The sequence below is a fragment of the Delftia sp. NA_296.1 genome (genome assembly GCF_052692095.1).
In genome coordinates, this window is the sequence record NZ_JBQZGF010000012.1 from 107793 (window position 1) to 215202 (window position 107410).

Annotated in this window: 94 protein-coding genes (1 of these 94 running past the window's edge); 53 read left to right on the top strand and 41 right to left on the bottom strand. The window is 68.0% G+C overall.

All coding sequences use genetic code 11. The features are described from left to right. The 6 genes from ACUTR7_RS25430 to ACUTR7_RS25455 form a co-directional block, all read left to right on the top strand. Positions 1–839, top strand: the 3' portion of a protein-coding gene (locus ACUTR7_RS25430; protein WP_445610154.1) for a sugar ABC transporter ATP-binding protein. The gene continues 658 nt to the left of window position 1, outside the view; only the last 839 of its 1497 coding nucleotides appear in the window; its start codon lies beyond the left edge, outside the window; its stop codon occupies positions 837–839. 63 nt (positions 840–902) lie between these two features. Next, positions 903–1958, top strand: coding sequence for a substrate-binding domain-containing protein (locus ACUTR7_RS25435; protein ID WP_445610105.1), 1056 nt, complete (start codon positions 903–905; stop codon positions 1956–1958). Next, entirely contained in the window at positions 1955–2719 is a 765-nt protein-coding gene (locus ACUTR7_RS25440) for a GolD/DthD family dehydrogenase (protein ID WP_445610106.1), read from the top strand. Before ACUTR7_RS25435 ends, ACUTR7_RS25440 begins: the two co-directional genes overlap by 4 nt. A 48-nt stretch (positions 2720–2767) precedes the next feature. Beyond that, entirely contained in the window at positions 2768–3748 is a 981-nt protein-coding gene (locus tag ACUTR7_RS25445; RefSeq protein WP_016448253.1) for an ABC transporter permease, read from the top strand. 48 nt (positions 3749–3796) lie between these two features. Continuing rightward, complete coding sequence (locus ACUTR7_RS25450) at positions 3797–4918, top strand: alcohol dehydrogenase catalytic domain-containing protein (protein WP_445610107.1); 1122 nt, start codon at positions 3797–3799, stop codon at positions 4916–4918. Positions 4919–4963: 45 nt separating this feature from the next. Continuing rightward, positions 4964–5920, top strand: coding sequence for a sugar-binding transcriptional regulator (locus ACUTR7_RS25455; RefSeq protein WP_012206377.1), 957 nt, complete (start codon positions 4964–4966; stop codon positions 5918–5920). Positions 5921–5955: 35 nt separating this feature from the next. On the opposite strand, the gene ACUTR7_RS25460 is transcribed toward ACUTR7_RS25455, so the two are convergent. The 3 genes from ACUTR7_RS25460 to ACUTR7_RS25470 all read right to left on the bottom strand — a co-directional run bounded on the left by ACUTR7_RS25460 (position 5956) and on the right by ACUTR7_RS25470 (position 8332). Continuing rightward, positions 5956–6603 (bottom strand): LysE family translocator, encoded by a 648-nt coding sequence (locus ACUTR7_RS25460; protein WP_445610108.1) that lies wholly within the window; start codon positions 6601–6603, stop codon positions 5956–5958. Between the two features lie 106 nt (positions 6604–6709). After that, a complete protein-coding gene (locus ACUTR7_RS25465) occupies positions 6710–7381 on the bottom strand; it encodes a glutathione S-transferase (RefSeq protein ID WP_013801706.1) in 672 nt (223 codons plus the stop codon). A gap of 93 nt (positions 7382–7474) precedes the next feature. Continuing rightward, on the bottom strand, positions 7475–8332 hold the full coding sequence (locus ACUTR7_RS25470) for a LysR family transcriptional regulator (RefSeq protein WP_012206374.1): 858 nt from the start codon (positions 8330–8332) through the stop codon (positions 7475–7477). A 109-nt stretch (positions 8333–8441) separates the two neighbouring features. On the opposite strand from ACUTR7_RS25470, the gene bla reads away from it, so the two are divergent. Beyond that, on the top strand, positions 8442–9353 hold the full coding sequence (gene bla / locus ACUTR7_RS25475; protein WP_445610109.1) for a class A beta-lactamase: 912 nt from the start codon (positions 8442–8444) through the stop codon (positions 9351–9353). Positions 9354–9524: 171 nt separating this feature from the next. Here the strand turns inward: bla and argA are convergent, their stop codons facing one another. Further along, positions 9525–10871 carry an amino-acid N-acetyltransferase gene (gene argA, locus ACUTR7_RS25480; protein ID WP_012206372.1) on the bottom strand — a complete coding sequence of 449 codons (1347 nt, stop codon included), beginning with the start codon at positions 10869–10871 and terminating at the stop codon, positions 9525–9527. Positions 10872–11136: 265 nt separating this feature from the next. Here argA and ACUTR7_RS25485 point away from each other — a divergent pair, with 265 nt between their 5' ends. From ACUTR7_RS25485 to ACUTR7_RS25500, 4 genes are read left to right on the top strand one after another with little or no spacing between them, the layout of a single operon-like run. Beyond that, a complete protein-coding gene (locus tag ACUTR7_RS25485) occupies positions 11137–12606 on the top strand; it encodes a TolC family protein (RefSeq protein ID WP_445610110.1) in 1470 nt (489 codons plus the stop codon). Continuing rightward, on the top strand, positions 12603–13652 hold the full coding sequence (locus ACUTR7_RS25490) for an HlyD family secretion protein (RefSeq protein WP_239971824.1): 1050 nt from the start codon (positions 12603–12605) through the stop codon (positions 13650–13652). The genes ACUTR7_RS25485 and ACUTR7_RS25490 overlap by 4 nt, the downstream gene beginning before the upstream one ends. Positions 13653–13665: 13 nt before the next feature. Beyond that, positions 13666–14880, top strand: coding sequence for an ABC transporter permease (locus ACUTR7_RS25495; RefSeq protein ID WP_373789638.1), 1215 nt, complete (start codon positions 13666–13668; stop codon positions 14878–14880). Between the two features lies 1 nt (position 14881). Then, positions 14882–16015 carry an ABC transporter permease gene (locus tag ACUTR7_RS25500; RefSeq protein WP_445610111.1) on the top strand — a complete coding sequence of 378 codons (1134 nt, stop codon included), beginning with the start codon at positions 14882–14884 and terminating at the stop codon, positions 16013–16015. A gap of 12 nt (positions 16016–16027) precedes the next feature. On the opposite strand, the gene ACUTR7_RS25505 is transcribed toward ACUTR7_RS25500, so the two are convergent. Further along, positions 16028–17233 (bottom strand): MFS transporter, encoded by a 1206-nt coding sequence (locus ACUTR7_RS25505; RefSeq protein WP_012206367.1) that lies wholly within the window; start codon positions 17231–17233, stop codon positions 16028–16030. Between the two features lie 51 nt (positions 17234–17284). After that, complete coding sequence (locus tag ACUTR7_RS25510; protein WP_071956329.1) at positions 17285–18283, bottom strand: LysR family transcriptional regulator; 999 nt, start codon at positions 18281–18283, stop codon at positions 17285–17287. A 76-nt stretch (positions 18284–18359) separates the two neighbouring features. On the opposite strand from ACUTR7_RS25510, the gene ACUTR7_RS25515 reads away from it, so the two are divergent. Both ACUTR7_RS25515 and ACUTR7_RS25520 read left to right on the top strand, forming a co-directional pair. Continuing rightward, on the top strand, positions 18360–19244 hold the full coding sequence (locus ACUTR7_RS25515; RefSeq protein ID WP_445610155.1) for an amidohydrolase family protein: 885 nt from the start codon (positions 18360–18362) through the stop codon (positions 19242–19244). Between the two features lie 26 nt (positions 19245–19270). Continuing rightward, the gene (locus ACUTR7_RS25520) at positions 19271–20266 is read left to right on the top strand and encodes a tripartite tricarboxylate transporter substrate binding protein (RefSeq protein WP_013801717.1); all 996 of its coding nucleotides are present in this window, start codon (positions 19271–19273) and stop codon (positions 20264–20266) included. A gap of 25 nt (positions 20267–20291) precedes the next feature. Here the strand turns inward: ACUTR7_RS25520 and ACUTR7_RS25525 are convergent, their stop codons facing one another. Both ACUTR7_RS25525 and ACUTR7_RS25530 read right to left on the bottom strand, forming a co-directional pair. After that, positions 20292–21923 (bottom strand): gamma-glutamyltransferase family protein, encoded by a 1632-nt coding sequence (locus ACUTR7_RS25525; RefSeq protein ID WP_445610112.1) that lies wholly within the window; start codon positions 21921–21923, stop codon positions 20292–20294. Between the two features lie 13 nt (positions 21924–21936). Further along, positions 21937–22926 carry a Bug family tripartite tricarboxylate transporter substrate binding protein gene (locus ACUTR7_RS25530; protein WP_013801719.1) on the bottom strand — a complete coding sequence of 330 codons (990 nt, stop codon included), beginning with the start codon at positions 22924–22926 and terminating at the stop codon, positions 21937–21939. 132 nt (positions 22927–23058) lie between these two features. Here ACUTR7_RS25530 and ACUTR7_RS25535 point away from each other — a divergent pair, with 132 nt between their 5' ends. Then, positions 23059–23943, top strand: coding sequence for a LysR family transcriptional regulator (locus tag ACUTR7_RS25535; RefSeq protein ID WP_141831261.1), 885 nt, complete (start codon positions 23059–23061; stop codon positions 23941–23943). Between the two features lie 37 nt (positions 23944–23980). On the opposite strand, the gene ACUTR7_RS25540 is transcribed toward ACUTR7_RS25535, so the two are convergent. After that, positions 23981–24364, bottom strand: coding sequence for a tautomerase family protein (locus ACUTR7_RS25540; protein ID WP_013801721.1), 384 nt, complete (start codon positions 24362–24364; stop codon positions 23981–23983). A 120-nt stretch (positions 24365–24484) separates the two neighbouring features. Here ACUTR7_RS25540 and ACUTR7_RS25545 point away from each other — a divergent pair, with 120 nt between their 5' ends. From ACUTR7_RS25545 to ACUTR7_RS25555, 3 genes are all read left to right on the top strand, one after another. Continuing rightward, a complete protein-coding gene (locus ACUTR7_RS25545) occupies positions 24485–25342 on the top strand; it encodes a LysR family transcriptional regulator (RefSeq protein WP_012206359.1) in 858 nt (285 codons plus the stop codon). Between the two features lie 411 nt (positions 25343–25753). Next, positions 25754–26608 carry an RNA ligase family protein gene (locus ACUTR7_RS25550; RefSeq protein WP_445610113.1) on the top strand — a complete coding sequence of 285 codons (855 nt, stop codon included), beginning with the start codon at positions 25754–25756 and terminating at the stop codon, positions 26606–26608. Between the two features lie 35 nt (positions 26609–26643). Next, entirely contained in the window at positions 26644–27789 is a 1146-nt protein-coding gene (locus ACUTR7_RS25555) for an AAA family ATPase (protein ID WP_445610114.1), read from the top strand. Between the two features lie 31 nt (positions 27790–27820). Here the strand turns inward: ACUTR7_RS25555 and ACUTR7_RS25560 are convergent, their stop codons facing one another. Continuing rightward, positions 27821–28804: a Bug family tripartite tricarboxylate transporter substrate binding protein gene (locus tag ACUTR7_RS25560; RefSeq protein WP_445610115.1), complete on the bottom strand. Its 984-nt coding sequence runs from the start codon at positions 28802–28804 to the stop codon at positions 27821–27823. 57 nt (positions 28805–28861) lie between these two features. Next, entirely contained in the window at positions 28862–29875 is a 1014-nt protein-coding gene (locus ACUTR7_RS25565; protein ID WP_445610116.1) for a Bug family tripartite tricarboxylate transporter substrate binding protein, read from the bottom strand. Positions 29876–29972: 97 nt separating this feature from the next. On the opposite strand from ACUTR7_RS25565, the gene ACUTR7_RS25570 reads away from it, so the two are divergent. The 4 genes from ACUTR7_RS25570 to ACUTR7_RS25585 are packed head-to-tail and all read left to right on the top strand — an operon-like array spanning position 29973 to position 35448. Then, positions 29973–32588 (top strand): aconitate hydratase AcnA, encoded by a 2616-nt coding sequence (locus tag ACUTR7_RS25570; protein ID WP_445610117.1) that lies wholly within the window; start codon positions 29973–29975, stop codon positions 32586–32588. A gap of 25 nt (positions 32589–32613) precedes the next feature. Next, the gene (locus tag ACUTR7_RS25575; protein WP_099733252.1) at positions 32614–33579 is read left to right on the top strand and encodes a GntR family transcriptional regulator; all 966 of its coding nucleotides are present in this window, start codon (positions 32614–32616) and stop codon (positions 33577–33579) included. A 19-nt stretch (positions 33580–33598) separates the two neighbouring features. Then, a complete protein-coding gene (locus ACUTR7_RS25580) occupies positions 33599–34342 on the top strand; it encodes an ABC transporter substrate-binding protein (protein ID WP_012206352.1) in 744 nt (247 codons plus the stop codon). Next, the gene (locus tag ACUTR7_RS25585; protein WP_445610118.1) at positions 34339–35448 is read left to right on the top strand and encodes a lactonase family protein; all 1110 of its coding nucleotides are present in this window, start codon (positions 34339–34341) and stop codon (positions 35446–35448) included. Before ACUTR7_RS25580 ends, ACUTR7_RS25585 begins: the two co-directional genes overlap by 4 nt. A 27-nt stretch (positions 35449–35475) precedes the next feature. Here the strand turns inward: ACUTR7_RS25585 and ACUTR7_RS25590 are convergent, their stop codons facing one another. Further along, positions 35476–36642: a metallophosphoesterase gene (locus tag ACUTR7_RS25590; protein WP_063325958.1), complete on the bottom strand. Its 1167-nt coding sequence runs from the start codon at positions 36640–36642 to the stop codon at positions 35476–35478. 214 nt (positions 36643–36856) lie between these two features. Here ACUTR7_RS25590 and hrpA point away from each other — a divergent pair, with 214 nt between their 5' ends. From hrpA to ACUTR7_RS25610, 4 genes are all read left to right on the top strand, one after another. After that, the gene (gene hrpA, locus ACUTR7_RS25595; protein ID WP_445610119.1) at positions 36857–40936 is read left to right on the top strand and encodes an ATP-dependent RNA helicase HrpA; all 4080 of its coding nucleotides are present in this window, start codon (positions 36857–36859) and stop codon (positions 40934–40936) included. A gap of 266 nt (positions 40937–41202) precedes the next feature. Continuing rightward, positions 41203–41859 (top strand): cysteine hydrolase family protein, encoded by a 657-nt coding sequence (locus ACUTR7_RS25600; protein WP_445610120.1) that lies wholly within the window; start codon positions 41203–41205, stop codon positions 41857–41859. Positions 41860–41920: 61 nt separating this feature from the next. After that, positions 41921–42823, top strand: a complete 903-nt coding sequence (locus ACUTR7_RS25605) for a LysR family transcriptional regulator (RefSeq protein WP_445610121.1) — start codon at positions 41921–41923, stop codon at positions 42821–42823. 2 nt (positions 42824–42825) lie between these two features. Continuing rightward, complete coding sequence (locus ACUTR7_RS25610) at positions 42826–43329, top strand: hypothetical protein (RefSeq protein ID WP_065345108.1); 504 nt, start codon at positions 42826–42828, stop codon at positions 43327–43329. Position 43330: 1 nt separating this feature from the next. Here ACUTR7_RS25610 and ACUTR7_RS25615 read toward each other — a convergent pair whose 3' ends face one another. Beyond that, positions 43331–43870: a pyridoxamine 5'-phosphate oxidase family protein gene (locus tag ACUTR7_RS25615; protein WP_197943777.1), complete on the bottom strand. Its 540-nt coding sequence runs from the start codon at positions 43868–43870 to the stop codon at positions 43331–43333. A 238-nt stretch (positions 43871–44108) separates the two neighbouring features. On the opposite strand from ACUTR7_RS25615, the gene ACUTR7_RS25620 reads away from it, so the two are divergent. From ACUTR7_RS25620 to ACUTR7_RS25630, 3 genes are all read left to right on the top strand, one after another. After that, positions 44109–45803, top strand: a complete 1695-nt coding sequence (locus tag ACUTR7_RS25620) for a long-chain fatty acid--CoA ligase (protein WP_063325719.1) — start codon at positions 44109–44111, stop codon at positions 45801–45803. Positions 45804–45975: 172 nt separating this feature from the next. Continuing rightward, entirely contained in the window at positions 45976–46776 is an 801-nt protein-coding gene (blaOXA, locus tag ACUTR7_RS25625; RefSeq protein WP_445610122.1) for a class D beta-lactamase, read from the top strand. Positions 46777–46870: 94 nt separating this feature from the next. Next, positions 46871–47089 carry a hypothetical protein gene (locus ACUTR7_RS25630; protein WP_013801743.1) on the top strand — a complete coding sequence of 73 codons (219 nt, stop codon included), beginning with the start codon at positions 46871–46873 and terminating at the stop codon, positions 47087–47089. 73 nt (positions 47090–47162) lie between these two features. On the opposite strand, the gene ACUTR7_RS25635 is transcribed toward ACUTR7_RS25630, so the two are convergent. The 9 genes from ACUTR7_RS25635 to ACUTR7_RS25675 form a co-directional block, all read right to left on the bottom strand. Further along, the gene (locus tag ACUTR7_RS25635; RefSeq protein WP_445610123.1) at positions 47163–48812 is read right to left on the bottom strand and encodes a PepSY-associated TM helix domain-containing protein; all 1650 of its coding nucleotides are present in this window, start codon (positions 48810–48812) and stop codon (positions 47163–47165) included. Then, on the bottom strand, positions 48809–49147 hold the full coding sequence (locus tag ACUTR7_RS25640) for a hypothetical protein (RefSeq protein ID WP_192366521.1): 339 nt from the start codon (positions 49145–49147) through the stop codon (positions 48809–48811). The genes ACUTR7_RS25635 and ACUTR7_RS25640 overlap by 4 nt, the downstream gene beginning before the upstream one ends. Beyond that, complete coding sequence (locus tag ACUTR7_RS25645; protein WP_013801746.1) at positions 49128–49400, bottom strand: hypothetical protein; 273 nt, start codon at positions 49398–49400, stop codon at positions 49128–49130. Before ACUTR7_RS25645 ends, ACUTR7_RS25640 begins: the two co-directional genes overlap by 20 nt. Positions 49401–49479: 79 nt before the next feature. Next, on the bottom strand, positions 49480–51633 hold the full coding sequence (locus tag ACUTR7_RS25650; protein WP_013801747.1) for a TonB-dependent receptor: 2154 nt from the start codon (positions 51631–51633) through the stop codon (positions 49480–49482). 180 nt (positions 51634–51813) lie between these two features. Beyond that, a complete protein-coding gene (locus ACUTR7_RS25655; RefSeq protein WP_445610124.1) occupies positions 51814–52713 on the bottom strand; it encodes an NAD(P)/FAD-dependent oxidoreductase in 900 nt (299 codons plus the stop codon). After that, positions 52700–53185, bottom strand: a complete 486-nt coding sequence (locus tag ACUTR7_RS25660) for an Rrf2 family transcriptional regulator (protein WP_043822835.1) — start codon at positions 53183–53185, stop codon at positions 52700–52702. The genes ACUTR7_RS25655 and ACUTR7_RS25660 overlap by 14 nt, the downstream gene beginning before the upstream one ends. Positions 53186–53251: 66 nt before the next feature. Beyond that, complete coding sequence (locus ACUTR7_RS25665) at positions 53252–54244, bottom strand: tripartite tricarboxylate transporter substrate-binding protein (protein ID WP_445610125.1); 993 nt, start codon at positions 54242–54244, stop codon at positions 53252–53254. Between the two features lie 50 nt (positions 54245–54294). Then, positions 54295–55443 (bottom strand): porin, encoded by a 1149-nt coding sequence (locus ACUTR7_RS25670; protein WP_013801751.1) that lies wholly within the window; start codon positions 55441–55443, stop codon positions 54295–54297. Positions 55444–55627: 184 nt separating this feature from the next. After that, positions 55628–57337: a tannase/feruloyl esterase family alpha/beta hydrolase gene (locus ACUTR7_RS25675; RefSeq protein WP_445610126.1), complete on the bottom strand. Its 1710-nt coding sequence runs from the start codon at positions 57335–57337 to the stop codon at positions 55628–55630. A gap of 195 nt (positions 57338–57532) precedes the next feature. Between ACUTR7_RS25675 and ACUTR7_RS25680 the strand changes: the two genes are divergently transcribed. After that, the gene (locus ACUTR7_RS25680; protein ID WP_013801753.1) at positions 57533–58420 is read left to right on the top strand and encodes a 4-hydroxyphenyl-beta-ketoacyl-CoA hydrolase; all 888 of its coding nucleotides are present in this window, start codon (positions 57533–57535) and stop codon (positions 58418–58420) included. A 6-nt stretch (positions 58421–58426) separates the two neighbouring features. Here the strand turns inward: ACUTR7_RS25680 and ACUTR7_RS25685 are convergent, their stop codons facing one another. Together ACUTR7_RS25685 and ACUTR7_RS25690 are read right to left on the bottom strand one after the other, a co-directional pair. Further along, positions 58427–58927, bottom strand: coding sequence for a MarR family winged helix-turn-helix transcriptional regulator (locus ACUTR7_RS25685; RefSeq protein ID WP_096916742.1), 501 nt, complete (start codon positions 58925–58927; stop codon positions 58427–58429). Positions 58928–59008: 81 nt separating this feature from the next. Next, positions 59009–59296, bottom strand: coding sequence for a TFIIB-type zinc ribbon-containing protein (locus ACUTR7_RS25690; protein ID WP_099733268.1), 288 nt, complete (start codon positions 59294–59296; stop codon positions 59009–59011). Positions 59297–59650: 354 nt separating this feature from the next. Between ACUTR7_RS25690 and ACUTR7_RS25695 the strand changes: the two genes are divergently transcribed. The 10 genes from ACUTR7_RS25695 to ACUTR7_RS25740 all read left to right on the top strand — a co-directional run bounded on the left by ACUTR7_RS25695 (position 59651) and on the right by ACUTR7_RS25740 (position 71232). Then, positions 59651–61480 (top strand): CocE/NonD family hydrolase, encoded by a 1830-nt coding sequence (locus ACUTR7_RS25695; RefSeq protein WP_445610127.1) that lies wholly within the window; start codon positions 59651–59653, stop codon positions 61478–61480. Positions 61481–61531: 51 nt separating this feature from the next. Continuing rightward, the gene (locus ACUTR7_RS25700; RefSeq protein ID WP_445610128.1) at positions 61532–62143 is read left to right on the top strand and encodes a TetR/AcrR family transcriptional regulator; all 612 of its coding nucleotides are present in this window, start codon (positions 61532–61534) and stop codon (positions 62141–62143) included. After that, a complete protein-coding gene (locus ACUTR7_RS25705; protein WP_445610129.1) occupies positions 62140–63189 on the top strand; it encodes a DUF418 domain-containing protein in 1050 nt (349 codons plus the stop codon). The genes ACUTR7_RS25700 and ACUTR7_RS25705 overlap by 4 nt, the downstream gene beginning before the upstream one ends. Before the next feature lie 100 nt (positions 63190–63289). Beyond that, entirely contained in the window at positions 63290–65038 is a 1749-nt protein-coding gene (locus ACUTR7_RS25710; protein WP_445610130.1) for a YncE family protein, read from the top strand. Positions 65039–65225: 187 nt separating this feature from the next. After that, complete coding sequence (locus tag ACUTR7_RS25715; protein ID WP_445610131.1) at positions 65226–66344, top strand: LuxE/PaaK family acyltransferase; 1119 nt, start codon at positions 65226–65228, stop codon at positions 66342–66344. After that, entirely contained in the window at positions 66341–67828 is a 1488-nt protein-coding gene (locus ACUTR7_RS25720) for an acyl-CoA reductase (RefSeq protein WP_445610132.1), read from the top strand. Before ACUTR7_RS25715 ends, ACUTR7_RS25720 begins: the two co-directional genes overlap by 4 nt. A gap of 40 nt (positions 67829–67868) precedes the next feature. Further along, on the top strand, positions 67869–68615 hold the full coding sequence (locus ACUTR7_RS25725; RefSeq protein ID WP_445610133.1) for an ABC transporter ATP-binding protein: 747 nt from the start codon (positions 67869–67871) through the stop codon (positions 68613–68615). Continuing rightward, positions 68612–69373, top strand: coding sequence for an ABC transporter permease (locus ACUTR7_RS25730; RefSeq protein WP_016450562.1), 762 nt, complete (start codon positions 68612–68614; stop codon positions 69371–69373). Before ACUTR7_RS25725 ends, ACUTR7_RS25730 begins: the two co-directional genes overlap by 4 nt. A gap of 37 nt (positions 69374–69410) precedes the next feature. After that, a complete protein-coding gene (locus tag ACUTR7_RS25735; RefSeq protein ID WP_445610134.1) occupies positions 69411–70433 on the top strand; it encodes an ABC transporter substrate-binding protein in 1023 nt (340 codons plus the stop codon). Between the two features lies 1 nt (position 70434). Continuing rightward, positions 70435–71232, top strand: a complete 798-nt coding sequence (locus ACUTR7_RS25740; protein WP_445610135.1) for an SDR family oxidoreductase — start codon at positions 70435–70437, stop codon at positions 71230–71232. A 7-nt stretch (positions 71233–71239) separates the two neighbouring features. On the opposite strand, the gene ACUTR7_RS25745 is transcribed toward ACUTR7_RS25740, so the two are convergent. From ACUTR7_RS25745 to ACUTR7_RS25755, 3 genes are all read right to left on the bottom strand, one after another. Further along, positions 71240–73054 carry a methyl-accepting chemotaxis protein gene (locus ACUTR7_RS25745; protein ID WP_445610136.1) on the bottom strand — a complete coding sequence of 605 codons (1815 nt, stop codon included), beginning with the start codon at positions 73052–73054 and terminating at the stop codon, positions 71240–71242. A 69-nt stretch (positions 73055–73123) separates the two neighbouring features. Then, positions 73124–74608 carry a helix-turn-helix domain-containing protein gene (locus ACUTR7_RS25750; protein ID WP_224986248.1) on the bottom strand — a complete coding sequence of 495 codons (1485 nt, stop codon included), beginning with the start codon at positions 74606–74608 and terminating at the stop codon, positions 73124–73126. 309 nt (positions 74609–74917) lie between these two features. Beyond that, complete coding sequence (locus ACUTR7_RS25755; protein ID WP_445610137.1) at positions 74918–75466, bottom strand: porin; 549 nt, start codon at positions 75464–75466, stop codon at positions 74918–74920. A 17-nt stretch (positions 75467–75483) separates the two neighbouring features. Here ACUTR7_RS25755 and ACUTR7_RS25760 point away from each other — a divergent pair, with 17 nt between their 5' ends. Beyond that, a complete protein-coding gene (locus ACUTR7_RS25760; protein ID WP_445610138.1) occupies positions 75484–76131 on the top strand; it encodes a LysR family substrate-binding domain-containing protein in 648 nt (215 codons plus the stop codon). A gap of 32 nt (positions 76132–76163) precedes the next feature. Here the strand turns inward: ACUTR7_RS25760 and ACUTR7_RS25765 are convergent, their stop codons facing one another. After that, positions 76164–76631: a hypothetical protein gene (locus ACUTR7_RS25765; protein ID WP_097201963.1), complete on the bottom strand. Its 468-nt coding sequence runs from the start codon at positions 76629–76631 to the stop codon at positions 76164–76166. Positions 76632–77040: 409 nt separating this feature from the next. Here ACUTR7_RS25765 and ACUTR7_RS25770 point away from each other — a divergent pair, with 409 nt between their 5' ends. Continuing rightward, on the top strand, positions 77041–79899 hold the full coding sequence (locus ACUTR7_RS25770) for a midcut-by-XrtH protein (RefSeq protein ID WP_445610139.1): 2859 nt from the start codon (positions 77041–77043) through the stop codon (positions 79897–79899). A 237-nt stretch (positions 79900–80136) separates the two neighbouring features. Here the strand turns inward: ACUTR7_RS25770 and ACUTR7_RS25775 are convergent, their stop codons facing one another. The 5 genes from ACUTR7_RS25775 to ACUTR7_RS25795 all read right to left on the bottom strand — a co-directional run bounded on the left by ACUTR7_RS25775 (position 80137) and on the right by ACUTR7_RS25795 (position 86180). Next, positions 80137–81405 (bottom strand): ferritin-like domain-containing protein, encoded by a 1269-nt coding sequence (locus tag ACUTR7_RS25775; RefSeq protein WP_445610140.1) that lies wholly within the window; start codon positions 81403–81405, stop codon positions 80137–80139. A gap of 8 nt (positions 81406–81413) precedes the next feature. Next, complete coding sequence (locus ACUTR7_RS25780; protein WP_096916728.1) at positions 81414–82280, bottom strand: phosphate/phosphite/phosphonate ABC transporter substrate-binding protein; 867 nt, start codon at positions 82278–82280, stop codon at positions 81414–81416. A gap of 63 nt (positions 82281–82343) precedes the next feature. Beyond that, positions 82344–83453, bottom strand: a complete 1110-nt coding sequence (locus tag ACUTR7_RS25785) for an acyl-CoA dehydrogenase family protein (RefSeq protein ID WP_180319206.1) — start codon at positions 83451–83453, stop codon at positions 82344–82346. Positions 83454–83750: 297 nt separating this feature from the next. Continuing rightward, the gene (locus ACUTR7_RS25790; protein WP_088165441.1) at positions 83751–84980 is read right to left on the bottom strand and encodes a sensor domain-containing phosphodiesterase; all 1230 of its coding nucleotides are present in this window, start codon (positions 84978–84980) and stop codon (positions 83751–83753) included. Between the two features lie 405 nt (positions 84981–85385). Then, positions 85386–86180, bottom strand: a complete 795-nt coding sequence (locus tag ACUTR7_RS25795; RefSeq protein WP_445610141.1) for a helix-turn-helix domain-containing protein — start codon at positions 86178–86180, stop codon at positions 85386–85388. 95 nt (positions 86181–86275) lie between these two features. Here ACUTR7_RS25795 and ACUTR7_RS25800 point away from each other — a divergent pair, with 95 nt between their 5' ends. Beyond that, on the top strand, positions 86276–86992 hold the full coding sequence (locus ACUTR7_RS25800; RefSeq protein ID WP_012206302.1) for an aspartate/glutamate racemase family protein: 717 nt from the start codon (positions 86276–86278) through the stop codon (positions 86990–86992). 124 nt (positions 86993–87116) lie between these two features. Here ACUTR7_RS25800 and ACUTR7_RS25805 read toward each other — a convergent pair whose 3' ends face one another. Then, positions 87117–88499 carry an aminotransferase-like domain-containing protein gene (locus ACUTR7_RS25805; protein ID WP_445610142.1) on the bottom strand — a complete coding sequence of 461 codons (1383 nt, stop codon included), beginning with the start codon at positions 88497–88499 and terminating at the stop codon, positions 87117–87119. 175 nt (positions 88500–88674) lie between these two features. Here ACUTR7_RS25805 and ACUTR7_RS25810 point away from each other — a divergent pair, with 175 nt between their 5' ends. Further along, a complete protein-coding gene (locus tag ACUTR7_RS25810) occupies positions 88675–88908 on the top strand; it encodes a hypothetical protein (protein WP_012206300.1) in 234 nt (77 codons plus the stop codon). Between the two features lie 73 nt (positions 88909–88981). Here ACUTR7_RS25810 and ACUTR7_RS25815 read toward each other — a convergent pair whose 3' ends face one another. The 3 genes from ACUTR7_RS25815 to ACUTR7_RS25825 all read right to left on the bottom strand — a co-directional run bounded on the left by ACUTR7_RS25815 (position 88982) and on the right by ACUTR7_RS25825 (position 91235). Continuing rightward, positions 88982–90208, bottom strand: coding sequence for a PQQ-dependent sugar dehydrogenase (locus ACUTR7_RS25815; protein ID WP_445610143.1), 1227 nt, complete (start codon positions 90206–90208; stop codon positions 88982–88984). A 126-nt stretch (positions 90209–90334) separates the two neighbouring features. Further along, entirely contained in the window at positions 90335–90748 is a 414-nt protein-coding gene (locus ACUTR7_RS25820; protein ID WP_353176156.1) for a VOC family protein, read from the bottom strand. 97 nt (positions 90749–90845) lie between these two features. After that, entirely contained in the window at positions 90846–91235 is a 390-nt protein-coding gene (locus tag ACUTR7_RS25825; RefSeq protein ID WP_199959622.1) for a MerR family transcriptional regulator, read from the bottom strand. Positions 91236–91310: 75 nt separating this feature from the next. On the opposite strand from ACUTR7_RS25825, the gene ACUTR7_RS25830 reads away from it, so the two are divergent. Beyond that, the gene (locus tag ACUTR7_RS25830) at positions 91311–92420 is read left to right on the top strand and encodes an SDR family oxidoreductase (protein ID WP_445610144.1); all 1110 of its coding nucleotides are present in this window, start codon (positions 91311–91313) and stop codon (positions 92418–92420) included. Positions 92421–92432: 12 nt separating this feature from the next. Further along, positions 92433–93377, top strand: coding sequence for an oxidoreductase (locus tag ACUTR7_RS25835; protein ID WP_445610145.1), 945 nt, complete (start codon positions 92433–92435; stop codon positions 93375–93377). Positions 93378–93423: 46 nt separating this feature from the next. Here the strand turns inward: ACUTR7_RS25835 and ACUTR7_RS25840 are convergent, their stop codons facing one another. After that, on the bottom strand, positions 93424–94872 hold the full coding sequence (locus ACUTR7_RS25840) for a DUF1501 domain-containing protein (protein ID WP_445610146.1): 1449 nt from the start codon (positions 94870–94872) through the stop codon (positions 93424–93426). A 31-nt stretch (positions 94873–94903) separates the two neighbouring features. After that, positions 94904–96808: a DUF1800 domain-containing protein gene (locus ACUTR7_RS25845; protein ID WP_445610147.1), complete on the bottom strand. Its 1905-nt coding sequence runs from the start codon at positions 96806–96808 to the stop codon at positions 94904–94906. A gap of 353 nt (positions 96809–97161) precedes the next feature. On the opposite strand from ACUTR7_RS25845, the gene dbpA reads away from it, so the two are divergent. Both dbpA and ACUTR7_RS25855 read left to right on the top strand, forming a co-directional pair. After that, positions 97162–98562: an ATP-dependent RNA helicase DbpA gene (gene dbpA, locus ACUTR7_RS25850; RefSeq protein ID WP_445610156.1), complete on the top strand. Its 1401-nt coding sequence runs from the start codon at positions 97162–97164 to the stop codon at positions 98560–98562. A gap of 405 nt (positions 98563–98967) precedes the next feature. Beyond that, complete coding sequence (locus tag ACUTR7_RS25855; RefSeq protein WP_445610148.1) at positions 98968–100569, top strand: diguanylate cyclase; 1602 nt, start codon at positions 98968–98970, stop codon at positions 100567–100569. A gap of 22 nt (positions 100570–100591) precedes the next feature. On the opposite strand, the gene ACUTR7_RS25860 is transcribed toward ACUTR7_RS25855, so the two are convergent. Both ACUTR7_RS25860 and ACUTR7_RS25865 read right to left on the bottom strand, forming a co-directional pair. Then, positions 100592–101080 carry a MarR family winged helix-turn-helix transcriptional regulator gene (locus tag ACUTR7_RS25860; protein ID WP_063325691.1) on the bottom strand — a complete coding sequence of 163 codons (489 nt, stop codon included), beginning with the start codon at positions 101078–101080 and terminating at the stop codon, positions 100592–100594. Next, positions 101077–101982 (bottom strand): alpha/beta hydrolase, encoded by a 906-nt coding sequence (locus ACUTR7_RS25865; protein WP_445610149.1) that lies wholly within the window; start codon positions 101980–101982, stop codon positions 101077–101079. Before ACUTR7_RS25865 ends, ACUTR7_RS25860 begins: the two co-directional genes overlap by 4 nt. Before the next feature lie 197 nt (positions 101983–102179). Here ACUTR7_RS25865 and ACUTR7_RS25870 point away from each other — a divergent pair, with 197 nt between their 5' ends. From ACUTR7_RS25870 to ACUTR7_RS25895, 6 genes are all read left to right on the top strand, one after another. Further along, positions 102180–103355: an ABC transporter substrate-binding protein gene (locus ACUTR7_RS25870; protein WP_065347534.1), complete on the top strand. Its 1176-nt coding sequence runs from the start codon at positions 102180–102182 to the stop codon at positions 103353–103355. Between the two features lie 110 nt (positions 103356–103465). Continuing rightward, the gene (locus ACUTR7_RS25875) at positions 103466–104386 is read left to right on the top strand and encodes a branched-chain amino acid ABC transporter permease (RefSeq protein ID WP_445610150.1); all 921 of its coding nucleotides are present in this window, start codon (positions 103466–103468) and stop codon (positions 104384–104386) included. 2 nt (positions 104387–104388) lie between these two features. Then, on the top strand, positions 104389–105351 hold the full coding sequence (locus tag ACUTR7_RS25880; RefSeq protein WP_012206285.1) for a branched-chain amino acid ABC transporter permease: 963 nt from the start codon (positions 104389–104391) through the stop codon (positions 105349–105351). Further along, positions 105348–106142, top strand: a complete 795-nt coding sequence (locus tag ACUTR7_RS25885; protein WP_269198707.1) for an ABC transporter ATP-binding protein — start codon at positions 105348–105350, stop codon at positions 106140–106142. Before ACUTR7_RS25880 ends, ACUTR7_RS25885 begins: the two co-directional genes overlap by 4 nt. Then, positions 106142–106855 (top strand): ABC transporter ATP-binding protein, encoded by a 714-nt coding sequence (locus ACUTR7_RS25890; RefSeq protein WP_445610151.1) that lies wholly within the window; start codon positions 106142–106144, stop codon positions 106853–106855. The genes ACUTR7_RS25885 and ACUTR7_RS25890 overlap by 1 nt, the downstream gene beginning before the upstream one ends. A 235-nt stretch (positions 106856–107090) precedes the next feature. After that, positions 107091–107410: contractile injection system protein, VgrG/Pvc8 family (locus tag ACUTR7_RS25895; protein WP_445610152.1), on the top strand; the 320-nt coding region annotated here is incomplete at its 3' end.

Below are 107410 nucleotides of genomic sequence, written 5' to 3' on the forward strand. Positions count from 1 at the left end.
GCGATGGCGGCTTCGTGCAGACCGGCGCGCTGGCCGATATCGACCGGCGGCAGCTGGTGAAGCTCATCGTGGGCCGGGAGGTCCGCGCTGCCGCCAGCGAGCGCAGGGCTGCGGCGCCGGGCGAGCCGCTGCTGTCGGTGCAGGGGCTCACGCGCCGGGGCGAGTTCGAGGACATCAGCCTGGACGTCGCCCCCGGCGAGGTGCTGGGCATCTACGGACTGATGGGATCGGGCCGCAGCGAATTCCTCAACTGCCTGTACGGCCTCACGCGCGCCGACCAGGGGCAGGCGAGCCTGGGCGGACGGCCCCTGCCGCGCGGCAATCCGACGGCGTCGATCAAGGCGGGCCTGGCCCTGGTGACCGAGGACCGCAAGGCCACGGGGCTGGTGATGAGCTCCTCGGTGCGCTTCAACACCAGCTTGCCCGCACTGCCGGGCCTGCAGCGCGCCGGGGTGGTGGATGGCGCGGCAGAGCGCGTGCTGGTGGGCGGCCTGCTGCAGCGCCTGCGCGTGAAGCTGGCCAGCCCGGCCATGCCAGTGTCGGGCCTGAGCGGCGGCAACCAGCAGAAGGTGGTGCTGGCCCGTTGCATGGCCACCAATCCCGTCTGCCTGCTGTGCGACGAGCCCACGCGCGGCATCGACGAAGGCGCCAAGCGCGAGGTGTACGCCTTCCTGGCCTCGCTGGCCGCGCAGGGCCATGCCGTGGTGGTGGTGTCCTCCGAGGCGCCGGAGCTGCTGGAGCTGAGCGACCGCATTGCCATCTTCCGCAAAGGCCGGCTTGACCGCGTGGTGGCCGGCCACGGCATCACGCAGGAGGCGCTGATGCACCTCGCTTCCTGAGCCCGGGCGCTGCCCGTGCTGCGTTTTTCCCCTTGCCTTTCACAACACACAGGAGACATGACCATGCCGTTTTTTCGCTTCACCACCGTGCTTGCCGCCGCGCTTGCCGGTGGGCTGTTCCTGGCCGCAGCGCAGGTCCGGGCCCAGGCTCCGGCCCCGCTGTCGGCACCAGCACCAGTGCCATCGCCGGCCAAGCCCTACCGCATAGGCGCGGCCGTCTATGGGCTCAAGGGCGAGTTCATGCAGATGTGGACCAAGGAGCTGAAGGCGCATCCGGCCGTGAAGGACGGCACGGTGCAGATCACCGTGTTCGACGGCAACTACGACGCGCTGACGCAGAGCAACCAGTTCGACACCATGATCACGCAGAAGTACGACGGCATCCTCTTCGTGCCCATCGACCTGAAGGCGGGCGCGGCGCCCGTGCAGAAGGCGGTGAAGGCCGGCATTCCCGTGGTGGGCTCCAACACGCGCGTGCAGGGCGATGTGCTGACCTCCTACGTGGGCAATGACGATGTGGTGGCCGGCCGCATGCAGGCCGAGGCATTGATGAAGGCCATCGGCGGCAAGGGCAGTATCGTCGTCATCGAGGGGCCCATAGGCCAGTCGGCACAGATCGAGCGGGCGCGCGGCAATGACGAGGTGCTGGCCCGCCACAAGGACGTGAAGGTGCTGGCGCGCAAGACCGCCAACTGGTCGCGCGCCGAGTCCATGGGACTGATGGAGAACTGGCTGACCGCATTCCCGGGCCAGATACAGGGCGTGATCGCCCAGAACGACGACGAGGCCCTGGGCGCGGTGCAGGCCATCAAGACCAAGGGCATCGACATCAAGACCATCCCGGTGGTGGGCGTGGACGGCGTGGCCGCCGCCATCACGGCCGTCAAGCGCGGGGAGATGACCACCAATTTCCAGGATGCCCAGGCCCAGGCGCAGGGCGCGCTGGATGTGCTGCTGCGCCAGCTAGTCGGCCCGTCCTACCGGCCGCGCTCGGTGGTATGGAGCGAGTATGCCCAGGCCATGCCCTGGGGCGATGGCACGGCCAAATCCTACGAGGTGCCCTGGACCGCCATCGTGCCCGCCAATGCCGACGCCTTCTTGCAGAAGGTGCGCAAATGAGCGCCGCCGGCCTGGAGCGGGACTTCGACGGCCGCACGGCCCTGGTCACCGGCGGCGCGGGCGGCATCGGCCTGGCGATTGCCCGGCAACTCGCGGCGAGCGGGGCGCGCGTCGCCTTGCTGGACCTGGAGCGGCAGGCACTGGACGTGGCCGCTGCCAGCCTGGCGGAGCCCCGGCACCACCTGGCGCTGGCGGTGGATGTGACCAGGCCTGCGGGCGTGGAGCAGGCGGTGGCCACGGTGCTGGAGGCCACGGGCCGCATCGACATCCTGGTCAACAGCGCCGGCGTGGCGCTGCTGGAGCCGGCCGGCGAAATCAGCGAGGCGGCCTGGGAGCGCACGCTGGCCGTCAACCTCACGGCGCCGCTGCTGCTGGCCCAGGCGGTGGCCCCGGCCATGCGCCGCCAGCGCCACGGACGCATCATCAACCTGGCCTCGCAGGCCAGCGTGGTCGCGCTCAGGCGCCATGCCGCCTATTGCGCGAGCAAGGCGGGCCTGGTGGGGCTGACGCGCGTGCTGGCGCTGGAATGGGCATCGGACGGCATCACCGTCAACGCCATCTCGCCGACGGTGGTGGACACGCCGCTGGGCCGCAAGGCCTGGGCCGGGCAGGTGGGGGAGGCCATGCGAGCACTCATCCCCACGGGCCGCTTTGCGCAGCCCGAGGAGGTGGCGCGGCTGGCCGTGTTCCTGGCCGGTACGTACGCCGGCATGCTGACGGGCGAGAACATCGTCATCGACGGGGGCTACTCCATCCAGTGAGCGGCCAGCCGGCACCACGCCTTTCTTCCATCAACGCGGGAGTCCTCCATGACGAATCTTCAAGCCGCATCTTCGCCGCCGCTCTTGGGGCGGCGCGCGCTGGACCTGCGCAGCCTGCGCGAGCGCTACGGCGTGGTCATCGCGCTGGTTGCACTGTGCGCGGCGCTGGCGCTGGCCAACCCCCATTTCATGACCTGGGGCAACTGGGCCGACATCCTGCGCCAGACCTCCATCAACGGCATCCTGGCCATCGGCATGACGTGCGTGGTGCTGACGGCGGGCATCGACCTGTCGGTGGGCGCCATCCTGGCGCTGGCCGGCATGGTCGGCGCCTGGCTGGCGGCCGATGGCCAGGGGCTGGCGGTGAGCGTGGGCGCCGGGCTGGGCGTGGGCATGCTGCTGGGCGGCGTCAACGGCCTGCTGGTGGCCTGGTTCGCGGTGCCGCCCTTCGTGGCCACGCTGGGCATGCTCAGTGCGGCGCGCGGCCTGACCTACATCTACAACGACGGCATGCCGGTGTCCGAGCTGCCCGACGGCTTTCTTGCCATCGGTGCTGGCCAGCTGGGCCCCGTGCCCATGCCCATCGTGATCTTTGCCGTTGCCGTCGCGGTGTTCGCCTTCGTGCTGCGCTACACCGTGTATGGCCGCTACATCTACGCCGTGGGCGGCAATCTGCGCAGCGCCAAGACCAGCGGCATCAACACCCGCGCCATCGTGCTGCTGGTCTATGTGGTCAGCGGCCTGCTCGCGGGGCTGGCCGGCATTTTGCTGGCGTCGCGCACCACGGCGGCGCTGCCGCAGGCCGGCGTGTCCTACGAGCTGGACGCCATTGCGGCCGTGGTGATCGGCGGCACCAGCCTGTCGGGCGGCACGGGCAGCCTGGGCGGCACGGTCGTCGGCGCCCTGCTCATCGGCGTGATCAACAACGGGCTGAACCTGCTGGGCGTGTCCTCGTACTACCAGCAACTGATCAAGGGCGTGATCATCGTCGGCGCCGTGCTGCTCGACAGTTCGCGCCGCAGGGCATGAAGCGCTGCGCCCACGTCCTGTCCACCATCTGCAATCCGGGAGAGTTCCATGCAAAACACCCTGCCTGACGCCGCCGATACGAACATGCTGGCCGTGGTCTGCCACGGCCCCAGGGATTACCGGCTCGAACGCGTCGCGCGTCCGCAGGCCGGGCCGCGCGAGCTGGTCATCCGCGTGGCTTCCTGCGGCATTTGCGCGGGCGACTGCAAATGCTGGGCTGGCGCGCCGCGCTTCTGGGGAGATCCGGAAAAAGGCCGCCCCGCCTATGTGCGCCCGCCGGTGATCGCGGGCCACGAGTTCTGGGGCCATGTGGTGGAGGTGGGCGAGGGCGCCCAGGAGCACCACGGCGTGCAGCTGGGTGACCGGGTGATCGCCGAGCAGATCGTGCCCTGCCACGCCTGCCGCTATTGCAAGACCGGCTTTCGCTGGATGTGCGAGGTGCACGATGTCTACGGCTTCCAGGGCCAGGTGGCCGATGGCGGCATGGCCGAGTACATGCGCCTGTCCGCCCGCGCCGTGGTGCACCGGATTCCCGAGAGCGTGGCCTTCGAGGATGCGGCCATCACCGAGCCGCTGTCCTGCGCCATCCATGCCGTCAACCGCGGCGACATCCAGCTCGACGATGTGGTGGTCATCGCCGGCGCGGGCACGCTGGGCCTGCTCATGGCCCAGGTGGCGCGCCTGAAGACGCCGCGCCGGCTGGTGGTCATGGACCTGTCGGACCAGCGCCTGGCGCTGGCACGCCGCTGCGGCGCCGACGTGACCATCAACCCCGCGCGCGAGGATGCCCGCGCCATCGTGCACGCACTGACCGACGGCTATGGCTGCGATGTGTACATAGAGACCACGGGCGCGCCCTCGGGCGTGACGCAGGGGCTGGACCTGGTGCGCAAGCTCGGCCGCTTCGTGGAGTTCAGCGTCTTCGGGCGCGAGACCACGGTGGACTGGTCCATCATCGGCGAGGAAAAGGAACTGGACCTGCGCGGCGCCCACCTGAGCGCCCATTGCTACCCCATCGCCATCGACCTGCTGGCGCGCGGCCTGGTCACGTCCGAGGGCATCGTCACCCACCGCTATGCGCTGTCGGAGTGGGAGAGCGCCATCCGGGTGGCCGATTCCATGGACTCGGTCAAGGTCCTGCTGCTGCCCCACGCTGGCGAGGCCCGGTGAGCGGCGCTACACTGCGCGCCTTTCCCGGCACCCTTGGAGGCACCCTTGACTGAAAGCGACCTGACGCGACTGGCGACCCTGTACTACGTCGATGGATGCACGCAGGACCAACTGTCCAAGGAGTTCGGCATCTCGCGCGCCACCGTCGGGCGGCTGCTGCGCCGGGCGCAGGAAGAGGGCATTGTCGAGATCCGCGTGCGGCCGCATTCGCTGGTGTCCGCCGACCTGGAGCGGCAGCTGACCGAGCGCTTTCACATCAAGCGCGCGCTGATCGCGGTGGACCACAAGGATGCCGACCGGCAGCGCGAACTGCTGGCAGGGCTGGTGGCCAGCGAGCTGGAGCGCATCCTGGTCGATGGCTCCATCGTGGCCGTGGGCATGGGGCGCAACGTGTCCTCGGTCTCCGAGCACGCCCTGTCCGCCACACGGCGGGAATGCCATTTCGTCAGCGCCATCGGCGGCTCCTACCGTGGCGGGGAGGCGATGAACGCCGACCACATCGCGCGCCGACTGGCCGCGCGCTTTGGCGGCAAGTCCGAATCGCTCTATGCGCCGGCCCTGGTGGGCGATCCGCAACTGCGCAAGGCGCTGCTGGACAACGACACCGTCAGGCACACCCTGGACAAGGCGCGCCGCGCCGACATCGCCCTCATCGGCGTGGGCGATGTCAGCGTGGACAGCAACATGGCCCGCATGGGCTGGTTTTCCGCGCAGGAGATCTCGGACGCCCGCCGCGCGGGCACGGTGGGCGACATGATGGGCTACGACTTCATCGACATCCACGGCCAGCCGGCCGCCACCCCCATGCAGGACCGCGTCATCGGCCTGAGCCGCGAGGACCTGCTGCGCATACCCAACGTCATCGCGGTGGCGGCCGAATCCAGCAAGGTCACGGCCATCCTGGGAGCCCTGCGCACCGGCGCCATCGACACCCTGGCCACCACCACCGCCAACGCGGCGGCCGTGCTGCAGCTGGACGATGTCATGGGGACGACGCGCTGACGCAGTGGGGGAGGCGCGGCTCTTGGGCGGCGCGCCTAGTTCGACGCGCGGCGGTAGAAGGCCAGCGAGCCTGCCAGCGCCAGCAGCATGCCGCCGCACAGGCGGTCCAGCCACATCACGGCCCGCCCGCGCAGCAGCCGCGCGGCGCGTGATCCGGCGAAGGCATAGGCCAGCATCACCAGGAAATCGATGAGCGCGAACACCAGCGCAATGGCGATGTACTGCGGCGCCTGGGCGGCCGCCGGGTCGATGAACTGGGGCAGCAGGGCCGAGCAGAACAGGTAGCCCTTGGGATTGGTCACGGCGACCAGGAACGACTTGAACAGCACGGTGCGGGCGCTGTAGCCGTCGGCGCCGGCCTCTGCCTTGCCGTCGCCCTGGGGTGCCGACAGCGATCCGCCCTGGCTGCGCAGCATGCGCAGGCCCAGCCAGGCCAGGTAGGCCGCTCCCGCCCACTTGACCACCGAGAACCAGAACTCCGAGGCCGCCAGCAGCGCGCCCAGGCCCAGCGCGACAGCGCCGACCAGCACGAAGTCCGACAGCACGGCGCCCAGCATGCCCGGCAGGGCGCGGCGCACGCCGTGGCGCGAGCCATTGGCCAGGGCCAGCAGCACGGTGGGGCCGGGGGTGATGATCGCGATCAGCGCGACCAGGGAGAAGACGAGCAGGGTGGCGAGGTTCATGTCGGCGAAGGCTCATGCGGTTGGCAACAGCCTGCCACTGTGCCAGTTTTGCCTGCCTTGCGCAGCTCCTGCCGACCTGGGGCAGGGCAAACGGGGCGGGCAGGCGTCAGTCGCTGCCCACGCCGCCGGCGGCAAAGACCGGGCCGCGCGTGCCGGGTACCCAGCCCGGGTAGGTTTCCATCACTTCTGCGAACAGGGCCGAGTCGATCCAGCGCTGCAGCCAGGCCTGCAGGTGCGGCCAGGGCTGCTCGTTCCATTGCGACTCGTCGATGCGCGCGTACTGGCGCACGAAGGGGCGCAGGGCCATGTCGGCCAGGCTGGGGTTCTGGCCGAACAGGTAGCCGGTGGCCTCCAGCTGGTCGTCCAGCTCGGCCAGCCAGGTCAGGGCATCGGCCTGGGCGTGGTTGACCTCTTCGGCCGTGTAGCGCTCGGGGTACTTGCAGCGGTCCAGGGCGTGCTTGAAAAAGCCGTCGTTGCGCTCGATCAGCGCCAGCATGTCCGGCAGCGAGCCGCTGGTCGGTGCCAGCCAGCCGTCCGGGTCATTGGCGCGCAGCGCGTGCAGCATGACATCCAGGCTCTGCTCGATCACGCGGCCGTCCTCCAGCACCAGCACGGGCACCGTGCCCTTGGGCGAGGCATCGAGCAGCGCCTGCGGCTTGTTGCGCAGGTTGATTTCGCGCAGCTCGCAGGCCAGGCCGGCATGGGCCAGCGCCAGGCGGGCGCGAATGGCGTAGGGGCAGCGGCGAAACGAGTAGAGAACCGGCAGGGTCTGGGTCATGGAGCGGGAACGGGGCTAGGGGCCAAAAGCGGCAGATGATAGCGCCGGGGCCAAAGTCAGGCGGCCTGCGGGTCTTGCCGCGGGCGTCCGTGGCTATTGCAGCTGCGCCAGCAGCCATTGCCTGAAGGTCTTGAGCGCCGCGCTGGGTGCCCGCGAGCGCAGATGGGTCAGCCAGTAGGCGCCCGTGTCCACCTCCTGCTCGAAGGGGCGCACCAGCCGGCCCTGCTGCAGCAGGTGCTGAAACATGCGCGCCGGCAGCAGGGCCACGCCCGCGCCCTGGGCGGCCGCCTCGGCCAGCGTCAGCGAGGAGTCGAACATGGCCCCGCGCGCCAGCGGCGCGCTCTGGTCCAGCGTGGCAAACCAGCTCTCCCACTCCTGCAGGCGGTACGAGCGCAGCAGCGTCTGCCCGGCCAGGTCGGCCGGCTGGCGCAGGCGCTGGGCCAGGGCCGGGGTGCACATGGGCGTCAGCGGCGCGCGCAGCAGCAGCTCGGCGCGCGTGCCCTGCCAGGCGCCGTCGCCGAAGCGCACGGCCGCATCCAGCCCTTCACCGGCCAGGTCCACGCGGTTGTTGTGCGTGAGCAGTCGCAGGTCGATGTAGGGGTGCTGCTGCTGGAACTGGCCCAGCCTGGGAATCAGCCAGCCGATGGCGAAGGTGCCGACCACGCCCACGGTGAGGACCTCGCGCGGGCGCGGTTCGGCCACCTGCTGCAGCGAATGCTCTATGCGCGCAAAGCTCTCGGCCACGGCAGGCCACAGCGCATGGCCCTCGTCGGTCAGCGCCAGGCCGCGCGGCAGGCGCCGGAACAGCGGCTTGCCCAGGCGCTCCTCCAGGTTGCGGATGTGCTGGCTGACGGCGGCCTGGGTCACGCACAGCTCGTCGGCCGCCCGCGTCAGGTTGAGATGGCGCGCGGCCGCGTCGAACATGCGCAGGGCGTTGAGGGGCAGTTGCATGGTGAGCCAATAGTTTTTCTAAGGGATGCTGCCAATTATTCACGCTGGTCGCAGATTGGGCGCGGCGCTATCGTTGCGGTTGTCGATCTGCAACTGAAAAGGAAAAACAATGCAAAGACGCGATTTTCTGATGACGGGCGGCGCGGCCGCCTGGATGGCGGCCGGGCTGGCGGGCTGCGCCCTGCCATCAAAAAAACAGGGGGCTGCCGACCAGGCCTTCAGGACCGAGCTGGCGCGCATCGAGAAAAGTGTGGGCGGCCGGCTCGGCGTGGCCGTGCTGGAGGCGGAGTCGGGCGCCAGCGTGGACCACCGCGGCGACGAGCGCTTTGTCATGTGCAGCACCTTCAAGCTGCTGCTGGCCGCCCAGGTGCTGGACCGCGTGCAGCAGGGCGATGAGCGCCTGTCGCGCCGCGTGCACTACGCCAGCTCCCGGCTGGTTCCCTACTCGCCGGCCAGCGGCCCGCGTGCCGGTGATGGCGGCGGCATGACCATCTCCGAGCTGTGCGAGGCCGCCGTGGTGCTCAGCGACAACACCGCCGCCAACCTGCTGCTGGACGCCAGCGGCGGACCGCAGGTGCTGACGCAGTGGCTGCGCGCCAGCGGCGACGAGACCACGCGCCTGGACCGCATGGAGCCCGAGCTCAACGAAGGCCTGCCCGGTGACGAGCGCGACACCACCACGCCGCTGGCCATGGTGCAAAGCATGCAGCGCCTGCTGCTGGGATCGGTGCTGGACGGCCATGGCCGCGCCCTGCTGCAGCAATGGCTGGTGGCCAGCCGCACGGGCGACAAGCGCCTGCGCGCGGGCATGCCGGCCGGCTGGCGCGTGGGTGGAAAGACAGGGACCGGCGATCGCGGCACGGCCAACGATGCCGTCATCGCCTGGCCCACGCCGCAAAGCGCACCGCTGCTGGTGACCGGCTACCTCACCGAATGCCCGGCCGACGCGCCACAGCGCGATGCGGCGCTGGCAGCGGCCGGCAAGGCGGCCGCACGCTGGCAGGCAGCAGTGCAAGGCTAAGTTGCGCCACCATGTCGCTTGATTTGGGCGATTTCAGAAAATTGGCGCGGCCTGAAGACGAGAGACACCGAGGAAGGGCCTGGGCCGGCCGCGCCGCCCCCGCACCGAGGGTGTCGCCGGCCGCCCGTATGCCCCCCTCGTGAGGGGGACGACGCACAGCGCCTCAGGGGGTTACAACTTCTTGACCAGGACCTGACTTTTGCGGTCCCAGTTGTACTTGGCCTTGCGCGCCTCGGGCAGCCAGTCGGGGTCCACGGGCTGGAAGCCGCGCTTGATGAACCAATGCATGGTGCGCGTGGTCAGCACGAACAGGCTGTCCAGGCCCTGGGCCTTGGCGCGCTGCTCTATGCGCTTGAGCAGCTTCTCGCCATCGCCCGTGCCCTGGCTCTTGGGCGAGACGGTGACGGCCGCCATCTCGGCGGTCCGGGCGCTGGGGTAGGGGTAGAGCGCGGCGCAGCCGAAGATCACGCCATCGTGTTCGATGATGGTGTAGTGGGCGATGTCGCGCTCGATCTCGGTGCGGCTGCGCTTGACCAGGGTGCCGTCCTTCTCGAAGGGCTCGATCAGCTGGATGATGCCGGCCACGTCGTCGGGCGTGGCCTCGCGCAGCTCTTCCAGCTTCTCGTCGATGATCATGGTGCCGATGCCGTCGTGCACATAGATCTCCAGCAGCAGCGCGCCGTCGATGGCGAACGGCAGGATGTGGCTGCGCTCCACGCCGTGCTCGCAGGCATGCACGCAGTGCTGCAGGTAAAAGCCCGTGTCCGTGGGCTGCTCGGGCGTGGGCAACTCGGCCAGCATGCGGCGGGCCGTGGCCAGCGGCAGCTCGGTGTCGATGGGGTTGGTCTCGTCGGCCGGGCCCGTGGGGTCCATGCGGATGCCCGGCACCTCGGTCATGAAGATCAGCTTGTCGGCCTTCAACTCGATGGCCACGCGCGTGGCCACCTCTTCCATGCTCAGGTTGAAGGCCTCGCCGGTGGGCGAGAAGCCGAAGGGCGACATCAGCACCATGGCATCCATGTCCAGGGCGCTGCGGATGCCGCTGACATCGACCTTGCGCACCAGGCCCGAATGCTTGAAATCCACGCCGTCCACGATGCCCACGGGCCGCGCCGTGAGGAAGTTGCCCGAGATCACCCGCACCCGCGCGCCGGCCATGGGCGTGTTGGGCAGGCCCTGGCTGAAGGCGGCCTCGATCTCGTAGCGCAGCTGGCCGGCGGCTTCCTGGGCGCAGTCCAGCGCCACGGAGTCGGTGATGCGCACGCCGCGCGAGTACTGGGCCTCATGGCCCTTGGCGGCAAGCTGCTCGTTGACCTGGGGACGGAAGCCATGGACCAGCACGATCTTCACGCCCATGGCCTGGATCATGGCCAGGTCCTGGACGATGGAGCTGAGCTTGCCCGATGCGATGGCCTCGCCCGTCAGTCCCACCACAAAGGTCTGGTGTCGGAACTTGTGGATATAGGGAGCCACGGACCGGAACCAGGGGACGAAGGTGAAGTTGAAGACGGTGGACATGGTGGTCAGTCGGGGCATCGGGCCGATGCCGGGCAGAAAAAAAAGGCCTGCGGACAGGTCCGCCAGGACATGCTCGCGCAGGCAGGCGCCAGTGTAGCGGCATGGCGCTGCACCTGCGCACAGAAATGGGATGGAACGCCAGGCAAATCGACCCTGCTGCACAGTGCCGGGGGCACAAGGCACAGGACCTTGTCCGACGGGGGCCCGCCTGCAAGCCCGTGTAAGCTTCGCCACCATCGGTGAACCACGCAAGGCGCCCCCATTCATGCCATTGAGCGCTTCCACGTTTTTTCCGTTGCTTGCGCGGCCCGCGCGCCTTGTGCCGTGGCTGGCGGCGCTGGGCATGGTCGCAGGGGCGGCCCAGGCTGCAGGGGAGGCTCCGGCCTCCCAGGCCGCCGCCGCGATGAGCTTCGTGCAGGCCCGTCAGGCGCTGCTGCAGGGCTCCGACCAACTGGCCGCCTCGGCCAAGGCCGTGGAAAGCGCGCGGCTCAGACGCCAGGGTACGCAGGGGCTGGGCGGGCCTTCCGTGGCCATCACGGGCCTGGGCTACCGCTACTCGGCCAATGCCGACATCGATCTCGATCCTGCGCGGCGCACCCTGGACGGCGTCCTCGGCCAGCTGCCGCCCTCGGTGGGGCCGGCCATTCCCTCGCTGCCGCAACTGCCCACTTCCTATGCCTTGCAGCGCAAGAGCACGAATGCCTCGGCCAGCCTGTCCCTGGTCTGGCCGCTGTACCTGGGCGGCCTGTCCGATGCGGTACGCAGTGGCCTGGACGCTGCCACCGACGAAGCCCTGGCCGATGCCGCCAGCAGCAGCCACGCCCTGCATTCGCTGCTGGTGCAGCGCTACTTCGGCGCCCAGCTGGCCGAGCGGGCCGCACGGCTGCGCGAGCGTGCGCTTGAAGGCGTGCGCGTGCATGACGCGGCCGCGCAAAGCATGCTCAAGGCGGGCGTGATCTCCCGGCTGGAGCGCCTGCAGGCCCGTGCCGCGCTGGCCGACGCCGAGCAGCAGGCGCGCAAATCGCGCGACGACGCAGACCTGGCCGCAGCGGCGCTGGCGCGCACGGTCAAGGCGCAGCGGCAGGTGCTGCCCAGCACGCCGCTGTTCGTCAGCAGCCGGCCTTTGCCGCCGCTGGACGGCTTCGTCACCGCGGCCCAGTCGCACCATCCGGGTCTGGACAAGGTGCAGGCCAAGAAGCGCCAGGCCGAGTCGCTGCACGACGCGCAGGAGGCGCTGCGCCGGCCGCAGCTGCTGGCCTTCGGTTCGCGCGAGGTCAACACCAGCGGCAAGCCCAACTGGGTGGCTGGCGTGGCCGTGCGCTGGACGCTGTGGGACAGCATCGACCGCGATGCGCTGGCCGCCTCCTCGCAGCGCAAGATCGAGCAGGCCGAGCTGACCGAAGCCCAGGCGCTCAGCGACATCGCGCTGCTGGTCGAGAAGAACTGGCTGGGCGTGGAGCAGGCACGCCGCCAGTACCAGGCCCAGCAGGCCCAGGAGGATCTTGCGCGCGAGCTGCTGCGGCTGCGCGAGGCCGGCCTGCGGGAAGGCACCAGCACCACGCTGGACCTGATCGATGCCAGCCTCAATCTCGCCAAGGTCCAGACCCAGCGTGCCGAACTGGCCAACCAGTATGTGCAGGCCCTGGCCGCACTGCTGGAGAGCACGGGCCAGAGCGAGGAATTCGACCGATTCATGGCCCAGGCCGACATACAGATCCCACCCGACGCACCATGAGCACAGCCACGCCCGACCATCCCCGCAGCGCCCCCGAAGCACCCGGCCCCGCGCCCGTGCCGCCGGGGCGCAGGCGCCCCTGGCTGGCCCTGGCCATCGTGCTGGCCGTGCTGCTGCTCGTGGCCTGGGGCTTTTGGCGTGCGGCGCAGCCCGCCCCCTTGTATTTCCAGGGCCAGATGGAGGCACGCGAGACCGACATCGCGCCCAAGGTCACGGCGCGCATCGCCAAGGTGCGCGTCACCGAAGGCCAGAAGATCCAGCCCGGCGATCTGCTGGTGGAGATGGACAGCCCCGAGGTGCGCGCCAAGCTGGCCCAGGCCGAGGCCGCGCGCGATGCCGCCCAGGCCCAGGCCGACAAGGCGCAGGCCGGCGCACGCCCGCAGGAAGTGCAGATGGCGCGCCTGAACTGGCAGCGCGCCCAGACCGCCGCCGACCTGGCCCAGACCTCGCTGCGCCGCGTGCAAAGCCTCTTCGACCAGGGACTGGTTGCGGCCCAGAAGCGCGATGAAGCCGATGCCAACTGGCGCGCCTCGCGCGACCAGGCGCTGGCTGCGCGTGCGCAGTATGAAATGGCGGCATCGGGCGCGCGCCAGGAGGATCGCAGCGCTGCCCAGGCCCAGGCACGCCAGGTGCAGGGCGTGGTCGCCGAGGTGGAGGCCGCGCGTGCCGAGACCGAGCTGCGCAGCCCCGTGGGCGGCGAGGTGGTCCAGGTGCTGGCCCGCCAGGGCGAGCTGTCTCCGCAGGGCGTGGCCGTGGTCACCGTGGTGGACCTGACGGACCAGTGGGTGGTGCTCAATGTGCGCGAGGACCAGCTTGCACGCTTTGCCCAGGGCAGCCGTTTTACCGGCCGCCTGCCGGGCCTGGACAACCGCGAGGCCGGCTTCGAGGTCTACTACCTGGGGGTGCTGCCTGACTTCGCCACCTGGCGCGCCACGCGTGCGGGCCAGGGCTTCGATGCGCGCACCTTCGAGGTCCGCGCGCGGCCGCAGCAGCCCATTGCAGGCGCGCGGCCCGGCATGAGCGTGGTTGTGGAAGGCGGCCGTTGAGCGGCCGGCGGCAGTGAGCGCGAACCCGCCCACGGCCTTTGCCGCCAGCCTGAGGCGCGAATGGCGCCTCCTGCGCGGACGGCCCTGGGACCTGGCCATGGTCAGCTGGGTGCCGCTGCTGGCGCTGCTGCTCATGGTCTGGATCTTCTCGGCAGGCCTGGTCCAGCGCCTGCCCGTCGCCGTCTGGGACCAGGACCACAGCGCCCTGTCGCGCCAGCTGGTGCGCATGCTGGGCGCCACGCCGGGCCTGGCCGTGCAGTCGCAGGTGCTCAATGCCTCGGAGGCGCAATGGGCGCTGCAGTCCATGAATGCCTACGCCGTGGTGCAGATCCCGCCCGGCTTTGCGCGCGACATCAAGCGGGGCCAGGGGGCCGACGTGGTGCTCATGCACAACGCCCAGCTGGCCACGCATTCCAGCCTGATCCAGCGTGACCTGCGCCAGGTGGTGGGAACGCTGTCGGCCGGCGTGGAAATGCAGGCCCGTGCCAAGCGCGGCGATCCGGCCCAGGCGCTGCGCGTGCGCATGGAGCCCATACGCACCAACCTGGTGTCGCTGTTCAACATCTCCACCAACTACGAGCAGTTCCTGGCGGCGGCGCTGATTCCCGCGCTGCTGCACATCCTGGGCATGACGGCCGGCGCCTGGTCCGTGGGGCGCGAGCTGCGCGACCGAACGCTGGGCCAGTGGATGGCCGAGGCTGCGGGCCCGGGAAAGCCCGGCTGGAGCGCCATTGCGGGCGCCTTGGCGGGCAAGCTGGCGCTGTCCTGGGCCAGCCTGGGCCTGGGCGGTACGCTGGCCATGCTGTGGCTCACGGCCGGACGGGGCTGGCATCCGGGGCAGGGCGCTGCCAGCCTGGCCTGGGTGGCGCTGGCCCTGCTGCTGCTGATCGCCGTGAGCCTGGCGGCGGGGGCGCTGCTGGCGGCGCTCACGCTGTCGCTGCGCACGGCGCTGTCGGGCGCGGGCCTGCTGTCGGCGCCGGCCTTTGCGTTCAGCGGCGTGGGTTTTCCGCTGCTGGCCATGCCGGATTCGGCGCGTGCCTGGGCCCTGTCCATGCCCTATACCCACTATGCGCGGCTGCAGATAGAGCAGCTGCAGATGGGCGCGCCCATCGTGCAGAGCCTGCCCGTGGTGGCCGGGCTATTGCTGGCCGCGCTGGTGTTGCTGCTGCTGGCCACGGCAGGCCTGGCGCGCGGCCTTTCCCGCCCCGACAAATGGGGAGGGCGCTGAGATGGCCAGGGGCTTTGCGCAAGACTTCATCAGCGCCCTGCGTGCCGTGTTCGGCGACGTGGGCGTGCTCATGCTGCTGGTGGGCGCGCCCGTGCTCTACGGCTTCTTCTATCCCTGGTTCTATGGGCAGGAGGTCGTGCAGCGCGTGCCCGTGGCCGTGGTGCAGCACGACGGCAGCGGCCTGGCACGCCAGATGCTGCGTTTTGCCCAGGCCAGCCCGCGCATCGAGGTGACCCTGGTCACGGGCGACGAGGCCCAGGCGCAGCAGGCCCTGCTGGATGGCCGCGTCATGGGCTACGCGCTGCTGCCGCGCGACCTCAAGCGCCGCGTGGTGCGCAGCGAAGAGGCCGTGGTGCCCGTGTACGCCAACGGTGCCTACCCGCTGGCCGCCAAGCAGGTGCAGTACGGTTTTGCCGAAGCCTTCGGCACGGTCTCGGCAGGCGTGGAACTGCGGCGGCTGACGGTCGGCGGACAGAGCGCATTGCAGGCCCAGGCCAGCCGCTCGCCCGTCAACCTGCAGATGCAGGCCCTGTTCAATCCGACGGAAGGCTACGGCAGCTTCGTCGTCGCCGCCGTGGCCATCATCATCCTGCAGCAGACGCTGCTCATGGGCGGCGCGCTGCTGGTGGGAACCTGGCGCGAGCAGGGATTGGACAGGGCGCCGGCACGCACCTGGCTGGCGCGGCTGCTGGCGCTGTGCACGCTGGGCTGGCTCTCGGGCCTGTACTACTTCGGCTGGATCTTTGTCTGGCACGACTATCCGCGCGGCGGCAATCCCTGGGGCGCGCTGGCGCTGCTGGCCGTCTTCGTCCCGGCCGTGGCGGGAGCGGCGGCGCTGCTGGGCTGGTGGCTGGCCAACCGCGAGCGCGCCATGCAGGTGGTGCTGTTCACCTCCATCCCGCTGGCCTTCGTCGGCGGCTTCAGCTGGCCGGCCGAAGCCCTGCCGCAACTGCTGCAGGCGCTGCGCTGGCTGTCGCCCAGCACGGCGGCCATCCAGGCCTCGCTGCGACTGAACCAGGCCGGCGCGCCGCTGGAGGCGGCGCTGTGGCATCTGTCCGTGCTGCTGACCCTGGCGCTGCTGGGCTGGGTGGCCGTGCTCTGGCTGGGCAGCCGCCGCGTGGACCCTGACGATTGACCGGTCGGGGCTTCAGGCCGGCGCGCCCGCGCCGCGACCCCGTCCCTGCACGGCCAGCATCAGCAGCACCACGCCCACGATGGGCAGCAGCCAGGTGTTGATGCCGTCCCAGCCGGCCGTGTGCAGCAGCTGGCCCGAGCCGAACGAGGCCACGGCCACGGTGCCGAAGACCAGGAAGTCATTGAGGGCCTGCACCTTGGCGCGCTCGGCAGGGCGGTAGCACTCGGTCACCATGGCCGTGGCGCCGATGAAGCCGAAGTTCCAGCCCACGCCCAGCAGCACCAGGGAGCCCCAGAAGTGCAGCAGCTCCAGCCCCATCAACGCCATCAGGGCCGAGGCGGCGATCATCACCAGCCCCAGCGCCGTGATGCGGCGCTTGCCAAAGCGCGCGATCAGCCGGCCCGTGAAGAAGCTGGGCGCGAACATGGCCAGCACATGCCACTGGATGCCCAGCGCCGCCTCGCCCACCGTGTGGCCGCAGCCCACCATGGCCATGGGCGCGGCCGTCATCAGAAAGGCCATGAGACCGTAGCTGACCACGCCGGCCGAAGCCGCCACGATGAACTGCGGCGTGCGCGCAATCTCGGCCAGCGGCCGGGCCTCGCCCGCCACGGCGCGGGCCTGGGGCGGCGGCAGCTTCAGGCCCAGCAGCAGCGGCAGGGCCAGCAGGGCGAGCACGGCCTGGCTGTAGAAGCTGCCTGCGAACGGCGTCATGGGCAGGGCGTCGCGCGTCCAGATCACCACCTGCGGGCCGATGATGGCCGCGATCAGCCCGCCGATCATCACGCGCGAGATGGCGCGCGCCTGCTCGGCGGGGTCGGTCATGGCGTCGGTGGCCGCAAAGCGGTAGCTCTGCACGCAGGCCGCGTAAAAGCCCGCCAGCGCCGTGCCGATGCAAAAGGTCACGAAGTCCGATTGCGCAATGCCCTGGGCCGCGATCACGCCCGAGACCACGCCCAGGATGGCACCCAGCACATAGGCCGTGCGCCGCCCCATGCGCTGCATCAGCCAGGCCGCGGGCAGCGTGGACAGCGCCAGGCCCAGCTGGTAGATGCTGACCGGCAGCGTGGTGGCCGTGGGATTGGTGGACAGCTGCTGGCCGACCAGGCCGCCCAGCGAAATGATGATGGGCGGCGACGCGCCCCCCAGCGATTGCGCGGCCACGAGCAGGCCGAGGTTGCGGCGCTGCAGCGCCGGAGTGTGTTGTTCTGGTGTCATGGCTTGTGCGGCGGAAAGACCGCATCTTCACCGAAAAGCATGAGGGCTGGGTTAAGCGTTGTTCCGTGTGCCTGCCCTGTCCAGGCGCTGCTGGAGCAGGGATTTGCTGTACGCCTCCTGGAAGATCTGGTGGATCAGCTCCCTGAACCATTTGTGCCCCGCGTCATGGTCGTTGCGCGGATGCCAGACGGCGTCGATGGACAGGGCCAGCTCGGGCAGGGGCATGGGGCGCGCCACGCAGTTGGAGCCGGACAGCACGCTGTGCATCCAGTGCGCGGGCATGGCCGCCACCAGGTCAGTGGATTCGATGACGGGCACCATGCCCAGCCAGGTGGGCACCTGGAACATCACGCGCCGCGCCAGCCCGCGCTCGGCCAGGAGTTCGTCCACGATGCTGCTGCCCACGCCCGTGACCTTCAGGTGGCCCTGCTCCAGGTATTTCTCCAGCGTGAGCGGGGAGGCGGCGGCCGGATGGTCCTTGCGCATCAGCACCATCCACTGGTCGTCCAGCAGGCGCCGGGAGGCCGACAGCACCGAGCGACCGCGCGAGACGGAAAGGCGGATTTCCACGCCTTCGTACTCGACGCGGTCCGAGGGCTGGCGGCCGTCGAAGGACTGCACCGACAGGCTGATGCCCGGCGCCACCGCACGCAGATGGATGCACAGCTGCGGGAGCAGCAGCACGCCCACGTAGTCGGACAGGCGCAGGTGGAAATTGCGCCGCGCCGTGGCCGGATCGAAGCCCTTGCTGACCTCGATGGCGCTTTCGATCTCGCTGAAGGCCTTGCGGAAGCTGCGCGCCAGGCGCACGGCCTCGGGCGTGGGCGACATGCCTTCTGCCGTGCGCAGCAGCAGCGGGTCGTTGAACTGGGTGCGCAGCCGGCGCAGCGCATGGCTGACGGCCGAGGATGTGATGCCCAGCCGCGCGGCGGCCTTGCCCACGCTGCGTTCTTCCACCAGGGCCTCGAAGATCACCAGCAGGTTGAGGTCGATGCTGCGCAGGTTGACCGGAGCCCGGGGCGCGCTGTCTGCATGTTGAATGCTGTTCATTTTGATGATGACAAAGATGAGCTTGACTGAATTTTACGTGTGTCACGACAATGCACCAGCTTTGAAATGAATGCACATGAATTCACCCAGTTTCAACCGTTGTGCCGGTGATTCCGACGCAGTCGAAAATCCAGCGGAACAATATCTGTTTCCAGAAAATTCCTGCGATACCCATTTCCATGTATTTGGTCGTTCCGATGATTTTCCGTTGATTGCGGAACGCGCCTATACACCGGCTGTCGCGTCCATGGACGGTTATTGGAAAGCCTTTCGCCCATTGGGCGTGGACCGTTGCGTTCTGGTCCAGCCCAGCGTGTATGGCCGCGATCACGGCCTGCTCAAGCAGACGCTGCGCCATGCCGAGGCGGGCCGCATGCGTGGCGTGGCCGTGATCTACGAGGACACGCCGGATACAGAGATCGAAGCGCTGCACGCCCTGGGCGTGCGCGGCGCACGGTGCAATGCGCTGTTTTCGGGCGGGGTCTCCGTCTCCAGCCTGCGGGCCGTGGCCGACCGCATCCGGGGCCTGGGCTGGCATGTGCAATTGCTGGTGAACGTGGATGAAGACCCTGGCCTGGCGCAGCGCGTGGCCGACATGGGCGTGGCCGTGGTGGTGGATCACTTCGGCCACCCGTCGCGCCAGCTGGGCGCCGTTGGGCCGGGCAGCCGCAACCTGCAGGCGCTGATGAAGGAAGGCCGGGCCTGGGTGAAGTTCTCGGGCGCCTACCGGATATCGGCAACGGCATCGGCCGTGGACCCGGCCGTGACTCCCATTGCACACGCCCTGGTGCAGGCCAACCCGCACCGGATCGTATGGGGGTCGGACTGGCCGCATCCCGGAATAAAGGCCCGTTCGAATTCCGCTGGCGAATTGGCGCAGGCATTGGTGGATTGGGTTCCAGAGGAATACAGGCACACGGTATTGGTCGATAACCCCGCGCGCCTGTATTGGGGTCATTGATTTTCAAATAGCAGGAGACAGAGAAAATGAATCGAATCACATCGGGCCGCAGAGGCTTTATCCGCACGGCGGTATCTTTCGCGGCGCTGGCTGCGGCATCGGCTGCATCGGCAGTGCAGGCGCGCGCATTTCCGGCCAAGCCGCTCACGCTGGTCGTGCCCTTTGCGCCGGGCGGCAACGTGGACATCGTGGCCCGCACGCTGGGCATTCCGCTGGCCCGGCATGCGGGGCAGTCCGTGATCGTGGACAACCGTGCGGGCGGCGGTGGTGCCGTGGGTTCGGGCTGGGTGGCGCGCGCCGAGCCGGACGGGCATACGCTGCTGGTGGCCACGCCGGGCCAGTTGGGCACCTTGCCCGAGATGATCAAGCTGCCCTACCGCGCCGACAGCTTTGCGCCCATTGCCGTGGTCAGCCGCACGCCCGTGGTCGTGGTGGTGCGCGCCAATGACGCGCGCTTCAAGACCGCTGCCGATTTCATCAAGGCGATGAAGGCCAAGGATGGCAGCGTGACCGTGGGCCATGCCGGTCCGGGCTCGCCCAATCACCTGGCCGTGCTGCAGCTGGAAGATGCCGTGAAGGTGCGCGTCAATCCCGTGCCCTACAAGGGATCGGGGCCGGCCCTGGTCGATCTGATCGGCGGGCAGATCGACGCCGTGGTGGACCAGATCACCAGCTCCACGCCGCATATCAAGAGCGGCGCTCTGCGCGCGCTGTTCGTGCTGGGGCCGCGCGCCGGGGGCGGGCTGGCCGATGTGCCCGACCTGGCCCAGCTGGGCCTGCCGGTGTTCGATGCCACCACCTTCGTGGGCGTGTTCGCGCCCAAGGGTGCGCCCACGGCCAGCGTGGACAGCCTGTATGGATGGATCTCCCAGTCTGTGGCCGACCCGGAGTTCAGCCGCCTGATCCGCGAACTGGGCAGCGAGCCCTTCCCGGCCAGCGCGGCCGTGCTGCAGCGCCTGGTCAGCGAAGAAGCCGCGCTGGCGGCGCGGCTGACCCGGCAGGGGCGTCTGCGCGCGGAGTAGCCGCCGCGCGCACTTTCCCTTTCCTCTAGTACCCTGCCGCCAGCCCGTCGCGGCGCGGGTCGCTGGCGATCTGGTAGCCCTCCACGGCGGGATCGCCCATGCGCCAGATGAACTGGCCGGCACCGAAGTCCTGGTAGGGGTCGTGGATGACCTCCACCTGGTGGCCCAGCGCCTGCAGGCCGGCAATGGTGGCCGGGTCCATGCCGCCTTCCACGTTGATGGCCAGGCCTTCGTTGACGCGCCAGCGCGGCGCATCGCAGGCCGCCTGGGGCGACTGGCGGTAGTCCAGCATGCGCACCACAGTCTGCATGTGGCCCTGGGGCTGCATGTTGCCGCCCATGACGCCGAAGCTCATCACGGGCTGGCCGTCGCGGGTCAGGAAGGCCGGAATGATGGTGTGGAAGGGGCGCTTGCCCGGGCCCACCAGGTTGGCGCGGTTGGGGTGCTGGGGGTCGGTGCCGAAGCCGTGGCCGCGGTTTTGCAGGCTGATGCCGAAGGTCGGCTCCACCACGCCCGAGCCAAAGCCCGAGAAGTTGCTCTGGATGAAGCTGACCATCATGCCGTTCTCGTCGGCTGCCGTCAGGTAGATGGTGCCGCCGCGCACGGGGTTGCCGGCCTTGAAGTCCTGCGCACGGCGCGGATCGATGAGCCTGGCGCGCGAGGCCAGGTAGGCGTCGTCGAGCATCTGTGCGGGCGTCACCTCCATGTCCGCGTCGGCCACGTAGCGGTAGATGTCGGCAAAGGCCAGCTTCATGGCCTCGATCTGCAGATGCTGGGAGGCCACGCCATCCACGGGCAGGCTGGCCAGGTCGAAGTTGGACAGAATGCCCAGCGCAATCTGCGCGGCAATGCCTTGCCCGCCCGGCGGGATCTCGTGCAGCGTGTGGCCGCGGTAATCCTTGGCCAGCGGCTGCACCCATTGCACCTCGTGCGCGGCCATGTCGGCCATGCCCAGGCAGCCGCCGTGCTGCTGCACGAACGAGGTCACGGCCCGGGCAATCTCGCCTTCATAAAAGGCCTTGCCGCGCGTGGCACCAATGGCGCGCAGGGCGCGCGCTGCGGCGGGAAAGCGGAACAGCTCGCCCACTTCCGGCGCGCGGCCCCGGGGCAGGAAGCTTTCCCTGAACCCCGGCTGCGACTGCAGCTCGGGCGCGCCTGCGGCCCATTTCTGCTGGACCACGGGCGGCACCAGGTAGCCGCGCTCGGCGATCTCGGCGGCCGGCTCCATCAGCGCGTCAAAGGGCAGCTTGCCGAAGCGCTCGTGCAGGGCCACCCAGGCGCTGACGGCGCCCGGCACGGTGATGGAGTCCACGCCCCGGCGCGGCGGCTTGTCCTGGCGGCCGTAGCGCTGGTGGAAGTACTCGGGCGCCCAGCCCTGCGGTGCGCGGCCGCTGGCGTTGAGCCCGTGCAGCTCCTTGCCATCCCAGAGGATGCAGAAGGCGTCCGAGCCCAGGCCGTTGCTCACCGGCTCGACGATGGTCATGGCCGCCGCCGCCGCAATGGCCGCGTCCACCGCGTTGCCGCCTGCCCACAGCATGCGCAGGCCGGCCTGCGCCGCCAGCGGGTGGGAGGTGGACACGGCATTGCGCGCGAACACGGGCACCCGCCTGGAGTCGTAGGGGTTGCCGGGAGTGAAGGGAGAGGAAGGGGCGTGCATGAAAGAACCTGCCTCAGTCGGCGGTAATGCCCATGGTCTTCACGTCGCGGCTCCAGCGCGTCAGTTCGCGGTCGATCTGCTGCTTGAAGGACTTGGGGTCGCTGGTCTCGGGGTCCAGGCCCTGGGCCTCGAACTGGGCCTGCACTTCGGGGCGCTCCATGATCTTGCGCACTTCCTGGGCCAGCCGCTCGACGATGGCCGGGTCCGTGCCGCCCGTGGTGAACAGGCCGTACCAGGACGTGAAGGCATAGCCGGGCAGGCCGGCCTCGGCGACGGTGGGCACGTTGGGCAGGTTCTTGACGCGCTGCTTCGTGGTCACGGCCAGGATGCGGGTCTGGCCGGTCTTGGCCGAGGTGATGGCGGGCGGAATGCCCGAGAAAATGGCCTGCACCTGGCCGCCCGACACATCGGTGATGGCCGGGCCGTTGCCGCGGTAGGGCACGTGCACCAGGTTCACGCCGGCCTGCTGGGCAAACAGCGCGCCGGCCAGGTGCAGCGTGGAGCCGTTGCCCGACGATGCGTAGTTGATGCTGCCCGGCGCCTTGCGCGCGGCCTCGATCATTTCCTGCACCGTCTTGTAGGGCAGGGCGGCGTTCACCAGCAGCGCGTTGCCGGACTCGGCCACCAGGGTGATGGGCTCCAGGTCCTTGCGCGGGTCGAACGACAGCTTCTTGGCCAGCACGGGCGCCACGGTGTTGCTGCCGATGGAGCCCAGCAGCAGCGTGTAGCCGTTCTTGGGCGCCTTGGCCACCACTTCGCTGGCGATCAGGCCGCCCGCGCCGCCGCGGTTCTCCACCACCACGCTCTGGCCCAGGCGCTGCTGCAGCTCCTTGGCCAGGATGCGGGCCACGATGTCGTTGGCGCCGCCGGCGGCAAAGCCCACCATGATCTTCAGCGGCTGCGAGGGCCAGGCATCGGCGGCGGGCGCGGCCCAGCCGGGCGTGGCGCAGGTCAACAGGGCGGCGCAGCAGACAAGCAGGCGGCGGGACACGGGTGCAGGCATGGAGATCTCCAGAAATCCGGGAAGTGGGAGGGTGCGATCAGGACGATCGGCTATCGGTTGCCAGCGATTTTGATGATAGAAACTGTTTGGTGAAAGCTGGAATTTCTTACGAATCTTGAAAGCAAAACTTTTATGCCAAGCCTGCGCATTCTTCGCACTTTTCTGGCCGTGGCGGCGGAGGGCTCCTTCACCGCCGCCGGACAGCGCGTGGCGCTGACCCAGGTGGCCGTGGGGCTGCAGATGCGCACGCTGGAAAACGACCTCAAGCGCAAGCTGTTCGCGCGCCAGGGCAAGCTGGTCACGCTCAACGAGCAGGGCCGGGCGCTGGTGCCCATTGCCACCCAACTGGTGGCGCTGTACGAGCAGGCCAAGCACGGCACGCGGGCCGATGCACCGCTGGCCGGCACCGTGCAGTTCGGCTCCATCGTCTCGGCGCTGAGCCAGCTGGTGCGCGCCACGCTGGAGCTCAAGCGCCACCATCCGGCGGTGGACCTGCATGTGGTCTCGGGCAAGTCCAACCGGCTGATCGCCCAGGTGGAGAACCATGAGCTGGATGCGGCCGTGGTGGTCTACAACCCGGCCATCAAGCGCCCCTCGCTGGTCTGGACACCGCTGTACGCCGAGCCCATGGTGCTGCTGGCGCCGCGCGCCGCCCGGCCCGCGGCGCCTGCCGACATGGTGGAGCGCTATCCCTTCATCCGCTTCGACCGCACCGAGCACACGGGCGAGCTGGTGGAGCGCACGCTGCGCCGCCTGCGCGCCAAGCCCCAGGAGTTCCTGGAGCTCAATTCCATCGAGACCATCGTGGAGCTGGTGCGCGACGGCATGGGCGTGGCCATGCTGCCCAATCTGGCGCGGCATGGCTGGGAGGGCGACCCGCGCCTGCGCGTGCTGCCCATTGCCCAGACCGCCGAGAGCCGGCAGATCGCCCTGGTGCAGCTGCGCACGGCGGCGCGCGCCGAGATCATCACCGCCGTGGGCCAGCAATTCGTGGCGGCGCTGGCAGTGCCGTCCTGAGCGCGCCGCTGGCGGTGTTGCGCCGATTCGGAGGTCTTCAAGTTGCGTATTGCGCGAGCCCATGGCCCATGGACCAGTTCTCCTTGTCCACCTCGACCAGGTTGACGAACACGTCCTCGGGCCGCAGGCCCGGGCTCTCGACCAACAGCTCGGCGATGCGGCGGAACAGTGCCTTCTTCTGCTCCAGGCTGCGGGTGTTGCTGACCGTGAGCTGCACCAGCACCAGATCGTCGCTGCGCGCCACGCCCAGGTAGGAGGCGCCGTAGCGGAAGTTGTCGCCGTCATGCTCGGTGATGGTCATGAACTGGTCGTCCTCCGGCACGTTGAAGGTCTCGCGCATGGCGCGGTAGAGGCTGTCGCAGATGGCCTGGCGGTAGGCGGGGGACTTGCCGGCGCGCATGTTGATCCGGGTCATGGGCATGGTGTGGCTCCTTTGCGTTGAGTTGAGTTGCGTTGCTTTGCGTTGTGGGAGCCTCGAAGGTAGGCCGTGCCAGCTATTTTGAAAAGCCATGATTGCTGATATCAGTAATAATGAATTGCAATGATTCAACGACCCCTTGACCTGGATGCCGTGCAGAGCTTCGTGCACATCGCGGAGCTGGGCAGCTTCACGCGCGCGGCCGAAGCCATGCAGACCACGCAGGCCGCCGTCAGCCTCAAGCTCAAGCGGTTGGAGCAGCGGCTGGGCTGCCGGCTGGTCGAGCGCACGCCGCGCCACGTGCAGCTGTCGGCGCTGGGCGCCGACTTCCTGCCCCATGCGCGCGAACTGCTGCAGGCCCATGAGCGCGCACTGGCGCTGGCCGTCAGCACGCGCCAGCGGCTGACCATCGGCATCAGCGACCACGTGGCCGGGCCTGAGCTGCCGGCCCTGATCGCCCGCATGAATGCGCAGGACCCGCAACTGCTGATCGACATCCGCATCGCATCGTCCGGCCCGCTGCTGCAGGGGTTTGACCGGCGCGAGTACGACACGGTGATCGTTCGCACGCATGCCGGGCGTGACGACGGCGAGCTGCTGGCCGAGGAGCCCTTCGGCTGGTTTGCCGCGCCCGGCTGGCAGCACCGCGCGGGCGAGCCCTTGCCGCTGGCCACGCTGGCCGAGCCCTGCGGCGTTCGCGCCATGGCCGGGCAACTGCTGGATACGGCGCGCATGCCGTGGACCGAGGTGTTCGTGGGCGGCGGCGTGGCCGCTGTCTCGGCCGCCGTCATGGCGGGGCTGGGCGTGGCCGCGCTGGCGCCGCGCATGCTGGCCCTGGGCGCCGTGGACGTGGGCCCGCGCCTGGGCCTGCCCACGCTGCCGCGCCTGCCCGTGCTGCTGCACACCCGCGTGCGCGAAGGCCGGCCGCGCGCGGCGCTGGATGCGCTGGGCGCCGCCTTCAAGTCCGCCGTGCGTGGCTAGCAGCCAACAATCGGCCCGGCATGGTGCGCAGCCGCTTGTGCCTGCGGGGCAACGGGCGATAGACTCGCACCCCTCCCATCCACCCTCACCCTTTCGAGGTGCACCATGCCCCGCCGCACAGCTTCCTGCTGAACGACTTCGTCACACGCTGATCCTGGCCTTGCCCCGGATGTCTTTTGCGTGTGCGCTGCGGTGCGTGGCCTTTTGAGGGCTTGCGGCTGACCGTCCGGTTTGCGGACGGCCCCGACAGTCCTGCCATCTTCCCCTTCGACAGCCTGCCGGCCCGGCCGCCACGGGCCAGGCCGCGCTGTCGCTGCATCCCCTGCATTGCGGCGCCTGGCGTCGTCGTCGGCTTTTCCCGCTCCACGGCATGTCGCCGTGGGGTGCTGCATCGTTTTCGGAAAGCACGACATGACCCCATCCATTGCCCAAGGCGCTCACTTTCTTTCGAGCGTCGAGATCCTCAAATACCCCCGCACGCCGCACCTGCGCGGCTCGCGCCTGCAGTCCGGTGACCAGGACGACGCCGTGCCCTATGAGCGGCTGGCCGGCCGGCACATCGTCGTCGAGGAAAAACTCGACGGCGCCAACGCCGCGCTGAGCTTTGCCGACGACGGCCAGCTGCTGCTGCAGTCGCGCGGCCACTACCTGGACAGCGAGCGGCCCGGCGGGCGCGAGCGCCAGTTCAACCTCTTCAAGCAATGGGCCCAGGCCCATGAGGGCGCGCTGCTGTCCCTGCTGGACGACCGCTACCAGGTGTTCGGCGAGTGGATGTATGCCAAGCACTCGCTGTTCTACGACGCGCTGCCGCACTGGTTCTGCGAGTTCGACATCTGGGACCGCTCGGCGCAGTGCTTCCTGGACACGCCGCGCCGCCATGCCCTGCTGGCCGGCGTGCCCGTGGTCTCGGTGCCCGTGCTCTACAGCGGGGTGGCGCCCCGGCGCATGCAGGACCTGCTGGCGCTGCTGGCCCCCTCGCTGGGCCGCAGCGCGCGCTGGCGCCAGGCCTTCGAGCAGGTGGTGGCCCGCCAGAAGCTGGACCTGCCGCTGTGCTGGCGGCAGACCGACGGCTCCGAACTGGCCGAAGGCCTCTACCTCAAGGTGGAGGAGGGCGGCCAGACCGTGGCGCGCTACAAGTTCGTGCGGCCGGACTTCGTGCAGATCATCCTCGACTCGGGCTCGCACCACAGCGAGCGGCCCATCGTCCCCAACGGGCTGCGCGAAGGCGCAGACATCTTTGCGGCCGATATTTCAAAAAGCTGGTGAGGCCTGCAGCGCAGACCCATCGCAAGGAGATTTCCATGACGAACTGGAAACAGATCCAGTCCCTGGTGCCGCAGCCCGGCGCCGACCCCGACTTCGCGGCCTGCCTGGCCGCCATCCCCCAGCTGGAGCAGGCCAAAACCACGCCGCAGGACCCGGTCTATCACGGCGAAGGCGATGTCTGGACGCACACGCAGATGGTGGTGCGCGAACTGCTGGCCGACCCCGGCCATGCGGCGCTCACCGCCACCGAGCGCGAGACGGTCTTCCTGGCCGCGCTGCTGCACGACGTGGCCAAGTGCTCGACCACCGTGGTGGGCGAGGACGGCCGCATCGGCCAGCCCGGCCATTCGCGCCGGGGTGCGCTGGATGCGCGGCTCATGCTCTGGGAAGCCGGCGCGCCCGTGGACCAGCGCGAGGCCATCTGCCGCCTCATTGCCGTGCACCAGGTGCCGTTCTTCGCCTTTGCCGATTCGCGCCGCGGCCTCTCGCCCGAGTTCATCGTGCGCGAGCTGTCCTGGCAGGTGGACCTGCACTTGCTCACGCTGCTGGCGAGGGCCGACATGCGCGGTCGCATCTGTCCGGACATTGCGTCCGTGCTGGTCAACATCGAACTGGTGCGCGAGTTCGCGCTGGAAGAGGGCTGCCTGCGCACGCCACGCCGCTTTGCCTCGGCCGAGACGGCGGTGCGCTACTTCCGCGGCGCGCAGCTGCATCCCGACTATGCGCTGCACGAGCAGGCCGGCTCGCGCGCCATCGTCATGTGCGGCCTGCCGGCCAGCGGCAAGAACACCTGGGTGGCCGCCCACCATGGCGACCTGCCCGTGGTCTCCTTCGACGATGCGCGTACGGAGCTGGGCCTGCGCCACGGCCAGAACGAGGGCGCGGCCGCCCACCATGCCGTGGACAAGGCCAAGGCCCTGCTGCGCGCGGGCCAGCCCTTTGTCTGGAATGCCACCCACCTGTCGCGCCAGATGCGCGGCAAGACCGTGGACCTGTGCCTGGCCTACGGCGCCCGCGTGGAACTCGTGCACCTGGAAGCCAGCCGCCCAACCCTGCTGGCCCGCAACCGCGCGCGCGACACCACGCTGACCAACGCGGCCCTGCTCAGCCTGCTGCAGCGCTGGGACGTGCCTTTGCCTACCGAGGCGCATGCGCTGTCGTTGCTGGTCAATGAGGGATAGGTCGAGGGTGGGGGTAGGCCCCGCCTTTCGCTCAGTCCCTTCGGATTCCGCGCTCCTTCACCAGCCGGCCCCACTTGGCGGCTTCGCTGTCGATGAAGGCGGCGAACTCCTGGCTGCTGCCGCCGCCGAACTCGTTGCCCTGGGAGACGATGCATTCCCGGACTTCCGGATGGTCCATGGCCTTGGCGAACGCCTTGTGGAGCCGGGCCACGATCTCGGGCGGCGTGCCTTTGGGCGCCACATAGCCCATCCAGTTGGAGACGGTGACCTGGGGGAAGCCGGACTCGGCGAAGGTGGGCACGTCAGGGAGCATGGCCAGGCGCTGTGCCGAGGTCACACCCAGCGCGCGGATCTTGCGCGCCTGTATGGAGGGCGCGGCCGCACCGGTCTGCTCGAACATCAGGTCCACCTGTCCCGACAGCAGGGCGGTGGCGGCGGGGCCACCGCCCTTGAAGGGCACGCCGACCATGTCCAGGCCTGCCGCCGCCTCGAAAAGCTCGGCCGAGAGATGGTGCGCACCACCCGGCCCTGCATTGGCGATGTTCAGCTGCCCCGGCCTGTCCTTGGCGGCCGTCACCACATCGGCCACGCTGCGATAGGGCTTGTCGGCGGGCGTGACCAGCACCAGCGGGCTTTTCTCCAGCAGGATGATGGGGACAAAGGTCTTGGGATCGAAGTTGAGCTTGGGATAGATCCAGGGATTGACGGCCAGAGGCCCGAAGCTGCCCATGGCGATGGTGTAGCCGTCGGCTGCGGCGCGGCCCACGAACTCCATTCCGATGTTGCCGCTGGCGCCGGGCTTGTTGTCCACGATCACGGGCTGGCCCAGTATCTGCGCCAGCTGCCTGGCCACGAGCCGGGTCTTGACGTCGGTGTTTCCGCCGGCCGCGAAGGGCACGACGATGGTGACGGCGCGGACCGGGTAGCCGTCGGGGGCGGTCTGGGATCGGGCTGTGGCCGAAGCCAGGACCAGGATGGCGGCGGCCGTGGCGGCCAGCGCGGGATGAAGCTGCATGTCGTCTCCTGTGGTTTTCTGAAGGGAAAGGCAAATGCCGGGAAAGGGCGCGCGCCCTCACTCGGCCACGATGCGGGCCGAGGTCACGATGGCGGCGTACCTGGCGGTCTCGGCGGCGATGAAGTCCCTGAACTGCTGCTGGGACATGGGGGCGGGCTCGCCGCCCAGTTCGCGCAGGCGCTGCGCCAGCGCGGGGTCCTTGAGCGCATTGACCACCGCCGCATGCAGCCGCGCCTGGACGGCCGGCGGCGTGGAGGCGGGCGCGAAGAGGCCGAACCAGTTGTCCAGGTCGTAGGAGGCCAGGCCCGTGGACTCGGCAATGGCGGCAATGCCGGGGGCGAAGCTGGCGCGCTGCGCTGAAGTCACCGCCAGCGCCTTGACACGGCCGCTCTTGATGAAGGGCGCGGCCCCCGCGTAGCTGACGAAGGCCAGTTCGACCACGCCCGAGGATACGTCCACCAGCTGGTTGGCCGCGCCCCGGTAGGGCACGTGGTTCAGCCGGATGCCGGCCAGCGACTGCAGCAGCTCGCCATTGAGGTGCTGGGGATTGCCCACGCCGCTGGTGGCGTAGCCGAGCTTGCCGGGGCTGGCCTTGGCCAGGCGCACCAGTTCATCGATGTTGCCGGCCGGCAGGCCGGGCGAGGCCACCAGTACGTTGGGCACGCGCGTGACCAGGGTCAGGGGCGCCAGGTCGCGGGACGGCTGGTAGGGCATGCGGCCCTGGTGCACCAGCGGGGCGATGGCGGTTTCGCCGGCCGAGCCCAGCAGCAGCGTGTGGCCGTCGCCCGCCGCGCGTGCCACGGCGCCTGCGCCCAGCATGCCGCTGGCGCCGGGCCTGTTGTCCACCACCACCGGCTGCTTGAGCGTCACGCGCAGCCGCTCGGCCAGCAGCCGAGCCATGGCGTCGACGCCGCCGCCTGCCGTGAAGGGAACCACGAGAGTGATGCTGCGCTGCGGCGCGTCCTGGGCCGCAGCGGGCAGGTTGCCGATGAGGCTGATGAGGCCAATGAGGCCGGCGAGCAGCGCGGTGCCCAGGTTGCGCAGCAAGCTGCGGCGGGAGGGAGCGGACATGTCAAAACTCCTTGGCGGCCTTTTAGCCGGGGTTTCAGGGAAAGCGAGATGAGGCGTTTGATTGCATTTTAGAAATTCAAAATGCAAAATATCAGCTATGGAAAACACCGAGAACCCCTTTTCCCGCGTCCTTGAACTGGACGGAGTCCGCTACCACGCCGCCGATGTGCCGGGCGTGCTGGGCGAGTGCCTGCCGCGCCTGCCCGTGGTGCTCAGGTTGTTGCTGGAGAACGTGCTGCGCCACATGGAGGGGCGGGAAAGGGACGCTGCCGTGGCTGCCCTGCGGGCCTGGCTGGATCACGGCAGCAGCGAGGCCGAGATCGCCTTCCAGCCGGGCCGCGTGCTCATGCACGACACCACCAGCACGCCGGCGCTGGTCGACATCGCGGCCATGCGTGATGCCCTGCACGAAGAGGGCGTGGATCCGGCCGTGCTCAATCCGGTGCTGCCCGTCGATGTGTCGGTGGACCACTCGCTGGCCGTGGAGGCCTATGCAGCGCCGGGCGCCGCCCAGGCCAACCTGGAGCACGAGATACGGCGCAATGCCGAGCGCTACCGCTTCCTGCGCTGGGCTTCCAGGGCCCTGGCCCATGTGACCATCCACCCGCCGGGCACGGGGATCATGCACACCATCAACCTGGAGCAGCTGGCCACCGTGGTGACCACCGAGGAGCGCGGCGGCAGGCTCTGGGCCGTGCCCGACATGATGCTGGGCACGGACAGCCACACACCCATGGTCAACGGCATCGGCGTGCTGGGCTGGGGCGTTGGCGGGCTGGAGGCGCAGACCGTGATGTTCGGCATGCCCACCATGCTGCGCATCCCCGACGTCATCGGCGTGCGGCTGACCGGCGCGCTGCGCCCCGGCGTGCAGGCCAGCGACCTGGCCCTGGTCGCCACCCAGCGGCTGCGCGCCCTGGGCGTGGCCGGCGAGTTCGTCGAGTACTTCGGCCCCGGCGTGTCCATGCTGACGGCGGGCCAGCGCAGCGTGGTGGCCAACATGGCGCCCGAGTACGGCGCCACCACGGGCTACTTCGCGGTCGATGGCCAGACGCTTGACTACCTGCGCGCCACGGGCCGCAGCCCGCAGCGCGTCGCCCTGGTCGAAGCCTATATGCGTGCCCAGGGCCTGTGGTTCGATCCGCAGGCCCAGCCGCGCTACACACGCCAGATCGAGATCGACCTGGACACCGTGGGCTGGCACATTGCCGGTCCGCGCCGCCCGCAGGACCTGCTGGACTATGGCGACAGCGCCCGCGCGCTGCAGGCCGTGGGCTTTGTTGCGTCCGGCGCGAAGGCCGGGCTGCCGCGCCATGCCGTGGCGCTGGCCGCCATCACCAGCTGCACCAATACCTCGGATCCCGCGCTGCTGGTCGCCGCCGGGCTGGTGGCGCGCAAGGCGCGGGCGCTGGGGCTGAAGGTCCCCGCATGGGTCAAGACCTCGCTGGCACCGGGCTCGCCGGCGGCTGCCTCCTATCTGGCGCGCGCCGGGCTGCTGCAGGACCTGGAGGCCGTGGGCTTCGGCATCGTGGGCTACGGCTGCACCACCTGCATCGGCAACCCTGGCCCGCTGACTGAGCCGGTGCGCCAGGCCCAGCGCGCCGGCCAGGCCAAGGCCGTGGCCATTTTGTCGGGCAACCGGAATTTCCCGGGCCGCGTGCATCCGGACATCGAGCTGAGCTTCATCATGTCGCCGTCCCTGGTCATCGCCTTCGGCCTGGCCGGCGACGCGGCCCGCAACCTGCGCCTGGAGCCCGTGCAGCACCTAGCCGATGGCCGGCCCGTGTTCCTGGCCGACCTCATGCCCACCCGCGAGGAAGTCCAGGCGGCGCTGGCGCTGGGCCTGCACCCGCAGGACTTCGGCCGCGACTTCGCGCGGGCCACGCTCAACCCGGCCTGGCATGCGCTGAAGGCGCCCGAGGGGCCGTTGTTTCCCTGGGACGCGCGGTCCACCGCGCTGCGCCGCCCGCCCTTTGCCGCGCTGTCCGAGGGCAGCCAGCTGGGCCGCTACCAGGCCCACCCGCTGCTGGTGGTGGGCGACGACATCACCACGGACCATATCTCGCCGGCCAGCGCCATCCCGCCCGACAGCCTGGTGGCCGATTTCCTGGTGGAGCGCGGCGACGACCGGGGTGATCTCAACGTCTTCGCGTCGCGGCGCGGCAACTGGGAGGTGATGGTGCGGGCGGCCTTTCACAGCAAGACGCTGAAGAACCTGCTGGCGCCCGGTGCCCCCGTGGCCCATGGCCTGCATGCGCCATCGGGCGAGATCGCGCCGCTGTGGGACATCGCGCAGCGCTACCGCAAGGCGGGCCAGTCCGTGGTGCTGGTGGCCGGCGAGCGCTACGGCACGGGCTCCTCGCGCGACTGGGCCGCCAAGGGCCAGCGCCTGCTGGGCATACGTGCCGTGCTGGCCCTGAGCTTCGAGCGCATCCACCGCTCCAACCTCATCGGCATGGGCATCGTGCCGCTGCGCTTGCCTGCGGGCATGGGGCCGCAGGAACTGGCGCTGCAGCCGGGCGACCGTATCGAGATCGATGCACCGTCCGACGCCCTGGCGCCGCGCTGCGCCGTGCCCGTGCGCATACTGCGCGGCGATGGCAGCGTGCAGGCGCTGCAGGCCACGGCCGCCGTGGAGACGCAGCTGGAGGCCGGGCTGCTGCGCAGCGGCGGCGTGATTCCTTCCATCCTGCGGCAGGCGGCCGGGCGCTGATGTGGCATGGCATGACAATGGGGGCATGAAGACCTCCACCCAGCTGTGCTCGCAAATCCTGGCACTGGCCCGTTCCGAACAATGGGACAGCGGAACCCACCTGGCCGCCCAGGGCCTGGCCGACCGGCTGCGCGTCTCCCGCCAGCCCGTCAACGAGGCCTTGCAGCAGCTGGAAGAGCAGGGCGTGGTGCGGCGCGAGCGCAACCGGGGGTTTTTCCTGGCCCTGCCGCATGACGGGATTCCGGACGAACTGCTGGCCGAGGCGGCGGCCGGCGACCAGGACCTGACCGAAGCCATCTACTTTCGCATCGCCGAGGACCGGCTGCGCGCCAGCCTGCCCGAATCCGTCACCGAGGCCGCGCTGCGCACGCGCTACGGCCTGAGCAAGGCCCAGCTGGCGGCCGTGCTCAACCGCATCTCGCAGGAGGGCTGGATCGAGCGCAAGCCCGGCTACGGCTGGACCTTTGCGGCCATGCTGACCACGCCCGACAGCCTGCTGCAGTCCTACCGCCTGCGTATGGCGCTGGAGCCGGCCGCGCTGCTGGAGCCCGGCTACCGGCTGGACCGCGCCGTGCTGCAACGCTGCCGCGCGGCCGAAATCCACTTGCTCGAAGGCGGCATCGCCACCGACCCGGCCGACCGCATCCACGACCGGGGGGTGAACTTCCACGAGTCCCTGGTCGAGGCCTCGGGCAACGTGTTCTTCATCGACACCATCCGCCGCGTCAACCGCGTGCGGCGCCTGCTGTCCTACCGCTCTATGCAGGACCGGGCGCGCTACCGCGAGCACTGCGAGCAGCATCTGAACATCCTGGAACTGCTGGGGCGCGAGCGCAACGAAGAAGCCTCCCTCGCCATGCGCGAGCACCTTGCGAGCACCTTGCGCAACCTGGCCAGCATCAGCGATCTCCTCGGTCCTGGCGCAGCGTCCCCGGAACCTTCGCGTACCCCTTCGCGTACCTCTTCCACGCCCCGGCGGGCATCCCGTTGACCCTTGAAGCGAGCCATCCATGAACCTTTCCTCCCAGCTGCTGTCCACCCTCGCGCCGCTTGGCCGCATCCGCGCATCCATCAACACCGGCAATCCCATCCTTGCGCGGCTGCAGGCCGATGGCCAGCCCGCAGGCGTGTCCATCGACCTGGCCCGGCGCCTTGCGCAGCAGCTGGGGCTGGAGCTGGAACTGGTGGTCTTCGATACGGCCGCCAAGTCGGTGGATGCCGTCACGCGCGAGGAGGCCGACTTCGGCTTCTTTGCCGTGGACCCCGTGCGCGGCGCGGGCATCGGCTTCACTGCGCCCTATGTGCTGATCGAGGGCAGCTACCTGGTGCGCCAGGATTCGCCGCTGACCGACAACGCCCAGGTGGACCGGGCCGGGCACACCGTGGTGGTCGGCAAGGGCAGCGCCTATGACCTGTACCTGAGCCGCGAGCTCAAGCATGCGCAGATAGAGCGCGCCGTGTCCTCGCCCGCCGTGGTGCAGACCTTTGTGGAATCGACGGCCGACGTGGCCGCCGGCGTCAAGCAGCAATTGGAGGCCGATGCCGCCCGCCTGCCCGGCCTGCGCCTGCTGCCGGGCCGCTTCATGGTGATCCAGCAGGCCATGGGCCTGCCCAAGGGGCGGGGCGATGAGGCCCTGCGCGTGCTGGCGGCCTTTGTGGAGGAGGCCAAGGCTTGCGGCTTTGTGGCCGAGGCGCTGCAGCGCCATGGCATTCAGGGCGCGGCCGTCGCACCGCTGGCGGGCGCATCGGCATGAGCACCTGTGCGTCGCGCCCCCTGTACGCCTACGTGGGTTCGCGCACCACGCGCGAGCGCGACGCACGTGGCGAGGGCATCACCGTCTATCGCGTGGACGAAGCCACGGGCGGCCTGCAGCATCTGCAGACCGTGGACGGGCTTGCCAACCCCTCGTTCCTGGCGCTCGATGCAGCCGCCACCCGGCTCTACACCGTGCATGGCGATGGCCATGAGGTCAGCGTCTTCGCACGCGATACCGCAACGGGCCGCCTGGCGTTGCTGCAGACCCGGGACTGCGGCGGGCGCAACCCGGTGCACCTGGCCATCGCCCCGGGCGGACGGCAGCTGGTGGTCTCCGACCATCTGGGCGAGCCGGCTGCCAGCGACGGCCACCGGGGGTATGGCGGGCCAGGCGGTACGCTGGCCGTGATGTCGATCGCACCGGACGGGCGCCTGGGCTCCGTGCAGCAGCGGCTTGCGCTACCGGGCCAACCCGGGCCGCATCGCAAGGAGCAGCCGTTTGCCAAGCCGCACTTCAACCCCTTCTCGCCGGACGGGCGCTTCGTGCTGGTGCCTGACAAGGGGCAGGACCGGATCTTCATCTTCGCCTTCGAGCACGGGCGGCTGGTGCCTGCGCCCCAGCCATGGCTGGACTGCCGCGAAGGCTCGGGCCCGCGGCATATCGCCTTCCATCCTGCGCTGGCCTGCGCCTATGTGGTCAACGAACTGGACAACACCGTGCTCACCTGCCGCTTCGATGCGGCCACGGGGGCGCTGCAGGGCTTGCAGATCCTGTCCACCCTGCCGGAGCGCTTTGTGGGCAACAGCCGGGCGGCAGGCATCGAGGTCTTGCGCGACGGCCGGCAGGTGCTGGTGTCCAATCGCGGCGCTGACGGCATTGCGGTCTTCGATGTCGATCCTTTGACGGGGCTGCTGCACGCCAGTGGCGGCTTCGCCTCGGGCGGGCGCACGCCGCGCTTTTTCACGTCCTCGCCCGATGGGCGCCTGCTCTATGTGCTCAACGAGGACAGCGACAGCATCGTCTGCCATGCCCGGGATGACGCCTGGCGCCCGCTGGCCAGCACCCACTGCGCCAGCCCGGTGTGCATGGTGTTCGCGCGGTAGCCGTCCACGCTGCCCTCCGGGGCAGGATCAGGCGCCGCGCAGCACCAGCAGGTCGATGCTGGCCGGCACGCCCAGGCGCACGGCAAAGCCGGCCCACAGGCCTGCGCCGGCGCTGACGAAGAGCTTCATGGCGCCGACCTCGTACTCGCCGCGCACGAAGCCGTCATTGGCGGGCGCCACCAGCCATTGGTCCATGCCCAGGATCAGTCCGCCGTGCGTATGGCCCGACAGCTGCAGGCCCACGCCGTGGGCAGCGTTGTCACGGGCGGTCTTGGGCTGGTGGGCCAGCAGCAGGTGGTATTGCGCACCGGCCTCTTTGGCCTGGCGGGCCACGGTGTCGATGTCGGGCGGCACGCCTTCGGCCACGGAGGGGTCGGTGTTCTGGCGCGACAGGCGGCCATAGGCCGGATCGCCGATGCCCGACAGCGCCAGTCGCGCGCCCTGCACATCGATCAGCTGCATGCGGTTTTCCAGCAGGTTCAGGCCCAGGCGGCGGAATTCGGCCATCCAGGCGTCGTAGCCGCTGTAGTACTCATGGTTGCCGGGCGCCGCCCACACGCCGTAGCGTGCCTTGAGCTGCGCCAGCGGCGCGACGTTGGCGCGGCCGCTGTCCACGTCGCCGTCCACCATGTCGCCGGGCAGCACGATGAGGTCGGGCCGCGCCTCCAGCGTGCGGTCCACGATGGTCTGCACATAGCGCGCGTTGTTGATGGGGCTGGCGTGGATGTCGGCCAGCACGGCCACGCGCAGGCCTTCCAGGCCGGTGGGCAGGCCGGGCAGGCGCAGCGTGCGTTCGTGCACCTCGGGCGGGCGCAGCGCATTGGCCACGCCCCAGGCCGACAGCAGGCCCGCCAGGGCCAGGGCGCCGGCCGTGAGCAGCGGCGCGTGCAGGCGCTGCTTCCAGTCCTCGCGCCGGGCCACGGCGGCCAGCGCCCAGAGGCCGTCGCGCAGCACGATGAAGACGGCCAGCATCAGCAGCAGGGCCAGCACCCAGCCGCCCGGCACCTGCAGATAGGCCAGCGTGCGGTATTCCACCGTGCCCTCGCGCAGCAGCACCAGCAGCAGGGCGGGCGTGCAGCCCAGGGCCGCCGTGGCAACGGCCGCCATCAGGCGTGCGCGGCGCGGCATCAGGCGGACGGGCCACCACAGCCACAGGGCCAATAGCGGGATGACGAGGGCGGCAAGAGAAACCATGGGGAGCAGATCGAAGAAGGCGGGTGAGGCGGCCAGCGCCGGGCGCGGGCGGCAAGGCGAGCGCCGATTGTGCGCAATGCCATGCATGCCGCTGGCCTGACTTGGCGAAGGCCCTGGCATGCGGGGGTTTTCATGCGGGCGGCACAGGGCAGGCGTATGGAAATCTGCAGCCGCGTGGCGCCGCCGGCATGGCGCGGGGATAATCCAGCCCCTTATGCCTTTGAAGATCAGCTTCCCTGAATCCCTGCCCGTATCCGCCCGCCGTGAGGAAATCATGGAGGCCATGGACCGGCACCAGGTCATCATCGTGTGCGGCGAGACGGGCTCGGGCAAGACCACGCAGCTGCCCAAGATCGCGCTGGCGCTGGGCCGGGGCAAGGTCAACGCCACGCCCGACGACAAGGGCCAGGTGCGCGGCCACCTGATCGGCCACACGCAGCCGCGCCGCATTGCCGCCAGCTCGGTGGCCAAGCGCATTGCCGAGGAGCTGAACACGCCGCTGGGCGATGTGGTGGGCTACAAGGTGCGCTTCCAGGACCGGCTGTCCAAGGACGCCTCGGTCAAGCTGATGACGGACGGCATCCTGCTGGCCGAGACGCAGACCGATCCGCTGCTCAAGGCCTACGACACCCTCATCATCGACGAGGCCCACGAGCGCAGCCTCAACATCGACTTCCTGCTGGGCTACATCAAGCAGATCCTGCCCCGGCGCCCCGACCTCAAGGTGGTGGTGACATCGGCCACCATCGATGCCGACCGGTTCTCCAGGCATTTCGAAGGCCCCAAGGGGCCTGCGCCCGTGATCATGGTCTCGGGCCGCACCTACCCCGTGGAGATGCGCTGGCGCCCCTTCGAGGAAAAGCGCGACCACGACCTCAACGACGCCATCGCCGAAGGCGTGGACGAGCTGTGGTCCGGCGGCGTCAGCGGCGACATCCTGGTGTTCCTGCCCGGCGAGCGCGAGATCCGCGAGGCGGCCGACCACCTGCGCAAACACCTGGCACAGCAGCCCGTGCTGCGCCATGCCGAGGTGCTGCCGCTGTTCTCGCGCCTGTCGCAGGCCGAGCAGGACCGCATCTTCGACAGCCACACGGGCCGGCGCATCGTGCTGGCCACCAACGTGGCCGAGACCTCGCTGACCGTGCCCGGCATCCGCTATGTGATCGATGCGGGCACGGCACGCGTCAAGCGCTATTCCTTCCGCAGCAAGGTCGAGCAGCTGCTGGTCGAGCCCATCAGCCAGGCAGCGGCCAACCAGCGCGCGGGCCGTTGCGGCCGCGTGGCCAACGGCATCTGCATCCGCCTGTACGACGAGGCCGACTTCGGCACGCGCGCGCGCTTCACCGACCCTGAAATCCTGCGCTCCTCGCTGGCCGGCGTCATCCTGCGCATGAAGTCGCTGGGCCTGGGCGACGTGGTGAACTTCCCCTTCCTCGAATCGCCCTCGGGCCGCGCCATTGCCGACGGCTACCAATTGCTGGGCGAGCTGGGCGCCGTGGACGAGCGCGGCGAGCTGCTGCCCATGGGCCGCGAGCTGTCGCGCCTGCCGCTGGACCCGCGCGTGGGCCGCATGATCCTGGAGGCGCGCACGCGCGGCGCCGTGGCCGAGGTGCTGGTCATCGCCTCGGCCCTGTCCGTGCAGGACGTGCGCGACCGGCCGCTGGAGGCCCAGCAGCAGGCCGACCAGCAGCACGCCAAGTTCGACGACGAGAAAAGCGAATTCAGCGGCTACCTGCGCCTGTGGAAATGGCTGCAGGATGCGCGCGGCGGCAAGGTGGTGGCCAAGAGCCGCAAGGAAATGGCCACGGCCCAGGCGCCTGCCGCCAAGCCATCGGCGCGCAATGCCGCCTTCCTGCCCGTGGCCCAGCGCAGCGGCGGGCAGAGCGTGGCCGCCCCGGCGGCCGAGGCGCTGGCGGCTTTCCATCCGCAGGACACCGGTCCCGGCACGGATGACGAGCCCTCGCACAAGCTCAGCAACCGCCAGTGGGAGCAGCTGCTGCGCCAGAACTTCATCAACATCCGCCGCGTGCGGGAATGGCGCGACATCCACTCGCAGCTGCTGACCGTGGTCAACGAGCACAAGTGGAAGATCAACACCGAGGCCGCAGGCTACGACGCCGTGCACCTGTCCATGCTGTCCGGCCTGCTGGGCAACCTGGGCTACAAGGGCGATGAAAGCGACGCCTACCTGGGCGCGCGCGGCATCCGCTTCTACCCGCACCCGGGCGCCCACCTGTCCAAGAAGCCGGGGCGCTGGATCGTTGCGGCCGAGCTGGTGGAAACCTCGCGCCTGTACGGCCGGGGCATCGCCGCCATCGATCCGCAGTGGCTGGAGGAAGTCGGCGCCCACCTGCTCAAGAAGCAACTGCTCGATCCGCATTGGTCCAAGAACCAGGCCGATGTGGTGGCGCTGGAGCGCGCCACGCTCTACGGCCTGGTGGTCTACAACGGCCGCCGCATGAGCTATGGTCGCATCGATCCGCAGTCCGCGCGCGAGATCTTCATCCGCCAGGCCCTGGTGGAGGGGCAGTGGGACACGCGCTGGCACTTCCTGCCCGCCAACCTCAAGCTGGTGCGCAAGGTCGAGGAGCTGGAGCACAAGAGCCGCCGCCAGGACGTGCTGGTCGATGACGAGCTGATCTACGCCTTCTACGACCAGCAGATCCCCAAGGACGTGTTCAGCGGCGCCACCTTCGACCATTGGTTCCGCGAGGCGGCCAAGGAAAACGCCGACCTGCTGCGCCTGTCGCGCGACGAGCTGATGCGCCACGAGGCGGCCGGCATCACCACCCAGGCCTTTCCCAAGGTGGTCAAGCTCGGCGGCGTGGACTGCACGGCCAGCTACCTGCACAGCCCCGGCGACGCGCGCGACGGCATCACCGTCACCGTGCCGCTGTTCGTGCTCAACCAGGTCAGCGACGAACGCGTGGAATGGCTGGTGCCCGGCATGCTCAAGGACAAGCTCCAGGCCCTGCTCAAGAGCCTGCCGCAGCGCCCGCGCAGCCGCTTCGTGCCCCTGCCCGAAAGCGCCCAGCGCCTGGCCGAACTCTTCACCACGCCCGAACGCTGGGGCCAGGGATCGCTCATCGATGCCCTGCTCAAGCAGGTGCGCGACGAGACCTCGCTGGACGTCAAGCGCGCCGATTTCAAGCTGGACATGCTCAGCCCGCACCTGTTCATGAACTTCCGCATCACGGACGAGCATGGACGCCAGCTGGGCCAGGGCCGCAACCTGGGCGCGCTCAAGGCCGAACTCGGCGCCAAGGCGCGCGGCGCCTTCCAGGCGCTGGCCGCGTTGAAGGTGGCGTCGGTCACGGAGGCCCCTGCACCCGCTGCCAACGCTGCCACCGCGCCCGAAACCGGCAGGAAGCCTGCGCCCGCTGCCAAGGCGGAAAAGCCCGACCAGGCCACGCCTGCCAGGAATGCCAAGCCCAGCCAGCCCGCCGACAGCCGCTACAAGGAATGGAGCTTTGGCGAGCTGCCCGAGCTGATGGAGATCGGCCGGGGCGGGCAGACGCTGATCGGCTTTCCGGCGCTGATCGACCACGGCGATGCCGTCGGCATCGAGGTCTTCGACGAGCCCGAGGTTGCGGCCGCACGCCACCGCGTGGGCCTGCGCCGCCTGTTCGCGCTGCAGATCCGCGACGCGCTCAAGTACCTGGAAAAGAACATTCCAGACCTGCAGAAAATGGCCGTCGCCTACATGCCGCTGGGCACGCAGGAGGAACTGCGCGAGCAGATCATCGACGTGGCCATAGACCGCGCCTTCCTGCAGGAGCCGCTGCCCACCAACGACGCCCAGTTCAAGCAGCGCGTGCAGGACGGACGCGGCCGGCTGACGCTGATCGCCAACGAGGTGGCGCGCATGGCCTCCACCATCCTGGTCGAGTACGCGGCGGCGCAACGCAAGATCAAGGACACCAAGAACGCGCCTGACGCCACGGCCGACGCCGCCCAGCAACTGCAGCGCCTGGTGCCCAAGAACTTCATCGCGGCCGCGCCCTGGACCCAGCTGCAGCACTACGCGCGCTACCTCAAGGCCATCACCAGCCGCCTGGACAAGTACCGCGCCGACCCTGCACGCGACGCCAGCCGCCTGACCGAGCTGCGCCCGCTGGAGCAGCGCTACTGGCGCCTGGTGGCCGAGCGCAAGGGCCACATCGATGCGCGCATGCAGGAGTACCGTTGGATGCTGGAGGAGCTGCGCGTGAGCTTCTTCGCCCAGGAGCTGCGCACGCCTTACCCAGTCAGCATCAAGCGGCTGGACAAGGTCTGGCAGCAGCTGCAGAACTAGCGCCGTGCCCGCCTGCGGCCCTTTCTTGAGCGGGAGGGCCGCAGGCCATGTTTCAATGCGGCATCGCCAGCTTCACCGGCACGCGGCCGGTTGGAGCGATGCAAGGCCCAAGGCCGTATGCGCCATCACTGAGATGGGGCATTTTTCAAAGCATGGGTGATCTGTGCAGAAACTGCACAGATGCTGGCCGCTCCATGGCGTTGCGGCGGGCCCTGTGCGTTTCTAGACTGCAGGCATCAACCACTTCCCGTTTTCAGGAGCACTGCATGTCCCTCGCAGAACAGGCCAGCCAGGCCACCCAGTCCACCAGCCATCCCACCCTCCGCGCCCTGTCAGGCGCGCCGGGGCGCAGCCAGTTGCCACGGGGTGCCACGGCGCTGCTGGTCATCGACTTCCAGAACGAGTACTTCAGCGGCCGCCTGCCCATCCCGCGCGGCCCGCAGGTCCTGGAGCAGGCCCGGCGCCTGCTGCAATGGGCCGATGCCGGGCAGGTTGCCGTGTTCCACATCCAGCACATTGCCCCTGAAGGTGCGCCCGTGTTCGCCGTCAATGGCAGCACCGTCCAGTTCCACCCCGGCCTGCAGCCGCGCGCGGGCGACACCGTGGTGCAAAAGCGCAGCGTCAGCGCCTTCGTCGGCACCGACCTGGCCGACCAGCTGCGCGCGCGTGGCATCACCACCGTGGTCATCTGCGGCCTCATGACCCACGCCTGCGTGGCCGGCGCCGCACGCGATGCCGCGCCGCTGGGCTTCGAGGTCGTCGTGGCCAGCGATGCCGTGGCCACACGTGCCATCACGCGCAGCAACGGCGAATCCGTGGACGCCGACAGCCTGCACCGTGCCGCGCTGGCCGAGATCGAGGATGTGTTTGGCGATGTGCTGTCCACGGACGGCATCCTGGAGCTGGAGCTGGCGCTGCGCTGAGCGGGCTGGGCGGCATCAGCGGTCCATGCTCCACAATTCCCGCCAAAGGAGTGCATGAGCAATGGACAGATGGCAAGCCATGCGGGTGTTCTGCGGCGTGGTGGACGCGCAGGGTTTCACGGCGGCCCAGGATCGGCTGGGCATGACGCATTCCACGGCGTCGCGCCATGTCAAATGGCTTGAGTCGGAGCTGGGCACGCAGCTGCTGCAGCGCAATTCGCGCGGGCTGAGCCTGACCGATGCGGGGCGCAGCTACTACCTCAGTTGTGTGCAGTTGCTGGAGCAGCTCGATGCGGCCGAGGCCGCACTGGTGCAGCGCCGTGCGCGCGTGGCGGGCGTGCTGCGCATCACGCTGCCGCTGGCCGTGGGCGCCATCGAGCTGGGCGACTGGCTGCCCGAGTTCGAGCAGCAATTCCCGGATCTGGAGCTGCAGCTGCTGTGCACCGACCGGCTGGTGGACCTGGTGGTCGAGGGCGTGGATGCGGCCGTGCGCATCAGCCGCCAATTGCCGGACAGCGGGCTGCAGGCGCGGCTGCTCACGCATTCGCCGCTGGTGCTGGTGGCGTCGCCCGCCTACCTGATGCGCCAGGGCGTGGTGCAGGCGCCCGGGCAATTGGCCGAGCACCGCGCCCTGGCCTTTGCGGCGGGCCCGGCCCCATTGCGCTGGAGCGTGGTGTCCGGGCAGGGCGCCGTCACCGATGTGCAGCCGCACACGGCGCTGCGCACCGATTCGGTGGCCACCATCTTCGAGGCCGCACGCGCAGGCCGGGGCATTGCTGCGCTGACCTGGCATACCGTGCGCTCGGCCGTGGAGCGCGGCCAGCTGGTGCGGGTGCTGCCCTGTTTTCATCTGGGGCAGTACAGCTACCACGCGCTGTATCCGCGCACGCGGCATCTGCGGCCGGCCGTGCGCGCGTTTGTGGATTTCATGGCGCGGCGCTATCGCCAGGGGCCGGGCGGCTGAGCATGGTCTTCTGGAGCCGGCCACTGGATGCGCAGGAGCAGGCCTTTGTGCGCACGCATTTCGGCGCCTCGCTCGATGCGCTGCTGCCGCGCCTGCGCCTGTACCAGCGGCGGCTGGGCGATACGCGCAGGGCGCTGTCCATGAATGGCGGGCGCATCTTCATGCCGCGCGCCTTCTTCACGCAGTCCGATCCGCGCCAGCCGCTGCGCCTGTCGCATCCGCAGATCGCAGGCATCTTTGCCCATGAGCTGCTGCACCAGTGGCAGCGCCTGCAGGGCATGCCCGTCACGCGGCAGGCCGCCTGGCTGCAGTTCAAGGCGCTGTGCACGCGCAGCGATCCGTATGCCTATGAGCGCTGCGATGATCCCCGGCGCATGCTGCAGCGCTTTGTCCATGCCCAGGTGGAGCAGCAGGGCCAGATGTGGGAAGACCATGTGCGCGCCTGCGTGGCGGGGCAGGGCGATGCGGCGGGCGCCCTGATCGCGGCCCACGTGCGGGGCGCGTGAGTCAGCTGGGCTGGATGCTCAGTGCTTCGATCAGGTCATGGGCCGACACATCGCGCGCCGCGCCAAAACCCGCCACGTGCCGGGCGATGGATGGCGTGATGCAGACAAAGCGGAAGTCGCCCAGATCGGTCATGAACGCGGCTTCGGGAAAGCGCAGCACATAGCTGTCGCGCGCGCCATCGGCCAGCACGCTGCCGGGCGGCGGCGTGCTGGCCACGCCTTCAATGGCCACGCGTTCCAGTGCATGCACGCCCTCGCCGTCCACTTCGGCCGCGCACACCAGCAGGCTGACCGCCGGGTGCAGCTCCATGGCCCGCGTGTGCGCTGCCAGTGCGCTGACGTGCAGCACAAAGCAGCCAAACTGCGCATTCCAGGCCCAGGGCACCATGGACAGCCGGGGAGCGGGCAGTGCATCGCCAGCCCCGGGGGCAGGGGAGTCGGCGGGCTGGGTGGCCAGGGCCGCGCTGCGGTGGCGGGCCAGCAGATCGCGCAGCGACAGCTGCAGGCGGGACAGGTGGGGCATGGCGGGCGTGGAGGGCATGGCGCCATCGTACCTGTGGCGTGCTTGTGGCGTGTCCGTGGCGTGCCCGTGGCCGGCTTGCGAAAGCACAAGGCGAGTTGCGGTGGCATAGGCATGCCATGGGCGCTCAAGCGTCACTTTGGCGACGATCTCCTGGGGCCTTCCCCAATGCCGGGAAGCGGGTGTGGGCCTAGCCTCGCTGGCAAGGCGGATTGCCGCCGTCCCTTCCACTCACCGACACTTCAAAGCCCATCCACCCATGCCCTCCCAGCCCGCGCACCACGCTTTCTGGCCCAGCCGCCTGCCCCATTCCATCACCGTGCCCGCCACCAGCGTCTGGGACAACCTGGCCGTCAATGCGCGACGCTACCCGGACAAGGCAGCCATCCGCTACTTCGGCAGCTCCATCAGCTACCGCGAGCTGTGCGAGGGCACGGAGCGCATGGCGGCCTACCTGCACAGCCTGGGCGTGCAGCGCGGCGACCGCGTGATCCTGCTGATGCAGAACACGCCTCAGCTCATCCTGGCGCACTACGCCATCTTCCGCGCCAATGCGGTGGTGGTGCCGGTCAATCCCATGAACATGGCCGAGGAGCTCAGGCACTACATCACCGACGCCGACGCCAAGGTCGCCATCACCACGGCCGACCTGGCCCCCGAACTGGCCAAGGCCAGCAATGCGCTGGCTCCTGGCCAGCGGCTGGAGCACCTGGTCGTCACCCAGTTCACGGACGCCTTCGATGCCGGGGTGCAGGGCGACGACGCCCCGCCCGTGCAGTGGCACGACTGGCTGCTCACCCGGCGTGAGCCGGCCGTGCTCGATGGCGGCAGCGTCCACACCTGGCAGCAGGCCCTGGCCTGTACCGACGCCGCGCCGCCCCATGTGGTGGGCCGCGACGACATGGCCGTGCTGCCCTACACCAGCGGCACCACGGGCCACCCCAAGGGCTGCATGCACCCGCACCGCTCCATCAACCACAACGCCGTGGCGGGCAGCTACTGGGGCAGCGGCACCAGCGAGACCGTGGTCCTGGCCGTCGTGCCCATGTTCCACATCACGGGCATGGTCTCGGTGCTGCACACGGCCATCTTCGTGGGCGCCACCCTGGTCGTCATGCCGCGCTGGGACCGCGAGCTGGCGGGGCGGCTGATCTCTCGCTACCAGGTCACCAGCTGGACCAATATTCCCACCATGGTCATCGACCTGCTGGGCAGCCCCAACTTTGCGCAGTTCGACCTCACCAGCCTCAAGTACATAGGCGGCGGCGGTGCGGCCATGCCACAGGCCGTGGCCCAGCGCCTGCTGGAGCAATACGGCCTGCGCTTCAGCGAGGGCTACGGCCTGACCGAGACGGCCGCGCCCACGCACAGCAACCCGTTCGAGCATCCCAAGCAGCAATGCCTGGGCATTCCCTTCATGAGCACCGAGGCGCGTGTCATCGACCCCGAAACCGGCGCCGATGTCCCACAGGGCGAGCAGGGCGAAATCGTCGTCCACGGCCCCGAGGTCTTCGACGGCTACTGGAAGCGGCCCGACGCCACGGCCCAGGTCTTCATGGAGATCGACGGCAAGCGGTTCTTTCGCACCGGCGACCTGGGCCACGTGGACGAGGACGGCTACTACTTCATCACCGACCGCCTCAAGCGCATGATCAACGCCAGCGGCTTCAAGGTCTGGCCGGCCGAGGTCGAATCGCTGATGTTCCGCCACCCCGCCATACAGGAAGCCTGTGTGATCTCCACGCGAGACGCCTACCGCGGCGAGTCGGTGAAGGCCGTCGTCGTGCTGCGTGCCGGCAAGGAAGACACCACGGCCGAGGACATCATCCAGTGGTGCCGTGAGAACATGGCGGTCTACAAGGCGCCCAAGATCGTGCAGTTCGTCAAGGCCCTGCCCAAGAGCGGCAGCGGCAAGGTGATGTGGCGGCAGCTGCAGGAGGCGGAGGCCGGCTGACCGGCCCTCAGGGCCTCAAAGCCTGAAGCCCTTGCCCTCGGCGCATTCCTGACGCGGCCGCCGAGGACGCTGTGGGGATGTTTGCTGCATGGGCGTTGCGAAGGCTGCGCGCGCATCTATGATCGCGCGCCAGACACTAACACTGCATCAGACAGCACACAGTACACAGCACATGCTTGGATTTCCTGGGTCCGCTGCCACGGTCGTGGCAGCATTTTTTTGCCTTCCCGCTTGCGCGCACGAACTGTGCACCATCGTCGCCGACGCCGACACGGGCCAGTCCCTGGTGCACAGCGGCCCGGCCTGTGCCGAGCGCGTCACGCCGGCCTCCACCTTCAAGATCGCCATCAGCCTGATGGGCTATGACGCCGGCATCCTGCAGGACGAATCCCGGCCCGCGTGGCCGTACCAACCGGAGTATCCGGACTGGGGTGGCGATGCCTGGCGGCGCGAGATCACGCCCCAGGCGTGGATGAAGGACTCGGTGTTCTGGTACTCGCAGCAGGTGGCGCGGGAGCTGGGCCAGCAGCGGTTTGGCGCCTACGTGAGGGCCTTCCAGTACGGCAACGAGGATGTCTCCGCCGTTGCCGTGGCCCATCCCGGCCACAACGGCGCGTGGGTGGTGTCCTCGCTGCGCATCTCGGCGGCCGAGCAGGTGGCCTTCATGCGCAAGATCGTGCGCCGGGAACTGTCTGTGAGCAGTCAGGCCATCGACATGACTGCGCGCATCACCCGGCACCCCGTGCCTGTGGACGGCTGGACCGTGCATGGCAAGACCGGCACCGGGTCGCCCGGCAGCGACAACCGCTACGATGCCAGCCGGGCCTACGGCTGGTATGTGGGCTGGGCCACCAAGGACCAGCGCAGGCTGGTGTTCGCCACGCTGATCCAGGATGAGCAGGCGCAAAAGCCCAATGCCGGCCTGCGCGCACGCGATGCCCTGCTGCAGCGATTGCCTGCCGTGGACCGCTGACAATGCACGGGCGTTTTACTTGCCGCACCTCTCCCACACATCTCCCGCAGCTCTCCCACATATCTCCCGCACAAGAGCGACAGACCGACACCCGATGAAGACCATTGACGAAATGCTGAACCTGGACCTGCTCACCCCCGAGCAGCACGTTGAGATCAGCGACTGGATTGCCCGCGCGAACTCCCCCGAGGAAATACTGCAGATGCCCGCCCCCCTTTGGCAGGCCGTGGAGCGGGCCAGCGAGGCCATGGGCGTCAATGCCGATCTTCTGCGGCCGCCCTCGCTGGATGCGGGCGGCGCCATTTTCGGATAGACCCTGCAGCGGGGATGGGCCGGCCCACCAGGCAACCGGCCCACCTGCGCACTCCCATGGCGTGCCGGCCAGGTCAGCTGGCCGGTGCCGGTGAGTCCTTGGTGTCCTGATGCGCCGGCCTGTCGCGCGGCGCGGACCACACACTGTCCCGCGGGCCGCTGCGCGTGCGCCGTGCCGTGGCACGCGCCATCCAGGCCAGGGCCAGCACGCCGGCCACGGCCGTCAGGTCCAGGCCGATCAGCGAGGTGTCCACCCACGCGCCGGTGCCTGGCGCCAGCCAGCCCAGCAGCGATGACAGCGCGATCGCGGCCGTGCAGGCAGCGGCCAGCCACAGCAAGGCCGGGGCCGCGCGTGCCGCGCCGCGCACGAAGGCCCAGGCCATGCTGGTGAAGAACACGGCGTAGTAGATGCCCATGTGCCATGCGGCCAGGTCATCGACGCGGCCCGGCAGCCACTTGGCGGCGGCAATGGTGGCGGAAATGCCGGCCACGCAGCCCAGGCAGACGCCGACGGTGGCCGAGGCCATGAGGGCTGTGTCGCGCCGCTGCACGGGCAAGTCTGCGCCCTTGCGCTGGGCCTTGCGCCGCGTCTCCACCCACAGCAGATTGCCGCCGTAGAACAGCCACGCGCCCGCCAGGCCCAGCAGGAAGTACAGCCACCAGACCGCGAGTCCGCCGAAGGAGGCCATGTGCAGCGCGAAGAAGCTGCTGATGAACAGGTTGGGCGTGCTCTGTCCGCCTGACAGGTAGTCGGCCGAGATCAGCTTGCCGCTGTAGGGATCGAGCATGGCAAAGCCGCCCACGGCGCGCGGCGATACGGCCTGAGGATTCCTGCCCCAGACGCGCACGGTGGGCTTGGGGCCGGTGACCTGGGCGTACTGCAGTCTTTCGGGCTCGAAGCCGGGCGCGGCGGCCTTGACGATCTCCACCAGCTGCGAGGGTTTGAGCATGTCGGCCGGATTGCGTGCCGGCGCGTCCGGGGCCTTGCCCGAGGGGCGCGCAAAGGTCTGGGCCCATTTGCCTTCGTGGATCAGCCTGTCCTGCACGTCGAAGATCTGGTCGTGGTAGGCGAAGACCACGGCGCTCAGGGCCATGACGATGTGAAAGGGCAGGCTGACGATGCCCACCACGTTGTGCGCGTCCAGCCACATGCGCTTGAGGTTCCTGCCCACGCGCAGGGCGAAGAAGTCCTTGACCAGCGAGGGCAGCAGGATCACCACGCCCGACACCAGGGCCAGGAAGTACAGGGCCGAGATCGCGCCCATGATCCAGCGGTTGGGGTCCGAGTCCACGGGCAGGCCGACCACGCGGTGCAGCACGTCGATGAACTCCACCAGGCGGGACGGACGCTGCTCATCGACTTGTACGCTGCCGTCGGCCGACAGCTGGGCCGTGTAGTGGCGTACGGCGCTTTCGTCATGGTCGTCGGCCTTGGGATCGCGCACCTGCCATTGCAGGCGCGGTATGGCGTTGTCGCCCTGCAGCTGCACGATGGCGCCGCGCGCGGCCGCCGGCGTGCTGGCCAGGGTCCGGGCGATCAGCGGCTGCACCTCGTCCATGGGCACGGCCTGCACCACGGCGGCCGGCGGCGTGGACCATCGCCGGATGGGTTCCTTGAACACCGTCAGCGCACCCGCGTAGAAGGCGATGAACAAGGCCATGCCGCTGAGTATGCCCGTCCAGGTGTGTACGGATTTGTAGATGCGGATGTGGTCGGCTCTCATGACAGGCCTCCTGCGCTGCTGTGCATTGCCGCGCGCACCAGCCACCAGGCGGCCAGGGCCAGCGCGTTGGCCCCGCCCAGCCAGGCCCAGGCGCGCAGGCCGCTGGAAAAGAAATACACCAGGGACTGCACCAGCAGCCAGACCGGCGGCACCAGCCACATGACCAGCTGCCCGCTCACCGCCAGCGGCATGCCGTGCAGCAGGGCGGCCAGCAGGCCACTGGCGCTGATCGCCAGGCCCGGGCCCAGCAGCAGGCCGGCCAGGGTCTTGGAGATCCAGTCCGGCCGGATGGGGGCCGGCTTGCGCGGGCGGACCTCAGGGTGTGCGTCGGCCATGGAACAGCGCTCCGATATAGGGCAGCAGGGCGAAGGCCAGCATCAGCAGGGTGAGCCAGGTGAACGTGGCGGCCAGCGTCCGCATGTCCTGGGCGAATGCCAGCCAGCCCGCTGCGAGCAGGCCGCCACCGGCCAGGAGGGCAGGCCGGCGCGGCCAAGCGGCCGCCCATAGCCGCTGGTTGGGCGAGGCGGCGTAGATGCACAGGCAGGCCAGCGAGGTGGCAAGCAGGCCGGCGACGGTGAAGAACGGCATGGAAATTCGATCGTGGGAAGCAAAAGACCCGGCGGGACACATGCGCCCCGCCGGGTGGCCTGCGCAGTGCGTCAGGCGGTCAGAACGACACGGTGGCCGACAGCCTGAAGGTGCGCGGTGCGCCGGGCATGACGAAGCCGTCGGTGAACATGCCGATCCAGTAGTTCTTGTCCGTCACGTTCTCCACGCTGGCATTGAAGCGCACGGGCGTGGCGCCGAACCTGGTCTCGTACTTGGCCATCAGGTCGAAGCGGTTCCAGGCCGGGGCGCGCAGCTTGTTGCCGGAGTCCACCCACTGCGAGCCGGTGTACAGCACGCGGCCGCCGACCGACAGGCCCTGCACGGGCGTTTCCCAGTCGATGCCGATGCGCGCGCGCAGCTTGGGCACGCCGTAGTTCTCACGGCCGGAGTTGATCTGGCGCGACTTGATGTACTCCACCCCGCCCAGCAGCGACAGCGTCTGCGTGAGCTTGCCGAAGGCGCTCCACTCCAGGCCCTTGAGGCGCTGCTCGCCATCGAGCACCTGGGCATTGCCGCTGTTGGTGATGATGGACGGCTTTTCGATGCGGAAGGCGCTCAGCGTGTGCGTGGTCTGGCCCGCCTGCAGCTTCACGCCCACCTCGCCCTGCTTGGTCTGCATGGGCGCCAGGGTCTCGCCGGTATTGGCAAAGCCCGCGCCCACGGTGCGGCCGGGCTCCAGGCCTTCGGTGTAGTTGGCGTACAGCGAGACGTTGTCGCCCCAGGGCCGCACGACCAGGCCGGCCATGGGCGAGACGCGGCTCTTGCTGTAGTTGGACGACACGCCGTTGACCAGCGGCGTCTTCACCGTCTGGTGGCGTGCGCCCAGCGTCAGCAGCACCTTGTCGTTGGCGAAGCTCATCACGTCGGCCAGGGCCAGCGAGCGGAATTCGTTCTCTGTGGTGTAGCCCTTCCACTGCGGCGCGCCCGGGAAGGTGGGCGTCGTCGGCTCGTACATGTTGGTGGTGTAGCAGTAGTTGCAGGCCGTGTTGTAGGTGCCTTCCTTGTGCTTGAGGATGTTGAACGACAGTTGCAGCCGGTGCTGCACGCTGCCCGTGCTCAGCTTGCCGATGACGCCGGCCTCGGCCGTGCGGCGCTCGGACTCGGTGTGCACGTTGTAGATGGCGCCGCGCGTGGTGCCGTCCAGGCCCGTGACGATGGCGCGGGTGCCGAACAGCAGACCCTTGCCCTGCGCCTCGGAGGCGCCGAAGGCGAAATAGCCCTGCCAGTTCTGCGTGAAGTCCACCTCGGCACGCGCCAGCAGGCCGCTGTTGTCGTACTGGCCGTGGGTGCCGCGGAACATGTTCACGTCGCCGCTGGGCGGTGCCAGCAGCCGGCCCACGCCGGGGATGGCCGCGCTGCCCAGGAAGCTGAACATGCCCGGGCTGCCGCCGTCGATCTTGGTGATGCTGTTGTACAGGTCCAGCGAGAAGCGGGCCCTGTCGCCCAGGTAGTCCAGGCCCAGGGCGCCCACGCGGCGCTTCTGGCTCTCATCCTTGGCGCCCATGTCGCCCGAGCCGTAGACGCCGTTGAAGCGCAGGCCCAGCCGCTGCTCGGGGCCGAAGCGCCTGCCCACGTCGGCATGCATCTGCAGGTAGGAGTCCGAGACGTAGGTGGCCGTCAGGTCGGCCATGGGCTGGGCCAGCGCGCGCTTGGTGACCATGTTGACGGAGCCGGCCACGCTGGCCAGCGGCGGCATGCCGGACAGCAGCACGTTGGGGCCGCGCATCACCTCCACTCGCTCGAACATCTCGATGGGCACCGAATTGGCCGGCGCCACGCCGTACAGGCCGTTGGTGGCGATGTCCATGGCGGTCACATCCAGGCCGCGCAGGTTGAAGTTCTGCAGCAGGTGTCCCTTGTTGGTGGTGAAGACCACGGCCGCATCGTTTTCCAGCACATCCTGCAGCGACAGGGCGGACCAGTCCTCGGCCAGCTCGCGGGTGTAGGCGTTGACATGCACCGGCGCGTCCACGATGGAGGTGGCGCCCAGAATGCCCAGGCGTGCACCCTTGGCGGCCTTGCGCCCCGGTGCCAGCGTGGGCAGGTCCTCGCGCTCGTACTTGTCGCGCACGTCGATCTGCGACAGCGTCGGCGTCGTTGCGGTCGGCGCCTGCGCTGCATCCTGTGCGATCGCCGTGGACCCGGCGCCGGCGGCCAGCATGGCCAGAACAATGGAGTTGAACCGCAGCGCGCGGCCGTTGGTGGTGTGCATGGACTGGACTCTTGATGTTGTAGATGTCAATGAGAATCAGTCTTAATTATATTTGCGGATTTAGTTAGCATGGGAAGTTGTTGTATCCACGCATCGTCCGGCGGGCAGTTGATCTGCGTCCATGCACGGGCCCAAGGCCCGCCGCCATCACCACCCCATCACCACCCCATCACCACCCCATCACCACCCCATCATCGACCGGTGCGCGCCAATGCCCGCCATGGCGCCATCGCTCACCGCCATGGCCACGTTGCCGGCCGCGCGGGCCGCGTCGCCACAGGCGAACACGTTGGGGACGCTGGTGGCCTGGCCTTCCGCGACCTTGATGAAGGTGCCCATGGGGCCTTCTTCCAGGGCGCAGCCCAACTGCTCGGCCACGGGGCTGGCGATGCGGGTGCGCGGCTGGGTGAACAGACCGTCCATCACCAGGCGGCGGCCGTCCTGCAGCACCACGTCGGCCCGGCCTTCCAGGCGGGCGATGGGCGTGGCCTCCACCTGGGTGCCCCGGCGCGCAAGGGTGGAAAGTTCTTCGGCGCCGGGCGTGTAGGCGCCGTTGAGCAGCAGTGTGGTCTGGCCCCAGTCGGGCAGCATGACGGCGTGGTGGTGGGCCAGGGCCGAGCTGGCGATGATGCCGATGCGCCCTGCATTCATCTCGTAGCCGTGGCAGTACGGGCAGTGAAAGATGCTGCGGCCCCAGCGCTCGGCCAGTCCCGGCACGGGCGGCAGGCTGTCATGCACGCCCAGCGCCAGGACGAGGCGGGCGGCGCTGATGGCCGTGCCCGCTGCACGGAACTCCAGCCGGCCATCGGTCGCCACGCGGGCGTCCTCGGCCGTGCCGTCCAGCCACTGCACGGTGGGATAGGCCATCAGCTGCTGCCGGGCCTGGGCGGCGATCTGGGCGGGGGCCACGCCATCCTGGGTGAGAAAGCCGTGCGATGTCTCGCCGGCCTGGTCCACGAAGCGGTTGCGCCGCAGCCCGGCATCGACCACCAGCACCTGGCGGCGCGCACGCGCCAGTTGCAGCGCGGCGGACAGGCCGGCATAGCTGCCGCCGATGACGGCGAAATCAACGTGTTTCATGCGAGTGCTCCTGCAGTTGGTGCCAACCCTGGCCGCCTGCTGCGCGATGGCGGGCCAGGCGGGCGTGGAAGTCTTGGGACAGGGCAGCCAGCGTCACCGTGCCCAGGCGTGCAAGCAGGGCGGCCTCGGCCTGCTGCACCGCGTTGCTCAAGGCTTCGTTCACGGCCTGGGCGACCAGGCATTCGGGCCGGTCCTCCCTGAAGCCCAGCGCCACCAGGCCGGGCGCGCCCAGGGCCTCATGCACGTCGCGCAGCGTGGTGCGGTCCAGATCGCAAGAAAGCACCCAGCCCCCGCCATGGCCCTTGGCGGAGGTGACAAGGCCTGCATCGCGCAGGCCCGACATCAACCGGCGCAGCACGACCGGGTTGGTCTGCAGCGCGGCGGCGAGCATGTCGGAGGTGGCAGGTCCATCGCCCTCGGCCATGTGCAGCAGCACATGGAGGACGTCCGAGAATTGGCTGTTCTGTTTCATGCAACATTATTTGTTGCATGAGTGTGGCCTTGTCCCGTGAAGGGGAATGGGCCTGCCGCCGACTGATCAGGACTCGCCCGTGAACCCGATCTGCTTGACCAGCGAACTCCAGCGCTCGAACTCGGCCTGCTGGTCGGCGGCCATCTCCTGCTGTGTGCTGCCGCGCGCCAGCAGGCCCAGGGCAGCCAGCCCGTCGATCACGGCCTTGTCCTTGAGCGCGGCCGTGATGGCCGCGTTGGCGTTGGCAATGGTGGTGGCCGGGGTCCTGGCGGGAGCGTAGAAGCCGAACCATTCCTCCACCGTGACATCGGGAAAGCCCAGTTCGGTGAAGGTGGGCACGTCGGGCAGGAAGGGCGAGCGCTGCCTGCCCGAGGTGGCCAGCACGCGCAGGCGGCCCGCCTTCAGGTACTGCAGGTAGTCGCCGCTGGGGTTCATGGTGGCCGCGACCTGGCCGCCCACCAGGTCGGTGATGCTGGGCACGGTGCCGCGATAGGGCGCGTGCTTGAGTTCCACCCCCGAGCGCAGGCTCAGCAGCGCGCCCAGCAGGTGCGGCATGGAGCCCGCGCCCGGCGAGCCGAAGTTGGCCCGGTCGGGGTGTGCCTTGGCCCAGGCCAGGAAGTCCTTGAGGGTCTTGACCTCGGCCGGCACGGCAGGCCCCACGGCCAGGCCGTGGTAGATGACGGCGCCGATGGAGACGGGGATCGCATCCTCGGGCTTGTAGGTCAGCTTGGGGTAGATGTGCGGGTAGACCGAGAAGGCCGACACGGGCGCCAGCGCCAGCACCGAGCCGTTGGGCGGGGCGTTCTTCAGGGCCTCCACCGCGATGCGGCCACCGGCGCCGGGCTTGTTCTCCACAAAGCCCGGGCCTTTGCTGTAGGGCGTGCCGCCCAGCCGCTCGGCCACGCGGCGGGCCACGCTGTCGCCTGAGCTGCCTGCCGGAAAGCCGTACATGATCTTGACCTGGTCCAGTGCCTGGGCCAGGGCCTGCAGCGGTGACAGCGAGCCCAGGGCGGCGGCGCTGCCCAGGGCCTGGACGAAATGACGGCGATGCATCTGCATGGATGTCTCCTGGTGAAATCGAAAAAAGAGGAAAGCTGGAAAAAACAGGCTCAGAACATGTGGCGGATGCCAACGTTGATGCCGGTCTGCGAGCGGCCCGGCGCAGTGTTGCTGCCCGGCGCGCCGCCGCTGACCGAGACGGTGGCCAGGCGGTCGTTGCGGATGTGGCCGAGCTGGGTGTAGACCGCCGTGCGCTTGGACAGGTTGTAGATGGCGCGTGCCACCAGCAGGTCGGAGTCGTAGCCCGACACGCCGCGGTAGCGCAGCGTCAGCCACTGGGTTTCGAGCACCAGCGCCTCGGTGACCGGGTACGAGGCGCCCACGTACCAGAGGTTGCTGCGCGGCTTGACGGCGTCGCCATCGTTGTCGCGGCGCAGCAGGCCGCCGCCGACCTTCACGCCGGCCAGCTTGAAGTAGCCGCCCAGGTGCAGGCGCTCGTCATGCTTGGCGCTGGAGGTCATGCCGCCGAACACCGGGTCGGTGGACGAGGCCGGCGTGCGGCCGTTTTGCTGCTCGTAGCCCAGCGCCAGGCCCCAGACGGGCGTGTCGTACTTGGCGTACAGCGACCACTGGCGGCAGGCCTGCGTGTCCGATCCGCTCTCGCCCGGGCAGTTGGTGCCGGCCGGGCTGGGGCCTGCGTTGACGGCATCGCGCCCGAAGCTGTAGCCCGCGCCCAGCGCCAGGCCGCCGAAGTTGCCGCGCCAGGCCAGCATGTTGTCGGCGCGCGAGTTGGGGATGTAGGCATCGAGCGAGCCCATGGCGAAGACGGCCGGGCCGATGATGTCCGAATCGAGCAGTGACCAGAACAGCATGGAGTTCTGGCGGCCCATGGTCAGGCTGCCCCAGTTGCCACCCAGTCCCACCCAGCTTTGGCGCCCAAAGCCGCGCCCGCCCTGGTTGAAGGTGCCCTGGTCGGGCGCAAAGCCCGACTCCAGCGTGTAGATGGCCTTGAGGCCGCCGCCCAGGTCCTCGCTGCCGCGCAGGCCCCAGCGCGAGGGCACCAGGCTGGTGGTCGATGGCATGCGGCTGAGACCGCCGCCCGCCGCCACGTTGTTCAGGTGCTCCACGCCCACATCGACGATGCCGTAGAGCGTGACGCTGGAGGTGCCTTGCGCGAAGGCGCCGAAACTGGTGCTGGAGCCGGCCAGGGCCAGCACGGCGGCGGCCGCCAGGGTCAGCGGGGAAGGGGTTTTTTGCATGGTGATGTCTCCTCTGGTTTGAAAAATCGTTGCCGTCTTGGCGTGGGTGTCCGCGCGCCTTTTTTCGGGCGCAGCGGGGCCCGGCCCCGCCTGGGGGCGGGACTGCGGACAAGGGGTGGATGAGGGCGGAAGGGGGCGGGCCGTTCAGGAGACCGTTCGGGCGCCGCCCGCCGTCAATGCACGGTCAGCGGCAACTGAAGCTGGCAGCGCTTTCCATGTCGCCGCTGCCGTTGTAGCGGGCGGCCAGCGGATGGGGGCACAGCGGCCGGGTGCGCGTGGGCGACCAGGTGGCGGGCAGGTCGGCGTTGGCGCCGCCCGCATTGCCCGCGCCGCGCGCACTGGCGATCACGCGGTCTGGGGCCTGGCCTTTCTCCACCCAGGCCACGAGGGAGCTGAGCATGTCGAACTGATCGGTGGCAGGGCCGCCGCTGCAGTGGTTCATGCCGGGCACCAGGTACAGGCGGGCGAAGTCGGCGGCATCGCCATGGTTGCGGCGCAGCGTGTCGTACCACTGCACGGTGTCGTCGCTGGAGAAGATGGGGTCGGCCGTGCCGTGGTAGACCATGAGCTTGGCGCCCCGGTTGCGCAGCACGGGCAGCTTGCCGTAGTCGGGCGGGAGCATGAAGGACAGCGCGCTTTCGGTGTACAGCGCCGTCGTGGCCTGGACCTTGGCCAGCATGCTGTCCACGCTGCCTGTCAGCGCGAACTGCGGGCCGTTGAAGCTGGCCGGGCTCTCCGGTGGCGCCTGCCAGACCAGGCCCACGGCGCCGGTGTCCAGGTTCAGCGAGTTGGAGAATTTCCAGCCGGCCCAGCCGGCCGTATCCAGGCCCGCGTCATACGGGAAGCTGCTGTAGATGCGGCTGCCGCCGCTGGTGGTGGCGCCCTTGAACAGGCCGGCAATGGTGCTCTTTTGCTCGGCGCTGAGGCAACTGCCGTCGCGCGCGCCGCCGCAGGTGGGCACGTCGCGCGCCAGGTCGAAGCTCGCCTGGCAGGCTGCGCCGGCCTGCACCATGCCGTCGGTGGCGCCGTCCAGCGCATCGCACCGGGCCAGCACGGCCTGGTTGACCAGGCGGCGCTCTGCCTGGGTGAAGCCCGTGCCCAGGTCGGCGGGCGTGGTGGCCAGCTTCGCATAGCCCTGGGCGCCGGCAATGTTGGCAATGGCCGCCAGCGGCAGGCGCGTGCCGGGGTTGCCGGCGATGATGCCGTCGTACTGGTCGGCATAGCGCGAGGCCGCCACCATGGCGTGGCGCCCGCCGTTGGAGCAGCCGCCCAGGTAGGAGCGGTCCGGGCCCTTGCCATAGGCCGTCTGCAGCGCGCTGCGCGCCATGGGCGTGAGCTTGCCCACGGCCTGGTAGCCGTAGTCCAGCCGCGCCTGCGGGTCCAGGCCGAAGAAGGGACCCAGGCTGCCTGCATGCCCCGCATCGGAGCTGAGCACGGCAAAGCCCATCTGCAGCGCATTGCCCAGCGGCCCGCCGCCCAGTGCGCCCACGGCCGTGCTCACGCTGCCATCCAGGCCGCCGTTGGCCTGGTAGAAAAAGCGCCCGTTCCAGTCGCGCGGCAGGCGCATCTCGAATCCCACGGCGTAGTTCTGGCCATCGACGGTGCTGACGCGCTCGTGCATGCGGCCGGTCACGCGGCAGTGCTCGGCAATGGGCTTGCCTGCCACCGTCAGCGTGCCGGCTGCCACGGTCTCGGCGGCGGTGATGCGGGTGTTGGGAAACGAGATCTTGGCCGCCAGGTCGTTGCACGACAGCAGGCTTGCCGGGCGGGCCTCGGCCAGTTGGGCAATGCCGTCGTTCGAGCCGCCGCAGGCGGCCAGCAGCAGGGCGGGAAGGGCGGCTGCCAGCGTGGCCGGCAAGGCGCGGGAACGGGTCTTTTGGATCTTTCTGTCCATGTCTGTCTCCTCGGAAGGTGGTGTGAAGCCTCAGCGCGAAACCGTTGCGTGGCAGCCGTTGCCCGCATCCGCATCGCTTTCTGATGGCCGCGATTTTGGTTATATTTAATAACCAATTCAAGCGGCCTTTGCGAATTTCTTATTGGGACTTCCCCTTGATGCCGGGGCAGGCAGCAGGCCGCACAGGAGACAGACATGGACCACGAAAAACTCATTGCCATCGACATCCACACGCACGCCGAGGTGAGCTGCTGGAACCCGTTCGACAACTACGGCGAGGAGTACGACCGCGCCGCCGACAAGTACTTCGGCAACGGCCGGCGCCCGACCATCGCCGAGACCGTGGCCTATTACCGCGAGCGCAACCTGGGCCTGGTGATGTTCACGGTGGACAGCGAGTCGCAGCTGGGCCGGCGCCGCATTCCCAACGAGGAGATCGCCGAGGCCGCGCGGGCCAACAGCGACATGATGGTGGCCTTCGCCAGCATCGATCCGCACAAGGGCCGCATGGGTGCGCGCGAGGCGCGGCGGCTGATCGAGGAAGAGGGCGTCAGGGGCTTCAAGTTCCACCCCACGGTGCAGGGCTTCCATCCCTACGACCGCATGGCCTGGCCGATCTACGAGGTGGTGGCCGAGTACCAACTGCCGGCCATCTTCCACACGGGCCACAGCGGCATTGGCAGCGGCATGCGCTGCGGCGGCGGCCTGCGCCTGGCCTACAGCAATCCCATGCACCTGGACGATGTGGCCATCGACTTTCCCGACATGCAGATCGTGATGGCCCACCCCAGCTTTCCCTGGCAGGACGAGGCCCTGTCCGTGGCCCTGCACAAGCCCAATGTCTGGATCGATCTGTCGGGCTGGAGCCCCAAGTACTTTCCCCGGCAGCTGGTGCAGTACGCCAACACCCTGCTCAAGGACCGCGTGCTCTTCGGCAGCGACTATCCGCTGATCACGCCCGAGCGCTGGATGAAGGATTTCCAGGAAGCCGGCTTCAAGCCCGAGGTGATGCCCGGCATCCTCAAGGGCAACGCGGTGCGGCTGCTGGGGCTGGAGCAGCCGGCAGCGGAGAAGGCGGACTGAGCGCGCTCAGTTGTAGATCTTCTGCAGCAGCTGGATCAGCGTCCTGCGCTCGGCGTCGGTCAGGCGGTAGGTGGCATCCATTTCCAATTCCGCCGCCGTTCTTTCCGCCCGGGCCGTGAGCTCGGCGCCCGCCGGCGTCAGGTGCACGCCCACGGCGCGGCGGTCGGTGGGGTGGGTGCGCCGCTCGATCAGCTTGCGGCGCTCCAGCGCTGCGATCAGGCCCACCAGGTTGGGCGGCATCACATCCAGCGCCGCGCACAGCTGGCGCGAGGTGATGCCGGGGTTGTGGGACACCAGGGAGAGCACGGAGAACTCCACCATCTTGAGATCGTGGGTGGCCATGCGCTCCACGAAAACTTCGATGATGGACAGCGAGGCACGCCGGGCGTTGTAGCCCACGAGGGTGTGCAGGAAGGAGGCGTCGATGGACGGCCCCGGCGCTGCTGTGCTGGACGGGGCCGTGTTCTCTTCGGCAGGAGCGGGCTTGGGTGTGCGGGCGCGGGGCATGGGGACAAGGAACTGAAAGCCGAATCATAGTGGGGCGCGGCTGCCATGTCCCGATGCCGGCGCAGCAGACTTGCCCTGGTGCTAGAAGTCGAAAAGATCGGAGAGAAAGCCTTCGCGCTTCTTGCGGCGGTAGCCATCGTGGCTGGAGTGCTCGCGCCGGTCATGGGATCCGTCAGGGCCCGCGCGCCGTTCCTGCGGGCGTTCATAGGCTGTTGGCGCTGTGGGTGCCTGGGCGGCGGAGCGCTCGATGAGCTTGTCCAGCTCTCCGCGGTCCAGCCAGACGCCGCGGCATTGGGGGCAGTAGTCGATCTCTATGTTCTGGCGCTCAGAGATGATGAGCGTGGCATCTCGGCAGGCGGGACATTGCATGACAGTTTCACCTTTGCCTGTTCAGGCAGTGGCTCCATCGGCAACGATGGAGTGTGGGCCGGGCTGTTATGCGTTGAGGTCTCCAGCGAAGGCCGTTCGACTGCGGGGGCGATGGATAGTTCCGTCGCTCCAAGCGCCATCACCATGTGGTGCCAGTTCATGCCGCCTCCGGGGCCGAGGGCCGAGGCGACTGGCCGCGTTTGCCTTCAGCCTTTCTTCAGGCGCGCTTCAGCGCCCCCTCATCCCCCCTTCAGCCCCCCTTCAGCCTGTGGGTGCGCCATGTGCCCGGACGGTCCTACATTGCGGCCTGCCCCCTTGCGGGCATGACTGCATCAGCAACCAGGAGGACCATCCATGATGACTTTTCGCCATTCCCGCGCCTGGCTCGGCGCGGCCGGCATCGCCACCCTTGCCCTGGGCCTCGCGGCCTGCGGCGGGGGCTCTTCGGGCAGCACCAACCCCGGACCGCGCATCTGGGGCTACATCCAGCTGCCTGACGGCAACAAGATGCGCTATTCGGTGGTCTTTCCCAAGGGGCCGGGGCCGTTTCCCGTGCTGATGGAGTACGACGGCTACGGATCGGGCTCGGTCACGGAACAGACCACCCAGGAATGGACCAAGGAAGGCTATGCCGTGATGGGCCTGAACGTGCCCGGCACGGGCTGCTCCACCGGCGAGAACCAGTGGGCCGACGCCTCCGTGGGCGCGGCCGGGGCGCATGCGGTGGAGTGGGCTGCGCGCCAGGCGTGGTCCACGGGCAAGGTGGGCATGGTGGGCTATTCGTACTCGGGCTACGACCAGCTGTGGGTGGCGGCCCAGCGTCCGCCCAGCCTCAAGGCGATCGCGCCGGGCAAGAACGTGGCCGATCCCTACCGCGACGTGGCCTATCCGGGCGGCATCCAGAACATCGGCTTTCCCGCCAACTGGTGGCGGCAGTTCCCCGCGATATGGCGCAAGGCCGCCGACGACGCCAGGGCGCTGGATGGCGATACCGGATGCGCCCAGGTCGTGGAGGACAACATCCGCAAGATCCAGCGCCCCGATCTGGACATGGCGCGCTGGCTGGACGAGGACCGCTTCTTCGGCGCCCGCTACGCGCTCAAGAGCGCCATGAACTCCACCCACCGCATCGACATCCCCACGCTGGGCACCCAGTCCTGGCAGGACGAGCAGGTGGGCACCCGCATGGGCTACTACGAGGACAGCATCGCCCCGGACAAGATGTGGCTGATCAGCTCCAACGGCGACCACCACACCGACAACGCCCCCTTTCTGCGCGAGACCATGAAGCGCTTTTACGCGCGCTTTCTCAAGGGCGAGAGCAATGGCTTCGAGCACACGCCGCGCGTGCTGCTGGCGCAGGAAATGCAGTGGATGAACGGTGGGGGCGACTATGGGCAGCTGCGCCCCTCGGCCGTGGCCAGCTTTGACCGGCTGCCCGTGCGCGTCACGCCCATGACGCTGTGGCTGCAGCCGGGCGGCGGGCTGGGCGATGCGCCCCCGCAGGCCGAGCGCCAGTCGGCCAGCTACCGCTACCCGCTGCCGGGCGCCGAGGCCAACCATCCCGACGCGGACACCGAGTCCGGCGCGGGCCAATGGACGGCCAGCCCCGCCGGGCAGGGCCTGCTGCGCTTCACCACGGCCCCGCTGCCGCGCGCGCTGAGCTTTTATGGCGAGGCCTCGCTGGACCTGTGGCTCAGCGCCACGGCCGGCGACACCGATGTGCAGGTCACCGTCTCGGAGGTGCGTCCCGACGGCCAGGAGATGTTCGTGCAGCGCGGCTGGCTGCGTGCTTCCATGCGTGCGCTGGACGGCCAGCGCTCCACCGCCTTGCGGCCCTGGGGTGATTTCACCGAGGCCGCCGTGCGCCCGCTGCGCCCCGGCGAGCCCACGTTCATGCGCGTGGAAATCCAGAAATTCGCCCATGTGTTCCGCGCGGGCTCCAGCCTGCGCGTGACCCTGGACACGCCTTCGCAGACCGGGTACTGGGCCTTCGACCATCTGTCCACGCCTTCGACCAACACCGTCTGGCTGGACCGCAGCCGGCCGTCGAAGATCGTGCTGGGCCACATCGCCTATGCCCATGAGCGGCAGCTGCCGGACTGCCGGCGCATGCTGCGCCAGCCCTGCAGGCCCAACGAGGAGGCCGTTCCTTCGGGCGTGGGCCCCCAGCCGCCGCTGTGATTCCATGCCCCGGTGTTGACTATGAATGAACGTTCGTTCATCATTCGGGGCATGAAAAAGAAAGAAGACATCAGCGAGCGCCGGGCCGTCATCGTGGAGGCCGCCCTGCAGTGCTTCGTGGAGCGCGGCTTTCACTGCACCAGCATGCGCGACATTGCGCAGGCTGCCTCGGTGAGCCTGGGCAATCTGTACAACCACTTCGACAGCAAGCAGGCCTTGATTGCCGAGGTCGCCACGCAGGAGCAGACCGAGCTGCTGCCCTTGCTGCAGGCGCTGGAGCGGGCCGCAGCCCCTTCGCTGCCTGCGGTGGCGCAATTCCTGGCCGCCTACCAGGCGCTGTGCCGCCAGCGGGAATGGGCCGTGCTCAGCGCCGAATGCCTGTCCGAGATCGCGCGTTCGCCCGGGCTGGCGCCGGCCTTTGAGGCCAACCGCAGGCGCATGCTCGACGGCCTGGCAGGCTTCATGGAGCGCGGGGCGCAGCAGGGCCTCTTGCGGCCCGCCGTGCCCGTGCGCCTGGCCGCGCAACTGCTGCTGGATGCCGTGGAAAGCGATGCGCTGCGCTTTGCGCTGGCGGTGACGCCGCAAGAAGACGCGGGGGCGGATGAAGGGGTCGATGTGCTGCATCCCGCCTTGCTGGCCTGCCTTCTTGGAGGCACTGCATGAGGCACGCCACCGGCAGGGGCGCCCGCCTGGCGGGGCTGGACCTGGCGCGCTACCTGGCGCTGGCAGGCATGGTGTTCGTCAACTTCAAGCAGGCCATGCATCCCGCGCTGCAGGAGCCGGGCTGGCTGCTGTCGTTCTTCCATTTTCTGGAGGGCAAGGCCTCGGCCACCTTCGTGGTGCTGGCGGGACTGGGCCTGGTGCTGGCCACGCGCTCGCTGGAGCCGGCCACGGCGCGCCTCTGGACGCTGCGCCGCGCGCTGTTCCTGCTGGTGGCCGGTGGCATGAACCTGCTGATCTTTCCGGCCGACATCATTCACTACTACGCGGTGTATTTCGTGCTGGCCATCGCCTGGCTGCAGGCCGGCGCACGGGCGCTGCTGGCCGGCATGGCGGCAGTGGCCGTGCTGTCCGCCACGGCCTTGCTGCAGCTGGACTACAGCCAGGGCTGGGACTGGGCGAGCCTGTCCTACCAGGGCCTGTGGGAGTTGGGCGGCTTTGCGCGCAACCTGCTGTTCAACGGCTTCCATCCGGTGCTGCCCTGGTTTGCGTTCTTCCTCTGCGGCATGCTGCTGGCGCGCCTGCCGCTGGCCGAGCCGCGCGTGCAATGGACCTTGGTGGCTGCGGGTGGCGTGATGGTGGGCGCGGCCTGCGCCGTCTCGGCACTTGCGGTACAGAGTGAATGGGCTCCCTGGCTGGCCACCGGGCCCATGCCGCCCGGCCCAGCCTACCTGCTGATGGGCCTGGGCTGCGCCAGCATTGCCATCGGCGCCTGCCTGCGGCTGGCCGACCGCTGGCCCGCCGGACCGTGGCGCGGCCTGCTGCCGGCCGGGCGCATGACGCTGACCCTGTACCTGGCACACATCCTCATCGGCATGGGCCTGCTCGAGGCCCTGGGCGCGCTGGACGGATCACGCAGCCTGCGCGAAGTGGCCGTGGCCGCCGCGCTGTACGTGATCATCGCCAGCCTGGCCGCCTGGGCCTGGAGCAAGAAGGTGGCGCAGGGGCCCGTGGAGTGGGTGATGCGGCGGCTGACGGCACTGGATTGATCCACAGTCTGGAAATTGCGCTCGAATGAAGTCATCGTTTTGATGGCCGCAATGCCTTGTTTGTCTACACTTGCCTCCATTCAAAAATGGGGGAGATTCAATGGCTGAGGCGGTTTACAAGAAATGGCTCAGGGCTGTGATCGGGCTGCAATGCCTGCTGATCCTGGCCTTTGTCTTTCGGGGTTGGCTGTTGCCCGACCCATTGGGCCCCAGGCTTCCCTCAATCCAAGGCAATACAGTGTGGATTCAAAGCCATGGCGCTTTGCATCAGTTTGATCGGCAGGGCACACGCCTGCAGCGTCTGGAGTTGGCGCAATTGGGTTTGACCCCATCGATCAGCAGCCTTCAGTTCATTGGCGAGAAGACGCTTTGGGCGCATGACCAGGGACGTGTGCATCGCTGCGATCTGGCAATGCAGCGCTGCGTGGCGCTGGATCTGCCCGATTTGTCCACACGCGGTGGCTATCGCTGGATGCGGGTAACAGCCGATGAAGCGCAGATTGTGGTCTCCGACGCATCCAATCACCGCGTTCTCGTTTACCAGCGCGACGCCGCTTCCAGTGCAGCGCAAGCCTATGTGCTGCTCAAGACCTACAGCGAAGGCCTGCGCTTTCCGAATCAGACGCTGCAGGTAGGCGAGCGCATGTGGGTGGCCAATACCAACCGCCATCAGATTGCGCAAATCGATACGGCACAGAGCACCCAGGCCGCGCCTGCCGTATTTCCCGTGGAATATGCGGGCCTGCGTTCCGGGCGCCGCTTCCCGTTCGCCATGCAGCTGGATGGCCAGCAGCGTCTATGGGTGCTGGTGGCAGACTCGAGCATGCGGGGAGCAGATCTGCTGTTGATGGATTCCCAGTTGAGGCCTGACCGGGTGATGCCGCTTTCGCCCGACCAGGACCCGAACGCCATCGCCATGGTGGGTCAGGAGTTGTTGCTGCCGGACATGACCCAATTCACCGTCCATCGCGTGGATCTGGACGGCCGCGTGCTGGAGCCTTTCGGGGATGCTGCATTCCGCGGCGAACTGGCGTCTGCCCGCTCGTCCTATGAATGGGGCAGGCGGTTGCCTTCGTTCCTGCTGGGCAGCATCGGGGTATTGATGGCTCTGGGACTGTGGCTTGCCTGGAAGGCGGGGGAATTGCGCCAATTGGGCGGCAAGCGCTGGCAGGAAGTGGGTGACACCGAAGCCTCCAGCGCGGTCGTGGTTTCCTCACCGTCCCAGCACGCCGCGCAGGCTTCTCAAGCCTCGGAAGGAAAGCCGCTGGTCACTTCGGTCACGGCGCTTGCGGGCAGCACCGTGAAGCGCAGGCGTGCGCTTGCCATGGTTGGCGTTCTGCATTGCCTGGTTGCAGGGGGGATGGTCTACTGGTTCTTGCCGCTTTTGCACCAGCGCGACTGCGGTCCGGACAAATCGTGCGATCCAACGGGCATGCTCGGTGTCCTGCTGGTGCTTTTGGCCGTGTTGCCGCTGTGTCTGTATGCATGGCTTTGGCGCAAGCTCAAGCAGCTGGAGACCATGCGCATAGCCACGGACGGGCATCGGATCGCGGTACGCATGGCACGCAGGACCCGAAAATTCGATGCCAGTCGCGTCACCTGCACGCGCCAGCATCTGTGGATGGGCCTTCGCGCCATTCCCCTGCGACTCAATGGCAGTCCCCTGTTCGACGAGGCCGCGTTCAGGCGCGAGATCCTGGCGCGGTTGCCGCAGCTGCAGGTGCGCGATGGCGCCTGGGACTTCGCCGTGGCACGCCACTTCTGGTCCAACAGTGGTGTGCTGGGCAAGGCCTTGGTGCTGCTGTATGTCGCGACCTTGCTGGGTTTTGGGGTTCGCCTGCTGGCCTGACGGGGTTGGCGACCCTGCTGTAAGATAGCCCTCCGCTCCGGGGTGCACGCCAGTGCTGAGATCCACACCCGAGAACTTGAACCGGGTCATTCCGGCGGAAGAAGAGCTTGCACCCCTGCGTGGCCGCCCATGCGCCACGGGCGGGGGAGCCTTCGGAGCATCACGTCCCAGCTCTCGAAGGAAATCCATGGACAAGGCCCGGCCCCAGGCGGCTTCTCTGGTCGCAGACCTGCTTGCATTCATCGCCATGGACGGCTGCACCGACGAGCAGTTCGACGCACTGGCCCTGCGGCTGTTCGCCTACCAATACGAATCGAATGCGCCGTTTCGCAGCTTCTGCCAGCGGCGCGGCGCCACGCTGCGCTATGTGAAGACCTGGAGCGACATTCCCGCCGTGCCCATTGACGCGTTCAAGGCCATGGAGCTGCGCAGCGAGCCGGCCTCGCCCGCGGAGCGCGTGTTCATGACCAGCGGCACCACGGGCCAGGCCAAGGGGCTGTCTTCCCGCGGGCGCCACTTCCATCCCGCGCTCGATGTCTACGATGCGTCGATGACGCGCAACTTCGCGCAGCGCTTCATGGCCGGGCACGAGCGCCTGCCCATGGGCATCCTCTTTCCCGACGAGCAGGCCATGCCCAACTCTTCGCTGGCCCACTACCTGGCGCTGGCCAAGACGGAATTCGGCACTCCCGACAGCCGCTACTTCCTCACCCCCGACGGCCTGGACATGCCCGGCCTGTGCGCCGTGCTGGAGGAGTCCGAGCGCAGCGGCCGCCCCTATGCGCTGCTGGGCGCCAGCTTCAGCCTGGTGCATGTGATGGATGCGCTGCGCGAGCAGGGCCGCAGCTTCCGTCTGCCGCCGGGCAGCCGCATTCTGGACACGGGCGGCTACAAGGGCCAGTCGCGCGAGCTGCCGCTGGAGCATTTCTACGCCGACCTGTCCCGGCTGCTGGGCGTGCCGCGCAGCCACTGCATCAACATGTACGGCATGACCGAGTTGAGCACGCAGTTCTATGACGACGGCAATGCCACGCTGCCCTCGGTCAAGTCGGGGCCGCACTGGATACGCTCGCGCCTGGTCGAGCCCGTCACCGGCCGCAGCGTGGCGCCCGGCGAGCGCGGCATTCTCGTGCACTGCGACCTGGCCAACTACAACGCGGTCACCACCATCCTCACCGAGGACGTGGGCCTGTGGGCCGGCCATGGCGAGAACAGCGGTTTCCTGTTGCTGGGGCGTGCCGAGGGCGCAGCGGCCAAGGGCTGCTCGCTGGCGGTCGATGAATTCGTGAAGGCCGCTGCTGCATGAACATCGAGAGGATCACGGCCGGCTACCTGCCCGAACTGCCTGGTTTGCGCGAGGACGAGGTGCAGTGGCATGTGCTGCCCTTCGAACGCAGCGGCGTGCGGCTGGAAGTCTCCGTGCCCCTGCTGACCGGCCCGCAGATGCATGCGCTGGCAGCCCATGTGCGCCGTGCCGCCGACCGCCACCTCAGGGCCATGCCCGTGGCCGAGATCATCGACGCCATCGACCGCGCCATTGCCCGCCTGCTGGACCGCAGCGATCCCTATCGGCGCCAGGCCGAGACCTGGCTGCCCGTGGTCAGCGGCTATGACGCCGACATGGTGCGCCTGGGGCTGACGGGCTTCTTCAAGACCTTTCGCGCCGCGCAGCTGCGGCGCTTCGTGGCCGAGGACTTTGCCAACCCGGCCGTGCTGGACGGCTTCCAGCCCGCGCCCAAGGGCGGCGCGGTGCGTGCCTTCGGCCCCGACCTGCTGATGCACAGCTGGGCCGGCAACGTGCCTGCGCTGTCCCTGTGGAGCCTGGTCTGCGGCCTGCTGGTCAAGGCGCCCGCCATTGGCAAGCTGGCCAGCGCCGAGCCGCTGTTCGCGGGCTGGTTCGCGCGGCTGCTGGCCGAGGTCCACTCGCCGCTGGCCGATTGCCTGGCCGTGGTGTGGTGGAGCGGTGCGGGGGAGGTGGATGGGGCGGAGGGCGCGGATGGCGGTGGAGCCGCCGCGCTCCATGCCGAGGCCGACACCGTGCTCGCCTACGGCGGCAACCAGACGCTGCAGGCACTGCGCCAGCGCCTGCCCGTGACCACGCGCTTTCTGCCACACGGCCACAAGCTGGGCTTTGGCATGGTGGGCGCCCAGGCGCTGGACACGCTCAAGGCGCCCGCCGTGGCGCGGCTGGCGGCCTGGGACGTGATGCGCTACGACCAGCAGGGCTGCTACTCGCCCCATGTCTTCTACGTGGAGCGCGGCGCCCCCGTCTCTGCGCGTGCCTTTGCCGACTATCTGGCGGCCGAGCTGGCCAACCTGCAGCGGCGCTTTGCGCGCCGGCCGTTGGAGCTGGAGGAGGGCGCCGCCGTGGCCCGCTGGCAGCAGTCCGTGGAATGGTCGGGCGACGCGCAGCAACTGCTGGGCCCCGTTGACGCACCCTGGAGCGTGGCGTACAGCGACAGCCTGCAGCCGCTGGCGCCCACGGCCCTGTACCGCACGATTGCCGTGGTGGGCGTGGACCGCCTGGATGACGCCGTGCCCGTGGTGGCCGCGCAGCGTGACTACCTGCAGACGGCCGGCATTGCCGCCTCGCCCGAGCAGCTGTACCGGCTGGCCGGCCTGCTGGGCGCGGCCGGCGTCACGCGCATCAGTGCCATCGGCTCCATGAGCATGCCCGAGGCCGGCTGGCACCATGACGGCCGCTTCAACCTGCTGGACCTGGTGCGCATGACCGAGATAGAGCAATCTGCCGAGGCGGCGGCGCAGCCGTTTGCGCCGTATGCGGACTGAGATGGCGAACCTGAAAGAGGGGGCGGACGGGGCTGCAACCATGGCGTTTCTCGATGTCGAGCAAGTGGTCTTCACCTATCCGGGCCGCCCGCCCGTGGTGGACGGCGTGGACTGGCGCGTGCAGGCCGGTGAGGTCCACTGCCTGCTGGGCCGCAGCGGCTGCGGCAAGACCACCTTGCTCAAGCTGGCAGCCGGGCTGCTGAGGCCGCAGTCGGGCCGCATCCTGCTGCGTGGCGCGGAGCTGGCCGAGCCAGGCCCGCAGCTGGGCTTCATGTTCCAGGCGCCCACGCTGCTGGAGTGGCATACGGCGCTGGGCAATGTGCTGCTGCCCGTGTCGCTGCAGCGGCGCCCCGCGCCGCAGGACGAGCAACGCGCCCTGGCGCTGCTGGAGCAGCTGGGCCTGGCCAGCCACGCGCAGCGCCATCCGCGCCATCTCTCGGGCGGGCAGCAAAGCCGCGTGGCGCTGGCACGGGCGCTGGTCCTCGATCCGCCGCTGCTGCTGCTGGACGAGCCCTTTGCCGCGCTGGACGCCATCACGCGCGCCGAGCTGCAGGACGACCTGCTGCGCACCTGCCGCGAGCGCGGCACCACGGTGCTCTTCGTCACCCACGACATCAACGAGGCCGTCTACCTGGGCGACCGCATCGCCCTCATTCACGGCGGGCGCATCGTGGCCGACATGGCGGTCGATCTTCCCGCGCCGCGCACCCAGGCCATGCGCCACGGGCCGGCGTTCAACGAGCACTGCGCCCGCGTGCGCGCAGCCATGGACAGGACGGCGGCATGACGGTGTCCTTGTTCCATGCCCGCCTGCTGGCCGCCGCGCTGGCGCTGGTCCTGCTGGGCCTGTGGGAGCTGCTGGTGCGGCAATGGGGCCTGTCCGCCCTGGTGCTGCCGGCGCCCTCGGCCATTGCGGCATCGCTGTGGACGGGGCTGGCCACGGGCTATTTCTGGCCGCACATCTGGGCGACGCTCCAGGCCCTGCTGCTGGGGCTGGCGGCCGGCAGCGCGATCGGCCTGCTGGCGGGCATGGCCCTGGCTGAATCCGAGCTGCTCGAGCGTGTGCTCAAGCCCTATGTGGTGGTCAGCCAGGTCGTGCCCAAGCTGGCGCTGGCGCCGCTGTTCGTGCTGTGGTTCGGCTTCGGCATGCTGCCCACGGTGCTGATCACCGCGCTGATCTGCTTTTTCCCGCTGATGGAAAACACCTTGACCGGCCTGCGCCAGGTCGATGCCCAGCGGCTGCAGCTGTTTCGCATGCTGGGCGCCACGCGGCTGCAGACGCTGCTGCGCCTGAAGCTGCCCACGGGTCTGCCCGCCATTCTTGCGGGCCTGCGCGTGGCCGTGGTGCTGGCCCTGGTCGGCGCCGTGGTGGCCGAATTCATGGGCGCCAGCCGCGGCCTGGGCGCCGTGGTCATTGCCGCCCAGGGAATGATGGACACCACCCTCATGTTTGCGGCCCTGGTGCTGATCGCCGCCATGGGCCTGCTGCTGTACCAGGCCTGCCTGGTGCTGGAGCGCCGGCTGCTGCGCTCGCGCGCCGCCTGACCACCCTGAACACTTCCGAAACCTTTTCCCAAGCGCCATGCACATACCGCAATCTCCCTTCCTCACCCGCCGCAGCCTGCTGGGCGCCACCGCTGGCCTGGCAGGCTTGGCAGGCCTGACTCTGGCCGGCACCTCGGCAGCCGCCGCGCCCGCCCAGGGCAAGATCCGCCTGGCCGGCTGGAGCAAGCCCATCAGCGAGATCACCAACATCCTGGCCGAGCCCGACAAGGGCTTCTTCAAGGCCCAGGGCGTGGAGCTGGCCTACCTGCCCGGGGCGGGCGGCGGCGACGCCATCCGCAACATGCTCAGCGGCCAGGCCGATGTGGCCTTCACCGACCCCGGCTCCTTCTTCATGGCGCTGGACAAGGGCGAGAAGCTGGTCGCCATCTACGACATCTACCCGCAGAACGTGTTCAACGTGGTCTCGCTCAAGTCGGCCGGCATCCGCAAGCCGGCTGACCTCAAGGGCAAGAAGATCGGCGTCTACAGCCTGTCCAGCGGCACGCGCCAGAACCTGCTGGTGATGCTGCACCAGGCAGGCCTCAAGGAGTCGGACGTGACTATCGTCGTCACCGGCCTGCTCAACTTCGCGCCGCTGATGCAGGGCCAGGTCGATGCCACGGCCGCCACCGACACCGGCCTTGCCGTGGGCCTGCGCAAAGGCATTGGCGAGGTCGATGTGATGCAGGTGCGCGATCACCTCAACATCTCCAGCGACATGTTCGTGGTGCGCGAGGACACGCTGCGCGACAAGAAGGACCTGCTGCGCGCCTTCCTCAAGGGCTACCGCGACAGCGCCGCCTGGATGATGGCCAACCCCGATGAGGCCGCCACGCTGGCCGGCAAGCACGCCATCGACGGCACGCAGCGCGACATCAACCTGGACGTGATCCGCCTGCGCAATGCGTCTTCGCAGCCGCTGCAGGCCGGCAAGCCGCTGGGCAGCTTCGACCTGGCCGCCCTGCAAAAGGGCGCCGACGCCTACCGCGCGCTGGGCATGGTGCAAAGGCAGATCAAGGTGTCCGACGTGGTGGACACCAGCCTGCTGCCCGGGGCCTGAGATGGCACAGCCGTCTTCCCTGGGACTGCAAGGCAAGGTGGTGCTGGTCACCGGCGCTGGCCGCGGCATAGGCGCGGCCATTGCCACCGCCTTTGCGCGCGAGGGTGCCACCGTGGCGGTCAACCACCTGTCCAACGATGCTGCCGCCGCGCAGACCGTGGCGGCCTGCCAGGCTGCGGGCAAGCAGGCCGGAGGCGATGCCTGGGCCATCAAGGCCGATGTGGGCTCGCAGCCCGCCGTCCAGGCCATGACCGAGGCCATTGCGCGCGAGGCGGGCGCCATCGACATCGTGGTCAACAACGCCTTCAAACCCTACGCCTTCGACCCCGAGCGCCGCCGCCTCTTCGACGACCTGCAATGGAGCGACTACCAGGCCCAATACGACGGTGCCGTGGGCGCGGCCTTCAACGTCTGCCGCGCGGTGCTGCCGCAGATGCGCCAGCGTGCGCGGGGCAGCATCGTCAACATCGCCAGCAACCTGGTGGAGCACCCCGTCGTGCCCTACCACGCCTACACCACGGCCAAGGCCTCGCTGGTGGCCTTCAGCCGCAACCTGGCCAGCGAGCTGGGGCCCGTGGGCATACGCGTCAACTGCGTGGCGCCCGGCCTGGTCTATCCCACGCAGGGCACGCAGGACACGCGCGAGTCCTTCCGAGAATCGCTGATGGCCGCCACGCCGCTGCGCCGCCTGGCAAGCCCCGAAGACGTGGCGGGGCCGGTGCTGTTCCTGGCCTCGGAACTGAGCGGCTTCATGACGGGGCAGGTACTGTTCGTCGATGGCGGCCTGGTGATGCGCTGAGCCTGTTCTAGAACTGCTCCCACTCATCGGCCTCGGCCATCTCGGCCATTCCGGCCGCCGTGGCGCGGCGGGGTGTTGCCGCCTTGGCAGGCAGCGCCACAGGCGCGCTGGAGGCCGCCGCCGCTGCCGCACGCAGGTGCTTGGTACGGGGCGCGGCGGGGGCCAGCGCTGGAGACGGCTTGGCGGTCTGTGCGCGCGCCGGCACGGCCGCTGCCACCGGCGTGGACTTGGACAGGGCGGCCTGGGGGCGGGTCGTGTTCTCATCCAGGCGGAACACGCTGACCAGCTGCACCAGCTGCGCCGCCTGCTTGTTCAGGCTGTCGGCAGCGGCGGCGGACTCTTCCACCAGGGAGGCGTTTTGCTGCGTCACCTGGTCGAGCTGCTGCACGGCGTCGCTGACCTGGGTCACGCCCTGGGACTGCTCCTGCGTGGCGGCACCGATGTCGGAGATCAGTTCGGCCACGCGGTGCGTCTGGGTGACGATGTCGTTCATGGTGCTGCCGGCTTCGGCCACCTGGCGGGAGCCGGCAGCGACCTTGCCCACGCTCTCGCTGATCAGGCCCTTGATCTCCTTGGCCGCGTTGGCGCAGCGCTGGGCCAGCGAGCGCACCTCCGAGGCGACCACTGCAAAGCCCTTGCCCTGTTCCCCGGCACGCGCGGCCTCCACGGCGGCGTTGAGCGCGAGGATGTTGGTCTGGAACGCAATGGCGTCGATCACGCCGATGATTTCCTCGATCTTGCGCGAGCTGTGCGTGATGTCCTCCATGGTGCTGACCACGCCATGCACCACCTCGCCGCCGTGCACGGCCGTGGCGCTGGCCGACTGGGCCAGGCCCGAGGCACTGCGCACCGTGTCCACGTTCTGCTGAATGGTGGCGGTCATCTGCTCCATGGAGGCTGCCGTCTCCTCCAGGTTGGCGGCCTGCTCTTCCGTGCGAGCGCTCAGGTCGGCGTTGCCCGAGGCGATCTGGCTGGCGCCCGTGGCAATCGATTCGCTGCTGTGGCGCACCTGGCTGACGATGTCTGCCAGGCTCGCGCGCATGGAGTTCAGCGCCGCCAGCAGGCTGGTGGTGTCACCGGGCCGCAGCGCCACGGCCACCGCCAGGTTGCCCCTGGCGACTTCCTGCGTGATCTGCGCCGCGTAGGCGGGCTCCCCGCCCAGCAGGCCCGTGATGCGCCGCGTGATGGCCCAGCCCACCAGCGCGCCTATGGCCAGTGCGGCCAGCGCCAGGGACAGCATCAGCCGCCCGGCAGCCAGGGATTTGTCCTCGGAGGCCTGCGCCGTTTCTGTGGCACGCACCTGCTGGTGGGCCAGGATGTCATTGATGGAGTTGAAGAACGCGTCCTGGCGTTTGCGGAACTCCCCGCTTTCGCCGAGCATGGCCGAGACGGCCTGCAGGTCGTGGCGCGTGGCCGCCTCCATGAATTGGTCGAGCAGCGGCAGATAGGCAATGCGCGCGTTCTTCATGTTGTCGTACAGCGCAACGCCCTGCGGTGTGCTCAGGCCTTCGCGGAATTTCTCCATCAGCTGTCCGATCTTCTGGCGCTGTGCATCCAGCGCGGCCTTGGCCAGCTTCTTTTCCCCGGCGTCCTCCATCAGCGCCATGCTGCGCACGCCGCGAAAGATGAACTCCACCGAGCCCTTGATCTCCACCAGCCGGAGCAAGCTGGTGATCCGCTTGTCGGCCAGGTAGGCCACATCATCGGAGGCCTGTACCAGCTGGGCGCGGCCATACAGCGCAATCGACAGCGCGATGGCAATCAGAATCGAAAATCCCAGACCCAACATGGAGCCCGTCTTCATGTTTTTCAGGTATTTCATGCGTATTCCTTTCAGTATTCAATATGGCTGCGTGCCACGCAATCGGGCCGCATCGCATAAAAATCCGGATCACGCCAATCGATGATGGCGGACCCAGACAGACGGCGGTATTCCATAATGTCCGGAGAAATCTCTGGAAAATGATGAGAGCGAGGAATAACCAAGCTGCGAGGAAATCTGTCCTATGCTCTGGTCGGTGGTCAGCAGCGATTCGGCCGCAAGATGAATGCGGCTTTGCCTTATATATTCACCGATGCTGCACGACCGGCTGTTGCGAAAGGAAACCTCCAATGTGCGCCGGCTGACGCGGCAATGGTCGGCAATGGTCTGGATCGGTAGTTTCTTGTCCAGGTTTTCCTGTATGTATTGGAGGGCGCGCTTGACATAGGCGGGTTCCAGATCGTGCAGCCGTGCCTCGTCCATGGCCGTGAATCTGGATTTCTCCAGATAGGGGCTGATGGCCATGCTCTTGAGGCGCATGATGTTCAGCGCCTTCAGCGTGGACAGCGCGCCTGCAAAATCGCCCTGCGTTTCCTGTATGTGGTACTCGTAGACCAGGGCATTGCGGCACAGGCCTTCGAGCTGGTAGGTCTGGGCCGTGGACTTTGCCAGCATCACCGCCTGCAGGGCCTGGGTATATTGGCGCTTGCTGCAGTGCACCAGTGCGCTGCTCAGCCAGGCCCAGCCGGCAATCGGCGGGTTCTTGATCTGGTGGCGGACGCCGATGCGTTCAATGGCGCGGATCACACAGGCGGCTTCGCGGCGGCCCGCATCCAGCCCTTTGACCGAGAGCTGCAGCAAATCGCTGTAGGGCCAGGCCAGGCCCGTTGGCAGCTGGCGGCCAACCCGCTCCAGCAGCGCCTGCAGGTCGGCGCTGTCGGGTGCCGCGGCGCCGAGCTGGACCAGGCCTGAATCCGGGGGCGGGCCGCACCACAGATTCTGGTGATTCTTGTAGAGATAGATCTTCCACAGAATCTGCGCCCTGGCCCAATTGATCAGGGCGGACAGCCAGGGCGTGATGCCCGGCGCCATCAATGCGAAATCATGGTCCTTGCCTTCGATCAATTGCAAGGCGGTATCGAGCTCGCCCAGCCGGCTGTGCGCCAGCGCCCTCACATAGGTGGCGCAGGCCATGGATTCCGGCTGCAGCAGCGCGGGATTGGCCATTGCCGCAGTGGCCAGTGCAATCGCGTTGCGCTCTTCGCCCAGCTGGCAATGGATGAAGGCGGCTGCAATACGGCATGAGACCACGCGATCAGGCATGCGGTGCAGCTCGAAAATGGCCTGTGCTTCCTGCACATATCTGAGCACCAGCAGGGGATATATGGAAGGCTCTGGCCATTTGCAGGCCTGTAGCAATTCATCGGCCCTGCTGATTTTGTTATATCCAGTATCGGCTTGCTGGTGATGGGCGTATATTATTCTCCATAATCTGGATGCGCTCTCATCTTGGTGGCCGTGGATGTGGTGCGTCAAAAGATTGAATGAGTAAGAATTCTTATATGAAAAAATCAATGGCCAGGCGGGTGCGATGCATTTTCCCGATGAATGCATCGGCAAGGTGCTTCACAACACCCTCCTGGGGAAACACTGATTGACTGGAAGAATCTTACAGTCCAGATAAACAATTGTTTACATTTGGATTTTATTTTTCTTGCCGGATCACGCAGGCACTTGTCTTTTTGCGAAACTTTCTCTCTTGCAAATCGCCTAATTCGCTGATTGGACAGACTTTTTCTGATTGGAAAAATCCATTCAAATAGGCGAAATATTCCCTGGATTTCATAGGGTTGTTACAACGGCCAGACTCCAGCCGGGCCGCCCTGTCGGCATGGCAGGCGCTGGCCGCGCCTGCCCCGGCAATCAGAAGGCGTGCGATATGCCCAGCACCACCGAGCTGGGCCGGCTGCCTGCCTGGACCACCGGCCCCGCATTGCTGGCGGTGTTGATGGTGAAGGCGGCGCCCGCCTCGTTGTGGATGCGGCCCACGCCCGCATAGAGCTTGGTGCGCTTGGACAGCGAGTGGTCGTAGCGCACGCTCAGCGCACGCGCATCGCTCTGGGCGCGAGCCTGTCCGCGGTAGGCGCCATAGGACAGCAGCCACTGCCCCGCCATGCCCATGGGCACGGTCACGCTGGCCTCGTAGAAACGGCCCTGGCCGCTGGTGGCGGCAGGCAGGTCGTCGCGCCGCGTGGACAGCAGCAGCGCGGCACGCGCCACGCCGAAGTCATAGGCTGCGCCCAGCAGCGCATAGCGGTCGGTGTTCACGGCCGTGGTGCGCCGCTGCATCCACGATGCACCCAGTGCCCAGGGCCCGGCCGCATAGTCCACGGAGCCTCCGTACAGGCTGGCCACGCTGGAGCCCGCCGCCTCGCCGAACGAATACATGCCGCGCACCGTGAAGCCGCCCATGTTCGGCGACTGGTAGCGTGGTTCGCCTGGGCCTGGTTCCGTCGGCCATGCACTCGGTGCTGCCCAGCCTGCTGCGCCGCATTGCCGACGCCGGCTGGAACCTGCGCGTGGAAGCCCGCGAGATGATCACCTCGCAGCAAATGCGCGCCCTGCGCGCCGGAGAGCTGGACCTGGGCTTCGGGCGCCCCGGCAAGGGCGAGCCACTGGCCGAGGAAGTGGCCGGCATGGACGATCCCTACTGCCTGGCCATGGCGCCGTCCCATCCGCTGGCGGCTGGCGAAGGCGCGCTACCGCTGCAATCGGCTGCGCATGAGCCCTTCGTGGGCTTTGCGCGCTACGAGGATGCCGACTACTTCGACCGCACCGTGGCCCTGTGCCTGGACGCGGGCTTCACCCCCTCCATACGCCACGAGGCCGGCCAGTTCGTCAATGTGCTCGCCCTGGTGGCCTGCGGCCTGGGCGTGGCCATCGTCCCTTCGTCCTTTGCCTCGCTGTACCGGGGCAAGCTGGTGTTCAGGCCGCTGCAGGAATCGCGCTACCAGAGCCGGCTGGCGGTGCTGGCCGTGGTCGGGGCGGCTGACGGCGAAAGCGATGCAGGACGCGTGGCGCAGGCTGCGGCGCTGGAGTTGAAGCAGTTCGGGCGGAGATTGGCGCGGTTGCGGTGAAGAGGCCGGTTTGCGAAGTGCCTGCCTTGGCCTCAGCCAAGGAGCCACAGCAGCGCTGCTGCAGAGGCAAGAAGCAGGGCCGCAGCCAACCCCTGGCTGTACCGATGGTTCACGAAGGCGGCCAATACGCAGTACGCGGCGCAGCCAAGGAAGAGTGCCGCACCGCTCCACGCTGCAAACCATTTGGAGAACAGCAACAGGCCCAGGCCCGCGAGTGCGCAGACTCCTGGTGCCTGCCAATTCCTTGGGCTGCTGTGGACGCCCTGCAGCCACCAGAGCAGCAGTGACGCCATGAGCAGGGCGGGTCCAGCAAACCTGGGCCACCCTTCCAGCCAGGAAACGAACACCCGCTCCGTCCGAAATCTGTGGATGCTGATGACAAGCACCTCCCCTGTGCTCATCGCCGACCAGATGGCGCTGAAAAAGGACCAAGTGGCTGGCAGCAAAAGCAGCAGGCCGATTGCAAAGGCACATTTCGCCTGGGACTGGTCGGTGGTCATGGATGCAGGAGCAGCGCGCTGGGTGCAATCAGCCGGGGTTGGGTGAGAAGCTGGCATTCTTTCATGATCGACCAGCTGGGAAGCGCGACAGGCGCAAGCGCCACTTGAAGAGACGCATAAAGCAAAAGACTACGCCGCAGTCAATGGCCTGCAATGGGTGCTCCGGGCCCGGGACAGATGATGGTCTGTGCGCAGGGCCCTGCGCATGCTGTGCCTTTCAAGCACACGGGCGAATATCCGCAAGCGGTGGTGCGGAGTGATCTATGCAATTACCTGTTTTCAGGTATGGGCGCGACGCAGGCGACCGTATAGAGTAAGAAGTCGTCAGCAGAGCAGTCATTTGTAACCAGCCCCAAGTTGGCGCGAAGGTCTGCCTTGTCTTTTCTGTTCATCTTTTCCGGCAAGGCCCATGCTGCAACGTTTCCATTTCCCCGCTCGTGGCGTCGGCTTCGTACAGGCGTGCAGCGCTCTTGCTGCTGCTGTTGCCTTACCGGCCGCCCAGGCCCAGAGCATTACGGTGGCACCGCTGGCAGCCGTGGCGCCGGCGGCGATTCCTGTGGACCACCCTGGCGCTCTTGCGCTGCTGGCGTTGGCCTTGGGGGCCTGCCTTGTGCGGGGTGTGCGAAAAGGGCGGATCTCCCTGGTCGGCCTGCGTGCCTGGGCCATGGGCGGTGCTGTTGTCCTGACCGCAGCCACGGCGGTCTGGGGCGAGCGGGTGCAGGCCCAGATTCAGGAATTGCAGGAAGCCTTCAACCAGGCCGCAGGCGAGACGCTCACCGTTCCCGTGCAGACGACAGCGGTGGGTGCCGATGGCGCACCGCAGGGATTCCTGCCCGTGGTCTATCGCAACCAGACGTCGGTGCGGCTGAAAATCACCGGCATCACGGACCCTGTGTGGAACACCTGCTTTCCGCTGGGCGTGCCGGGCGCGATTCCATCGACGGCCCCACGTCCCGGCAGCGCCTGCGCAGTCGGCGCCGCGCTGGAGGCGGGCGATTCCTGCTGGGTGGACGTGGCGCAACTGTGCGCCGAGGCGGCGGACACCGTGCGCGGCAGCCATCCCAGCGTGCTTGCGCCCGACAGCGTGCAGGTGGACACGGCCGGGCAGCGCACGGGCAATGTGCTGTCCAACGATTCCGATGCCGATGGGGCGCTCGTGGTCGCCAGCTTCACCTATGAAGGCCAGACCGTGGCGGCCGGCAGCTCCCGGAACGTGGCGGGGCGCGGGACCTTCGCGCTGCAGGCAGACGGCAGCTTCACTTTCCAGGCGGATGCGAACTACAGCGGCGGCCATCCGCTGGCCATCGGCTACACCGTGCAGACCGGCGCGTCCAGCACGCTGAGTGTTTTCGTGAACCGGGTGCCCGTGGCCGGCAACGATACGGCCACCACCGATGCCGATACATCCGTCACCATCGCCGTGCGCGGGAACGACAGCGATGCGGATGGGGACAGCCTGACCGTTTCCGGCATCACCCAGGGCACCCACGGTTCCGTGGTCGTGGATGCCGTCACGGGCAATCCGGTCTACACGCCGAACGCCAACTTCACCGGCAGCGACAGCTTCACCTACACCATTGGCGACGGCAGGGGCGGTTCTGCCACGGCCAGCGTGTCGGTGACGGTTGCTGCTGCGCCTGCCGGCAATCAGCCTCCAGTGGCCGTGGCGGATTCGATTTCCGTGGCCGAAGGGAGCACAGCCACCGTGTTGGTGGGGGGCTCGCCCAGCCTGCTGGCCAACGACACGGATCCTGACGGCAATCCGCTCGTCGCGGTGCTGGTGACAGCTCCTGCGTACGGAACCTTGACCCTGAATGCGAATGGCACCTTCAGCTACACCCACAACGGCAGCGAGACGACTTCCGATAGCTTCACCTACCGTGCCAGCGACGGGCAGGCCATGGGGAACATCGTCACCGTTTCCATCACGGTCACTCCCGTGAACGATGCACCGGTTGCCGTGGCAGATCAATTGATGGTTGCCACGGACATCCCGCTGAGCATCAGCTTTGCCACGCTGCTGGCCAATGACACGGATGCCGACGGCGACAGCCTGACCATCACCTTGGCTCATTCGCCGGTCAATGGCAGCCTTGCATTGCAGGCGGGCGGGGTGCTGTTCACGCCCGCTGCAGGCTACGAAGGACCGGCCAGCTTTCTCTACGACGTCAGCGATGGGCGCGGCGGCACCAGTATCGGCACGGTCAATCTGTCGGTTGGAACGGCCAGCGCTCCTTCGGTCGTTGTCCTGAAGTCCCTGCTGGCCATCGCACACGGCACAGGCGGGACCAGCGTCAGGTTTCCGATAACCACGAAGCTGGTGGATACGGATGGCTCGGAAACCCTGTCGATCAGGATCAGTGGACTGCCCACCAATCTGTCCTTCAATGCGGGTACGAACCTGGGTGGTGGTGTCTGGCAATTCACCGAGGCCGACCTGCCCAATCTCATCCTGAATCTGCCTGGCAGCTACACCACGAACGCCACGTATCTCACGGTCCAGGTCACGGCGACGGAGGTCAGCGGCGGCTTCACGGCATCGACATCCACCGTGGTCACGCTCAAGGCCTCATATACGACCGTGGATATCACCACGACCGAGAGCGGCAACCATACGGGCAGCTCGGCCAACGAATACATCACCGGTGGCAACGGCGCCAACACCATCAACGCCGGCAGCGGAAACAACATCGTTTTCGGGGGCGCTGGCGACGACAACCTGTCGGCGGGCTCGGGCTCCGATGTGCTGATCGGCGGCAGCGGCAACGACACCCTCAACGCGGGATCGGGCACGGACCGGCTGATCGGAGGCTCCGGCGACGACCTGTTGATTGGCGGCGATGCGGGCGAGAACTTTGCGGATGTCTTTGTCTGGTTGCTGGGAGATCAGGGGGCAGCGGGAACGCCGGCCTTGGACCGGATCCAGAACTTCTCCACGGCGGCAGCGGGAACCAACGGCGCAGGCGGTGATGTACTGGACCTGCGCGACCTGCTGCAGGGTGAATCCGCAGGCCCCAGCAATGCCGCAGGCAACTTGGCCAACTACCTGCACTTCGAGATCACGGGAGGCGATACCTGGGTCCATGTCAGCCACACGGGCGGCTTCGGTGCAGACTCCCATGCGGTGGGTGCAAGCTACTCGGCATCGGCCGAGACCCAGCAGATCATCCTGGAAGGCGTGAATCTGCAGACGCTGTATTCCGGTGCCGCCACGGATCAGCAGATCATCACGCAGCTGCTGAACAGCAATAAATTGATCGTGGATTGAGGCTGCCGTTCGGGCCTCGCCGTGCGAGAAATGCTCCCGCAGCTCAACGCCGCTCTTGCGCAGGCGCAGACTGCTCCTGGCCCGCCTTGGTCGCGCGGGGCGGAGCCACCGGCATGGGAAACCCGACAAGCGCAAGCGCCACTGCGAAAGGCAGCAGGCAGTAGAAGAGCACGCGCTTGAGCTTCATTCGCCGGAATTGAGGGTGCTTGCGCAGCCTTCAAGTGGGCTGTTCCCCGTCTACATGAAATTCCTCGTATGCAATGAAGCCAGCCGCTCGGCATGCCCACGCTCGAACCCCAGCCGCAGCAGCTTGGAAAACCGCCCGTCGGCCATGTCGCGCATGAGCTGCTGCACGCGGGCGGCGCCGCGGGCCAGGGCTTCGGGGGTGAGGGCGCCGGCGGCGATGAGGATCAGGGCGTCGAAGACTTCCTCGTTCAGGCCCGAGGTGCCGGCCAGGTTGTCGAAGCGCTGCTCCACGGCCTGGGCCAGCTGATGCTGGAAGCCGGGCTCGTGCTGCAGGCGGTACAGCAGGTGGGACATGCCCAGGGCCACATGGCGCGCCTCGTCGCGTGCGGCCAGGCGGCAGATCTGGCGTGTGAGGGGGTCGGGCGCCTCGGTCTGCAGGAACTGCAGCAGGTGCACGAAGGTGCCTTCGCCCAGCACCGACAGCAAAAAGCCCGCCACGGAAAAATCCGTCTCGTCCAGCAGGCTCTTGAGCGAGGCCTGTCCACCCGCCGTGGACAGCGCGGGCTCGCGGCCGTGGCGGCGGATGCGGCGCGTGAACACGTCGATGTGCCGCGCCTCGTCGGCCACCTGGATGGCCAGCGCCGCCTGCAGCTCGCGGTAGTGCGGGTGCAGCTGGCCCAGGAAGCGCGCAGGCACCAGCAGGGCCGCGTTCTCGTTCTCCACCATGTAGGTCATGAGCTGCACGATGGCGTCTTCCACGGGCGCGGGCAGCTCGGGTGCATCGCACCAGTCGATGTCGGTGTCGGCATTCCACTGCGCGGCCACGGCCTGGGCGTAGAGGTCGGCGGCGCTGTCGGTCCAGACCTGCAGCTTGTCGCTGAGCCGGAAATGGAAGGCCGGCGCCCCTGCTTCCACCTGCGCGCCCCGCGCCGCCAGGCCCCAGAAAGGCTGGGCCTGCGCGGCCACGGCATCGCCGCCCGAGCGCGCATCGCTGCGGCCCGTCTGCGCCGCGCCGCGCCAGCGCCCGGCCTGGGCGCCGCCGCGCGCCACGATGGCCATGGCCTGTGCAACACCCGCGCCGTCCTCCCAGCGCAGGCCGTGGCCCTGGTCGCTGCACCAGCCCGACAGCTGGGCCTGCCAGCCCGGCGCGCTGCCGGTCACGCGCAGCTGCCCGCCCACGGGCAGGGCGGCCAGCGCGTGCTTGACCAGAAGATGGGCACCGGCATCGAAGCCCAGGCCCTGCAGGTCGATGACAGGCAGGGTGGAGGCGGGCAGGGTGCGGGCGTGCAGGGCGCCGCTGTCGGAATCAGGCATGGACATGGCGCGTGTCAGTAACGGTAGTCCTGCACGGTGATGCGGCCTTCGGCGTCGTAGAAGGCCTCGTCCGTCACCGCGCGCTCCAGCAGGCCGTAGCCCGTGCCGCGGCCCGGGTGCCAGACCTTCAGGCCTTCCAGCTCCAGCAGCGGGCGCACGGCCGCGTCGTCCCAGGACATGGCCAGCAGGATGTCGCGGAAGGCGGCGGCGCGTTCGGCATCGATATGCGGGCCGGCCGTCATGTTGCAGTGGTCGAACGCGCCCGAGGTGGCCAGCACGCGCGTGCCCCCGGCCGGCAGCGTGCCTTCGCGCGCAAAGGCCTGGTAGTTCTTGCCCACCATCCATGAAGCCTGTATCTCGCCGGCCACCATGGCGGCGGCGGCCAGGCGCTCGCCGCCGATGTGGTCGCCGTGCTTGCCGCCCAGCACGTCAAAGCGGCGTGCCGTGTAGTCGCGCCCGGCCAGCAGCCCTTCCTGGCGCAGATGGTCCAGCGGGATCAGCGTGGCCTGGGGCGAGTCCACCGCACCGAAGCCCACGGTCTTGCCGCGCAGGTCCTGCACGCTCTGGATGGGGCTGTCGGCGGGCACGACCAGCAGCGAATGCAGGTCCAGGTCGGTGTCGCGCATGGCGATGGACTCCACGCGCAGGCCGCGCGCGCGGGCCATGCGGTCGGCGCGCACAAAGGCCAGCGGCGAGTTCCAGGCCAGGTGCACATCGCCTGCGATCAGCGCCTCGGTCAGCGACTCGTAGTTGGAATAGAGCACGTAGTCGAAGTAGTAGCCGCGCTCGATGAAATACGCCTTGAAGCCTTCCCAGATGGTGATCACCTTGGGGGCGTAGGCCACGGCGCCGAGCTTGATCACGGGGGCGGTTGTCGTCATTCGGAAGTCCTTTGCTGGATGGGGAAGGGGGTTGAGGCTATCGACAGGATCTGCGGCGCAGGTTCAGGCAGCGGCGTCGCACATGGCTTTGCCGAGCATGTCGTAGATCACGTCGGTGGTGGGCGCCATGACCGAGGCGGCACGCGCATCGCGGAACAGGCGCTCTATGCCCAGCTCCTTGCGGAAGGCGGCGCCGCCGCACACGCGCATGGCAATGTCGGTCACCTCCAGCGCGGCTTCGGCGGCGGCGGCCTTGGTCTGCAGCAGGCGCGTGCGCGTGTCGGGGCGGGCGGCCTGCACGGCGGCCACGGTGTCGTCGCGCAGCAGGCGCGCCTGTTCCAGGCGCAGCTGGGCGCGGGCCAGGTAGGCGCGGATGGTGGGCAGGTCGGCCAGCGAGCTGCCGCTTTCCGCAAAGCGCGTGCCCGCCACATGGGCCACGGCGCGGCGCAGTGCGCCCTGCATCAGGCCGATGGAGGTGGTGGCGATCAGCGTGGGGAAAAACGGCATCAGGTGGCGGCCCTTCACGGCCTCGCCCTCGCCATCGGCGCCCAGCATGCGGGCGCGCGGCACGCCCACATCGCGCGCCTCGATGGGCGACGAAGCATTGCCGCGCAACCCCATGCCGTTGAAGCGCCCGGGAATGGACAGCCCCGGCAGGCGGCTGTCCACCAGCCACAGCGTATTGCCCTCGCCCTGCGTGGCGCGCGAGATCCAGACATAGGAATCGGCCTCGCCGGCCGAGGTGATCATGCTCTTGAGCGCATTCAGGTGGATGACATCTTCAGCGGCGGTGGCCGTGCCCGTGGGCGCCCAGATATGGCTGCGCGATCCCGCCTCGGACACGGCCAGCGTGGTGATGTGGCGGCCGGCGGCAATGTCGCGGCGCACCTCGTCATCGGCAAAGGGCTCGATCAGCGCCACGCCGCAGTAGTGCATGGTCAGCACCATGGCCGTGCAGGGGCAGTCCTGGGCAATGCGTTCGATGACCTGTACCGCCTCGGCCAGGCCCTTGCCCCGGCCGCCCACCTCGCTGGCGCTGATCAGGCCCAGCAGGCCGGCTGCGGCCAGCGCATCCAGCGCAGCGCGCGGGTAGCGCGCCTGCTCGTCAATCTGCGCGGCCTGGGGCGCGATGATCTCGCGCATGAGGGGTTCGAGTTGCTGCAAAACTTCCATCTGGGTTCACCGTAGGCATGCCCATGGCCGCCTGCCAAGAGGCACTTGCTGGAAGTCTGGGGAAATGCTGGAGCGCCGCGATGGCCGCTGGGCGCGCCTGCCGCATGCAGACCTGCAATGGCGGATGGGCTGGGGGAAAGAATGCGAAAGATTATGCGCCGGGTGCGCGACGGCCGGGCGCAATTGCCGGTGGCGCTTGATTTTGGTCAATTGGTGGCTGGGTACTGCCTTCGGCGGTTTCGGCCAACAGGCGGCGGGCAGCCAGCCAGAAGAGGATGCCTGCAGGAAAATCGTGGCCTATATTGCAGCGCCCATTGCCAGCGCCTCTTGCGGCCCTATCGGCTTGGCAAAAAAGTAGCCCTGGGCCAAATCCACGCCCAGGCTCGCCAGAGTGTTGAATTCCTCGGCTGTCTCCACACCCTCGGCAACCACCACGCTTCCTATCTCGTGCGCGAAGCTCGTGAGGCCCTTGGCCAGGGCACGGCGGCTGCGGTCGGTATCGACATCGTGCGTGATGCTCATGTCCAGCTTGATCATGTCTGGTTGCAGATGCAGGATGTGCCGCATGCTGGAGTAGCCGGCCCCCGCATCGTCGACTGCCAAGGTCGCGCCCCGGCGCCGCAGCGGCGCCAGTGCATCGGCCAAAGCCCTGTAGTCATCCACGGCGGCATGCTCCGTGATTTCCAGCGTCACGCGCGAGAGATCCCGGTCCGAACCCAGAAGCCTGGGCAACTGCCCCGACTGGATCAGCTGCGGCGAGCAGTTGACAGCGAGCAGCCAGTCGGTGGGCAGGCTGCCAAGTGCGCCAAGCGCTGTGTCGATCGCATGGCGCTCCAGCTCCAGCCCCAGCCCCACCTCGTGCGCTGCCTTGAACCACTGGTCGGGCGGGCGACGTGGCTCCAGGTCAAAGCGTGACAGACATTCGAAACCATGCAGCTTGCCGGTCGCGATGGTGTATACGGGCTGAAATACGGGGCGCAGCGCATTGCCTTGCATTGCAAGTCGAATTTCGTGCGTCACTTTGTCTCTTGCATGCCGGACGGCAGAAGTCGCACTGAAATGGAGTCCCAATAAATCGGAGAATGCCCGCAGCAGTGACATATCGTGCACATTCAGCGCAGGATTGGGCTGGTGGCTGAAGCAGCACAAGGTACCGAACAATTGGTTGTCATCCAGGCGGATGGGAACGCTCAGGTGCGAGCCGATAGGAATGGTGTGCGTTTCCGGTATCTCCTGGGCAGCGGCCAACAGGGAGGTGTCGGGAATCAACTCCGGCAATTCGCCATTGACCACTTTCTGGCAATAGCCCTCGCTCAATGGAATCTTCTGATGCTGGAAAATCACTCCGGCAGTGCTCTCGTCCACATGCTCCAGCACCCGATCCTCTTCCCGGAATCGGGCTACAAAGGCGACATCCATGCCGAGATGCCGACGAACGACAGACAGAACACGGTCGACTCCATCCAGTTCAATGGCAAAAGCAAAAATTCTGCTCAAAGGTGCGAATGTGGATTTACGAAGGGTCATTTCGTTGATCTGCTCTATCAGATGTGTACGCACATTGAATTCACACGCTGCCTGCGGGCTGGCTATCCTCGGTTCCGAGTGCGATGGCCAAGCGGTGCGATATGAATTGATAAAAGGAATGAATTATCATTAACCCGCTCCATTGACCGATGCGCGGCAAATCGTGGTTGCCGCGCGATAGAAAATCCCAATCGCACCTCCAGTTGCAACCCCGTTTGCAACCCAAAGCAGTAGTGAGAAGAACAGACTTAAGTATGCGCGGTTGAAGTGCGCAGGTCGAGTCCGTCTGTTCGGATTGACAATAGTTATGAAAATCCAACACGGGCAGCTGAAAGGGCCCGGCACTCCCTGGAAAGCCCGTCAAGCCCTATGTCCTGGCTGTGGCTGTCTCAGGTGCTCCATCGGTCATTGATTGCCCGTGTGACGAATGCGGGCCAGGTACTGGCTGGGCGTCAACCCCAGAGTCTTGCGGAAAGCGGCGCCCATGTGCGACTGATGGCTGAAGCCGCAATCGAGGGCGATACCCGCCAGGGAATGGGTGTCTGCCCGCATCATGGAGCGGGCCGCCTGTACGCGGGTTTCCACAAGAAAGGCATGCGGCGTCATGCCCAGCAACTGGGAAAACTCGCGCAGAAACTGCAGCGGCGTGCGCTGGATCATGCGGGCCAGCTGGGCAATGCTCAACGGCTGCGCAAACTCGGCCGCCATGCGCTCCAGGACAGGGCGGTACACCGGGCGCAAGGCCTCGACGCGGGCGGTGGGCGCATGGCATTGCCCGGCCATGAAGCACAGCGCGGCCTGCTCGATGGCCAGCGTGTCCGGTTCGGTGCTCAGCAGCAGCTGGCGCAGTTGGTGGGCCATCTGCAAGGCGCTGCGCTGCCCGGGCGTCACAACGCGCCGTGCCTGGGTTGCAGACGCGCCGTCGCTGAGCCATTGTTCCCAATGCGCCTGGGTGCAGCGAACCACCAGATACTCGCCGCCCGTGGCCGATTCGGAAAACACGTCGACGCCCGGCGGCGTGCATGCCACCGTCCCGGGCCAGGTATCGAAGTCGACGCGGCGATCGCTGGCAATCGCATGCACGCCTTGCTGGCGCTCCAGCGCGATGCCCAGCGAATGCAGGCGGGTCGGGTCATGGCTGCTGTAGGGCGTGCGGCCCAGCAGCTGCACCTCGAATCCCGGTGGTTCGTGATCTGTCATCGCTGTATTGCCTTGTATGGCCCTTGCCTTGCCTTGCGTTCCTGAACTGAAATTTCCTGATAGACGCGAAATCGGCCGCTGCCCACACTGCGGGCATGAACTCAAACCACACGGAAATTCACCGCGTCATCGGTCTCATCGGTGGCATGAGCTGGGAGTCCAGCGCCGAGTACTACCGGCTCATCAATCAGGGTGTGCGTGACAGGCTGGGCCCGCTGCGCTCCGCAAAACTGCTCATGTACAGCGTGGATTTTGGCCCCATCGAGCAGGCCCAGCATGAAGGCCGATGGGACGACGCCGCCGCCTTGCTGGAGGATGCCGCGCGGCGGCTGCAGCAGGGCGGGGCGGACGGCGTGCTGCTGTGCACCAACACCATGCACAAGCTGGCAGACCGCATTGCGGCAGCGGTGCGCATCCCTTTTCTTCACATTGCCGACCCGGTAGCCGACGCAGCCCGCACACGCGGCTACCGGAAGCTGGGGCTGCTGGGCACACGCTTCACCATGGAGCAGCCCTTCATGCGCGAGCGGCTGCAGCAGCAGGGTCTGGAGGTGCTGGTGCCGCAGGAGGCAGACCGCGCCGAGGTGCACCGCATCATCTACGAGGAACTGTGCACGGGCCGGATTCTTGAAGAGTCGCGGCGCACCTATCAGCGCATCATGGCGCAGCTGGCCGGGCAGGGTGCGCAGGCCATGGTGCTGGGCTGCACGGAAATCAGCCTGCTGGTGCAGCAGGAGCATTGCCCTGTGCCCGTGCTGGATACCACCGCCCTGCATGCGCAGGCGGCGGTGGACTTCGCTCTGGAGCCTTGAACGGCCAGCGAGCCATGCCCAGGTCTGCTTTCAAAGGCGTGCACCCCCCGGATTGCCGGGGCGCCTTGAGCCGTTGTGGCCACCTATCGGCACAACGCCTCACGCCTCGATGCGCGCCGAACCGCTAGACCACGGCGGCGCTGAACGACTCGGGCAGGCGCGCAAGCAGATGGGACAGCCGCTGAAGTCCCGCCTGCAGGCGTCCACGGTCCTTGATGCTGCCCAGGGAAATGCGGATGGCATTCACGGATTCGCCACCTGTGGCGAAGGCCTGCGCCGGCGTGACGGCGATGCCCTCGCTGTCGGCGGCACGCGCAAGCTGCGACGGGCTCCAGTAACTCGGCAGCTCCAGCCATACATGCAGGCCGTCTCCCGCGCCGCTGTACCGGCCGGCCAGCACATCCCTGGCCATCCGGTGGCGCAGGCGCGCCTCCTTGCGCACGCCTTCCATCAATTTTCCGGCCGAGCCGTCGAGGATCCACTGCGTGGCCAGGGCGGCCGTCAGCGGCGTGGCCATCAGCGCAAACGATCTCAGCGCGACCAGGAAACGCTGGCGCTCGTGCGGGTCAGGCAGGAGCACGAAGGCCACCCGCAAACCGGGCGTCAGGCATTTGGAGAGGGTGGAGATGTAGTACACCTGCTCCGGGGCAAACCTGGCGATCGGCGGCGGCGGGGCATCGGCCAGCAGCCAGTAGGGATCGTCCTCGACGATGCGCACATGGCAGCGCTTTGCGATGCTGGCGATCTCTTGGCGCCGGTCCTTGGCAAGCGTGATGGCGGTCGGGTTCTGCAGCGTCGGGTTCAGGTAGACCAGCCCGGGCCTGTGCTGTCGGCATGCCTGCTCAAGCCGCTCGGGCATGATCCCCTGGCTGTCCGCTTGCACCGCAATGATGCGACGGCCGAACTGGGCAGCTGCGGCACGCAGGCCGGGATAGCTGGTGGGCTCGGTCAGGATCACATCGCCCGGCTCCGTCAGCGCAAGCACCAGGGCGGCAATCGCCGCCTGCGCGCCCGGGCAGACCACCAACTGCCGGGCATCCACATCTCCGAACATGGGCTGCAGCCACCTGGCGCCCGCCTTGCGGTCGGAGTCGCTTCCCCCGCCCAGGTGGTAGGTCATCAGCAACTGGGCATCCGCACCCATCAGCACTTGCGACAGGCCCTGCTTCAACATGTCGTCCAGGTCCACGCCAGCCGGCGGTGGCGGGGTGTTCATGCTCAGGTCCAGCACGGCATTCAGCTCCACCTTGGGCGCCGCGACATAGGTGCCTCTGGCGCCGCGTCCCTCCAGCAGCTGGCGGCGCCTGGCTTCGTCGTAGGCGCGCGTGACCGTCGTCAGGTCCACATCCAGCTGGGCCGCCAGCCGGCGTTGTGGGGGCAGGCGGTCACCGGGCTTCAGTAGTCCGTCTGCCACCGCTGCCTGCAAGGCATCGGCGATCTGCAGGAATCGGGGGCCGCCCTGCACGGCCAGTTGCGGCAACCAGAGGGGCAAAGGCTCATCTTGCATGGATTTAAGCGGCGACGTATGGGCTCATGTATGGAAATTGCTTTTGGGTAGTATGCGCCACAAGGTGTGGCAGCACCGTGCTTGCATGGCCGTCGCTGACGCTCTCGCCTCCCATGTCCGGGAGGGAGGCTCCCCACCATGGACAGTGCCAAGTCATTGGCTGGAAGCTCTCAAAATGATCGATTGGGTCCCCATAGTCTTCGTCACCTTCAAGGTGCTCGTGTTCGGCACGGCCATGTTCTTCGCCATCAAGTGGCATTACGACCAAGGCAAGAAGAAGGGGGCGAGCCGGCGCGAGCTGCTCATTGCCAGTGGCAAGATCGTTGCCGTCTTCACGCTGCTGCTGCTGTGCGTGCTGCTCTTCACCTTCGGCCTGGCCACCATGCTGGGCATGGACCTGAGCCTTTGATGGCAGGTGGCGCTGCCAGCGCCGGGCCTGTGCCCGCAGGCCGTGCCCAGCGCGGCAACCATCCCCCAGCTGTCTACTTCGGTGTGAGCCGATACAGACCGCCCTTGCGGTCGTCCTCGATCAGCCACAGCGCACCATCCGGCGCCTGCGCCACGTCGCGGACGCGAAAGCCTACCGTCCAGTGCTCGGCAGGCGTGGCGCTCGCGCCGTTCACCTCGATCCGGTGCAGGGCGCGGGTCAGCAGGCCGGACGCAAACGCTGAGCCCTTCCACTGCGGAAACATCTCGCCGCTGTAGAACATCAGGCTGCCCGGCGCGAAGACAGGCGTCCAGTAGATCACGGGCTTGGTGAGGTCCGTTCGCGTATCCGGGCTGGCAATGGGCACGCCGTTGTAGTTCACCGCATAGGAAACCAGCGGCCAGCCATAGTTCTTGCCCGGCTCGATCAGATTGAGCTCATCGCCGCCGCGCGGCCCATGCTCAAGCTCCCAAAGACGCCCATCCGGCGCGAATGCCAGGCCGTAGGGCGTGCGATGCCCCGTGGACCAGGTCTCGGACGGCGTCAGATTCGGACCATCAAAGACAAACGTGCGCAACACCGGCGCGGTCTTGGCGGCTTCGGTGTCCTTGGGCGGATCGATCACAGGAACCGACGTTGCGCCGGTCTGCCCCTGCATCGGATTGCCGGGCGCGGGCTTGCCGTCCAAGGTCAGCCGCAGGATCTTGCCGGCCGGCTGATTCGGGTCCTGGGCAGGCGTGAAGCGCTGGCGGTCCCCGGCCGTGAGGAACAGAAACTTCTGGTCCGGCGAAAAAGCCACGGCGGCACCCACCTGCCCGCCCTTGCCCTTGACGGGGTCGCGCCAGATGACCTTGAGGTCTTCCAGCGCAGCGGTGCCGGCACCGATCCTGAGCGTGGCGCGCGCGAGCGCCAGGCTCGACGTGCCGCGGATTTCTCCGGGCTCCGAATAGGTCAGGTAGATGGCCCCGTCGCTCGCGTACGAAGGGGCCAGGTAGACGCCGAGCAGGCCGTTCTGGTTTTCATGCAGCACGGGCGGCACGCCGGTGACTTCGAGCTTTTGCCCGTCCTGGGCCGCGAGAAACAGCTTGCCAACCTTCTCGGTGACCAGCATGCGCCCGTCCGGCATGAAGGCGATGCGCCAGGGCAGATCGAATTGCGCGACCTTGCTGACCTTGAACGGAGGCGATGCAGTGGCAGGCAGCGTTCCCGCATTGATCTGCGCCAACACAGGGGTTGCAACCATGAGCAACCAGGGGATGAGTCCAGACTTCGGCAATCGCATGCTTTGCTCCGCAGTGGGGGACGGGACAGTATCCGCGCATCACCGCCGCACCGCAGAATGCACCGCCCAATTCCGGGCTATCTGCGCGGCAAGCCTGAAGTTGCGTTCAGCCGCGTTCAGCCTCGCTCACCCAGCGGATGCTGGCATGGCCGCCGGGTCCATCCACAGTGCCGCCCACATGTGTCCATCAGGATCGGCCAGATCGCGCGTGTACATGAAGCCGTGGTCCTCCATCGGATTCACGTCGGCCTGCCCGCCATGGGCCGCAGCGGCCTCGTTCATCGCATCGACGGCGGCGCGGCTCTCAAGGGCCAGGGACAGCATCAACCCGCAGGAGCCGGCCGGCGGCAACGGGCGCTGGGTGAAGGTGCGCCACTTGGCATGCGTGACCAGCATGACCTGGATCGCCTCGCTCCAGACCATGGCGGAACCATCCTCACTGCTGAACTGCGGGTTCTGGCTGAAGCCCAGCGCCTTGTAGAAGGCGGTGGAGGCGTCGAGGTCGGTCACGGGGAGGCTGATGAAGAGGGACTTGGTCATGCTTGGCTCCTTGGGGTGGGGCTGCAGTTCTGGTGGGTGCAGGACGGCTCGGTCAGAACATCCATCATGCAGCATCTGCACTCCGGATGCTGCGCCCTTAATTGGAAGATCCATTGATTTGCTGAAGCTCAAGTTGCCTGGCCGCACTGGCTTCAAGGTTTGCGCGCTCCGCATCCAAATACCGATAAATGCTCTTGAGGTCAGTGATTTTCTTTTTGATTTCCGCCATCTTCCTTTCAATCAGTCTTGCACCCCCGGCGCAATCTATTGACTTGTTTCTCTGAGCATTCAGAATTTCGCCTATTTCCCCAAGAGAAAAACCCATGCTTTGTGCCCGCTGGATAAAGTCCAGGTCTTGCAGGGTTTGCGGTGTGTAAACGCGATAATTGTTGGTTCGCCGCAAGGGTGAAATAAGACCGATTTTCTCGTAATAGCGCAAGGTATGGCGCGTGGCGCCGCTGCGGACCTCAAGTTCTCCGATATTCATGGAAAAAATCGCTTGACTGTAGAGTTGAGTCGACAGTCTACACTTGGTTTTTTCATCGTGCCAAGGAGCAGAAAAATGAGCGTGGAGTGCTTTGTTACGGGAGGGTCGGGCTTCATCGGTCAGCATTTGCTGTCGTACCTGAGCGCGAAAGGTCACACCATTCGGGTGCTGATGCGTCGCCCGGAGCGCCTCGCTGAACTGCGCCAGCAGGTCGATGGTTTGGGGGGCGTTGCAGCCCGCGTCTTTGCCGTAGCCGGCGATCTGGAGCAAGAAAACCTTGGTCTGAGCCTTGCGGATAGAGAGGTCCTTCGGCAGGCCAAGGTCGTATTCCATCTGGGAGCCCACTTCGCCTGGGGCCTGTCGATGGAGCAGGCACGTGCAGTGAATGTGGAAGGGGCAAGGCGTGTGGCGCAGTTGGCGGCCGAACAAGAGAGCCGGTTGGTGATGATCGGCGGCTACATGCTGAAAAACAATGAACATCTGCAACGCATCGGGATTGATCCCGGCCATCCGGAGTTGACGGATTGGCCTGCCATCTATCGCCAAGTCGGTGCTTACGAGGCGAGCAAACTGGAGGCGCATTTCGCGACCCTCGGCTTCATGAATGCCAAGGGTGGAGAGATGACCGTTGTACACCCCGCCACGGTTTGCGGTCATAGCCGCACGGGGCATATCGCGGACGGCCAGCCGCTGGTGGATCTGATACGCAATCTGGTGCAGGGAAAGCTGGCTGCAGTACCCGGTACTGCCGCGCACTGGTTGCCACTGGTCACTGTGGATTATTTGGTCGAGTTGCTGGCGGCTTGCGCCTTTGATCCTTCCATGGTGGGCCAGGAACTGCTGGCCCTCGATGCCCAGAGCCCTGGCTTGCAGGAACTTCTCACGCAGGTGGCACAACCTCTTGGGCTGAAGGCGCCCGTGCATCATATTCCGCTGAGATTGCTTAAATGGCTTCTGGGTATTCGTCCGATTGCGAGGTTTTTGAATACCAGCGCCGAGGCCCTGGATTTTATCCAGACAACCCGTTTTGACACGACGGAAGTGGAGCAATTTGCCCAAAGGCACGGAATCACAAAGCCGGATATGCGCCAGTCATTGAGGAATACTGCAATATATGTCAACTCATATTGCATTCCAAAAGGCAAGGCCCGTCGACTTGCCCCTCCACTGCACAGAACATCATAATCACCGCTTTCAATGGTGCCCGGGTTGCCGCTGCGCACCAATATCAAGGAGCTCGTTTCAGTGAATCAACCAACCCATCCACGCATCGCGGTGCTGGGGCCCGGGGCAATCGGGACAACGGTTGCTGCTGCGCTGCATGAAGTCGGTCGCACGCCGTTGCTGTGCGGTCGTACGCCGCGCGACAGCCTGACGCTGCACGGCAGCGGTCTTCGCATAGTGGTTCCCGGCCCGGTCAGAACTGATCCGGCCCAGGTCGAAGGTCCGGCGGCCCTTGTTTTTCTCGCGGTCAAGGCGACTCAAACTGCTGCGGTTGCGCATTGGCTGGCGGCGTTGAGCGGTCCGCAAACCGTCGTGTGTGTCCTGCAAAACGGGGTTGAGCAGGTGGAGAGTGTCACCCCGCTGTGCCCGCAGGGGCGAATCGTTCCCGCAGTCGTGTGGTTCCCAGCACAGGCGCAACCCGACGGGTCGGTGCTCCTGCGCAGCGACGCCCGGATCAGCCTGCCTGACGAGGCCGCTGCCCTCGTGGTTGCACAGGCACTGCAAGGCACCCGATGCTCGGTAGACCTGGTTTCGAATTTCAAATCCCTGGCGTGGCAAAAGCTGCTGCAGAACGCAGCGGCCGGGCTCATGGCACTCACGCATCGCCGCTCAGGCATGTTCGGCCGGCACGACATTTCGACACTCACTCTGGACTATTTGAGGGAGTGCCTGGCCGTGGCACGAGCCGAAGGTGCTGAACTGGGCGATGAGGTCCCGCAGGCGATCCTCGACAAGTTCCAGGCATTTCCGGCCGACCTGGGCACGTCCATACTGGCGGATCGCGAAGCAGGCCGGCCGCTCGAATGGGATATCCGCAACGGTGTCATCGCGCGCCGAGGCCGGGCGCGCGGAGTTCCGACACCGATTGGTGATGTCCTGGTGCCGCTTCTCGCCGCAGCGAGCGACGGCCCCGGCTGATCATTCGTGCCTTGACCACAAAGCCCGCCATCGCAAAAGCAAGGCTTCAGCCCATGAACCCCAGATCGATGGGGTACGCCGAGCCGCCGAAGTTGCCGATGTGCGGCAGCACCCCCGCCAGCTCGGTATTGGCCACGCCGAACCAGCGCGCCAGGGTGGCGGCGTACTGGTCCACGGCGGTGCTGGGCAACAGGCGCCCCTGGCCGACGTGCCACTGGTCTTCGCTGCCGCTGCCGTTGCCCACGCTGATGGGCGGTGGCGCGCCATAGAAGGACGCGCCACGCACCGCGCCGCCCACGACGAAGTGGTGGCTGCCCCAGCCATGGTCCGAGCCGTCGCCGTTGGAAGTCAGCGTGCGGCCGAAGTCCGACGCGGTGAAGGCCGTGACCTTGTCGGCCACGCCGAGCTCGGCCGTGGCGTTGTAGAAGGCCGTCATGGCGCTGCTTACCTTGTCGAGCAGCTGCGGCTGGTTGGCGATCAGGTTGTCGTGCAGGTCGAACCCGCCCAGCGAGACGAAGAACACCTGTCGGCGCGTGCCCAGCGCGTTGCGTCCGGCGATGAGCCGGGCCACCACCTTGAGCTGGTCGGCCAGCGGGTTGCTGGCAGGGAAGGCGGTGGACAGGCTGCCGCTGGAGAGGGCCGAAGAGATCTGCCCCTCGGCACTGATGGAGCGCTGCGTGACGCGGGCGTACTCGGCCTCCATTGCATGGCTGCCGGCCGTCTGCACCAGCTCGCTCAGCAGGCCGCGCACGGCGGTCGATCCATAGACGTTGGCGCCCTTGACGGCGTTGATGGGCACGGCGCCGCCCGGGCTGATCTGGTACTGCAGCGCCTGGTCGCCCGAGAGAAACACGGCGTTGCCCGTGGCCGAGATGCAGGTGAAGAGCGACGTGGCGTTGGACGACAGCGCCAGGTCGCCCAGGTTGCCGCCCCAGCCCACGGTGGAGCCTTCGGCGCCCTGCGACTGCCAGACCGACTGCTGGTCGTTGTGCGAGAAAAGCTTGGGCGGCAGCGGGTAGCTGCGCCGGTCGCCGGTGGCATATTGGGCCCGCGTGAGCGGCACCAGCAGCGGGCCGACGTTCAGCTGCACCGCCGCGCGGCCCGCGTTGAAGAGGCCGGCCAGGCCCGTCATGGACGGGTGCAGCGCGTACTGCATGCCACCGGCCAGCGCCGTGCGGGGTTGCAGCAGCGTATTGCCCAGCGCGGCGCGGGCCAGGGCAATGCCACCGGCCGTGCCATCGCTGTTGCCGCCGCGGATGATGGAGTACTGCCCGTAGCGGGTGCTGTCGTAGGGCACGACGGTGTTGGCGTAGTCGCAGCCGCCGTAGAGGAAGACGCAGACCAGCGCCTTGTAGTCGTTCGCCTCGAAGGCGGCGGCCTCGCCCAGCGCGGCAAGATTCAGGGCGAAGGGCAGGGCGGTGCCGGCGGCGGCCAGTTGCGTGCTGCGGCGCAGGAATGCGCGGCGCGTGTGGCGGGCGGGGTCGATGAAATTCATGGCGATATCGCTTTGCTTTGCAGACGTTCGGTCACTTCTGCACCAGATATTCGGGACTGGCCATCACCAGCAGCACGGCGGCTGCCACGCGGTTGAGCTGGGTGGCGGCGTTGCTGGTGGCCGTCACCGGCGTGGCATTGAGCGCTGCCACGATGCGCGCCTGTGTGGCGGCCGATACCTGCCCTGCCGACAGCAGCAGCGCCACCTTGCGCACCAGCGCGGCGGCGTCGGCCACCAGGGGCAGCAGGTTGGCGTAGCTGCAGGTGATGTCGAAGCCGTTGGCTGCGCTGCTGCCGCCCTGGGGCAGGTCAGGCGCGTTCACGTAGTAGCCGAAGCGGATCACGTTCTGCATGAAGTTCAGGTAGCCGCTCACGCTGGTTTCGGTGACGATCTGGAACTCCGGCGCCACCTGGCCCGTCGTGGCCAGGGGGGTGGAGGGCGGCACGTAGCCCGGGCGGAAGAAGTTGAACACCGAGCCCGAGCGCAGCGGGCTCTGGCCCAGGCGGGTGGCCGGGTCGCTCAGGTTGTCGATCTTCCAGGTGCCGCGTGCCGACCGCAGACCGAAGGTGCGGCCCCATTGCACGAAGCGCACCATGGGCTCGCGCAGGCGGCCGTACTGGGGGCTGGCAAGCCCTGCCGCGCCGCGCGCCTCCGGGTCCAGCAGCACGGTGGCGATCACGGCGCGCAGGTCGCCCCGCGTGCCGCTGCCGTTGTCGGCGAAGGCGGCGGCCACGCGCCCCACATAGGCGGGGCTGGGGTTGCTGGTGACCAGACGCTGGATCAGCTGTCGCCCGATGAAGGGCCCGACATTGGGGTGGTTGAACAGCGTGTCCAGCGCCGCCTTCAGCGCCGCTGGCCCCGACGTGCCCGCAGCCACGGTGGTGCCCAGGAAAGTGGCGGCCAGCGTGGAATGGCGCGCGGCGTTGAAGGCCATGGGCAGCAGCGCCTGCTGCAGCCCCGTCACCGTGCTGCCGCTCAGGTTGGTGGGCTGGTTCTTGCTGGTGTCGTAGTCGTAGCCGGTGAAGACGCGCGCCAGATTGCTCACGTCGGCTGCCGAATAGGTGTCGATGCGGTTGCCGCTGCCGTCGCGCTGCTCGGTGCCGTCGGGGTTGAGGCGGTAGAGGCCGATGGTGAACAGCTGCATCACCTCGCGGGCGTAGTTCTCGTCGGGCTGGCGGCCGCTGCGGGCGTCTTCCTTCTGGTTGCCGCGCGTGCTCAGGTAGATGCCCATGGCCGGGCTGAGCGTGACGGCCTCCAGCAGCGTGCGGAAGTTGCCGAAGGCGTGCTGGTTCAGCAGATCCCAGTAGCCGGAGGCCAGGAAAATGCTCCAGGGCTGCTCCAGCCCGGTGGTGGAGACCACCATGATCTCCGACAGCGCCAATGCCACACGCTTGCGCACCGCGTCGCGCTCCGTGAAAAGCTGGCTCCAGAGCATGAAGTCGGAGGGATACGAAACGTTGTCGTAGCGCGTGCCAGCCTCTGCCACGCCGTAGCCGCGCTGCATCAGCCAGGCCGTGCCCGTGGTGTCCACGGGCAGCGCGAACTGCTCGGCCAGCCAGGGGCCGTAGCCCTTGGCGCGCAGCGCTGCGATCTCCTCGTCAGTGGCCGAGAACTGCGCCTGCAGCAGGAAACGCGCGGCTTCTTCGTCGCTGGCGGGGGTGGCCGTGGTGCCCGTACCGGGACCGGTTCCGCCACCAGGGCCGGTGCCCGTGCCGCCGTTGCCCCCATTGCCGGTACCGGGTGCCGTATCGCCCCCACCGCCTCCGCAGGCCACCAGCAGCGCGGCCGCCAGGGAGGCGGCCATGGCGGGGGGCATCAAGGAACTCTTGGCTTCGTGGCTGAGGTGGTTTGGCTCTGCGCAGGCCGGGTAGGAGTTCGCGGGCGCGCGGTCGGGCGGCTGCAGCGTGGAGGCTGCAGCCTGTGATGTGGGGTGCATTGCGGGCTTTCAGGCGGCGGCCGGGGCGGGGTGACGGACTGCCCCGCTCCTCGGCGCGTGGCGCAGAGTGTTCCAAGGATTTCGGATGTGAGCGGACACTTTGCAGTCCTAAAGCGTGTCAAGATGTTATGCGTTGCAGGGGCGGCATGCAGAAACACGGCGTTGGGCCAAGACGCATGGGTCTCGCCCGGGGGCCGTCGCCGGTTGACGCGTCTTTTGCCATCCATGGCTTCAACCCCCCCGCTGGCCGTCCTCTCGCACATGCTGGCAATGGCCCAGCATGCCTCCTGTTCTTTTTCAGTGACCAACGTGTGCGCTGCGGTCTTGAAATCGCCAACTTTAAAATGCCCCCCATGACTCCTCCCTCGGCTTCCCCCCATTCCTTCGACAAACTTGCGCTTTCGCCGGCAACGCTCGCCAATCTTGAGCGGCTCGGCTACCTTGAAATGACGGCGATCCAGCTCGCCAGCCTGCCCCCTGCGCTTGAAGGCAAGGATGTGATCGCTCAGGCCAAGACCGGCAGCGGCAAGACCGCGGCCTTTGCCCTGGCGCTGCTGGCCAAGCTGGATACGCGCAATTTCTCGGTGCAAGGCCTGGTGCTCTGCCCCACCCGCGAGCTGGCCGATCAGGTGACGACCGAGATTCGCCGCCTGGCGCGTGCGGAAGACAACGTCAAGGTGGTGACCCTGTCCGGCGGCGTTCCGCTGCGCGGCCAGAACGCGAGCCTGGAGAACGGCGCGCACGTGATCGTCGGCACGCCCGGCCGTGTGATCGATCACCTGGATCGGGGCAATCTGAACCTTGATTCGCTGAACACCTTGGTGCTCGACGAAGCGGATCGCATGCTCGACATGGGTTTCGTCGATGACATCGCCAAAGTCGCCAAGCAGTGCCCCCCACAGCGCCAGACCTTGCTGTTCTCCGCCACCTACCCTGAAGGCATCGCCAAGCTGGCCGCGCGCTTCATGCGTGACCCGGTCACGGTCAAGGTCGCCGCGCAGCACAGCGGCGAGCAGATCGAGCAGCGCTGGTACGAGGTGGACAAGGAAGAGCGCTTGCCTTCGGTGGTTCGCCTGCTGGAGCATTTCCGGCCCGAGAGCACGCTGGCCTTCTGCAATACCAAGGCGCGCTGCCGGGCCCTTGCCGAGCTGCTGCAGGCCCAGGGCTACAGCGCGCTGGAGCTGCACGGCGATCTGGAGCAGCGTGATCGTGACCAGGTGCTGGTGCGCTTCGTGAACGGCAGCTGCTCCGTGCTGGTCGCCACCGATGTGGCGGCTCGCGGGCTCGATGTGACCAATCTGGGCGCCGTCATCAACGTGGACATCACGCCCGACCCTGAAGTGCACGTGCACCGCATCGGCCGCACAGGCCGCGCCGGCCAGAAAGGTTTGGCCCTGAGTCTTGCGACGATGGACGAAATGGGCGCGGTCGGTAACATCGAACAGATGCAGGGCAGCCCATCCGTCTGGTACCCGCTGGACGAACTGACACCGGCTCCCGGCGGCCGGCTCCTGCCATCCAAGGCCACCATCCACATCAATGCCAGCCGCAAGGACAAGATCCGCCCGGGCGACGTGCTGGGCGCGCTCACCGCAGACCTGGGCTACACCCGCGAGCAAGTGGGCAAGATCGACATCAACGAGTTCGCAACCTATGTGGCCGTGGACCGCAAGATTGCCCATGACGTGGTTGCCCGGCTCAATAGCGGGAAGATCAAGGGGCGAACGGTGAAGGCGCGCTTGCTCAAGGATTGAGGGGTTTCAGGCGCATCAGTCGGCGTGCGAATGTCTGCACTTGGCTGAACGCGCTCCGCCCCTTCAAGCGGCCCTGCCTAACCCGCAGGCCCCCTCATGACCGCCCTGGCCTGCACCGCCTCAACAGCCCCCTTCCGCGCCTCCCGCTGCGCCTGTGTACGGGCCGCCAAACCCGTGTCCCCGGGGGAACGACGAAGTACTATCCGAAACCTGGGCGCCTACCCAGCCACCACTCCCCAATCCCAACCCGTCCGGCCGATTTTTCCGAAGCCGGGGACAATACCGGGTTCGCGGGTTTTTCCGGCTTGACTTGAGTCAAGGTCGGATACGCCCGCGCAAAGACGCTGCCCAGGTGCTGAGCCGGATGCAGAAAACCCAAGATCGGACGGCAGCAGGACTGCCGAGATGGCGCAGGTGCATGTGATGGAGAGGGATTGGTGGACAAAGGCCTGGTGCGGGGGCAGAGGCCGGCCCGTGAAGCGTGATGCCCGCCTGGTGGCCTGGTTGCTGGCGGTGGTGTTCGTGTCGGTTTCTGCGGCCACGGTCTGGCAATTGGTGGCGGCGCGCCAGCGCACGCTGGCCGAGGTCGATACCAGCAACCGCAACCTGGCCCAGACACTGAACACCTATGCCGAGGGCGTGATCACCCAAAGCTCCATGCTGCTGCTGGGCATTGCCGAGCGGCTGGAGGTGGATGGCACCAGCCCCGTGCTCCTGGAGCGGGTGCTGTATCTGGTCAACCGGCAGGAGCATCTGCTGAACCAGCTCAACGAGTTGCTGATCGTGGATGCGCAGGGCCATTGGCTGATGTCGTCCAAGGGGGCGTTCCCCGAAGGATCGGAAAGCTCCGGCCGGGACTACTTCACGCACCACCGTGACGACGCATCGTCAGGCATCTACATCGGGCCGCCGATCCGCAGCCGCTCCACGGGCGAATGGGTGATCACCATCAGCCGGCGCTATACGGACGCCGAGGGCCAGTTTGCAGGCGCGGTGGTGGTGGCGCTGGGTGTGGAGAATTTCCTGCGGCTGTTCGGCAAGATCGATATCGGCGAGAAGGGGGCCATTGCGCTGAGCACGCCGGGCGGGCAGTTGCTGGTGCGCCACCCGTTCCGCGAGCAGGACCTGGGGCGGGACTTCTCGCAGTCGCCCAATTTCCTGCGCCACTACGTGGGGGCGATGTCGGGCACGGCGTCGTTCCGCTCGGCCCTGGATGGCACGGAAAGAATCTACGCCTTCCTGCGCAGCGAGCGCTATCCGCTGGTGACCACGGTGGCCCTGGGCCGCGATGAGGCGTTGAGCTCCTGGCGGCGCCAGGCGCTGCTGACGCTGGCCGTGGTGCTGGGGCTGTTTCTGGCGATTGCGTTGATCGGCTGGCGCCTGACGGCCGCGATGCGGCTGCGTTCGCGCGCCGAATGCTCCCTGGTCAGCGCGCGCGAGGAATTGCTGGACGCCAATCGCCGGCTGGAAGTGCTGGCCGCCCAGGACCAGTTGACGGGCCTGGCCAACCGCCGCCGCTTTGACGAGGTGCTGGAGCGCGAGGCCCGTCGCGCTGCGCGCGAGGGCACGCCGCTGTCGCTGCTGCTGATCGACCTGGACTACTTCAAGGGCTACAACGATGCCTACGGCCATGTGGCGGGCGATGCCTGCCTGCAGGCCGTGTGCAGCGCGCTGGCCCAGGCGGTGCAGCGGCCCGGCGACATGGCGGCGCGCTATGGCGGGGAAGAGCTGGCCGTGGTGCTGCCCAATACCGACAAGGCCGGCGCGCAGCAGGTGGCCGAGCGGCTGCGCGCGCGCATCGAGGGCCTGGCCCTGGATCACCGCATCAGCCGCTTTGGCCATGTGACTGCCAGCATTGGCGTGGCCACGACGCAGGGTGATGAGGCTGGCGCGACCCAAGGCGCGACACCAGGCTCCACCCAAGATGCCGCCGTGGCGCTGGTGGAGGCGGCCGACCGTGCGCTGTACCGCGCCAAGGCCGCAGGGCGCAACTGCGTGCAGGGCTGAATGGGCTTGGGTCTGCGCGCGCTCAGTCCGTAGGCGAGCGGTGGGCCACCACCTGCTGCTTGAGGTCGCCCAGCGCCTGGTACAGGGCGTTGCGGCTGGCCTGCGGCATGTCGCCGAACATGCCCATGACCCAGGATTCATGCGCCTTGGCCATGCGCGCAAAGGTCTTGCGGCCCAGCGGGGTGAGGTGCAGCACGGAGCTGCGCCGGTCGGACTCCACCTTGGTGCGCACCACCAGGCCTTCTTTCTCCAACTGGTCAGTGATGCCGGTGATGTTGCCGTTGGTCACCATCATGTGGCGCGACAGCTCGCCCATCTTCATGCCCTCGGGCGCGCGCTGCAGCTGGGCCATGAGGTCGAAGCGGGGCAGGGTGGTGTCGAATTCGCTGCGCAGGCGGTTGCGGATCTCGCCTTCGATGAGGTTGCAGCAGGTGAGCATGCGCAGCCACAGGCGCAGCGCATGGTGGTCGTCGGGCGCGGCGCGCGACTCCAGGTCGGGAGCGTGGGTCATGGCTGGTTCTGCGGTGTGGGGGCGTTCAAGCCCATCTGCGCGAGGATGGCGCGCGTCAGCGGGCTGGCCGGGTCGTTCAGGGTGAGCACGATGTCGAAATGGTTGGTGCCGGGCATGGCCACGTACTGGCCGGAGGATGGGCCGGGGCCACGGCGCTGGTTCCAGGCGGCCAGGTAGTCGTCGCTCTGGCGCTTGAATTCATCGGTCTCGCTCTCGCCGTAGCTGACGATGAGCGGGCAGGCCGCGCCGTGCGGCAGGAGAGCGGGGCTGTTGCGAATGGCGTCCTGCTCGCTCAGGCGCATCCATTCGTTGATGTGGGTGTACACCAGCGGGCGCAGGTCGAACAGGCCCGACAGCGGTGCGGCGCCGCGCACCACGTCCTCGGGCACGCCGTAGTCCGCATGCCAGCCGGCGGCCAGCAGCATGCCCGCCAGGTGGCCGCCGGCCGAGCTGCCGCAGACATGGATGCGGCCCGGGTCGCCGCCGTAGCGGGCGATGTGGGCATGCACCCAGGCCAGGGCGCGGCGTGTCTGGTCCACGATGCGGTCCAGCGTGACGGCGGGCGCCAGCGAGTAGTTCAGGGCCACCACCACGGCGCCGGCGCGCGTGAAGGTGGGAGCCATGCCGCTGGAGTCGTCCTTGGACAGCAGCCGCCAGTACCCGCCGTGGATGAAGAAGAGCACAGGGGCGCCTGCCGCCCCGGTTGCTGCCGGGAAAATGTCCAGCAGCTCATCGGCATGCTCGCCGTAGGCCACGTTCAGCGCGCAGGGCAGGCTCTGGCGCGCGGCCCGGCTGTCGTCGGCATAGGCCTTGATGATGGGGGTGATGTCAGGTACCGTCGCGCGGGCGTTGTACTGGACATCGAGTCCGGCGCGGTCGTAGTGACGGTAGAGTGCGGGCATTGGAACGGAGATGGCGCGAAATGGTTTGTATGGCAGGTATTGGTACAAGTCCCAGACTTGTTCTGCAAAATACTTTAAACCTAAACTAAGACCCGCGCCAACCGTTCCAGCCCTTACAGAGTTTCCCGTCCAGCGTGACGGAAGACTGCCTCACCACCGATTGCCATCCGCGCGGCCCGCGCAAGGAGCACAGCAGCATGCGTTTCCTCACCCCCTTCCTGGCCGCAGCGGCCCTGGCCCCTGCCTTTGTTCCCGCGCTTGCGCAGGCGGACACCATCAAGGTCGGTATCGCCAACGATATTTCCGGGCCGTTTGCCGCGCTGGGCGCCGAGGCGCGTGACGGCTTCAACCTCGCCATCAAGCAGCTGGGCAGCAAGCTGGGCGGCCAGCCGGCCGAGTTCCTGCAGACCGACATGGGCGGCAATCCCGACCAGGCGCGCCAGCTGGTCACGCGCTACATACAGCGCGACAAGGTGGATTTCTTCACCGGCCCCATCGGCTCCAACGTGGCCCTGGCCGTGGGCCCGGCGCTGTTCGGCGCCAAGGTGCCCTACCTGTCCAACAACCCCGGCCCCAGCCAGTTCGCGGGCGCGCAGTGCAATGCGTTCTGGTTCGGCACCTCCTACCAGAACGATGCCTTCCACGAGGCAGCCGGCAAGCTGGCCGCCGACCGTGGCTTCAAGAAGATGTTCATCATGGCGCCCGACTATCCGGCCGGCAAGGATGCGCTGGTCGGCTTCAAGCGCGGCTACAAGACCGCGCCCGGCGAAGAGGTCTACACCAAGCTGGGCCAGATCGACTACGCGGCCGAGCTGGCCCAGATCCGCGCGGCCAAGCCCGATGCGGTCTACATCTTCCTGCCGGGCGGCATGGGCATCAACTTCGTCAAGCAGTTCGTGTCCACGGGGCTGTCGCAAAGCGTCAAGCTGATCGGCCCGGGCTTCTCGGCCGACGAGGACGTGATCCAGGCCGTGGGCGAGCCCATGCTGGGCATGGTCAATACCGCGCAGTGGGCGCATGACCTGGACGTGCCGCAGAACAAGGCCTTTGTCGAGGCCTTCCGCAAGGAGTACAAGGGCCGCAACCCCTCGGTCTACGCGGCCCAGGCGTATGACGTGATCATGGCCATGGATGCGGCGGTCAAGCAATCCGGCGGCAAGGCCTCGGACCGCCAGGCCATTGTCAAGGCGCTGGAGAAGGCCGACTACGCCTCGGTGCGCGGCCCCTTCACGTACGGCAAGAACCACTATCCCATCCAGGCCTACTACCAGCGCGTGATCGAGAAGGACGGCAGCGGCCGCATCACCAACAAGCTGGTGGGCAAGGTGTTCGATAAATATCAAGACGTCTACGTCAACGACTGCAAGATGTGACCCCGCCGCCGCGCCCCCGTCGGGCGCGGCGTGCCTTGATCTTGATTTTCATAGCCGGATGATTTGTTGACCGCGTGCGGGCCACTGCGCCTGCGGCAGGGGGCGTGTGGATGACGTGGACGCTGCTCTTGGAGCAATTGCTGAATGGCCTGCAGTTCGGGCTGATGCTGTTTCTGATCGCGGCCGGGCTGACCCTGGTGTTCGGCATCATGGACATCATGAACCTGGCCCATGGCTCGCTGTACATGGCGGGCGCCTATGTGGCGGCCGAGACCATGCAGCGCACGGGCTCGTTCACCGCGGCCGTGCTGGTGGCGGCCGTGGCCACGGCCGCGGCGGGTGTGGTGCTGGAGCTGGTGCTGATACGCCGCCTTGCCGTGCGTGACCATCTGGCCCAGGTGCTGGGCAGCTATGCCGTCATCCTCATTGCCAATGACCTGGTCAAGATGGTCTGGGGCCCGGCGCCGGTGATGCTCAACATGCCGGCCGCGCTGTCCGGGCCGGTGCAGCTGCTGCCCGATCTCATGTACCCGGCCTACCGGCTGATGATCATCGTCTTCGGCCTGGCCGCCGCGTTGGGCCTGTATTGGTTCGTGACGCGCACGCGCGCCGGCGTGCTGGTGCGGGCAGGCGCCTCCAACCGCCAGATGGCCACGCTGATGGGCGTGCGCGTGCCGCTGCTGTTCCTGGGCGTGTTCACGCTGGGCGCCATGCTGGCGGCGGTGGCGGGGGCGCTGCTGGGGCCCATCACCTCGGTGCAGGTCGGCATGGGGGAAGAGATCCTCATCCTGGTGCTGGTGTGCATCGTCATCGGCGGCATAGGCTCCATACGCGGTGCCCTGGTTGGCGCCTTGCTGGTGGGCATGGTGGATACGGCGGGGCGGGCCTTTCTGCCCATGCTGCTGCGCCAGGTGTTCTCCCCGGCCGTGGCATCCAGCGTGGGGCCCACGCTGGCGGCGATTTCCATCTATGTGCTGATGGCGGTGGTGCTGGTGTACCGGCCTTCCGGCCTTTTCCCCGCGCGAGGCTGAGCATGGAACACAGCACATTGCAAGGCAGGTTCCAGGCCCGGTTCTTCTGGACCGTGCTCGCGCTGCTGGCGCTGGCGGTGTTCCCGCTGGTGGCTCCGGCGCTGGGGCTGGACTTCTACATCTCCTTCGTGCGCCGCGTGCTGATCTACGCGCTGGCCGCCACCAGCCTGAACCTCATCCTGGGCTATGGCGGCATGGTGGCGCTGGGGCATGCGGCCTTCTTCGGTGCGGGGGCCTATGCGGTGGGCATCCTGGCGATGAACGGCGTGACCTCGGCCCTGGTGGCCTGGCCGGCCGCCGCGCTGCTGGCCGGGCTGCTGGCCGCCGCCACGGGCGCCGTGTCGCTGCGCACGCGCGGCGTGTACTTCATCATGATCACGCTGGCCTTTGCGCAGATGCTGTTCTACATCTTCATCTCCCTGCGCCAGTACGGCGGCGAGGACGGGCTGAACCTGCCCGGCCATTCCGTGCTGCCCGGGCTGGACCTGGGCCACGATGTCTCCTTCTACTACGTGGTGCTGGCGCTGTTCGCGGTGCTGATGGCCGTGTTCGGGCGGCTGGTGGATTCGCGCTTCGGCAAGGCGCTGCAGGGCGTGCGCGAGAACGAGTCGCGCATGGAGTCGCTGGGCTACCCGGTCTACCGCATCAAGCTGGCAGCCTTTGTGCTCAGCGGCGCCGTGGCCGGGCTGGCGGGCGCGCTGCTGGCCAACCACAACCTGTTCATCTCCCCCAGCCTCATGCACTGGACCCAGTCGGCCAACCTGCTGATCATGGTGCTGGTGGGGGGCGTGGGCCTGCGCTGGGGCGGCGTAGCCGGCGCCGTCGTCATGCTGACGCTGGAGGAAGTGCTGCGCATGTGGACCGAGTACTGGCACCTGCCGCTGGGCCTGCTGCTGCTGTGCGTGGTGTTCGGTGCGCCGCGCGGCCTGATGGGCCTGTGGCCCGCACGCGGGAGGCAGGCATGAGCGGCGCGGCCACACCTATCTCCATTCCCACTCCAGCCCTGGAGGCCAAGGGCCTGGTGCGCCGCTTTGGCGCGCTGCTGGCCACTGACCATGTCTCGCTGTCGCTGGCGCCTGGCGAGATCCATGCGCTGATCGGCCCCAATGGAGCGGGCAAGTCCACGCTCATCCATCTGCTGTCCGGCACGCTGGCGGCCGATGCGGGCGAACTGGTGCTGGCGGGGCGCGATGTGAGCGCGCTCAACGCCCACCAGCGCGTGGCGGCGGGGCTGTCGCGGTCGTTCCAGATCACCAACATCTTCAAGCAGTCCAGCGTGCTGGACAACCTGGTGCTGGCCGTACAGGCGCATGCGGGCAGCAGCTTCAGCTTCTGGCGCCCGCGCGCGGCCGAGACCGCGCTCTACGAGCAGGCCCGCGAGCTGGCGCGCGAATGCGCCATTGACGCCAGCCTGCTGCAACGCCCCGCAGGCACGCTGCCGCATGGCGAGCAGCGCAAGCTGGAATTCGCGCTGGCCCTGGCCGCGCGCCCCGGCGTGCTGCTGCTGGACGAGCCCATGGCTGGCATGGGGCCTGATGAAACACTGCGCCTGACCGAGCTGATCGAGTCCCTGCGCGGCCGTGCCGCCATGCTGCTGGTGGAGCACGACATGCAGGCCGTGTTTCGCCTGGCCGACCGCATCTCCGTGCTGGTCTACGGGCGCATCATCGCCACCGGCACGCCCGACGAGATACGTGGCAACGCCGATGTGCGCCAGGCCTACCTGGGAGACGAAGAAGTGAAGGAGGGCGCGTGATGCTCGAAATGCAGGCCGTGCAAAGCGGCTACGGACCCAGCCAGGTGCTGTTCGGCGTGGACCTCCGCATCGAGGCAGGCCAGGTCGTCACCCTGCTGGGCCGCAACGGCATGGGCAAGACCACGCTGCTTCGCACGCTGCTGGGCCAACTTCCGCTGCGCGCCGGCCGCATGGTGTTTGCCGGGCAGGACATCGCCGGCTGGGCCACCGACCGCATCGCCCGCGCCGGCGTGGCCATCGTGCCCGAAGGCCGCCAGTGCTTTCCCAATCTCACGGTGCGTGAGCACCTGACGGCCTTTGTGGCCCAGCGCAATTCGGGCAGCCCCGGCGCGGCAGAGCCCTGGACGCCCGAGCACGTGTTCGCGCTGTTCCCCCGCCTGCGCGAGCGCGCCTCCAACATGGGCAACCAGCTGTCAGGCGGCGAGCAGCAAATGCTGGCCATAGGCCGCGCCCTGGTCACCAACCCGCGCCTGTTGATCCTGGACGAAGCCACCGAGGGCCTGGCCCCCCGCATCCGCGAAGAGATCTGGTCCTGCCTGGCCCAGCTGCGTGCCGCCGGCCAGACCATCCTGGTCATCGACAAATACGTGGAGCGCCTGCTGGGCCTGGCTGACCGCCACCTCATCCTAGAGCGCGGCAAGGTCGTGTGGAGCGGAGACTCGGCCGCGCTGGATGGGGACAGAGCGCTGTGGGAACGGTATTTGGGAGTGTGAGCACGCGCAATGCATTCGCGGTTCAAGGCGAAATTCAAGGTGCGATGGAGGGTTGAATGGCATTGAAGATCAATGGGTGGCATGCCATTCAAATACATGTCTGTATCCAAGATGGGCAATTGCTTACATTTACAGGATGTATCTGGCCCTGCATTTGATTGCCCTATGGCCATCGGCTTGTCTATGATCCCCGCTCACCAAGAGCAGGGAGGCCGCCCGCAGGGCGGCGCGCACTATGACACGCCGAGTCACCATACACACGCCATTGGGCGAGCAGCTGCATTTCCGTGAATTGCGCGGCCAGGAAAACATCAGCCAGCTCTTCAGCCTCGATGTAGAAATGCTCAGCGAAAGCGAGAGCATCGATCCCAAGGCCCTATTGGGCAAAAACGCCACCATCGAAATAGAAACCCAGGGCGGCGGCAGGCGCTTCATCGACGGCATCGTCACCCGCTTTGGCATGCAGGGCCAGGACCACCGCCACTACGCCTACAAGGCGCGCCTGAGCCCCTGGCTGTGGCTGGCCACGCGCAAGAGCGACTTTCGCATCTTCCA

Coding starts and splice junctions, on each gene's coding strand:
- ACUTR7_RS25435 (WP_445610105.1), top strand. CDS start 903: ATGCCGTTTTTTCGCTTCACCACCGTGCTTGCCGCCGCGCTTGCCGGT.
- ACUTR7_RS25440 (WP_445610106.1), top strand. CDS start 1,955: ATGAGCGCCGCCGGCCTGGAGCGGGACTTCGACGGCCGCACGGCCCTG.
- ACUTR7_RS25445 (WP_016448253.1), top strand. CDS start 2,768: ATGACGAATCTTCAAGCCGCATCTTCGCCGCCGCTCTTGGGGCGGCGC.
- ACUTR7_RS25450 (WP_445610107.1), top strand. CDS start 3,797: ATGCAAAACACCCTGCCTGACGCCGCCGATACGAACATGCTGGCCGTG.
- ACUTR7_RS25460 (WP_445610108.1), bottom strand. CDS start 6,603: ATGAACCTCGCCACCCTGCTCGTCTTCTCCCTGGTCGCGCTGATCGCG.
- ACUTR7_RS25465 (WP_013801706.1), bottom strand. CDS start 7,381: ATGACCCAGACCCTGCCGGTTCTCTACTCGTTTCGCCGCTGCCCCTAC.
- ACUTR7_RS25470 (WP_012206374.1), bottom strand. CDS start 8,332: ATGCAACTGCCCCTCAACGCCCTGCGCATGTTCGACGCGGCCGCGCGC.
- bla (WP_445610109.1), top strand. CDS start 8,442: ATGCAAAGACGCGATTTTCTGATGACGGGCGGCGCGGCCGCCTGGATG.
- argA (WP_012206372.1), bottom strand. CDS start 10,871: ATGTCCACCGTCTTCAACTTCACCTTCGTCCCCTGGTTCCGGTCCGTG.
- ACUTR7_RS25485 (WP_445610110.1), top strand. CDS start 11,137: ATGCCATTGAGCGCTTCCACGTTTTTTCCGTTGCTTGCGCGGCCCGCG.
- ACUTR7_RS25490 (WP_239971824.1), top strand. CDS start 12,603: ATGAGCACAGCCACGCCCGACCATCCCCGCAGCGCCCCCGAAGCACCC.
- ACUTR7_RS25500 (WP_445610111.1), top strand. CDS start 14,882: ATGGCCAGGGGCTTTGCGCAAGACTTCATCAGCGCCCTGCGTGCCGTG.
- ACUTR7_RS25505 (WP_012206367.1), bottom strand. CDS start 17,233: ATGACACCAGAACAACACACTCCGGCGCTGCAGCGCCGCAACCTCGGC.
- ACUTR7_RS25510 (WP_071956329.1), bottom strand. CDS start 18,283: ATGAACAGCATTCAACATGCAGACAGCGCGCCCCGGGCTCCGGTCAAC.
- ACUTR7_RS25515 (WP_445610155.1), top strand. CDS start 18,360: ATGAATTCACCCAGTTTCAACCGTTGTGCCGGTGATTCCGACGCAGTC.
- ACUTR7_RS25520 (WP_013801717.1), top strand. CDS start 19,271: ATGAATCGAATCACATCGGGCCGCAGAGGCTTTATCCGCACGGCGGTA.
- ACUTR7_RS25525 (WP_445610112.1), bottom strand. CDS start 21,923: ATGCACGCCCCTTCCTCTCCCTTCACTCCCGGCAACCCCTACGACTCC.
- ACUTR7_RS25530 (WP_013801719.1), bottom strand. CDS start 22,926: ATGCCTGCACCCGTGTCCCGCCGCCTGCTTGTCTGCTGCGCCGCCCTG.
- ACUTR7_RS25535 (WP_141831261.1), top strand. CDS start 23,059: ATGCCAAGCCTGCGCATTCTTCGCACTTTTCTGGCCGTGGCGGCGGAG.
- ACUTR7_RS25540 (WP_013801721.1), bottom strand. CDS start 24,364: ATGCCCATGACCCGGATCAACATGCGCGCCGGCAAGTCCCCCGCCTAC.
- ACUTR7_RS25545 (WP_012206359.1), top strand. CDS start 24,485: ATGATTCAACGACCCCTTGACCTGGATGCCGTGCAGAGCTTCGTGCAC.
- ACUTR7_RS25550 (WP_445610113.1), top strand. CDS start 25,754: ATGACCCCATCCATTGCCCAAGGCGCTCACTTTCTTTCGAGCGTCGAG.
- ACUTR7_RS25555 (WP_445610114.1), top strand. CDS start 26,644: ATGACGAACTGGAAACAGATCCAGTCCCTGGTGCCGCAGCCCGGCGCC.
- ACUTR7_RS25560 (WP_445610115.1), bottom strand. CDS start 28,804: ATGCAGCTTCATCCCGCGCTGGCCGCCACGGCCGCCGCCATCCTGGTC.
- ACUTR7_RS25565 (WP_445610116.1), bottom strand. CDS start 29,875: ATGTCCGCTCCCTCCCGCCGCAGCTTGCTGCGCAACCTGGGCACCGCG.
- ACUTR7_RS25570 (WP_445610117.1), top strand. CDS start 29,973: ATGGAAAACACCGAGAACCCCTTTTCCCGCGTCCTTGAACTGGACGGA.
- ACUTR7_RS25575 (WP_099733252.1), top strand. CDS start 32,614: ATGAAGACCTCCACCCAGCTGTGCTCGCAAATCCTGGCACTGGCCCGT.
- ACUTR7_RS25580 (WP_012206352.1), top strand. CDS start 33,599: ATGAACCTTTCCTCCCAGCTGCTGTCCACCCTCGCGCCGCTTGGCCGC.
- ACUTR7_RS25585 (WP_445610118.1), top strand. CDS start 34,339: ATGAGCACCTGTGCGTCGCGCCCCCTGTACGCCTACGTGGGTTCGCGC.
- ACUTR7_RS25590 (WP_063325958.1), bottom strand. CDS start 36,642: ATGGTTTCTCTTGCCGCCCTCGTCATCCCGCTATTGGCCCTGTGGCTG.
- hrpA (WP_445610119.1), top strand. CDS start 36,857: ATGCCTTTGAAGATCAGCTTCCCTGAATCCCTGCCCGTATCCGCCCGC.
- ACUTR7_RS25600 (WP_445610120.1), top strand. CDS start 41,203: ATGTCCCTCGCAGAACAGGCCAGCCAGGCCACCCAGTCCACCAGCCAT.
- ACUTR7_RS25605 (WP_445610121.1), top strand. CDS start 41,921: ATGGACAGATGGCAAGCCATGCGGGTGTTCTGCGGCGTGGTGGACGCG.
- ACUTR7_RS25610 (WP_065345108.1), top strand. CDS start 42,826: ATGGTCTTCTGGAGCCGGCCACTGGATGCGCAGGAGCAGGCCTTTGTG.
- ACUTR7_RS25615 (WP_197943777.1), bottom strand. CDS start 43,870: ATGCCCTCCACGCCCGCCATGCCCCACCTGTCCCGCCTGCAGCTGTCG.
- ACUTR7_RS25620 (WP_063325719.1), top strand. CDS start 44,109: ATGCCCTCCCAGCCCGCGCACCACGCTTTCTGGCCCAGCCGCCTGCCC.
- blaOXA (WP_445610122.1), top strand. CDS start 45,976: ATGCTTGGATTTCCTGGGTCCGCTGCCACGGTCGTGGCAGCATTTTTT.
- ACUTR7_RS25630 (WP_013801743.1), top strand. CDS start 46,871: ATGAAGACCATTGACGAAATGCTGAACCTGGACCTGCTCACCCCCGAG.
- ACUTR7_RS25635 (WP_445610123.1), bottom strand. CDS start 48,812: ATGAGAGCCGACCACATCCGCATCTACAAATCCGTACACACCTGGACG.
- ACUTR7_RS25640 (WP_192366521.1), bottom strand. CDS start 49,147: ATGGCCGACGCACACCCTGAGGTCCGCCCGCGCAAGCCGGCCCCCATC.
- ACUTR7_RS25645 (WP_013801746.1), bottom strand. CDS start 49,400: ATGCCGTTCTTCACCGTCGCCGGCCTGCTTGCCACCTCGCTGGCCTGC.
- ACUTR7_RS25650 (WP_013801747.1), bottom strand. CDS start 51,633: ATGCACACCACCAACGGCCGCGCGCTGCGGTTCAACTCCATTGTTCTG.
- ACUTR7_RS25655 (WP_445610124.1), bottom strand. CDS start 52,713: ATGAAACACGTTGATTTCGCCGTCATCGGCGGCAGCTATGCCGGCCTG.
- ACUTR7_RS25660 (WP_043822835.1), bottom strand. CDS start 53,185: ATGAAACAGAACAGCCAATTCTCGGACGTCCTCCATGTGCTGCTGCAC.
- ACUTR7_RS25665 (WP_445610125.1), bottom strand. CDS start 54,244: ATGCAGATGCATCGCCGTCATTTCGTCCAGGCCCTGGGCAGCGCCGCC.
- ACUTR7_RS25670 (WP_013801751.1), bottom strand. CDS start 55,443: ATGCAAAAAACCCCTTCCCCGCTGACCCTGGCGGCCGCCGCCGTGCTG.
- ACUTR7_RS25675 (WP_445610126.1), bottom strand. CDS start 57,337: ATGGACAGAAAGATCCAAAAGACCCGTTCCCGCGCCTTGCCGGCCACG.
- ACUTR7_RS25680 (WP_013801753.1), top strand. CDS start 57,533: ATGGACCACGAAAAACTCATTGCCATCGACATCCACACGCACGCCGAG.
- ACUTR7_RS25685 (WP_096916742.1), bottom strand. CDS start 58,927: ATGCCCCGCGCCCGCACACCCAAGCCCGCTCCTGCCGAAGAGAACACG.
- ACUTR7_RS25690 (WP_099733268.1), bottom strand. CDS start 59,296: ATGCAATGTCCCGCCTGCCGAGATGCCACGCTCATCATCTCTGAGCGC.
- ACUTR7_RS25695 (WP_445610127.1), top strand. CDS start 59,651: ATGATGACTTTTCGCCATTCCCGCGCCTGGCTCGGCGCGGCCGGCATC.
- ACUTR7_RS25700 (WP_445610128.1), top strand. CDS start 61,532: ATGAAAAAGAAAGAAGACATCAGCGAGCGCCGGGCCGTCATCGTGGAG.
- ACUTR7_RS25705 (WP_445610129.1), top strand. CDS start 62,140: ATGAGGCACGCCACCGGCAGGGGCGCCCGCCTGGCGGGGCTGGACCTG.
- ACUTR7_RS25710 (WP_445610130.1), top strand. CDS start 63,290: ATGGCTGAGGCGGTTTACAAGAAATGGCTCAGGGCTGTGATCGGGCTG.
- ACUTR7_RS25715 (WP_445610131.1), top strand. CDS start 65,226: ATGGACAAGGCCCGGCCCCAGGCGGCTTCTCTGGTCGCAGACCTGCTT.
- ACUTR7_RS25720 (WP_445610132.1), top strand. CDS start 66,341: ATGAACATCGAGAGGATCACGGCCGGCTACCTGCCCGAACTGCCTGGT.
- ACUTR7_RS25725 (WP_445610133.1), top strand. CDS start 67,869: ATGGCGTTTCTCGATGTCGAGCAAGTGGTCTTCACCTATCCGGGCCGC.
- ACUTR7_RS25730 (WP_016450562.1), top strand. CDS start 68,612: ATGACGGTGTCCTTGTTCCATGCCCGCCTGCTGGCCGCCGCGCTGGCG.
- ACUTR7_RS25735 (WP_445610134.1), top strand. CDS start 69,411: ATGCACATACCGCAATCTCCCTTCCTCACCCGCCGCAGCCTGCTGGGC.
- ACUTR7_RS25740 (WP_445610135.1), top strand. CDS start 70,435: ATGGCACAGCCGTCTTCCCTGGGACTGCAAGGCAAGGTGGTGCTGGTC.
- ACUTR7_RS25745 (WP_445610136.1), bottom strand. CDS start 73,054: ATGAAATACCTGAAAAACATGAAGACGGGCTCCATGTTGGGTCTGGGA.
- ACUTR7_RS25750 (WP_224986248.1), bottom strand. CDS start 74,608: ATGCATTCATCGGGAAAATGCATCGCACCCGCCTGGCCATTGATTTTT.
- ACUTR7_RS25755 (WP_445610137.1), bottom strand. CDS start 75,466: ATGGGCGGCTTCACGGTGCGCGGCATGTATTCGTTCGGCGAGGCGGCG.
- ACUTR7_RS25765 (WP_097201963.1), bottom strand. CDS start 76,631: ATGACCACCGACCAGTCCCAGGCGAAATGTGCCTTTGCAATCGGCCTG.
- ACUTR7_RS25770 (WP_445610139.1), top strand. CDS start 77,041: ATGCTGCAACGTTTCCATTTCCCCGCTCGTGGCGTCGGCTTCGTACAG.
- ACUTR7_RS25775 (WP_445610140.1), bottom strand. CDS start 81,405: ATGTCCATGCCTGATTCCGACAGCGGCGCCCTGCACGCCCGCACCCTG.
- ACUTR7_RS25780 (WP_096916728.1), bottom strand. CDS start 82,280: ATGACGACAACCGCCCCCGTGATCAAGCTCGGCGCCGTGGCCTACGCC.
- ACUTR7_RS25785 (WP_180319206.1), bottom strand. CDS start 83,453: ATGGAAGTTTTGCAGCAACTCGAACCCCTCATGCGCGAGATCATCGCG.
- ACUTR7_RS25790 (WP_088165441.1), bottom strand. CDS start 84,980: ATGACCCTTCGTAAATCCACATTCGCACCTTTGAGCAGAATTTTTGCT.
- ACUTR7_RS25795 (WP_445610141.1), bottom strand. CDS start 86,180: ATGACAGATCACGAACCACCGGGATTCGAGGTGCAGCTGCTGGGCCGC.
- ACUTR7_RS25800 (WP_012206302.1), top strand. CDS start 86,276: ATGAACTCAAACCACACGGAAATTCACCGCGTCATCGGTCTCATCGGT.
- ACUTR7_RS25805 (WP_445610142.1), bottom strand. CDS start 88,499: ATGCAAGATGAGCCTTTGCCCCTCTGGTTGCCGCAACTGGCCGTGCAG.
- ACUTR7_RS25810 (WP_012206300.1), top strand. CDS start 88,675: ATGATCGATTGGGTCCCCATAGTCTTCGTCACCTTCAAGGTGCTCGTG.
- ACUTR7_RS25815 (WP_445610143.1), bottom strand. CDS start 90,208: ATGCGATTGCCGAAGTCTGGACTCATCCCCTGGTTGCTCATGGTTGCA.
- ACUTR7_RS25820 (WP_353176156.1), bottom strand. CDS start 90,748: ATGACCAAGTCCCTCTTCATCAGCCTCCCCGTGACCGACCTCGACGCC.
- ACUTR7_RS25825 (WP_199959622.1), bottom strand. CDS start 91,235: ATGAATATCGGAGAACTTGAGGTCCGCAGCGGCGCCACGCGCCATACC.
- ACUTR7_RS25830 (WP_445610144.1), top strand. CDS start 91,311: ATGAGCGTGGAGTGCTTTGTTACGGGAGGGTCGGGCTTCATCGGTCAG.
- ACUTR7_RS25835 (WP_445610145.1), top strand. CDS start 92,433: ATGGTGCCCGGGTTGCCGCTGCGCACCAATATCAAGGAGCTCGTTTCA.
- ACUTR7_RS25840 (WP_445610146.1), bottom strand. CDS start 94,872: ATGAATTTCATCGACCCCGCCCGCCACACGCGCCGCGCATTCCTGCGC.
- ACUTR7_RS25845 (WP_445610147.1), bottom strand. CDS start 96,808: ATGCACCCCACATCACAGGCTGCAGCCTCCACGCTGCAGCCGCCCGAC.
- dbpA (WP_445610156.1), top strand. CDS start 97,162: ATGACTCCTCCCTCGGCTTCCCCCCATTCCTTCGACAAACTTGCGCTT.
- ACUTR7_RS25855 (WP_445610148.1), top strand. CDS start 98,968: ATGGCGCAGGTGCATGTGATGGAGAGGGATTGGTGGACAAAGGCCTGG.
- ACUTR7_RS25860 (WP_063325691.1), bottom strand. CDS start 101,080: ATGACCCACGCTCCCGACCTGGAGTCGCGCGCCGCGCCCGACGACCAC.
- ACUTR7_RS25865 (WP_445610149.1), bottom strand. CDS start 101,982: ATGCCCGCACTCTACCGTCACTACGACCGCGCCGGACTCGATGTCCAG.
- ACUTR7_RS25870 (WP_065347534.1), top strand. CDS start 102,180: ATGCGTTTCCTCACCCCCTTCCTGGCCGCAGCGGCCCTGGCCCCTGCC.
- ACUTR7_RS25875 (WP_445610150.1), top strand. CDS start 103,466: ATGACGTGGACGCTGCTCTTGGAGCAATTGCTGAATGGCCTGCAGTTC.
- ACUTR7_RS25880 (WP_012206285.1), top strand. CDS start 104,389: ATGGAACACAGCACATTGCAAGGCAGGTTCCAGGCCCGGTTCTTCTGG.
- ACUTR7_RS25885 (WP_269198707.1), top strand. CDS start 105,348: ATGAGCGGCGCGGCCACACCTATCTCCATTCCCACTCCAGCCCTGGAG.
- ACUTR7_RS25890 (WP_445610151.1), top strand. CDS start 106,142: ATGCTCGAAATGCAGGCCGTGCAAAGCGGCTACGGACCCAGCCAGGTG.